Source organism: Mesobacillus selenatarsenatis SF-1, from assembly GCF_000813125.1.
Lineage (GTDB): Bacteria > Bacillota > Bacilli > Bacillales > Cytobacillaceae > Mesobacillus > Mesobacillus selenatarsenatis.
The window spans coordinates 1-101,915 of record NZ_BASE01000035.1 but is presented as its reverse complement, the minus strand read 5'-3'; the positions used below and the strand labels follow the sequence as shown (position 1 = coordinate 101,915).

Sequence of the window (101,915 nt, the reverse complement as noted above, 5' to 3'; positions counted from 1 at the left end):
CTGTCTTGCTTTGCCCCAAATGCAGTTGATGGATCATTTTGGGTAAAAGCAGATACCCTGCTCTTCCCGAGATTCAGTTGCCAAACCATTCTAGGTAAAAGCAACAGGCCTGCTTTGCCGCAAAAAAAAGATTCATATGTATTAAGGATATTTTCAAATAGTATGTACTAGTAAAAAAGAGGTGTTCCAAGGTGAACACCTCTTTCTTGAAATTTTACTTCTTATCTGCCCACTTTAATTCAAGGTATCCTACCGGATGGCGTACAACATCAGTTACAGCTTCATTTTGAAGATAAACTTGGTTGTAGAAGTGAACAGTGAAGATTGGTGCTTCTTCAAACAAAATCTTCTCTGCCTCATACATTAATTCAAAACGTTTTGCTTCGTCAGATTCATTTTTTGCTTGTTGAATAAGCTCATCATACTTCGGATTGCCCCATCCAGTACGGTTCATGGAGTGGCCAGTCTGGAAGTTTTCCAGGAAGTTGATTGGATCTGCATAGTCAGCAAGGAATGAACTGCGGGAAACCTGGTGCTTTAGTGCTTTCTGTTCCTCCGCGAATACGTTCCATTCCATGTTCGCAAGCTTGACTTCAACACCTAAGTTTTCTTTGAACATTTGCTGTAAAGCTTCAGCGATCTTTTTGTGTACATCACTTGTACTATATGTCAGAGTAACTTCAGGAAGTTCAGTGTAACCTTCTTCTTCCATTCCCTTTTCCAACAGTGCTTTCGCTTCTTCTACATCAGTTTTATTGAAATCTCCATTTACTTCACGGAAATCCTTGCCTGAAGGATCCTGGAATCCTGGAGAAACAAATCCATATGCAGCTTTTTCTTTGTTCTTTGTAACAAAGTCAACGATTTTTTGCTGGTCAACAGCAAGTGCAAAGGCTTTACGGATATTTACATTCTGGAACGGTTCTTTAGTAACATTGAAGCGGTAGAAATAATCTCCTGCCTGATCTTCAACCTGTACCTTACCTTCTTCAAACAACTTATCACTTAATTCAGCAGGTACATCGGAAACATCCAGATCCCCAGCTTGATACATTTGATATTCAGTGTTTGTGTCGTCTACGATCGCCCATTCAACTCGGTCAAGGTTTACGTTTTCAGCGTCCCAATACTGGTCATTCTTTTCCATGACGAATTTTGTGTCATGCTCCCAGCTTCCAAGGTTAAATGGTCCGTTACCTACGAATGAGTCAGCTTCAGAGAACCATTCTGGATTTTCTTTCGCTACCTTTTCGTTGATCGGGAAGAATGCCGGATTGGCAATGACACTTAAGAAATATGCCTGTGGACTTGTTAAAGTAACTTCAAACGTCTTGTCATCTACTGCTTTTACTTTTACATTGTCAGCAGAACCCTCTCCGCTGTTGAATTCCTCTCCGCCTTCAATGAAATAACCGAGGAAAGCAGCAGCTGATCCAGTTGTTGGATCCAAAAGACGCTTCCAGGCGAATTCGAAATCTTTTGCTGTTACAGCGTCACCGTTGGACCATTTAGCATCTTCACGAATGTGGAATGTGTATGTCTTTCCATCTTCAGATACATCCCACTTTTCTGCAGTTGCAGCTTCTGGCTGATGATCTTTACCTAGTCGCGTAAGACCTTCCATCAGATTGTTCAAAGCGTTCCAAGATGCAGAATCGAAACCTATTGGCGGGTCAAATGATGTTGGTTCCTGACCATTGTTTAGATAAAGGACCTTTTCCTCTCCTTTTTCCCCACTGTCGTTTCCATCTTTTTCTTTCCCTGCATTATCGTTGGCGGTACATGCAGCCATCGTGAACACAAGCATTGCTGCCATGAGCATGGTTAATAACTTTTTCACTCTGTTCCCCCCTTATGTTGACTTAAAATTATATCAAAAAGGCATTAGCCTGTTTGAACACTATCTGTTTGCAAGCAATTTTTGCGCTCGCTCATCCTGTAGCCAGCAGTCCACACCGTGGCTGTCGGAAAGCTTTGTTGCTGAAGGGTAGACTTTGTCACAGACCTCCATTGCATATGGGCACCGGGCTGTAAACGGACATCCAACTGGCGGAGAGAATAAATCAGGCGGAGTCCCGGCGATAGGTATCAGCTCAGCACCATCCACATCCAAACGCGGAACAGAGTTCAATAACCCTTTCGTATATGGATGCTGTGGATTGTAAAAAACCTCTCTCCTTGTACCTGTTTCGACGATTTTACCAGCATACATGACCGCGATCCGATCTGCGACTTGTGCAACAACCCCTAAATCATGGGTTATCAGGATAATCGAGACACCTGTTTTTTTCTGGATATCACGGAACAATTCTAAAATCTGTGCCTGGATTGTCACGTCAAGCGCTGTTGTCGGCTCATCCGCAATTAAAACTTCAGGCTGGCAGACTAGCGCCATGGCAATAACAATCCTTTGCCTCATACCGCCGCTGAATTGATGAGGGTATTGTTTCAGGCGGACTTGTGGACTCGGTATTCCTACCAGATCAAGCATCTGTACTGCTACTTTCTTGGCCTGCTCCTTTGACAGGTTCATGTGCTGGAGAATTCCTTCGGTCAGCTGATCCCCGATTGTCAAAGTCGGATTCAATGCTGTCATCGGATCCTGGAAAATCATTGATATATCAGAACCGCGAATTTTTCGCATCTCAGAATCCTTCAGTTTCGTCAGATCCTTCTCTTTAAAAACGATGGAGCCACCATCAAACCTACCGGGTGGTTCCGGAATCAATCTCATGATACTTTGTGAAGTCACGCTCTTCCCGCAACCAGACTCCCCAACAATCGCTAAAGTTTCCCCTTTATGTAAATCAAAAGTGACTCCACGGACAGCCTTAACCTCACCCCCGTACGTCTTGAATGAAACATGAAGGTCCTTTACTTCAAGTACTTTTTCCATGTTGCCTACCTCCTTAGCTTCGGGTCAAGTGCATCCTGAAGCCCATCACCTAAAACGTTAAACGAAAACATTGTCATTGAAATGAAGAATGCCGGGAAAAACAGCCTCCACCAGTCACCTGATAAAATAACCGGCAAAGCATCACTTGCCATTGATCCCCAGCTCGCAAGCGGTGCCTGGATTCCCAAACCAAGGAAGCTAAGGAATGCCTCAGCAAAGATAGCAGATGGGACGGAAAGTGTTATTTGCACAATGATCGGTCCCATCGTATTTGGCAGCAGATTTTTGCGGATGATCCTTGCTGTTTTCGTTCCAAATGTTTTAGATGCCAAAACGTATTCGTAGTTCTTGATCTGCAGGACTTGACCGCGGACTATCCGCGCCATCCCTATCCATCCGGTAATCGTCAGTGCGAAAATGATTGTTGCAAGGCTAGGCCCCATCACTACACTGATTAAAATAACTACAAGCAAATATGGAAGCCCATAAAGAACCTCTATGATTCTCATCATGAAATGGTCTGTCCTGCCGCCTTTATAACCTGCAATCCCGCCATAAATGACTCCAATTAGAAAATCGATCAACGCTGCAGCAATGCCAACGAATAAAGATATACGTGCGCCATACCAAGTCCGGGTAAATACGTCGCGCCCGAGTTCATCGGTTCCAAACCAATGCTCGCTTGACGGCGGAAGATTTTGATTGACCAAATCCTGATGGTCAACAGTGTGTGGCGAAATGATAGGCCCGAAAATCGCCATGAATGTCAAAACAGATAAGAAGAATAACCCCATCATGGCCAGCTTGTTTTTCAGGAGGCGTCTCCATGCATCCTGCCAATACGACAGGCTAGGCCTGACAACAGCTTCTGCTTCCGAGTCACTTTTTTCTATAGGAACGAACCAGTCGTCAGGAATTGACGGTACTTCTGGTGGTTCCTGATGTTTGCGCAGAGCCATCATTTTCCCTCCTTTTTATGAAGCTTGATCCTTGGATCAAGAATGCCATAAGCGAGGTCTACAAGGAAAAGCATCATAATCAATACTGTACTGTAAAAAATCGTTGTTCCCATTATGACAGGATAGTCACGCTGGTTGATGCTTTCGACAAAGTACTTGCCCATGCCTGGAATCGCAAAGATCTTTTCAATTACGAAAGTTCCTGTGAGTATACTAGCTGCCAATGAGCCAAGAATCGTGACAACTGGCAGTAATGCATTCTTTAAAGCATGTTTGAAGACGATTTTCACAGGTGACAGCCCTTTTGCCTTTGCTGTCCGTATGTAGTCTTGTGTCATGACTTCGAGCATGCTCGATCTCGTCAAACGTGCGATGATTGCCATAGGCCCGGTAGCAAGTGCCAGAGTCGGCAGAATCATATGCTTCGGACTCGTCCAGGTAGCAACCGGAAGAATCCCCCAGGTTACAGCTAACTGCTGGATCAATAGGGTTGCCATTACAAAGTTCGGAACCGAAATACCGACTACCGCAACTGTCATCGCAAGATAATCAATCAAGCCATTATGGCGAAGTGCCGCAATGATTCCCAGAAGAATGCCAGAAAAAATCGCGACGATCAGCGTGATCATCCCCAGTTCAAATGAAACAGGGAATCCTCTTCCAAGCATTTCGTTTACAGTCTGTGAGGACTTTTTGATAGAGGGTCCAAAATCGAATGTCGCGACAGATTTTAAGTATATAAAGTATTGAACGTATAAAGGCTCATCCAAATGATAGAAACTTTCAAGGTTCTTTTGGACTGCTTCACTCGTCGCCCGCTCTTCGTTAAAAGGAGAACCAGGAATTGAGTGCATCAAGAAGAAGGTCAGTGTGATGATCACCAGCAGGGTAACCGCCATCGAGCCCAGTCGTTTAAGTATGTAATGGAGCATTAACTCACATCCTTATCATGTCTTTATGTCAGTTCTTAAGGTGAATGAAAAATATTCTATGAGAAAGTCGTCCTCATTGCGAGTTCTGTCATCACAAGCATAGCTTGATAGGCTTCTAGAATGTTCTTAGCCTGGTAGCGGACAATAGTGGTCCCTTCTTCAATTTCTGTTCCAGGCATCAAGTTTGCCCACTCTGCCTGTCCATAGTTGGCAAATTCAATTCTTAACACAGGGTTCTCAGGGGGAGTAAGCGGTTTCACTTTATCCAGATTCTTAATAGCCCATTCTGTCTTTTCAGAAAGCAATTCACCGGCTTTTACTGGTGTTAGAGATTTTGCCGCAGACCTTGAAATGGACTGTTTAACGACGGCGCTTGTAATGCCAGGAATTAGTGCCTCTGCTTCGCGGGCTGCTCCATCATCCCCCGCGACCATGATGACAGGTACTCCATAATGACCTGCTACATAAGCGTTGAAACCGAGCTCTCCTATTTGAACGTCATTAATCCACATATGACGTACACCGAAAATCATCGAATGTGACATCACACCGCTCATAGAAGCTCTTGAATGGTAGCCGACGAAAATTGCTCCACCAAAGCTTTCATCCAATCCCTGAACCATGGAAAATGGTTTCACATCTCCTGTAATCAACTGTGTTTCCGGATGAAGATCCTCTATTAAAAGGTTGTTCATCTTGGAGTGACTATCATTGACGATGACTTCCTGACAGCCAGTCTCAAATGCTTTCGCAATCACAAAGTTTGCTTCCTGAGTCATGATTTTCCGGCCTCGTTCGTAATTGTGCTTTGAAGTGTCAACATGGGTATGGTCAACCAGACCAGTAATCCCTTCCATGTCCACTGATATGTATAATTTCATTTTTCACCCAACTTTCTATGAATAATTATCTTAAAATTATAAATAATAAAACTACCAACCGCAACCTTTTTTCCTATTAATTTCTGTTATTTCAAGGAAATAGGAGATTTGTCACTAGTTTATTAACGCCAATAATACTATTAAGTGAATAATATTTTTAGCCTGATTATTTATTAAGTGTGGAGGAAATGAATTTCCAAATCCATTTCCGTACCCGGGGTCCTTTTAAAAACAGTTTTTTCAAGATAATGGTTTAGGGTAAAAAAAAGAGCGCAATGATATGCGCTCCTACCCTTTGAGATTATGCTGCTCCATTAATTCAATAAAATGGGTTAGAACCCTTGCTGTCAGGCCCCAAATCACCTTGCCATTCGTACTGTAGAAATATTCATCCATCGTTCTTGTCTGCCAATTATAGTTCTCGCCGCCAATGATTAAATCAAACGGAAATCCGTCTTCTGGTTCAACCTGAAAATTTATCTTATAACTATCGGGCTGGTTCTTTTTAAAAAAGGACAAAGGAACAGTGAATACCTCTCCTACTTCTGCTTCATTAGGAATGATGGTGTTTAAATTACTTATTCTACCGGCAAAAGGGTAAATAATTGTGCCGAATGCAGACACCATGTAATCCAAAGGAAAAACATCAATAATCTCGCTTTCCTTTATCCCGAGTTCTTCTGAAGTTTCCCTGACCGCTGCTTTTTGAGGATCCTCTCCCTCTTCTAATTTCCCGCCAGGAAAACAAACCTCGCCAGGCTGTCTCCTCATTTTAAGGGAACGAACCTCGAATAGAATATGGACTTCACCATTAACTTCTACTAACGGCAGCAATACTGCGAATTTGATGAATTTTTCATGACCCAAAATTGAGGGTGTCCGCCCCAATAAAGTATTTGAAATCTGGTTTATGTTCATTATCGGACATCCACTCTCCCTGTTTTAGTATGTATTTTATTTTATTATGAATAGCACGATAAAAGAAAGAAAACGGCTTTTTTATCGCAGCATATTTATTAACTTGCCGAAACAACAAGGTTACAATTTTCCGTTTCAGTTCGAAACCAAGGCTTTATAAAAATGAAAGAGCAGCGACCGAATGCCGCTGCTCTTTCAATCAGATTATGATCCTGTCGCCCGGCCTTTGATCGCTTTATACGCAATCAAGATAATACCGATGATGAGCAGAATGTGAATGATGCCGCCGGCGATTTCGAAAATCAGTCCTAATAACCAGAGCACCAGTAATATACTCGCTATTGTCCACAACATTAGGAACGTCTCCTTTCGCTGTATTCTTAATAAAAGTTTACCCCTTAGACATTTACATTAAACAAGCTAGTTGTGATAAGGGTTAATCAAATATTTGATTACTTTGCCATCGATATGTCACACTAAAAAAAACAACAATTTAAGGAGCACAGCTTATGCCAAACTACAAGATATTATTCTTAGATATAGATGGAACAATTTTAACTCCTGATGATAGTATTGAGGATTCCACCAAAGTGGCCATCAATGAAATGAAAAAACAAGATATTGAGGTTGTTTTAGCTACCGGACGTCCGATTCATGAGATTAAAGAGCTTGGTCAAGAACTTCAAATCTCCTCGTTTATCGGATACAACGGAGCCTTGGGAATATATGAAGGTGATACAATCTTTGCAGAACCAATGCATACTGAGGATGTAAAATACATCCTGGAGGTTGCAAAAGAAAATAATCATGAAGTTGTCTTGTATACCGATTCAAAAAATTATTTAACTGACCTGGACTCCGGTTTAGTTAAAACTTTCCTTCAGCAATTCCATTTGCGGCAGAATGATGTTTTTACAGAAGAAGTCATCGAAGATATTCTCGGCATGACGATTATCACTACAGGAGTTAACGGAGAGGGACTATACAACTTCAATGATGAAATTCATTTGTCACAGGTCAACGTTGAGGGGATGCAGCATTGCTTCGATGTCATCCGAGATCAGGTAAATAAAGGTGTAGGCATTCAATTCTTATTGAAAAAACTTGGAATAGAGCGCGAAAGCTCTATTGCCTTCGGGGACGGAATGAATGATAAAGAAATGCTTACTTTTGCAGGAGAAGGATTTGCCATGGGAAATGCCCATCCCGACTTGTACCAGCATGCAAAGCATAGGACGACAGATGTTACTGACTCAGGAATTTATAACGGTTTAAAGTCGCTTGGCTTATTGAAATAAAAATGGAACCTCTAACGTATTAGGTTCCATTATTTATTTTTTTTTGACATTTCTTCAAACAAAACGTATCATAAAGATATATCAAATTGATATATATATATATATTTATAAAGGAGTAATGACCATGTCAATTGAACATTCCATTCTTGCAGTGATTAGCTTCCGTCCTAGTACGGGTTATGATATAAAGGCTGAGTTTGAGCATAAAGCTGCGGGACTGTTCTGGGGTATCAGTTACGGAAGTCTATATCCTAAACTCAAGAAGCTTGTAGAACAGGGTTATATCAGTTTAATTGAAACTGATACAGAAGGCCGGAAGAAAAAACTTTATGAGCTGACAGGAAAAGGCTGGATCGAGCTGGAAAGCTGGCTTGCAAAAAGGCCAGAGCCTCTTTCAATCAAGGATGAGTTATTCATTAAAATCGCAGCCTGGCACGATGAAATGGATATTAGCTTACTTGCTGGCCATTTAAGAGCAAGAGCTGAGGAGTCACAGGAAATTTTAAATTTCGTCAAAGGATGGAAACAAAACAATACTTCTTATATAAGCAGCGTAGGAATGCTGGCCATGAGATACGCAGAGTTAAAGCTCGAGGCTGAGCTCCTATGGATTGAAGAGTCCCTTGCTTCCATAAAGAAAGAAAGTCTGCCTGCCGGGCAGGATCCTAAAAAACTTGGTGAGAAACAGCTTGCACGGAGGAAAACCGCATTGAAAGCAGATAAATAGGAGGCTGGGACATGGAAGCAGGAATGTTTAAACCGCTAAGAAACAAGGCTTATCGGTCACTTTTTGGCGCACAGGTATTTTCTGACTTGGGGAATTGGCTCGATTTTATCGCAATACAAGTGATTGTCGCATACCATTGGGGTCTGGGGGAAGCAGCAATCGCTTCCGTGATCATTGTCATGGGCATACCCTGGGTAATCATTGGACCGCTTGCCAGTGTGTTTGTCGACAAACTTCCGAAAAAAACATTTATGATCTCTTGCCTATCGTTAAGAATACTGTTTGTCGCCGGATTATTTTTCGCTCCTAACCTATATGTATTGCTTCTGTTTGTATTCCTTAAGGCTACTGTTTCCGCCTTGTATGATCCTGCCAGACAAAGTGCAATTAGACATACGGTTCCAGAGGAAGAGCTTCCTGAGGCAGTGACTTTAAGTCAGCTTTCTGTCAATACCATGAAAATCGTTGGTCCCGCTTTAGGTGGTGGAATGATTGCTCTATACGGTGTTAAAAGCCCCTTTGTCTTTGAAGCTGCTGGGTTTCTGATTGCAATATTGCTTTTATTGACATTGCCTAAAATTGAAACAGAAGATAACCTCCTTGAACCTCAAAAAACGTCTTATTTTAAAGAACTTTCCGAAGGAATAAATCATATCTTTTCATCGAGGATTTTAAAAGCAGCAATCATACTATCTTCCATTGCCTTTTTCATTATCTTTCTATACGACGGATTATTTATTTTCGTGGCACAAGACCTTGGTTTTGATCAGTCAGAATTCGGTTTACTTGTCAGTTCCGTTGGTTTTGGCAGTGTAGTAGGCGCACTTTTCCTGGGCAGGTGGACGGACTGGAAGCATAAGCCGATTCACCTAATGGCTTCCGCCTCAGTTATAAGCGGATTATTGATTCTTGGAATTGGAACAGGTGTCATGGGATTATTTGAATTACCTAAGATGCTTTGGATGGCAGGTGCGTTCCTGCTTGGAATTCTCGCATCAGCCGAAGGAGTCCCATATGGATATGTCCTTCAGTCTGAAACACCCAGGAAAATGATGGGAAGAGTTTCAGCGGCGGCAATGTCACTTCAAACATTCTCTATGCTTGTCGCTCCGGCAGCAGGTGCACTGCTCGCAAAATGGATTGGGGTTTCTGGCGTATTGATGGGTGCTGGAATCGCTACATTTTTCATGGGGACAATCACTTTGATTATACGGCTAAAGCAAACAAGCGGAAAAGCTGAACTTAATAATTTTGGGAGTTAAAAGGGAAAAGCCGCTGTCACGGGACAGTGGCTTTTTGCAATCAATCCTTATTCAGTAGTTCTTCCCCTGCTATACCAGGGTTTGTCATTTCATATGGATTCAGGATCAAATCAAGCTCTTCTTCTGTAAGCACATCATAAGCAAGGCAAAGTTCCCGTACAGATTTTCCTGTCAGTATTGCTTCCCTTGCAATTCTTGATACCGCTTCATAACCAAGGTGCGGATTGACAGCGGTGATAATGCCTACACTTCTTTCCACATCTTTTTCGAGCTTCTCTTTGTTCGCTTCAATCCCTACAAGACAATGGTCAGTAAACACCTTGAACCCATTGTTCATGATGCTGATTGATTGAATCAGGTTAAAAATAAGGACTGGTTCCATGACATTTAACTCGAGCTGGCCCGCTTCGGAAGCAAGACAGATGGTATGGTCGTTTCCAATAACCTGGAAAGCAACCTGGTTGATGACCTCAGGCATAACCGGGTTCACCTTGCCAGGCATGATGGATGAACCTGGCTGTCTTGAAGGAAGGAAAATCTCGTTGAAACCCACTCGTGGACCTGACGCCATCAGTCGTAAGTCGTTGGCTATTTTCGACATATTCATCATGCAAACCTTCAATGCAGCAGATACTGTTGTATAAGCATCGGTATTTTGTGTCGCATCCACTAAATGGTCAGCATTCCTTAAAGGATATCCGCTGATTTCAGAAAGGTGGCGGACTACATTTTTGATGTATTTTGGATTGGCATTAAGCCCGGTTCCCACGGCAGTTGCTCCCATATTCACTTCGAAGAGATGGCCGCGAGTATGCTTAATTCTGTCGATATCGCGTTCAATCACCCTTGTATATGCTTCAAATTCCTGGCCTAGACGGATTGGCACAGCGTCCTGTAAATGCGTCCTGCCCATTTTTATGACAGCATCAAATTCCCTTGCTTTCTGGGAAAAAACATCGCGCATGATCTGCATAGTATCCAATAGCTTGTCCAAAAGGGATAGCACAGAAATGTGCATCGCAGTAGGAAATGCATCATTTGTCGATTGAGCCATGTTCACATGAGAGTTGGGGCTTAATGTGAAATAATCCCCTTTCTTCTCACCAAGCAATTCCAGCGCGCGATTCGCAATTACTTCATTCGTGTTCATGTTTATGGAGGTCCCAGCCCCTCCCTGAATTGGATCTACAATAAACTGTTCATGCCACTGCCCCTGGATAATTTCATCAGCAGCTTTTACAATGACCTCTCCAAGGCCGCCGTAAAGCCTTCCTGTTTCCATATTCGCAAGTGCCGCAGCTTTTTTCACCATGGCCATTGCCTTTATAAGTTCACTATGTATTCTATACCCAGTTATCGGGAAGTTTTCAACAGCCCTTAAAGTTTGAATGCCATAATACGCATCAGCTAAAACTTCCTTAGTACCCAGAAAATCCTTTTCAATACGGACTTTAACCTCAGACATTTGTTCTACCCCTCCAAAAACGTGAAAATTCGTAATTAATCTAAATTTTGTATTGATGGCAATTATTTTCCGACAATCTTCTCAGTAACTTCTTAGTCCCCCTTAGCCAAAATAATGGCCTACATGACTATTGTAAATCAAAAAGAAGAATTCATCACGACAAATCATCATTTTCCTAAACCTAGATAGCGAAAACTGTATGATTTCTGATTGTTATGCTGAAACTCCACTACTTTTGAGAGCTTTTGTCACCATGCAGGAAAACAGGAATGTTCTTGCTGAATTGTAATAGGACATAGAATTTATCATAAACCAAAACAGAAAGGAATGTGCATGATGACTGACACTCAATTCATGAAGGCATACACAATCAAAGAGGTGTCCAAGAAAATAAATGTTCCGTCTGGCACCATTAGACAATGGGAAAAAGATCTTGCGGGACTACTGATCGTCCCAAGAACAAAACAAGGAGCAAGATTTTACACGGATATAGAAATAGACCAACTGATGAAGATAAAACAAATGCGTGATAAAAATCTAAGCAAAGAAATGATTCGGGAACTTCTACAGAGACATATGAGCTCTGATACAATTTCCAATCAAGCTCCAAATGAAAACAGCCTTACTGAAAAGTCGGATTTGCCAGCCGCTTCACCGGCGGGCAGCCCAAATGAATATGGTGCTTTTATGGTGGCATTGGAACAATATAAGGAAACCCTGCTTGAGGAAGTCAAAGCAGAAATCAGGAACGGCATACGGAAGGAGGTTCTGGATGAAGTAAAAAAAGAAATCTCCAAAGGGACTTTTACAACAGTTAGAACCCTTTCCGATTCTATCTATAAAACAGGAGAAAAAACCAATGAACAAATTTTGGTGCTATCTGAAACAGTTGCCAGAAGCTCGGAAGAAAGTTCCGAACGTCTCGGAACCATATCTTCAGAGCTTACGAATGTTTCGAAAGGCACTTCCGAAATCAGTACGAACCTTGCAAAAGTTTCTAAAGGTACTACGGAAATGTTCAGCAAGCTTTCAGATTCTGTAACTAAAGCTTCACAGGGTACGACTGATAAAATCACGAAGCTGACCGAGAGTGTTGCGAAGGTTTCAAAAGGTACTTCTGAAAAAATAAATGCACTTTCCGGCAGTCTTTCGAATGTCTCGAAGGGCACTTCCGAACGATTTGCATCTTTGACATCTAGTTTGACTAAAAACTCAAAAGGCACGAATGAAAAAATTGTAAAATTAGAAAGTACGGTCAATAAGCTGTCTACCGGTACAAATAAGGAATTATCACTTTTGGCAAAGCGCCTGAATGAGACAACCGAGACAGTTTCCGAAGAATTTAAAATTCTTGCGGACTATGTTTCAAATAGTCGCGAGACAACAAATCAGGAGCTCTCTAATTTAAACCAGGTCATCAATCAGGAACGAGATTATTTTGTCCGCACCCTTCAAAGTGAACGTGAAGAATTACGCCGGGAGATCAGACAGCGGGACGAAATGTTTAAAAATATGGTCGATAGCTTCAGGGAGACGGCAGCTTCGAAACAATCAAAACGCAATTGGTGGAAGGTTTGGAAGTAGTTTTCTTTTTTGCTGACATATAACTTGTAAAGATGTAAATAATATTGACACTTATGCACCAGATCTCCATTATGCAATGCAAGAAATACTCTTGGGAGGGAAATTGGAGATGTTGAGATATTTTCGCTGGATGGCAATAACATCATTGGTCATTTACTTATCAGGAGCATCATCAGATTTTGCTTTAGCGGAGATCTCCTCAGATTACGGGCAAATAAATGCAATTAATATCTCTCATCGCGGTGCTTCAGGCCATGCCCCCGAACATACATTGCAGGCTTATGAACTAGGGAATGCCATGAATGGAGATTACATTGAAATCGACCTTCAAATGACGAAGGATGGAGAATTAATTGCGCTGCATGACGAAACAATTGACCGGACTACGGAGAGAAAGGGTCTGGTCAAAAACCTTACTCTAAAGGAAATAAAGAAACTTGATGCAGGATCATGGTTTAATGATGCTTTCCCTGAAAAAATGAGTACCGAGTATTTGGGCCTTCAAATCCCTACCCTGCGAGAGGTGCTTGATAGGTTCGGTCCAGACTCGAAGTTTTTCATAGAAACCAAATCGCCTGAAGTCTATCCTGGAATGGAAGAAAAACTAATAAATATACTGAATGAATACAATCTCATTGGTGCCCATCATACATTCGGAAATGTTGTTGTTCAATCATTCAGTGTAGAGAGTTTAAGGAAAGTCCACGAAATAGATAAGTCGATTCCATTGGTCCAGCTATTGTCCTACTACGCTCCAGCGGTCATCACCGATACTGAAGTAAGCAAGATCAAGGAGTATGCGGTTGGTGTTGGATTGCATTATACGGCAGTTAGTCCAGGGTATATTAAAAAGGTCACAGATTCTGGTTTAATGGTTTTCCCTTATACAGTCAATGAAAAGGAAGATATGAACATGCTTTTGGATTGGGGAGTCACAGGGATGTTTACCAATTACCCCGATCGGTTGAACGAAGTCATACAAAGCAGAATATCAAAAAAGCCGTAAATCTTATCAAGACAAAAGCTGCCTTTTGGCAGCTTTGTTAACTTAATAATGAGACTTGTTATACATGCACTCTTATAGGTAGTAAACCTCCCGCTTAAAGGCCTCTTTAATGACTAAATGCACCCTTTTAGGTAGTGAACTTCCCGCATAAGAGCTCAATTATTGGTATCTTCTCAATAGAGTCTATTTTTATATCCTTCTTCCAACCTCTTCTTTATATCAGCTTCTGAGGATCCAGGAAGCTTAGAGTGTGCTGCCAAAATTTCAGCACCCGATGGCAAATCAGATGTATCTGCCCAGCTTTCAGGATCCCATAAGCCGGACCGTTTCAACGCTTTTCCGCATTGTATATAGCATTCCTCTATTTCTACTACGATTCCAAGCAGAGGATTCTTTCCGCCGGCTTTCATCCTTTCTAGTAGCTCTGGTTCCCGTGTCAAACTGGCCTTCCCATTCACTCTCAATGTTTCTGGCATCCCAGGTATAAGAAATAACAGGCCTACCCTTGGATTGGATAAGATATTTTTCAATGAGTCCATTCTTTTGTTGCCGGGACGGTCTGGAATCACAACCCGGTTTTCGTCCAGAACAAGCACAAAACCAGGTGCATCTCCCCTCGGGGAGGCGTCTGTGTGGCCGTTTTCGTCAGAGGTAGATAAGACCAGAAACGGTGATTGGTCTATGTAGTTACGGCAATGTTCATCTACGAAAGGAATAACCTTCCGTTTGGCCAGCTCACTAGGCTCCCCGAACAATGTCCTTAATTCTGCAAAGCTATTAATTACATGATTCATTAAATCATCTCCCAGTGTAGAACAATTATTTTTCCTTGGTCCATGCTTAAAAAAATGAGCTAAACAGTGAAAGGCTTGTAATACTTCCAACTGGTAAAAATAATATGCTAGGATGGTATTGTCCTACTTGGATGGCAAAAAATATTATAGAAGGTGCAGCATTGAGATTAACCGTGAATACAAGTTCATTTATATTTGCATTTTTGATAGCCTTGTCTGGTGGTTTGGTGTTTTCACTCTTATCAATTCCGGTTCCATGGCTGCTCGGGCCGATGTCGGCAATTATGATTGCTGATCGATTCAAAGGTTTATCTCTAAGTTGGCTGAGATCCTTAAGAGATGTAGCGTTAATGCTCATCGGTTATTCAATTGGCCTTTCCTTTACAAGCTCCTCTGTTGAAAATATCATAGAAAACCTCCCGGCAATGCTGATCATGACGGTGATCCTTGTAGCGTCTGCTGCCTTGATATCTAAAGTTATTTCAAGGCTGTCCGGTGTTGATTATCCTACAGTATTAATTGGCAGCATCCCAGGCGGGTTGTCACAAATGATCATTTTTGCAGAAGAAATGAAAGGGATTGATGTCACAACGGTTACCTTCCTTCAGGTATCCAGGTTATTGATGATTGTTTTTGTCGTTCCTTTTATCATATTCGGGCCAGTTTTCGATATTAGTCATATGAAGAATGAATTGGCAGGCTCGGGTCCATTCATTTTTGACCCATTTATGTTCTTTATATTTTCTATAGTATGTATCCTCGGAGTGATTATTGGCAAGGAACTGAGATTGCCTACTCCATTTTTACTAGGTCCGCTATTAGGTACGGCCATAATGACTTATTCTGGCTATACAGGCCCAACTCTGCCAACATCAGTCATGGATGCTTCACAACTGATGATAGGCGGCTATATTGGTATTTTATTAAAACCTGAGAAATTAAAGAAGAAAGCATCCACCATCATTCTCGCTTTGTTAAGTGGTTTCTTGCTTGTAATCGGTTCTTTGGTGTTAAGTTTCTTTCTATCAGACGCTTTAAACATCGATATAGTTACAAGTTTTCTGAGTCTGGCACCAGGTGGAATGGATCAAATGGGTATAATCGCACATGAGGTAAGTGCTGATTTATCAATTGTTTCAGGCTTTCAAATATTTAGGTTATTTTTCATTTATTTTGTAGTTCCTCCGGTTTTAAGGTGGTATTTTATAAGAAGAAAAATAAACCGGAAAGAGGATTCTCATTAATATTCAGGGGTATATTAACTAACATCTAAAAAATACTTAGATGGAGGAATGAAATTGAACCTTTCGTTTAATAATCTGTTTAATAAAGCAAAAACAACTTTACATCATGCATATAGTCACGCTAAGGAGACCCTTTATTCCATCACAGGGACCTCTTCAGCCTCTGTTCAGCAAATAGCTGATTTCGTGAAGACTCATCCTGATGCAACAGTTGTAAAAAAAGAATACCTGGGTGTGAATTTATCGTTTTATGAACTCGTACAGGGTGAAATGAGCTACTATCTAGAGACAAAAAATGCAAAAGTTTTGCAGCTTGATGTCCATTCCCATAATCACACTGTTGTAGCTTACCGATCATACCGAGATCATTTATCAGTTAACACTCCCGTAAAATTTCCAAATGCACAGAATACCAAATAAGCTGGAAGAACTTCTCTTCCCTATTCATGATACATCAAACAATAATTAATGGTGTCCCAAAGGATATGGGACACCCTATTTTCAGTCCTTTATGTCAAACCGGACAACTGGTCGCGGTCGTCAGCCATTGGAGGTTCCTCCAACCATGAGTTTTTGATCATGATATTGGCACCATCTTCTGCATATAGCGCAATTTCAGGAATCAGTGAAGCATATTTCAGTCCAATATCCTTACGCGGACTTGCTGCCATAGCGGCACCATAATTCCCGATACCTGCGGCGATCATTGCTGAGACATGGAATAAGATAAGTTTATCTGAAAATACCTGTGTTGTACTGTCTGTTACAGCTGAATCCCAAAACATGGGGGCCGGGATGTCATTATTCTTGAGGATATCACTGAACAAATCAACATGTTTTTGAGCGATTTTCTTTCCTCGCTGCAGATAGCCTTTGACCTCTTTATCCTGGGCCACTTGCAAGAAGCCCATGATCAGAGCCTTTCCTATTTGGTTTGTTTGTATATTCAGGAATAGATGAGTAATTTCCACTGAGGTAAGCGCGCGTCTCCTGCTTTTGACCCCTGACAGGAATTTTTGTTTTTCAACAAAATCAACTTTATCTGGCACAGAAATAAATGGTGGTCTTATGTAAGTTCCTTGCTCCAGCATTGTTTCCCTAGTCAAATCTTGCAGTCCTATCGCAGATTTTAAGACGCTTTTATGAAAGTTAATTACATCAGGCCGCGTCCCAAGTCCGATTGCCACAGTATTTGCTGCCATACCAAGGATAGACATATGCCTTAAATACATCATGATGAATGTATCGGAAAAAAGCCGTGGAGCATGGACATTCACGTCTTTCTTTGTGAATCCAATTGGGTAGGGAAAATCTTCACGATTGAAAATCTCCTTTAAAAGAGAAATGTTTTTTTGTGATGCGCCGAGAGCAAACTCCACGATTTCTTTTACCTTTTTGTCGTCTATGTTGTTCATAAAATAACTCAAAACACAAATAGAGACTGTATCATTTATGTATTGCGTCCATAAACTGGACATTTCTGCCGCAGTAAGCCGGATTTTTGTCTTGTCCTCCATTTTTACACCCCAATGCACTGATAATATCTATATCTTTCCTTAACTTTCCGATATTTATTTAATAATCTACCTGTGTTAAAGATAAATGGTGAATGTTAAGCATTGTAGATTTAAGCGGAATGGAGCGATAAAAACATCCTATCAATTTTACAAAAAGATAGTAAAATAGAAGTATGATATAAATTTAGGAGTGAGCAAGCTGAGCGCAATTTTTTTATTGATTATTATAGCTGTTGTACTATCACTAACAGCAAATGTATTAAGATTTCATGTAAGCGCTTTTTTGAACCAACTGATTTTCTCTGCTGCATCATTGATCCTGGTTGAGACTGCAGTATATTTTTATGGAAGTAATCAATTAAGCTGGACTATTCTTTTATTTATTGCGACTGCGGGTTATGCTTTTAAATTAATTGGTGGTATTGTGGCAGCCTTTATTAGTATTCTTATCGTTTATTTACATACAGAAGGATTCCCATTGGCAGTTCTCCCCGTTTATTTGGTAATCGGGGCGAGTGCCGGCTACATTTCGCTATATTTACTCAATAAAAAGAGAGACCACCATGACTGGATGTATATGCTCATGGAGCAATCTAAGCATTTACAGGTCTTTCGTGAAGTGAGCACAACGATGCAGGGCACTCTTCAGCAGGATCTGCTTTTGAAAGTGATCTTGACATCGGTTACAGCGGGCCATGGCCTTGGATTTAACAGAGCGATGATTTTTCTTGCCTCCAATGAAACTAAGTCCCTTAAAGGGATTGTTGGTGTTGGCCCTATGGATGTTAAGAAAGGCTATGAAGTTTGGGAAAAGATTTCTGAAAACAGACTAAAACTCAGTGATTTAATTGAACATAACTTTGACAGCAATTTTACCGACCCGGAGTTGAATGCTATTTTACGTTCGCTGGATATACCAATTGATGAACATAACATCTTTGGGTTAGCCTTATCAACTCAAAAACCAGTTATTGTTAATAGCATTTCAAAAGAGGATCCGTCACAGGTTTTAATTAAAGATTTGTTCCAAACTGAGGAGTTTGCAGTGATCCCGCTAATTAACCAGGGTAAGAATATCGGAATCCTGCTGATTGATAATATTGTTAATAAGAGACCGATTACCTTGATGGATACTGAAAATATCCTTCCTCTGGCGAACCAGGCTGCGATTGCTCTTGACCATGCTAATCTTTATGAACAAATTGAGGAAATGGCTTTACGCGATGGTTTGACAGGTCTTCTCAACCAACGGGCATTCCAGACTATTCTTAATGAATACTTCCCGGTTGAAGGAAAACGGAATAGTCCCCTTTCGTTAATCATCTTTGATATCGATTTCTTTAAGGTTTTCAATGACAAAAACGGCCACCTGCTTGGGAATGAAGTGTTGATGAAGCTGGCAAGAGTCATTGTTAATTCATTAAGGTCTGATGATTTTTCCTTTCGATTTGGCGGAGAAGAATTTGTAGTCCTATTGCCTGGCACCCTTCTTGACCAAGCTGAAATAATAGCGGAAACAATTCGATCGAACGTTGAGAAAGCAAGCTTTCCTGGTGAAAAGACACAGCCCAGCGGCACATTAACCGTGAGTATCGGAATAGCCTGTACGGACCATTCGGAAATAACCACTAAAAATGAATTGATAGAAGCTGCTGACCAGGCCCTATACAAAGCTAAAAGCGCAGGTAAAAATACGGTAGTTTCTTTTAAGGAGTTTGTGAACATTGATTGAACTGGCATTTATTCTTGCTACCCTTTTCTTTTTCATGGCTTCCGCTTTGACAAGCAGGCCCTTATATAATCTTTCACAAAAGCATTATTCCAACCGGGTTACTGCACATTATGGGTTCAAGGTATCAGAATTGCATTATTCCTATGACCAAATGATCTACTTTATCTCAATGCCGACTACTTTGCCATATATTAAGAATGCGTTAAAGGAGGACTTGGTTATTGAGCAAGATTATTCATCTTATTTTTTTCCCGTTCTTAAGGGTATCAAAATATCTTTAAAACAGAATGGAGAAAATATGTACCTTGCCTATTTGCCTATTGGGAACTTCCGTCTGCCACATCTCGATAAGCTGCAGCAGGAAGGCACTATTGATGAGCAGACATATTTAAGGATAAGCACCAGTAAGCTGCTTGATCCCGGCACATTGCAGGAAGTGCGCGAAGAGGTATATAAACAGCTTCAGGTGGGTCGCTATTAATTATGTAAGAGCCAGCATTGGGTGCCGGCTCTTTTACTTTTCAACTTCAGCAGTTGTTCCCTTTCGCTTTCTCAGGTCTTTATATATCCACTTTTTTAATAAAGTAGCCCAAAAAATCATGAATAAATGAATTGAATTATTAATAATAAAATGGCGGAAATTTCTTTTGGCGATTCCAGCTTTCATGATCAGAACATCCATTATCTTTGCGAAACTAAAAGCCTGTAATATTCCTTTCCATCCACTGTCGTTTTTAATCAACAATGCTGTTGCCATTGATAGAATAAACGAATAGGTTGGTGCAATTTTGAAGTGTTCTTTCCAGCTATGCCATCTTTCGAAACCAAATCTGAACTTTCTAAGTATTGATAAGGAGTACATTAGGTTCAGCCCATTTACCAGAATGCCAAGGAATAATGAGCTAAAATGGAAAACAGATGTTCCAATTCGAAGTTGTTGATACCAAAAATCATTTATGTAAAAAAAGAGTGGAATGAGGGTAACCGTATATCTCGTCTTCCACCAATTGTTTCTATGGATACCCATAAACAAGAAAAGCTTCTCGATTAGTCCGAAAAAAATAGCGAATAAGACTTTTCCTTTCAAACCAATTTTGAAAGATGTTATAAAAATGGCGGTGAATGGAATAAAAACTGCCTGGGACATAATTGCACCAAAAAAATTGTCCAAATCCTTATTTTTGAACAATTTAGGCTTGTAGCGATAAGCTTTCAAAAGACTCAAAATGAAGTATTCAAAAATAAAACAAAGACCCATTCCCGATAAAAGAGTGATGAGCATCTTCTTTCGGTCTTTATTCTTGTAGAATGCATAGATCATTAAAGAAGTGTGGATGACAAGGAGGATGAAAAACGGCATATAATGTTTTTTGTTCCTGTTCACAGTGCTCCTTCCACCTTCCCTGATTAAATATCTCTATTAAGATGGACTGATTCAAATATTAATATTCCAAAAGGAATGGAACAGGAAAAGCCCAATCAAATGATTGGGCCTGCATCATCAATTTAAATTCCCAATAAAATTAAGCTCATTGGCTTCGGATATACTAGAAGGGTTTTCAAGGATTCTTTTCACATCGTTTAGCGTTTCCTCGAGTTTTACGTCCTCTCCCTTCTTGCCAGTGTATGTTTCCGCTACAAAGAAAGGCTGCGTCAAATATGCCTCCAATTTCTCGCCTTGCTGATAAATTTGCGACTCGGCAGCTGGAAGGCGTTCGATGCCATGCACATTGACGATCGCCCGCAATTCTCTGTACCTGCGTAAAAGCTTTTGCGCTCTTTGTTGAATGCTATGGTGTACAGGGTCTAAATATGACCCTTCTAGGATGGAGGATGTTGAGTAGATTGGGTTGATTGCAGGGTATTTATGACGTGCTGCAAGGTCGGCATCGAATTGCCATAAAGTATCAAGAGGGCCATACGGAAGGTCTTCATCGACTGCCTCTCCTTTCAAATCCATCAGGAATGTCGTTACCTGGCTGATTCCTTTGTCATCGAAAGTTTCCTGTAATGTGAACATTTCACCTGATATTACACAGGATCTGTCGGCTGTAAGTACGTAATCTTTCTCTGTACCTTCTTTTAACATTACCTTATATGTCTCTTCGATATTGTTTGTAACGTAATCAACGTCATTCAGAATATCGTCAAGCTCTGGGTGATTCCCCTTCGGTTTAATAAGAATTGTGACATACCCTTCACTTTTCAGTCGGTAGAGCATCTCGGCAAGTACAACTAATTGACCCATTCCCGGCCGCGCAACCAGCCCAACAGTTCCGCCCTTGGCAATTGGCGCAAATAAGTCCAAAGTTTTAATGCCAGTTTTAATCATTTCTACACTCTCCCCTCTTAAAATTAGTTCATCCAAACTGCAACCAGCCAGCTCTGCCAAAGCGACTATCGTCCGTACCTCTGCCCTGCCGACCGGTATTTTTCCGGTAGACAAATTTGAAACGGTGGCAGGTCTCAGTCCTACAGATTTAGCTGCAGATGTAAGATTTGGCACCTTTTTTCTTAACAACGCAACATTAAGTCTAAGATTTTCCATTAATAGCACCTCCTTACTTTAGATAGTAAACTAAATTACTCTATAAAGCAATAAAATTAACTATCGAAAGTAATTATGGGTATTTTTTTAGGTGTTTAATAATTCAGGCAGGGTAAAATAAATGAATCAAAGAACTTGAAAGGAGTTCTCAAATGATTCCTATTGGTGTATCAAATCGTCATATTCATTTAAAAAGAGAAGATCTAGATCAGCTATTCGGTGAAGGATATCAGCTCACTACTGCTAAAGAGCTTTCACAGCCAGGGGAATTTGCCGCGAACGAAACAGTAAGAGTCATTGGTCCAAAAGGGGAATTTCCCGCAGTCAGGATTCTTGGTCCTTTAAGGAAGTTTACTCAGCTTGAAATTTCCAAGACTGACTCCTTTTCCCTCGGAGTAAAAGCACCATTAAGAGCTTCAGGGAAGATTGCAGGCACTCCAGGCATTAAGCTTGTCGGCCAAAAAGGTGAACTGGAAATTCAGGAAGGCGTCATTGTGGCAGAACGCCATATTCATATGACCCAAGCTGACGCTGCAAAGTATAATGTCAAGGATGGAGACTATGTAAGTGTTAAATCTGCCGGTGAAAGAAGCTTAGTATTCAATAAAGTACTCATAAGGGTGAAAGACTCCTACGCTCTTGATATGCACATTGATACTGATGAAGCTAACGCGGCTGGCCTGCGAACTGGCGACCAGGTTGAAATAATGAAATAAACATGGCCGGAACTGCTTTAAGAGCAGTCCGGCCAAATTCATTTGAACTACAGAGAACACTTACAGTCAAAAATCGGATTACTCCCACACTTCCTTGAGTGTAAGTCGAAACAATTCGTTAAGTTCTTTTGTAGGATCGTCAGATTTTCCACTGGAATTTTTTGCATAACTGGCAAGCAGTTCAATTTCTTGTTCTATGAACTCATTAAGAATCATGTTTTTCTCAGTTAAATAATGTTCCCCGCTTTGTTTCTTCCAAAGTAAGTCCTTCACTTCCCTTTTTACTAGTGAGTTTTCTAAAATACTTAAAAGTTCTATGAATTCGACTGGTGGTATTTGCTTATGTATTTGCAACCATTTTGCCGACAGGATTGACCTGAGAATATATAGATATACCTTCCCCCTCCACTCCTTGTTCTTTTGCATATCGTTGACATTTTTTGTTACAAGATTGAGGTGGTGGTTTATGTATGCTTTATGTGAAATGACAGTATCTTGCATTAACTTCAATTTTTCGGCCAGATAAGCATGATTACAATAAACATATTTTGAATTAAGCCATTCGAGCAAGGAAGGATTAGACTTCCGGAAAAGCCTTAGTGTTTTGATAAGTTCCCAGCCGACGACATCTAATTTGGGATCGACAATAATGGAAAGCGGATCTTCTTTTGGTATTTCGATAAAATTCTTCTGCTGATCAATCGATAAATACCAATCTTTTTTATGAATATAAATGAAACGGATATCATAATCACTTTCTTGTGAAGCAAATCCCAGCGCTCTGCTCCCGGCGTCACATGCATAAAGTATTTTTACCTCATATTCTTTTTCAATTTGATTTAATACAGTTATGATCTGATCCTTCATATTCAGATTTGCCCCTTTCATCACTTACACTTAATAGTTTGCCATCAATCGTAAAGGGTATAAAAGAATATACTCAAAAAAAGGAGGCCAAAATAATGAATGACAAGCAATCAAAAGGCGCATTTGACCAGGTTAAAGGTGAAGCTAAAAAGCAATTCGGGAAACTGACCGACAATGAATCTATGGAAGCTGAAGGCCGCCTAGATAAGGGTAAGGGAAAACTGAAAGAAACAGCTGGTGATATGAAAGAAGATGTATCACGTGCATTTAACGACTCGTCCAGAAATTAATAAACGTTAATGTGAAAAGCCTTTGCTGAAATAGCAAAGGCTTTTTAACTTTGTAATAAATTATACAATTTTCTCACTCAGATTAGTGTCTTGCTCCAGCGTCTAGCCAGTTTCACCCCTGAAATTAGCTTCCCAGAGCATCTGGCGAGAAGCGTTAGCTTTAACTGCTCGAGGCGTTTCGGGACTGACCAAGACGCTTACGCTTTTTTTAATCTAATCAATATTATTCTTGTTTTTCCCTTTGACGAATCGATAGGCCAAATACGCTACATAGAGCGGAGTTGCGATATAAATCAAGTAAGGAAATTGGCTGTAGGTCCCTTTCCAAATGACGAACAGTAAAGAACCAAGGAATATTGTCACGATTGTTCCATACTTAGGGAGCGGTACTTCCTTGAAGCTTGGAATCCTGATTCTGCTTACCATAAGGAAACTCAGTGCCGTAAAGACAAATGTAGTAACGATATTCGGAATCAAGTCACCAAATAAAGTGAGGATGGCCATAATTCCGCCAGCTGCAGTAATAGGCACCCCAATAAAATAATTAAGCGAAGATTTATCAGTACTTATATTGAACCTCGCCAGGCGATAAGCTCCGAATAACGGGAATAGTCCCGCTACCATCAAGCCCCATAGTCCAAATTGGTAAAAGTATGTATAATAAACCAGGAATGATGGTGCTACACCAAATGTGACGATATCCGCCAGTGAATCAAGTTCCTTTCCCAGCTGGGTGTCCGCTTTCAGCATCCTCGCCAGCCTTCCGTCCATGCTGTCCAACATCATGCCGATTAAAATTAAAATGGCTGCATTGTTAAATTGGCCATTAGCCGCAAATCCAATTGATAGAAAACCGCAATACAGATTCCCAAGTGTGAACATATTGGGAATCATTTTTGTAAACCGCATCAGTTGTCATCACTCTCCGAACTTTTTCTAATTCTGCTTATGCCTATTTTTACCCCAGTCAACTAATAATCATGTTTATTTTATTATAGAATCGACGAAAATATAGTTTAACTATATCATTTTTTCTCATTCTGAATAGAGGTTAACAAGAAAATTCTTAACTGAAATTCAAAGATTGTATCTGCATGGAAGTAATTTGTCAAAAAGGCTATTAAAATGATTCATCAAATTGTATACTAATTTGGGGCTGGTGAATTATGATCAATAAGAACTTGCGTAAACTAAAATTTCTTCTTATAAAGTTATTTAGAATAAAAGAGAACGCACATAATGTATCTCTAGGGTTTACCCTTGGTTTTTTAATCCACTTCATCCCATCATTCGGCATGGGGCCTATACTTTCGACAGTGGGTGCCAAGCTCTTCAAAGGGAATCCGATAGCCGGTTTCATTAGCGGTGTAGCACTCATTTGGCTTTTCCCGTTCTTATTTTATTTGAATGTCGTAGTCGGTGAAACCCTTTTCCCTTATGGTATCTTTCCTTCGGCAGCGGGTATGCCCTCTCATGGTTTAGATGCCGGGATCCATTTAGGTGCAGTTTTTTTTATAGGCATGATCATTAATATCATACTTTTCGGGATGGTTGTATACTATCTCATTTATACAATTTTGAGAAAATACCGGTTAAGTTTTCTTACTATAGTAAAAAATTGGGAAATAAAGAAATAAGGAATGGAAAAAGCAATGCGCTTCCCCGTTCCTTATTTTATATCCTAGATGACTTCGAGGAATTCTATTACCTCTTTATCCGGACCCAAATAAAAGATCGTCTTCCAGCCGTTGTCTAAGGTATATGGGCCCTCAAAAGAATGATATTCTCTATCCAGCATTTCCTGCATTTTTTCATCAAGGTTATCCACCTCGAAGCAAAAATGAGTCTTTTCACCAATCTCTCCATCTGACTTTTTCTGGGACAATTCAAGCCTAAAGCCATTCTGTTCCAAAAAGATCATTTCTTCCTTCTCAAAAAGTATTCTGCGGCTTTCATTAAAACCAAGAAACTCTTCATAAAATTTTTTTGAAAGTGTCAAATCGTTTACTTCAAGTGCAAAATGATGGAATCTCATTCTATTCTTCCCTCTTTCATTTAGATAATCAGATTTATATCACCAAATTCATGCCAAAGATATTTTTGTTCAATCGCGAGATTATAAGCTTCTAAGAGCTTAATCTCATCAACGAAGGCAGCAAGCATATCCAAATGACTTGCCTTTGGTTCATGAAACCCTGTTATGATTCCATCAACAAGCTGCAGCTCATAATCCGAAGTGATATACAGATTAGTCCATCCTTGAATAGTTGAATTACTGGCTGCTGTTTCAAGTGCGCGAACAACAGTAGTCCCAGCTGCGATTACCTTTGCTCCAGAATCTTTTGCTTTCAGTATTGCCTCCATATCTTCCTGTCGAATAGAATATTCTTCGAAGTGTTCTTCTGGTGAATGGACAAATTCATCATCGAGAAAATAACTAAGGCCGGTATGAAGCTGCAAAAACGCCAATTTAACTCCTTTTAGCTGCAGCTTTAACAGGAGTTCCCAGCTGAAAGCCCGACCTGCTGATGGCATCTCGACTGACCCTGGCTGACTTGCAAACACAGTCTGGTAATAATCCAGGTTCCACGCGTGATGAATATATTCATATCTTATCGGTTCACCCGTTGAGTAGATTTCATTGTATAGATCTTTACCTTGTAGGTTGAACTGGATCATCTTTAGCGGGGACTTAAATACTTTTCCAATTACATTCGCCTCTAAAATTTCCGAGAACTTAAAACAATCTCCTGATTTTACATTTGTTGCTACGATCAAGACTTCCCATTCGGAGTCATTCTTTTTCCTGGCAAGCCGCATTTCTACGTTCGTGCCAATCACCTTTCCGTTTCGGTGCAATGTTCCTTTCAGAATTGCAGGAATCGTTCTGCTATTATTCAGCACAAGTATATCCCCTGAATTTAGATATTTTTCTATTTGATTAAATTGTTCGTGCACTACATTACCCGTTACTCTGTCCAACACCATCATCTTCACCTGATCCCTGCGCAGTCCTCTCCTTTCTGGTGGATGAGAGGCGTTAAGAGAAGGTGGCAGAGAAAAACCATGAGGATGTATCTTTGTTTCCAACTGCATCATCTCACCTCCCGACTAAACTCTTGTGCCTTGAATCGTTGTCCATTGACTTCTTTTGATTCTTCTGAAGCAAGGAAAAGAAAAACATCGACAACATCGTCTGGTTGAGCTAACTCATAATCACAATCTGGTACTGCAAGAGAATGCATTTTCGTATCCATCTCTCCAGGATCGACCATATTCATTCTTATTCTTGTTCCATTTAGTTCATCTGCCCATGTTTCAGTCATTCCTTCGACAGCAAATTTTGAAATTCCATAAGCTCCCCAGCCCGCATATCCAACATGGCCAGCTTCTGAAGTTACATTTATAACTGATCCTTCACCCTGAATAAGCATGACAGGAAGTACCCTTCTTGTTATCAGGAAAGGGCTGATGCTGTTCACCTTGATGACTTCAGCAAAATCCTCCTCCGGATAATCCATCAGTAGTGGCATTGGACTTGGCCCCAGTATCGAGGCGTTATTGATCAGAACATCAATTCGTCCGAAAGTTTCAAGTGTCAGGGCAACAAATTTTTCGGCTTCGCGCGGTACCGATACATCAGCTGTTATTGCCAGCACCTCTGCCCCATATGATTCCGCTTCTTTTTTTACTACTTCCAGTTCTTTTTCCCTTCGAGCGCAAACAGCCAACTTCGTGCCTTGCTTGGCGAACCTTAGCGTCAGTGCTTTTCCTAACCCCTGTGTTACGCCTGTAATCATTACTACTTTATTTTTTATCATCTTCAACTTCCTCCTTAGTTTTCTTCTTGTATTTATCTTAAGATATTGAAGAAAACCATACCTCATCGAGAAGCTTGATATTTTCTACGACTTTAGTCTGAAGGAAATAAACTGACCTTTACTTAATTGTTTAAAAATATGAAAAAGGCTGCAAAATAGCAGCCTTTTTCAACGATCAATCCTGTATCAGGTATACAATTGCTTCATACGGCTTCAATGAAATGGCAGATCCGTATTCTGTGTTTGCTTCATAATTTGAAATTAATATTTCATTTTTCTTGCCTTGCAGGTCAGCCGGAATATCAAAGCTCTGATCTTCATTTGTGAAATTCAATAAGACAAGTAGTTTTTGCGATTCCAGTGTTCTTGTATAAACATAAATACTCTCATCCTCGGGAACCAAGATGTCATAGCTGCCATGAACAATGACCGGGTGTTCTTTACGAAGCTGGATTAGCTTTCGGTAATAGTGGAAAATAGAACTTTCATCTTCCACAGCCTGCTCTGCATTAATGGCTGTATAGTTTGGATTTACCTGAAGCCATGGAGTACCAGTCGTAAACCCTCCATGCTCGCTGTCATCCCATTGGAAAGGCGTACGGGCATTGTCACGTCCTTTTACATAGATTGACTCCATCACCTTCGCAGGATTTTCTCCATTTTGATTCACTTTTTCATTGTACATATTGAGAGTTTCAATATCCTTGTAATCTTCGATGGAATCAAATCGTACATTTGTCATCCCGATTTCTTCACCTTGATAAATATAAGGGGTTCCTTTTAACATATGAAGAAAAGTTCCAAGCATTTTCGCTGACTCCACACGATATTCCTTGTCATCACCGAATCGAGAAACCATCCTTGGCTGGTCATGATTATTGAGGTAAAGGCTGTTCCAGCCAATATCTTCGAGTCCCTTTTGCCATTTTGTGAAGTTGTTTTTTAAATCGGTTAGCTTAAGGGGTTTAAGATCCCATTTCCCGCCTGGGCCTGAATCCAGGTCCACGTGCTCGAATTGGAAAACCATATTCAATTCATTTCTAGAATCATCGGTGTAAAGCTTAGCTTCTTCTACATTGGCACCAGGCATTTCACCTACTGTCATTACATCATATTGAGCAAGTGCTTCCCTATGCATTTCCTGCAGGTAATCATGAATTTTAGGACCATTCATGAAGTATCTGCTTCCAGAAACATATTTTTTCCCTTCAGGATTTGGCGCATCAGGAAGGCCATCTACTTTCGAAATGAAATTGATAACATCCATCCTGAACCCATCTATGCCCTTGTCCAGCCAGAATTTCATCATCTCATGCACTTCCTGGCGAAGTTTAGGGTTTTCCCAATTTAAATCCGGTTGTTTTTTACTGAAAATATGCAGATAGTACTCTCCGGTATTTTCATCAAACTGCCAGGCGGAACCGCTGAATGTTGACTGCCAGTTATTCGGTTCTTTCCCATCCTTGCCTGGTCTCCAAATGTAATAGTCACGATATGGATTATCTTTGGATTTTCTAGACTCTACAAACCACTCGTGTTCATCAGAACTGTGGTTCACGACAAGGTCCATGATCAGCTTCAATCCTCTGTCATGCATTTCTTTTAGCAGAAGCTCCCAGTCTGCCATCGTTCCGAAATCATCCATGATATCACGATAATCGCTGATATCATAACCATTATCATCATTTGGTGACTTGTATACAGGTGAAAGCCAAATAACATCAATTCCAAGATCTTTTAAATAGTCAAGCTTAGAGATAATTCCAGGAATATCGCCGATTCCATCGCCATTGGAATCCATGAAGCTTCGCGGGTATATTTGATAAATGACTGATTCTTTCCACCAATGTTTTTTCAAAAAAACCACTCCAAACTAATTTCTTTAGTAAAGGCTCTCTTCTTTAAATTTTGATTGTTAATTCATATCCCATTCGTAAATCTCCCCAAAAGGCCCCCTATTTCAGGATGAATAAGGATATTAGAATGAGTCCTAAAACAACATTATGTGACGACATTCTTAGTAAACGTTTACGTATCATATAAGATTAACTTTTTCACACTTTCCCGTTCAATAACAGAGTGAGCTATAATCCTGCTTTCAACTCTTCTACCCTGGTTCATCATCGTAAATAGCATTTCTGCTGCAACAATACCCATTTCTTCCAAGGGCTGAGCTACTGTTGTAAGTGGCGGAATCGACATCTCTGCAATCGGCAAATTATCATAGCCGATTATGGAAAGGTTGTCGGGTATTTTAATGCCAAGCTTATAAGCGGCTGATATCGCTCCAAGGGCCAATGCATCGCTGGCGGCAAATACAGCTGTCAAATCCGGTGATTGTTCAAGGAGTTTCGGTAAACCGGTTAAACCATCATGAAATGAAAATCCATTTGAATGGATTATATTTTCATCTTTAATGGCTAGTCCCCTTTGAGCTAACGCTTGCTTATAGCCGTCTATTCGCGGCTGGCCAGCTATTATGTCATCTTTATTCCCACTGATCATTCCGATTTTACTATGCCCCATTTTTATCAAATAATCAGTCGCGGTGAAAGCGGCATGCTTATCATCAACTTTCACGTAAGGCAAAGGATATTGATAGGATTCAGTCGAGATAAGGACAACCGGTATCTGCATTGACTCAAGCTTTTTATAATACTCTTCAGTTATCATTTCACTAACAAACAGGATACCGTCCACCCTTTTTTCGGTTAAAAGCTGTAAGTACTTCATCGTTCTCTGTCCATGTGACGCCGTATTGCAGACAATCACGCTGGAATTGAGACAATGGGCTGCTTCTTCAACACCTCGAAGGATCTTGGAAGAAAATTGGCTCGAAACTTCTGGGAAAAGGATTCCTAATGTATTGGATTTATTACTGATTAAACCGCGGGCGAATGCGTTTGGCTGGTAGCCTAGCTCTTCTATCGCAAGATGAACTTTTTCTTCTGTTGCTTTTGAATACCCGCCCTGACCATTGAGGACCCTTGATACAGTAGCAATCGAGACATTTGCAAGTTTTGCTACGTCTTTTATTGTATAACTCATTAACTACCAAACCCTTTACGTAAACGTTTACGTTTCCAACTTAATAATATTATGATTTTAGTCTAATATCAACCTTGTTTCGAATAAAAGTTGATTGAAGGGTTCTATTTAAAGAAAAACTTGAAGGCCGAAACCTTCAAGTTTACTTTAGTTACTACTCTGATTTTCTTTCACTTTTGCTGGCATTGGTCTTTCATCTGTGAAGATCCCGGATAATACATCACGGTCAAATTTACTGCGATCTTCCCCCATACCGGCCAAAGTATTAGCCATTGGCAGCTGTTCAAGTTCTTTTCCTCTTGGCAATGTAGACACCTCCTGTATATAAAGTTCCTCTTTTCGCTTTCACTAACACAGATAATTCATGAAGGTATTCGGGAGACATCTGGTGAATTAATAACAATACTACATTTATTAGGGTGATTAAAATGAAAATTGGATTGTTACGCCATTTTAAAGTAACATTGGGCTATCCAAGTAAGCTTGTTACCTCCCAGGAGCTTCTTATTTGGCAACAGGAGTATAATGAATCCAAAATCGAGGAAGTTGATATTGATCATCAGGGACAAAAGTGGAGCAAATGCTACTCAAGTGATTTAGAGAGAGCGAAAATTACTGCATCAAGGGCTTTTGAAGGAAATATTATTTTTTTGGAGGACCTGCGGGAGATGTCGCTTTACCCAGTCATCCATACTGAAATGCGCCTTCCTCTCTGGCTTCATGTCACTTTAATAAGGCTTGCCTGGTTTTTGGGACATAAATCACAAAAGGAAAGTAAAAAAGAAGTAGTCTCGCGTATTAACAGAGTTTTGGATGAAGCAATAAATCATGGTGAAGATTTATTGATTGTTGGGCACGGAGGAATCATGATGTTCATGAGGAAGGAGTTACTGAAAAGAGGATTTTCAGGCCCGAAATTTAACAGACCTGAAAATGCAAAAGTATATATTTTTGAAAAAACATAACTAAAGGCGCTAAAATTGAAGCGTCTTATTTTATAATTGAATACATTTTTACGTCATAATGGGCACCTTTGATGAAGATGAATTTTCTTAAGATGCTCTCAAATTTCATTCCAGCTTTTTCCATAACACGCTCTGAACTTTTGTTTGAAACAAGGGCTTTTGCCTGAATCCTTACTAAATCCATTTCATTCATTCCGAATCTTATCAGCTCTTTGGCTGCTTCGGTAGCAATTCCTCTTCCCCAATAGTCCATTGAGAGCGCGTAACCGATTTCTGCAGTTTTATGCTGTGGCTGCCAGGAAACAAAGTCAACGGTGCCAATAAGTTTGTTGTCCTTCTTATATTGGATGCCCCACGGAGCAATTTTCCCTTCTTCATACAGAGCAAGAATCATTTTCACATATTCCACAGTCGCCGCTCTTGTTTCATGAGCTTCCCAGAAGACATATTTTGATACCTCAGGATTGGATGCATAAGTATGTATATCATCAATATCCTCTAGACTGATTTTCCTTAAAATCAGTCGCTCCGTCTCAAGCTTCGGCAGATTCCTATAAATATCTTCAATTTGCAATTAAGTCACTCCAGACATTTTTGAATATAATCATTATTTTACTCTAACGGTGTATAAATTACATGAATGATTTGAATAGGTAATGGAAAAAGTAACGACGAGTCATCTATAACAGGAGGTTCTATAATGGAGAATACCCACGAATTTGTTCAGAAGCTTCATGATAAACAGAGGAAAGACGAACAAAATAGAAAGCGGCAGGGAAAAGAAAATCCAAGCGACAAGCTCCCAAATAAACAACATTAAATTAAAAGCGCAAGCGCCTTGGTCAGCCCCCACGAGCGCAGCTTGGACACTAAAATAGACCGCAGATATGCGGTCTATTTTAGTGTCTACTACCTGCTCCTGCGGTTTCTTGGACCGCTACTTTTTGTTGTTCGACCTCCAGGTGAACTGGAGTTGCGTCTCTCTCTTCCAGCTCTTTCCTGATTAGGTTTTTCTGTAGTAATTCTTCTTGATCTTTCGTCACGTGCACCGGTTGAAGGCTTTTCCATTCTTCCTCCACCTGAACGAGGGGAAGTTGATAGCTGTCCTTCTGGAGAGCTTCTTCGTCCACGTTTTGATGATGGCAGTTCTCTATCTCTGCGGCCCGGGCCATCGTAACGTACTTCACGTCTATCTTCTGTCCGTCTCCGGGAAACCGGTTCTTTTCCTATCTTTTCGCCCCTGTGGTCTCTTTCGGGCTTCCTATCGTCTCGTCTTCTGGATCTGGTATTCTTTCCTTTGTAATCACCTGATCTCTGCTTGCTTTTATTATCGGCATTATATTCATCTGTTTGGGATTCACCTTTTTTGGCATTCCCCATGTTTTTCTTTTCGATTCTTATATTGAGCTCTGTTTCAATCTGATCCAACAAAGGTCTATCTTTTGGCGAATAAAACGTTACCGCGAGCCCCTCACTTCCTGCCCTGCCCGTACGGCCGATTCGATGGATGTAGCTTTCTGTATCCAGAGGGATGTCATAATTAAAAACATGTGTGACACCTTCAACATCAAGCCCCCTGGCCGCCACATCCGTAGCAATCAGATATTGAATTTTTGCTTCTCGGAACTTTTTCATGACCTGTTCCCTTTTTGCCTGGGAGAGGTCTCCATGCAGCTCATCACAATTAATTTGATTCGCTTTCAAAGCGTCATTCAGCTTGCTAACCCTTCTTTTCGTCCTGCAAAAAATCACACCTAAAAACGGCTGATACAGTCTAAGTGATTCAATTAAATCATTTTGTTTTGCCCTGTCGGTTGTGCTAATAGCAATTTGTTTGATGTTTTCTAGCGGTGCCTGGGTTTTCTCAACCTGGATGTATTCAGGCTTGTACATATGTTGTTTAGCCAACCTTTTGATTTCGTCCGGCATTGTCGCAGAAAAGAGTAAGGTTTGCCTTGTTTTTGGTGTCTGCTTGACTATTTCTTCAACCTCGTTCAAGAAACCGATATGAAGCATTTGATCTGCTTCATCAAGTACAAGAAAAGCTGCTTTGGAAAAATCGACTGTTTCCCTGCGGATATGGTCAAGCAATCTTCCGGGAGTTCCGATGACAATATGGATGTTTTTCTTAAGCTTTTTAAGCTGTGATTCGACATCTTGACCTCCATAAACAGCAAGAACATTTATTCCATCTTTTCCGTCAATTAGTTTTTTAACTTCATGGGTAATCTGCAACGCAAGCTCTCTTGTAGGTGTAACGATCAATGCCTGTATATGTGATTTCTCGATATCGATTCGCTCCAGGATCGGCAGCACGAAAGCAAAGGTTTTTCCTGTACCCGTCTGTGACTGCGCAATAACATCCTTCCCATTGAGCAATAACGGTATTGCTTTCGTCTGAATTGGTGTAGGCTCGGTAATTCCCTGTTGGTTTAGTGTTTCTGCAAGCTGTTCTGAAATACCTAAAGTTCTAAAGTGATTCAAATTCAATCCCTGCTTTCTTTAATAGGCTGGATTATACCAACCATCCTTCTAATTATTGCTTTTTAAGCAAGAAAATATCAAGTTTTGCTTTTCATATTTTCAGGATTGCTTGTTATTCCTTGGCCAGGAATTTGCACAATATAAAACATTTGTAACAAACCGCCATAATTAGCGGCGTGTTCCAATATTAGGCAGGAAGAACTGTAATTTTTTTTGGAAAATACGTCTTTCGTCACACGAAACATCTAAACCAAACACTCCTTTGTGTTCAATTTTCAGAATCCTTTAACTTTTCTATTAACTTTTATTGTTTTCTCTTTTACACTATCTCTTACCCTCCCACATACATAAAAATGCTAATAGTACTAGTTTAGTCATGGCAGGGAATATCAGTGAAACAGGAGTGTGTAAGATGGAAAAGAAAAAATTAGTAATCCCTATGTTATTATCAACAGCGTTAATGGTAAGTCCATTGGTCGGTTCACCGGTTAAGGCAGTCCAAACACATCATGTTTCAAACACCATTTTACAGAAAGGTCTATCTGTAAAACAGCCAAATCCATCCATTTACATGAAAGCAGACAAAGGTGCAAAATTAGAGCCTATAGAGTTTGTGGAAGAAAATAAAGCTCAGCTTAAACTGATAAATCCAGGTCAAAGCCTCAAGGTTAAAAGTGAAGAAAAGGACAAACTGGGTATGAAACACATGAGGCTGCAGCAAACAATCAACGGGGTGCCTGTTGAAGGTGCAGAGATGGTTGTACACTATAATCAGGATGGTTCTGTTAAATCGGTTAATGGTCAATATAACAATGCTGTTGCAGGTAAAAACATCAACATTCAGCCTGATATTTCGGCTGAGAATGCTCTTGATCTGGCTAAAGATTCAGTGTCGGCACCTGGCCAACTCGAAACTGAACCTGAAACCGAATTAGTCGTTTACCCTTTTAATAATGAAGATTACTTAGCTTATAAAGTGAATGTGAATTTCTTAGGTGAGCAACCAGGAAACTGGTATGTTTATATAGATGCTAAAACCGGCAACATTGTGGATAAGTATAACGCTTTGATGCATACAGGAGAATACTCAGCTTCGAAAGGTTCTGGTCTGGGAGTGAAAGGTGACCATCGCGTTCTGAATATTTCACATCAAAACGAAGCAGGTTCAAAACAAGGTTCCACCTTCTACCTTTATGACAGTTCACTTGAGAATGCGGAAGGTATTTTCACCTATGATTTCAAAAACCAATGGCGTTCAAGCTCTACAAGGCTTCCGGGTGACCTTTTCGCTTCTAAGGATGCTGCCTGGACAAGTGACTACGAACGTGCTGGTGTAGATGCACATTATAATTCAGAAAAGGTATACAACTACTTCCTGAATGAGCATGGACGTAATTCAATCGATGGGAAAGGAATGGCTATCGTTTCGACAGTCCACTACGGGGACAAGTACAATAACGCATTCTGGAACGGCTCTCAAATGACGTATGGTGACGGGGATGGCGAGTTCATGATTTCCCTTTCCGCTGGCCTGGATGTCGCTGCCCACGAAATGACACACGGGGTGACGAATACTTCTTCCAACCTCAAATACCGTTTCCAGTCTGGCGCACTGAATGAAGCATTTTCGGATATTTTTGGTGCCCTGATTGATGCGGATGATTGGGAGCTTGGTGAAGATATCATGGGAGAAACAGCTGTTGAAAGCGGCCGTGATGCTTTAAGAAGCTTAAGTGACCCTAGCCGGTTCCCTGTGGGAAGTGCTTATGTAGCCTATGGGAATGGCGAAGGAATGTATCCAAAGCATATGGATGAGTATTATGACCTTCCAATGAATCTCGACAATGGCGGAGTTCACATTAACTCTTCAATCATTAATCACGCAGCCTATTTGACAGGCGAGCAAATTGGCAAGCACAAACTTGGACAAATTTATTACCGGGCTCTTACTGTGTATTTGACTCCGGATTCTAACTTCAGCGATGCTCGGAATGCCCTTCTCCAGTCAGCTGATGACCTGTATGGAGCTGACAGCTCCGAATATATTGCAACTCAGGCTGGACTTGATGGTGTAGGAATAACTGAATAAACAATAGGAAATTAATTGAGTCTGGCCCTCTGCGGTATTTCATGCCGCTTTATGGGTCAGGCTCTTTCTGTTTGGGTAAAATAATATATGTGGATTTTCATATTTGGCTGTGGTACGATTTACTAATTGAAGAATAGGAAGTGATTATTAGTGATTAAGATTGAGCTACCAGCACCAGATGTAGTCGTTACACGAAGCAAACAATTAGGTGAAAAGGTTGAAGCGGTCATCAGCAGTGAATATGGTTTTACGGATTACCACCGGATCCCAAGGGATAAAGGCGGAATCATCTTGTTTTTCAACGCCGATGATGAATTGATGTTTGTTGGGAAAGCGCGTAAACTCAGACCTCGCGTTAAAAAACATTTCGAGGATAATGTATCCCCCATTAAAAACCATCGACATGAAGTCAACAAGATTGCTGTGATTACCGTGGTAGATCCGATAGACAGAGAAATCTATGAAACCTATGCAATCAACGTACTTAAAGCTAAATATAATATCGATAAGGTATTTTATAAATAAGAAGAGCCTGATTTCAGGCTCTTTTATTTACTTGGCTATCTTCGTAAAGATTGTTGTTAAAATCCTAAAGCCGATTTTAACGTAATAAAAAGCCATTTTGCAGGTCGGTATTAAGTTTGCATGCTCTTTTCTCTTAAAAAGAGTCAACTTTGCTAAGAAAAATGGGTTTTAATCCTAATTTGTGTTCAATAGCAACAAAGTTTGAGAAAAGAGGATTATTACTTAAACCATCCTTTTTCCTTTGACTGAGTGATTGCTTCAATCCTGTTGGTGACTTGAAGCTTATCGAGGATCGTAGAAATATAATTTCGGACTGTGCCTGTCGTAATACTGAGTTGACCCGCGATTTCCTTCGTATTTTTCCCATCGGCGACAAGCTCAAGTACTTCCATTTCTCGATCAGTCAGCGGATTTTCTTCACTATATACATCGTCCATAAGTTCGGGTGCGTAAACGCGCCTTCCCCCCATCACGCTGCGAATCGAACTTGCAAGCTCCTCAGATGGACTATCCTTTAGCAAATATCCGCTCACACCAGCTTTCAGTGCTCGCTGAAAATATCCAGAACGTGCAAACGTCGTTAATATAATTACCTTGCATCCTTGCCCTTTCAATTCTTCCGCCGCTTCTAGTCCAGTTTTACCCGGCATTTCGATGTCCATAACGCAGATATCCGGCTTTAGCTCTTTTGCAAGCGCGACAGCTTCCTCGCCATTGCTCGCCTTGCCCACGACTTCCATATCATCCTCAAGACTCAACAGGGAGCCTAATGCCCCCAACAGCATGCGCTGATCCTCCGCAATGACAATCCGAATCATATAAGGTCCTCCCTGCCAAATTGTTTTAATACCTTTGGTATCTTGATTAATAGTATCGTGCCGTCTTCTGAAAATATATCAAGGGTGCCATTCACGAACTCGAGACGTTCTCTCATGCCATGAAGTCCACTGCCTTTATATAGGTCCTCATCTGTTATATTCCCTACCCCATTATCACTTACTACTGCAACCAGCTCCTTCTCTGTTTGCTTTATGGAGATGCTGCAGGTTGATGCTTTACTATGCTTTACTACATTCGTGACTGCTTCCTTTAAACACATGCTTAGGATATTCTCTGACAGCAAGGACACATTGTTGAGATTGAATTCCTCTTCATCCCCGATAAACTTGATCTCAGCAGCCTTTAACATTTGGCTGACATGTACCAATTCGTCGCGGAGCCGGATCCCCCTCATTTCGGCAACCATTTTTCTCACTTCATTAAGTGCGGTCCTCGCCGTTTGCTGGACATCCTTCAATTCTTCTTTTGCAAGTTCTGGATCTTTATTGATTAATTTCCGTGCTAAGTCACTTTTGAGTCCTATCAGGGAAAGTTTTTGACCGAGAGTATCATGTAAATCACGGGCAATCCTCTGTCGCTCCTCTATTTTAACCAGATCTGAAATCCGTTTGTTCGCATCCTCAAGTTTCTCTTCCAGTTCTCCTCTTTCATTTCTGTTATGGATACTAAACGGAAGTAGTATGACACCGATCCAAACAATCACAATGATTGGCAGCTGTCTGATGAAAAAGTCTTCCTTAAGGACAATTTCAAAGTTAATGACGATCGATGTCCCTATAAGATGGATGAAATATAGTACAAGGAATGGGAGCCGGTCTTTGATATTTCCAATAAAATATGCGATAAAAAACGCGAAATATATGTAACTGAAAAGACTTGCCGATGCTATTGAAATTCCGATTAATATACAAGTCCATAGATATACTGTCCACCCTTTTGAGACAAAGGCCACCCAGTATACGAGAAAGAACAATAGGGTCAGGATGATGCCGACCACTTTGCCGATTGTTGTTGGCAACTGCCATATGAAGTAAAAAGGCAATATACCAAGGATCGTCCATATGTATGGTGAAATGCCGGTACTTCTAAGCGAATTAAAAAACTTTTTAATCATATCAGAACCTCTGCTTTTATACATTTATACGTTTATTTTAACACAAGAAAAATTTGTCAGCTTACAAAAAATTACTCCCCTTATATCAGGATGGATAGGATCCTGATGCAAGGGGAGTTGGGTTTATAGTTCGGGCTTCGTCTGAGTCGTCAATTTACTGTTTCGCTCATATGCTTTCATTTCCTTGAAGCTGATAAACTGCTTATTCCGTTCATCCCATAAACGGAATTTCAGGGATGTCAAGCTTGTAGAAAGTGTTATTGTCGGTACATTCTGCAACGGCTTCGTATTCTTGTGTACCTCTTCAAGCTTATAGTTTGGAACCCTAGGGCTTAAATGGTGTACATGGTGGTAGCCTATGTTGCCAGTAATCCATTGGAGCACTTTAGGCAGCTGATAATAAGAGCTTCCTTCTACCGCAGCTCTCACGTATTCCCAATCCTTATCAGCTTCGAAATATGAATCTTCAAATGTATGCTGTACATAGAATAGCCAGATGCCCAACATCCCAGCAATGAAAAAGATTGGTCCCTCTACCATCACGAAAGCTTTCCAGCCAATTGCCCATATAAGCAGGGCAGAAATCCCTAAAATCAATACATTAGTAAGATAGGTATTCATTCGTTCATTAAGTCTTGCACCTTTTCGATTGAAACGGTTGGTAATCAATACGAGATAAATAGGTCCCAATACAAACATGACAAAAGGATTGCGGTACATCCTGTAAGCAAGCTTCTGCAAAAATGGTGCAGCCATATATTCATCAACTGTCATAACCCAAATGTCTCCCGTGCCACGTTTGTCCAAATTACTGCTCGTTGCATGGTGTACGGAATGTTCATGCCCCCACTGGCTATATGGGAATAGCGTCAATACTCCAGTCAATGTGCCAACTATTTTGTTGGCTTTACGATTTTTAAAAAAGGAATGGTGTGTGCAGTCATGAAAAATAATGAAAATCCTAATCATAAATCCAGCAGCAAGAACAGCAAATGCCAGTGTCAGCAAGTAGGAAATTGCAAGGCTCTGGTAAGCCAAGAACCAAAATGCCAAAAATGGCACAATCGTATTCAGCATTTGAATGATACTATCTTTAATGTTAGAACTTTCATAAGGGGCGACCTGTTTTCTAAGTTCTTTTGCGTTGTGAGTTGTCATCTTGATATAAATTCCCCTTTCGGATATGTTAGTTAACCAAATTATAAATAAGGGAAATGATTCTGTGCAGTAGCAGGTGTCATGCATGACATATGACAAATGTCATGTTTCGATCAAACCCTTCCTCAAAACCCTGATTTATCAATGTATTTTTCATTAAGACCAGGTGATAATATTTGTTGATATTTTTTATACAACGCTAAATAGTGAAAACTTTTCTAAATATCCATAACCTCCTTCAACTAATAAAGCTTATTTTTCATCTGAAAAATTACCCGACTTATCCAATATCAAACGCAAAAATTCGTTTTTCACTAAAAATTTTTGCTATTTGCCACAAAATCTTTTGTCTTTTTTATTCTTATTGAATATTCCTCCAACCACTCGAAATATTTGCCCTCATTACAAGATCTTTCTAAGATCTCCTGTACTGTGGGAGGATAGGGATTACTCCTTATATGAATAGCCAGTTTATTTAACACCTTGCTGTAATCCAGTGACTCACATTTGGCCATCCACATAAGAATCGTTTCACTCTTTAATGTTACAAGTGGATAACAATTTTCAATGAGGTTGAGGACCTTTAACGCTTCTATCTTCGTCATATGCATGCTCCTTTTCAGGGAAAATCCACAGTATTAGATTTTTTCCATGAATGCTAGAAAGATACATTGTTCATGTTCAAAATAATTTTTTAACTGTAATATAGTAAAAAAGACAGTTAAGAAGGTGAACTATTTGAAAACAGCCATTGTAACAGGCTCCTCTAGCGGATTTGGTGAACTAATCGCCATCGAATTGGCTAAATCAGGTTACCAGGTGATCGCAACAATGCGAGACCTCAATAAGAAAGAACACTTGCTAAAACTAGCATCCGCTGAAAATGTGTCAGATAAGATAACTGTTTTCCCACTGGATGTTACGATGCAAGAATCAATCGAGAAGTTCAAAGTGTTTGTGAAATCCCTTGTTTCTGTAAATGTGCTCGTCAACAATGCGGGATACGCTCAGGGTGGATTTTCTGAAGAACTTACAGTGGATGAATATCGAAGTCAATTTGAAACGAACTTCTTTGGGGTCATTGCCGTCACACAGGCTGTCCTTCCTGTCATGCGTAAGCAAGGAGAGGGTAAAATCATTAATATGAGCAGCATCAGCGGCAGATTTGGATTCCCTGGATTGTCAGCCTACGCTGCTTCGAAACATGCGCTTGAAGGATACAGTGAAAGCTTAAGGCTGGAGCTAAAACCCTTTGGAATTGATATAATTCTTATCGAACCGGGTTCTTACAAAACAAATATTTGGCAAAGTATTGAAAATATACCTTTGCTCAATGGCTCGCCATATGAGTTGCTGAAGGTTTCAATAATGAAAACATTAACAGCCGGGCAAGACTCCTATGGAGATCCAGTGGAGGTTGCCAGACTTGCAGCGACGATTGCTTCAAATGAAAACACACCAAACCTAAGATACCCTATTGGAAAAGGGGTCAAGACCATGATTCAGTTAAAGAACTATCTCCCTTGGAAAACAATCGAAAGAATCGTATTGAAAAAAATAAAGTTATAATGGGCCCAGCGGCTAAATTCATATTTTGAATGGATGAGCTCTGCATAAGGAGGTGCTTAGCAATTATAAGTACCCTTATGAGGATCCTACATACGAATTAATCTTAATTGTACCCTTATGGACCAAGAACGCTGCATAAGGGTACGATCCTCGAAGCCCCCACACAAATACAAATTTTTCTCTCCCCACTGCGCTCTTTTCTTTTGAAAAGAGTTTTTTATTTTGCTGTTTTCATTCCGATACTGGAGAGATTGTGTAACCTAATTATTTTGCTAAAATAACCTCTCTAAAAAAGGTTTTTTTCACCACAAGAGAGAAATTTAATAGGTCTGGAAGGAGAATAGTCATGATTAATGGATTATGGATACTTAAAAATGTATTTACGAAAGCACTTTACATCCTGGCCTTGATAGGAACTTTCTTGCTTGGAATAAGCTTTCTGCTTTCTTTCACTGCTATATTTAATTTTGATAGAAAGCCCGGTGAACATTTAGCGATATCTTTTGATGGAGTTCAGCTGCGATTGCAAACAATCTTCACTCAATTAATGGATTTCAGTTTTAAAGATGTCTTTGATTATGTCAAAAACCCAAATGTTTTGGATGGTTTTATGAATTCCTATAAGGTGCTTGGCATTTCACTAGTTGCGATCATTATGCTGGGATGCATGATCGGATTCCTCGTGATCTTATTACCTATTAAGTTAAGGAGAAGATTCCATCAATTTCTGGATTATTTTGAAGGGCTTCCTGATCTTTTGTTCATTTTCATCATTAATATGCTGAACATCTACCTGTTGAAGGAATTCAACTTTAAAGTTTTTTCGATGTATGGATTTGGATCTTCACAGCCTGTCGCTTTTCCTGTCATCGTTACTTCTTTTTTGCCTGCAGTCCTTTTTGGTTTATATCTAATCAAATGTATGGAGGAGGAAGAACAGGCCCATTACGTCCAGTTAGGATATTCTAAAGGCTTATCCAGACCTTATTTATATTCTGTTTACATGCTGCGGAATATCCTGCCTGTTTTATCTCTTAAATTCCGGGTCATCCTTTATATGATGCTCTCCAATTTAATCCTGATTGAACATATGTATCATTACAATATTACTCTTACAAACCAAATCATTGAACAGGTCTTTAGAGGACAACATGTATTGCCGCTAATCTATGGGATTGGAATTTTAATTTTCCCGGTAATCTTGCTAGAGTACCTTATCAAATTAATAGTGAAAGAGACTGTGATCAGGAAAAGAGGAGAATTCCAGTTATGAAATTACCAACATATCGTAAAACGAAAATCAGCCTGGCTGTCTTGCTGGCCTTATTGATTGCCAGTATTCTATATGATTATATCGGTCCTGGGGATTATCGTTCGATGCTTGACCAGCTATATGATGAAAACGGAGACGTCCTGGAAAATCCGCCTTACCCTCCCAGTAAAGACTATATTTTGGGTACTGACCGTGATGGCAGGGATAATTTGCTTCTAATTTTGGATGGACTTAAATATACCATTGCAGCCGTATTTATTGTTTCTCTAGCAAGAGTAGCCGTTGGCGCTATGTTGGGAATAATCACTGAAACCTGGGCACCTGCCATTAAAGCATTTGTTAAGGCATTTTTCCTACCTTTTCATTATGTCCCTTTACTACTGGTCGCTGTCATATTGATGGATGCTGTCATATTTCCTTTTAACGAGATACCCGTTATCGTCAAAATCGAATACCAGTTAATTGTTTTATTCCTTCTTGGGTTTCCAGCTGTATTTTTCTTCACAACAGATTTAGTTAAGGAGATCAGCACGAAACCGTATGTGACAAGTTCAGCTTTGTTAGGAGGAAGTAAATTTCATATTTTAAGAGTGCAGATCTTGCCACACCTTAAACCTCATTTGATCCTGCTGTTTGTCCAGCAGGTATTACAAACCCTGCAAATATTGATGGGATTGGCCATATTTAGGCTTTTTCTCGGTGGACGTCATGAAGAAAAGATTTATAATACGTCTTATCCAAAGTCCATCACCAATGAACTTGCAGGACTCACAGGACAAAACTTCTGGACACTTAAAAATGCTCCATGGGTCGCCTTCAGTTCGTTGGGACTGCTGCTAGTTATTTTCATCCTTGTTATTGTAATCAAGAATGAAATAATCGCTAATATGGACAGACAAACTGAACAATCAGGCCTGTCCTTCCCCAAAACAAAACAACAAGATATCAAAGAAGACGGTGATAATATTACTTCGGCAAAATTCATTCCAATCAAACAAAAGGTGCTCGATCAATAGATCGCGCACCTTTTTATCCTAGTTTGTCATCGCTTTATTATTGAAAATGTTACTAATAGGGTTAAGCAGCATTGCGCCAATTCCCTGGATGATGGTTTTAACGATAACCTGGCCTAAAATCGCTGCCGGAACAGCTTCCCACGGAAGGAAGTTTGCTCCAAGCGGACTCAATCCAATCACAACAAATATTACTGAATCAAGCAGGCCCCCGACCAAACCACTGTAGAATATTCTCCAGCTCATTGGAAGCTTAAGTCTTGTGTAAATTTCAGTATCTGTCGTTTCAGCAACAGCGAAGCTCATCGCCGAAGCAAAGACGATCCACATTGTATCTCCAAGAATAAAAGAAACGATTGCTGACAGAATGAGTGCCAAACCGATAAACATATAAGTCTTCACACGACCGTACTTATTCTGCACAAGGTCACGGAAAATGAATGTGGCCCCTATCAGCAATGTCCCCATCGGCACAATGAACATTCCAAATTGAAGCGGTGCAAGAGCCGCTGTAATCACATTGGCAGTAACAATTGAAATTAGGTATAAAAAGATTCTCATCATCTTACCTCCTGTTAGTCTAAACCCCTCTTTTATTTCCCCAAACATAGACATGAAGCTGCGGAAGAACTCTAACATTGTTCATTTCCACGTCACACATAACCTTATTAATCAGCCATTCATATTTATCTACCAACGATGACATGAGGTTCATCTGGTCTTCTGTTTCAATGTCGTCATTTCCAACCTGTAAAAAGAACGGTAATTCGGGATAGCGCTGATGAAACAATTTGGCATATTCATAATCAACCTCATCAAAAACGACTATTTTAAGGCTGGCGTTTTTTAAAGAAGCATTCTCTTTCAGACCATATACAATTTGGTCCAAAACTTCGAAATTTGTTTTCATTCCAGAACTAGGCGGTTTCGGGGACAGGGTCAGTGCATCAATTTTCAAGAACCAGTCCTGCCATTTGCTGCCCTGAGTCTCCAGGCATATGTTAATATGGTTTTCCTTTAGTAATTCAACCAGTCCAGATAGATTTTTCAGGAGAGCTGGGTTTCCACCGGATATGGTGACATATGAAAAACCATCCCCTCCTAATGCTCTCATTTCGCTCCAGATCTCCTCAGCATCCATTTGACGGATTAAGTCTTTTCCAGAACCATCCCAAGTATAGGATGAATCACACCAGTCACAGGAATAGTCACATCCTGCCGTTCGAACAAACATTGTCTTTTGTCCGATGACCATTCCTTCTCCCTGAATTGTCGGTCCGAAAATTTCCATCACGGGAATCTTACTCAATCTCCATCCACTCCCGTCTTACTTCAGCATAGCTTGTAGGAGTTTCGTAGAGTTTAACAAACTCGACCTTTGCACCGTCGTATAAATGCTGTCTATTGGCCAGGGCTTCAGCCATTTTTTCATAAATCCAGACAACCATATTTTCAGCAGTTGTATTCATGGGCGGCAATGTTTCATTCAAATATCTGTGATCAAGATATATTTCAATATCTGATTTCCAAATACTCTTTATGTCCCCAAAATCTATCACTAATCCTTGGGCATCGACAAAACCACTCAGACCAAAAATAACTTTATAGGTATGGCCGTGGAGGTTTTTGCATTTCCCCTCATATTCATGAAGGTGATGTGCGGCATCAAAGGTGAATTCCTTACTGACAAGCACACGATTGGAATGATATTTTAGTTGCTCTCTCTTAATATCTTTATCTATTTTCTGAAGCTGATCGACGATCCTGAAATCGTACATCAAGAAACATCTCCTTCCAGGAATTTGTCCAGTCCTTTTTTCCGTAACTTGCAGGCAGGGCAAACCCCACAGCCATCTGCTATGATTCCGTTATAGCAAGTCAATGTCCTTGACCGGACAAATTCAAAAGCGTCGAGGTCATCAGCCATCTTCCAGGTTTGTGCCTTATTCAGCCACATTAGGGGTGTATGGATGACAAAGTTCTGGTCCATTGACAGGTTAAGAGTTACATTCAATGATTTTATGAACACGTCCCGGCAATCTGGATATCCGCTGAAGTCGGTTTCGCATACACCTGTTACGATGTGCTTTGCTCTTACTTGACTAGCAAGCACTCCAGCAAAGGATAAAAACAATAGATTTCTTCCCGGCACAAAGGTTGAAGGCAGCTCTCCGCCTTCTCCATCCTCCACATCGATATCATTTCGTGTGAGTGCGTTAGGAGCGAGTTGGTTAAGCAGACTCATATCGAGAACATGGTGTTTGATTCCAAGCTCGCTGGCGATTTCTTCTGCGCAATGTATTTCCGTCCGATGCCGCTGGTTGTAATCGAAAGTGACTGCTTCAACTTCTCCAAATTCCTTTATGGCCCAAAACAAGCAAGTTGTACTATCCTGTCCGCCGCTGAACACGACAACAGCTTTTTCGTTTTTCATTTGTAATACTCCTTTACAACAGAAAAAACAGCACCACTAAGACAGCAGTACTGTTTTCCCTTAGTTTTTTTGAGAGGGTAGCTAGAACCTCTTCCGTCAGAACGGAATATGTAATTTTGACTTTTTTATTTTATCATACATTTTATAAAAGGAAAGCTTATTTTATGCCATCACTTTTAAGATTTTACTAGGTCCTGATGCCTGAACCTGAGAGCTGACCATTTTTCGTCCAAGGAGATTGCTGACGGCCCTATAGTCAGATAGTTCCTGAACCAGACTAAATAATGTGTCGCTTTTTCAGTATTTGGAAATAGCCAAACCAATATAATTACTCCTTATTATAGAATACTTGGCATGTTGAAGTTACCAACAGGGCATCTTGCTCTTTCGAAAATCTTTTCCGGGAATAAAATAAATACAGGCACCTATTTCACGAAACTAAAAAGGAGGATACAAATGGATATTGGGGCTTATTTTTCAAAAAGCCGAGATTATTTCGAACAGAAATCCCAAGAATTCCATGACTGCGACCATCCGCATTGCCAGGATGCTGAGTCAGCCTTTTCTTTTGGCTCACAAACAGATTGTCCAAACTTAGATGAGCTGGAATCAAGTACGCATCATGGATATTGCCATAGCTATAAAGATGATTGTGTCCCGGTTATTTTCGACCGTCGCTATAATTTCGCTGATCGAGAGTTATGCAGCAGGCATTTCAGCGTCCGCTTAGGTGGTTTGCGGCACAAAATGGCAGCAGTATTGCGAGGTTATATTGGATGTAAGGTTATTATTGGGTCAGAATGTGATGACAAGGTAAAAAAAGTCAATGGTCGTATTTCCTTTGTCGGAACAGATTTTGTCGAGCTTTTCATTCACGAAAACAACAAGGGCAACCAAAATCTCTCAAAAAAGAAATATAGAATGATTCCGTTTGATACAATCAATTGGTTTGAAATGGATGAAGGAAACAACGCCTGAGCAAATGCTCAGGCGCTTCTATTGTGAGTCAAGCTTTTTTCAGGTAGCAGAACGACGTAAAAGGTATTTCTTTAATTTGCCCATTCTCACTGACTAGATTAACGTTTCCGTTTTCCAGCCCTGCCAATAAACCTATTACCTTTTCAGAATTTGTATAAATTATTACTTTTTCATCTGTAAATGTTTTAAGGTACATTGATAACTTAATCCTGAAAAAGATCTGGATCAGCTCAGGGTCATGAGCTACTGTTTCTCCAAAATTAAAGGTCAGATCCCTCCGGAAACATGGATCGATATCTAGTAAAGGAGCATGGGATCTAGGTGGGTGATACGGCTTTTTAGATAAAACTAGACAGATCTTATTGAAAGGTATAATGAATGTCTTTCTATTTTTCTGGAGTTGGACAAAATCACTGCCCACTAATTGTACATATCCTTTCAGGAAATTTTTGCCCAACTTCTTCTTCTTATACCTATGCTTGCGCTTCTTCTTGGCAAGCCGTTTCTTTTTGTAACACTTTTTCCTCTCTGTCTTCTTGTTTATTACTTCCTCAATCGGATCTGCTGGACTCGCTTCTGTATTGCTCTCTTCATGATCTGAACAGTTTATTTTAATCTTCACCATTTGCCCTGCCAGGCCGTCAAATAAAATCCTCCGTCCAAGTTCAGACTGCTCATTTGATAGACCGAGATCCAAGAGCATGCGATTGGCCCCATCAATTTTCTCTTCAAGTTCGTACAACTGACCTTCAGGCATACAAGATGTCGGCGAAGGTATTTTTAGAGTTTCGATTCTTTCAGGACAATCATCAGGGAAACAGAAATCATCATCTGGGCTGTTTGCTGAGGAGGAACTGCTTTCCATCAACTCATGGCTTGAAGACTCCTCAACTGGGATTTCAATTTTATGCCTCTTTTTCATCGTCCCACTCCCCTTTAACTTCCTCAAGTCGTGGCAGATTTTGCTTCGTATCCTTATGAACACGGAAGATTCCCCACATACCCAACTCTATGTCCCAGCGGATATTGCCGGACCGGTACAAGTAATCACCAGGGAAATTAAAAACTCCTCCTGCGCCACCAATCAAGCGCAAGTCATCAGTATGGCCAGTAACCATATGACCTATAAATGACTGAATACGAGAATCAAGATCTTTACTGTCGAATTTCCAATAATGTCCGTGAAGGTGGAAAGTGTGAGATCTTCGCCTTTCTGCTGGAGTGGTAATCCGTATAACCACTGCCTCGCCCGGATACGCTTCGAATAAAGGTGTCGCAGGATCGCCGAAAATTTCTGATGAAAACAGCTCGTGTATTAACGGGTGTTCCTTGTAACGATTGATCAATCTCTCACTCCGGTAGTTAAACCCCCTTGAACCATAATCATACGTATCGACTTCTTCTAGCACCTCTGTATCTGGTATAACCCCATCCATCGGGTCAATGATTACCTTTCCAGCTTTGTCCTCCAGTCTTACACCATCGTGCATTATGAGGACGAATTCTCTTGTAGCAGGCAGCAAGGGGTGACGAAGGACCACATTTTCGCCTGTATTTACTTTTTCCAGGCTGTGAGGGTCCAGGTATGTTGTAAACCTGGATTCGGCAATAAAAGCACCAAATGTTCCGTACGAACGGTGATTTCGCAAATCGGCCATGTCCCACATCGAACACATTCCAAACTGGCCATCAACAAGCCATCTATAAGTGATTGTCTCACCGGGGCCGATAGTCTGATCCGGATTGAAACCAACTGTATCTCCACTGGATGTCTTTACATCATAATCCAGCAAGCTAGTATGGAGTGATATCCTTAGTGAAGGAGGATAAAAAGATTGTTCTTTTACCTGCGGATAGGGATGGATTCCATCTTGAAATGGAAAGAGCTCTTTCTTCAGCTCACTTGTCAGGGTTACCTCTACAAGGTCACCGACATTTGCCCTTAGGATTAGTGGCACCGGATTCTTTTGGCCTGAGAGAATGCCTTCTACATCCTCTTTTAGAGCGAAAATAATTCCATATGGGTCATGATCTCCATATGTGTTATATTGGATTGGTGTCTGGAAGGCGACTAACTCAAACTTCTTGACAGGTGAGCCATGGTAAGCTCCGGGCGGTAGACTGGCAAGAGGATTTGCTTTTTCAGGCGGTTTGCCTGTAGGCTTTGGAGTTTCAATGGATTCTTGCTGCAGAGCTTCTCGGTCAGCCAATACGATTAAATCATCCATTTTTGAGCTATACGCCCGGATTAACCCCCATGTCCCAAGCCAAACATCTTCCTCATCCTCAAAGGCCCACAGATAATCACCGGAGGCAGGTATCTCAGTCTCGAAAGTAAACGACTCAGAAATCCCGATATGCTGCTGCGCTTTCATGGATGAACCAAGATCTGGACGTTCTTCTTTCCACCTTAAACCATGGATATTGAAACTGTGGGATTCCTCATGTGCTCCCTGCAATAGCCTGATCCTGATCGGATCTCCTTCATAGGCTTTTAGTATTGGTGTAACCGGATCACCATGTACATAGGAACTGAAGGAATAGGCGGGGTCACAATCCTCATCAAGCCTGAACTTTAAAGGTTCACATTTATAATTGACACCAAACACGCCTGGGTCATCCTCCGAACCAGGATACCTTGGCGGCTGAATTGGCCGGCCATTTTTATCGAATAAAAGGGCAAAATCATGGACGAAAAGTGTCTGGTCACGATAATCCGGAATCAATGGGTGTTCGACAGAAATCTGGGTTCCGTGGTCCACCTCATCACCTGTTCTAGAATCGAGAAATCTAGAGAACCGCGGCTGAATGACGCCTGCTCCGAAAACGCCATGCTGCTGGTGCGAGTTAGCAAACAGATGATCATGGAAGAAAAACGCTTTTAATTCGGTTTCTGCATACCACTCATAGCGTATAGTCTGGCCAGGAAGAACAGCACTGTCATAATTCCATCCTACATTTCCTCCATCGCAGGCAAGGACATCAAATTTTACAAAGTGAATGTGAAAACCATTTTCATACGTCCTTGTCACCAGCTGGAATGCGTCACCATCAAGAATATGAGGCATACGATTTGTATAGTTCATCCTTATACACGTACCAGCAGGAACATGGAAGACTAGCGGCTCTGGCTCTTTTTTTCCCGAAAGGATATCATCCAGATCTTCGTCCATCACGTAAAATCTTCCCTTCGGATCATGCCAGCCCTGTTTGTTATAGACAACAGGCATCTCAATTGCAGATACATTGAATTCGACTACCACTGGGTCCTGGTCTAGACAAGGGTCAACAAAAACTGCTCCCGGACGGGGATTTGGAATCGCTGCATTCCTTTCCAATTCAGTCATTTCCCGGCCACCGACAATTCCTAGTGGCGGTCTTGGTGCTTTGTAGCCGACTTTTCCTGGTATGAAATTAGGGAATCCGGGCTTTTCAGGAGTTGGCTTTGGCGGTGCCGGACGGTCTGGCAGAGGTTTAAGAGCATCAATACGAACACCATTCGGATAACATTGGCTGCCATCCTGTAGTGTATCAAAAACCCTGTTTATACCCCACATGCCTATGCCGAAATGTGGATACAGGTGGCAATGGAGGATAGAGTCTCCAATGGCACCATGCAGGCTCCCTAGTCCATAGAGCGGCTGAATTGAATAATGAGTTTGCGGGCTAATGGATTGGGCATCTAGAATTTCTGCATTAATATTGCTGGAATCACCCAGCCATTGATGGACATGGTAGTGAAATACATGTGTTTCCTTTACGCCGCCATGGATTAGCCTGATGACTGCCGGATCCCCTACATACCCCCTTAATATCGGAGTGGCGGGATCACCAAAAACCCAGGAATCATGATGGACTTCTTCTGAATCACAATCCGGACATACAACTCCTGCCTCCATCAGTCTTTTACGGTTTGTCATAGGTTCATAGCGAAGATTCACTCCATGGAAGGATTCAGCTTCCTGGTTCGTCATTGGGTTGAAAGGTCGATTCCCCGTTAAATCCTTAATTTCCATTTCATCATTGAAGAACCAGGCATACTCCCTGAAAGATGGCAGAATGGGATGGTGTATGTCAGCATACACACCACTATTGATTGGACCCCCCGTTACAGGATCAGTCCAGCTAGAGCCCCTTTTTTGGACAAGCAGCGCCCCGAATAATCCCTGGACACTTGACCCTTGTTCGGTGCTTGAAACATTGCCCAGGTCGGTGAAGAAGTATATACCTTCCTGACTAGCATTAAGCCTGTAAACAATCTCCCCTCCTGGTTCTACCGTTGTGTCTGGGTTATAACCTGCATTAGCCCCGTCGGATGTCAGAACATTATAATCAGCCTCCTCGAAGTGCATTCCTGCTGAAAAAGGAAGCTGGTTTTCAAAAAGTATTTCAACTATATCCCCTTCGTTGGCACGAATAGCTAACGGTTGAACTAGATCAATTGGCTTGTAAGGGTTCTTACGCACGAGGTCTTTAAGCTTTGATTCATTTTCCTTCAAGACATATATTTTCCCATTAGGATTATGATCACCGAACGTATTAACTACTATTCTCGTTGAAATTCCGACAACATGATATTTTCGTAACATGTATTTCCCCCCTTCATAGGTATCTAATAGTCCTCGAGCTTTGGTATTTTAGGTGCACCCGGCCTTTCAATATAGAAAACTTCAATATTATGAATGTGAATGTACCATTCGCGGTTTTCTAATTGAGCAAAGTGAGTGGTCTCAACATCGATCATTACCGTATCGCCAATCAATTCCTTGATTATGCCAACGAACATATACGGATAGGATGGAGAAATAACAAGCGTTTTGTGGCCAATTCCATTTCTGAAGTGTTCCAAAATGGCTGAGTCATGGATTTCATTTACATCTGTCATTTTTGAGTAATCGACGGTCATAAGAAACAACGCCTCCCTTACTTGTATGTTTAAACTAACGGTATTCTCATAGAACAATCGATATCTGTTGTAAAATGGGCAATTTTTTCAAAAGGAATGGATATAGGAATTGGGAATTTATGAAACGGTGCATTCAAAATTTTAATAGTTACGGGGGTAAGTGTTAAATGGCCAGGTTCAACTTCAGCTATCTTTCCGCAAAAAATCGGCCTGAATGTTTGCCCCAATATATTTAGTTGTGATGATTCCGTAATAATCAGAATTTGCTTGCCCGTATGCTTGTAAAAAAAATCAAATAAAGGATCATTGACTTTAGCAGCATTTGAAACAGGCTGTAATGATTTTAATTGAAAGTCATGCATATTTTTCACCCTTTCTCGGAAATAAGGACCTTATCGGAATAAAGTCGTAAAAACATTCTTCCCCATTAAAAGTACCCGGTTAAAAAGGCGGGCAGAAGTGAGATGAGATAAATCATCGAAGGCAATTATTCTTTTTGAGCTAACAGAGTGTAATAAAACACTTTCTTCAGTCACCGAGACGATTTTGCCCCAGACTGTTTCTTCAGGAGTAACAGCTTTTACCCATACTCCTTTATATCTTTCAAGGTTGCCTCTAAGAGATTCTTCGAAAAATTGATGAATTAATACATCCCGTTTGGCAACTGTTTCACCAAAATTCGTAGTCAGTTTTCGTTTTAAGTCATTATCATAGATGAAATTTTGATGGGCATTTTCATAGGTCGGCATACCAGATGGAGAATTTGCTGATAATACCGTTTTGTATGGGATCCAGATCCGGTCTTTTAAATTGGTCAGTATGACAAAATCTCTTCCAATCGCATTGACCTTGCCTGAGGTTTCCTTAGTAGTACCTTGATGGTCAAAATAGACTATTACTTCTTGATTCCGTTTCATCTTAAAGAACTTCTTTAAAATCAAAGTCTTTTTAAATTCAGGAACAGCATTCGCCAGTGTGTGAAGGTTTTTTTGTTCCAGGTATTCGGCAATGATTTTATTCTCTTCTAGTGGTGTTGCACTTGGTGGAGAAGTAATTTGATTACCGACTTCATGAATAGGATCAACATGCCTGACTTCATTCCTTCTGTCCTCTAACAGAGTTTTCAAATAATCCGAATGACGCATACCTGTTCTCAACGAATTGACCCCTTTCTAAGAAAAGCGCAAGTGCCTTGGTCAGCCCCCGACAAGCGCTGGAGGGCCGACCGGTGAAGTCGTTTTTTGACTTCATTGGGCGGACCGAAAACGAAAAGCAGAGGCGACTGTCCAACTCCGACAAGCGCTGGAGAGCCTGACAGTGAAGTCGTTCTTTGACTTCATTGGCAGGACCGAAGCGACTCGAGGAGTTAGGAGCCGCAGCTGGACAAGCGTCTCGAGCTGCTCAAAGCTAACGCTTATCGCAAGATACTCGAAGCAGCAAAATCAGGGAAGAAAACTGGCTAGGCGCTGGAGCTAGACACTAATCTAAATGTAAAAAGTTAATACTTGCTTATAAATGAACGAATTTTCCCATTATCATATGAGGCAAATATCATAATCGTCAAAGTAATTGGCAATAAATTCAAACACCTCATCTTCAGTTATGAATACATTGAACAGGAGAGGTGATGTGTCATGCCGGAATGGATTGTGATTTTTTATCCAATTAATTTCTTGTCCGCATACGTCCTATATATCTTTCTATACAATCGAAGAAAACAAATCGGTTTTCATTTAGGAATGAACATAACCATGGTGGCTGCTGGAGGTTTGGCTCTAGGGACCGGGATTATTTTTATCAACTTGTATCCTTTTTACTTTTTGGAAGCGACGTTGTTTTCGGTGATCATAGGTGGCATTTCAGGAATCTTGTTTGGCAACCTCTTTGACTATCAAACTTTATTGTCTGGTTATATAACTGGGCTAATGATGGGAATCATGGCGCCTATGGTTGGGGCTGCAGCATATGAAGGGGTAATGTTCTTAATCATGATCGAGATTTTCATCCTCAGTTCTTTTTGCATAGCGGCTTCCTCGGCCTACAAAACCTGATTCAGTAATCTGGAGGGGATGTCTTATGCAGATAATATTAATCTCTATAACTTTCATCAATTTTTTAATTGGAGCCTGGCTATATTATGTACTTCGTAAATCGAGATTGCTGTTTAGTGACAGGTTTGGATATACAGCTTCCTATTTTGCCAGCAGCACACTGGGACTAGTTGCTTCACTGAATCTCATACTGCTCTTCCCTAACAGTTTCGAAATTGTTGGTGTGCTTAACATTCTACTTGGTATCACAATCGGTTTTTTATATGGCTCAATGTTGAATGCGCAATCATTGATTGCAGGGATTTATAACGGGGGCATAAGCGCGATTATGGGAACGATGGTGGGATTGGTGGTAAAAAATCCAGCTATTTGTGGTCTTCCTGGTACCATTGCTTCAGAACAGGAAATGACGATCTTCTTTGCCCTTTTCAGTCTATTTATCCAGGGAATATCTACTATATTGCTCCTATTTTCTTTCAAGGCATGAATGATTATGGGCACATTAATGATCTTAAAGTTGCCTCTATTGGAAGTGAAAATCAGTTGTAAAAGACAAAAGCAGCATCAATTCACGCTGCTTTTTTCTACTTTATAGAAAAGCCGTCAAATAATCTTCCCCCATAGGGTTCTAAGACCAGTTCGGCCATATCTACGACCATCTTTTTGTTACCTGTTTTGTAATACTGTGAAAATGCTTCTACAAATTTCCCAGTGAAAACGGGGTCATAATGATTTAACTCCCTCACTACCCATTTGGATTTGCCGACCCAACGCTTGTTTGTCCTTAACACAAATTCTTGCAGCTGTTCAGCAAGCGCCCCTGCAATGAAGAGTTCTTCCGCCTTGTTGTTCGTTCCAATGAAATCATCAAGCGTATCAGTAATGAAATATCGTTTTGATTCGATCTCTTTCTTGGTCCACTCCTCTGGTCCTAGTTTGATTATCCTTTTAGCTTCATCATTTATTTCCGGAAGAAAATCGCTTTTTTTTATAACAATTCCTTCTGCAACCATTCTCGGCAAGCTTGGTCTCGCCCTTTTTACATCACTTTCAAAGAAAAGCTTATACGAGTGTAAATTATGGACGAAAACCTCGATCGGCCAGCCATAAGCAACTAATGACTCTCTGTAAGCTGAGGGGATATCCTTGTCGAATATTACGATATCCAAATCAGATGTAACAGTTGCTTCTCCCCTGGTTACACTCCCGGCCAGCAATGCTGCATCACAGTCCGGGAAGCGCTCCTTCACAAACTTTTGCGCTGTTTCTAAAGCTGATAATCTAGTATTCATGGGCAAAGTCCTCCATTGAATTATTCATAAGGTTATTATTGGTTATAAAACAAAATTTGTCGACAATATTGCGAATGTTTTATAAGACAACTTAAGTGGTATCCTACAAAATAAAAGTAGTTGAATCAGGAGGATATACTTATGTCATTTTCATTAAATAAATTGTTTATAACTGCAGGATTGGCAGTTTTGCTCATCACTGGCTGCAACAGCGATGAGGCAGAGCAAGGTGCAAAAGAGTTAGAAGAGGAAACAAAAAATGCTGCTCAAGCGACAGAAGAAAAATCAAAAGAAGTAGTGGATAAAGTGAAAGAAGAGGCTCCGGGAATCATCCAGAACATGAAAGTTACGTATAAAGAAAGTGAACAAGAAGTTAAAGACAACACTCTCCAGGCCGGCGATCAGGCTACTGTACAAAAAGATGCCTACCTCGCACTTACACCAGAAGCATATGATGAGCTCTATCAATTAATTGAAATTAACGATGTAGAAGGTGTAGACAAGATCGTACAGGATAATAAAGTTAAAGAAATCAAGCAAGGCAGTGAAGCAGAAATTTTAGAAAGAGAGATTAGACGAACCAAGGTAAAGATGAAAGATTCCGGTGAGGAAGGATACCTGCCTACCACAATGCTTGAACCTGTTAAGTAGCAAGATCAAGACCCTGACTGATATCAGGGTCTTATTTTTTATGACTATTAATTTGCAGTAAATGTATCTGGCATTACAACAGCGATAACTTCTCCTTTAGCACACAGTGTTTCCCCGGCATAGACTTCTGTTTCAACTCGATATTTTTTTGGATGGATTTCATGTACAGTCCCTATTGCTTTTAATGCTGTTCCCTGAGGAGTCGGCTTCATAAAATCGACATGCAAGGATGCTGTTACAAATCTTGGCGGTTCTGCCCCGTCTCCTGGTTCATATCCATTTTTTCGATGAAGGTAGAGTGCAGCCGAACCGGTGCCATGGCAATCAACAAAAGAGCCAATGACGCCGCCATAGACGAAACCAGGCAGAGCCATATGTTCTTTTTTGGGATTGTAAATTGATATTGTCTTGTCCCCATCCCAGCCTGTCCGGAAATGATGTCCGTGCTCATTCATCCTCCCGCATCCATAGCACCACGAGAAATCCTCCGGGTATTCATCCTGGATGGCTTTCAACACTTTTTCTTCCATTATATTTCCCCCTTGTCAATCCGTATCTATAATACTTTCTTCGATTATTGTTTGAATTCCTTTAAAATATTTCAAATTCCTTTCTTGGTGTATACAATTGATGTATTTGTGCAACATAGTTTTGTTTAAAACGTCCAAATGATAAGATTGACGTAAATTATCTTAGGGGTGAAGGAATGAAGTACAGACGCTTAGGCAAAACAAACCTTGATATATCAGTAATTGGAATCGGAACCTGGCAGTATGGCGGTGAATGGGGAAAGGATTTCGGACAGTATGAGGTCGATGCGATCCTGAATAAAGCAAATGAAAAAGGAATCAACTTCCTCGATACAGCAGAATGTTATGGAGATCACTTATCTGAAAGTCTTATTGGAGATTACTTGAGCCGAAACAATCGCGAGGACTGGATCGTGGCAACTAAATTCGGTCATCATTTTCATGGTAATTTTGAAAGGACACGTCACTGGAGTGCAAATGATGTACTAAAGCAGCTGGATGCTTCTTTGAAAGCACTAAGCACTGATTACATAGATTTATATCAGGCTCATTCATGCACAGATGAGGAATTCAACAACGACGAACTATGGACAATGCTCGATAAACAAGTGGAAAAAGGAAAAATCCGCAACCTGGGAATCTCACTGCGTTCGAATGGAGAAAGTTACCAGACTGACCATGCTTCAGACGTGAACGCAGGTGCCATTCAGGTCGTCTACAACCGACTGGACCGTAAGCCTGAGGAGAACATCTTCCCTTCTAGCCAAAATCAAAACCTTGGGGTACTAGCACGGGTTCCGCTGGCAAGTGGATATTTAAGCGGTAAATATAAACCAGGTGCGACCTTCAGCGCTGACGATGTCCGCTCCAAACATGACAGCGAAGAAACAGCGATTCTACTCAAACAGGTGGAGGAGATCCATAAAAACGAAGTTCCCGAAGGTGTTCCAATGGCAACGTGGGCATTAGCATGGGTATTAAAACATCCGGCAGTCACTGCAGTAATTCCTGGCTGCAAGACACCAGAACAGGTGGAACTCAATGCAAAAGCAGCACAACTGGCCGAGGATAACCATCCTCAAAGTCTAAAATAATTATTTTATGCCCCGGCATGTTGCTGGGGCATTTCTGTTATACAGACTTTATAAGAAGCAGGAAGGCACCAGATGAATCTCTGCCTCACCCTTCTTCTATTTTTTCAGATCTACTTATACAAATTCAATCTATATACTAAAAACCTCTCATTTGGATTATTTTCAGGCAGGTTCATTTCATATACCAGCTCAAATGGTGTTTGCTTTTCCAAATAAAATATATAGTCTTCAGATGGATAATATAGAATCAGATCGATTTCCCTTTGATATTTTTCAAAAGAGATCATGATGTTTTTTACGACATTGGTCAGGATTTGAACTGTAAAAGGATTAAAGAAATAAAATTTGTTTTCATCAGGTGAAATTTCATATTCTTCTGCCAGAACGCGATAAAAATTAATTCTATCTGCTCGGTTTCGATAGTTCTTTAAGTAACTTTGTTTATTTTCGAGAGCTTCCATGTAGAATGTTTCATTCATTTCAACTCCGACGACATTTGTGTTGAAATGGTGGTTAAGATAAAAATTCAATCGCCCTTTTCCACACCCAAAATCGACTATATGATCATGACTCCTCAAATTGTATTCATTGAAAAATAACTCAAGAGCACTATATGGAGTGGGTTCATAGCGATGATAATGCAATGAAGTCATGAACCCTCTTTGTTCACCAGTTGTTTTGATATTCAGCAATTTATCCATTTGTTGCTCATTCATAAAATTGAACTCCATTCATTAAGGGTCCCATGAAAAATCCTAGCTAGTCTGATGTCTCATCGCTTAATATAAAACCTATTTAGAAGGGAAATCACGAGTAAAGCCTTGACTAAAGATCTTTGTTTTTCCGAACCCTTACTTCTAACATTTTTTCATAAAAGCTTTCTTCCAAATCTATATCAAAATAATTATAAAACTTCAAGAGATATGCAAGGCAATCAGCCAGTTCTTTGCCTATATCCTGTTTGATGCTTTCTTTGGCGATTAGGAACGCCTCATTTTCGTCCATCCCCTCTTGTACCTTACTTTGCGTAAAGTTAAAGGCCTTCCTCAATTCTTCCGCCACTTCTGCTACCTCCGTAGTCAGCAGTAAATAATTGTTCAAGAGTGACTCCCTGCTCTTGGCATAGTTATCAGAATTGATTTCCCAGCCCATTTCTTTTTGATAATCTTTCGTATATGCTTGTAACTCTTTCATTTCCGCACCTCTTTATGTAAAATTACACTGTTATGCTTTTGTCATACATAGGTTTATTGTAACTTAAAGGCAGATAATTCAACATATCTATTAATATGAGGAGAATAGGGGCTAAGGATGTTTTCGAAAAATATGAACAGAACTAGAGCTGTGGTAGTTGGTGGCGGTATCGCGGGCAAGCTGGCTGCACGTGTACTGTCTGAGTTTTTCAAAGAAATAATCTTAATAGAAAAAGATAAAAAAGATGATCATATCACTAATAGAAAAGGTGTTCCTCAAGGTAATCAGGGGCATGTATTGCTGAAAAGCGGAGAAGAGATTATAGAGGAGCTTTTCCCAGGGATTTTTCAGGAATTATCTCGAAATGGGGCCAAGAAAACGAACTTCGCGCGAGATCTCTTATGGTCACACCACGGTACACAAAAGATCCGATTCGATTCAAATGTGTTCATTAGCCAGCAAAGCCGACCTCTACTTGAATGGCAAATCCAGCAAAGACTGGAAAAAATACCGAATATCAATTTTCGATTCGAGTGCAAGGTGCAGAATCTTAAATTCAATAACGATGAAATGAACACCATTGTCATCGAGGATAAAAACGGAGCCGTAACGGAGCTTTTAGCGGATATAGTAATTGATGCATCGGGTGCTGCCGCGCTTCATAACCAATGGCTAAAGGACTCAGGATACAAGATTCCGACCAAAACAGAAATCAAGGTGGATGTATTTTATGCTAGCATGGTCTTTAAGAAACTTTCTCATGAATCTATTAATTGGCACAGTCTTCTCGCCTATCCCAATCCACCAGATGTCGAACGTGGCGGCATGATTTCTCCTATCGAAGGGAATCGTATGCTGGTTACCCTGATTGGCTACGGTACGAAAGAATTGCCTAAAGATATAGATAGTTTCCTGGAATATGCAGCGTCAGTTGAGCAATCTGAATTTTATGATGTAATTAAAAATGAATCACCACTCTCTGAGGATGTACAAATATACAGGTTCCCTTCCCTCCGGCGTTATCACTTTGAAAAACTAAGAAATTTCCCATCCGGTTTGTTGATAATTGGCGATGCTTTCTGCCGGGTTGACCCTGTTTTTGCACAGGGAATGAGCCTCGCTGCTATGGAAGCCAAGGCTTTAAGAGAACTATTAATGCAGGGGTTAAACAAGAAACAACTAACAAAAAACTATCATAAAAAAGTTAGCAGGATTCTCGATATTCCCTGGTTGATCGCTTTAACAGAAGACTTTCGATTCCGAACAACGAGCGGAAGAAAACCAATAGGTCTTCCAATTTTGCAATGGTATGTAAAAAGTGTCGTAACGGCTTGTTCTCATAACGAACATGTTTACAGCCGTTTCATTCAGGTGCTACATCTAAAATCGCATCCAATCAGTCTTGCCCATCCCGGTATTCTTGCTAAGGTATTTAAAACCACTAAATAACCCCAAAAGAACCCTCGATTTTCCGAATCGGGGGTTTTTCATTTCTCCTATATTTGAAGTCAGTCATAACCATTTACATTCCAACATTATGAATACGTTCTCAAATATTTATTGATGTACTTGATTACGCTTTTTAAAGGCTTCGTGGGCACTGTACAGCGTAATGTCTCTAATAGGCTGAAGATAGCAATAAATTTTCTAGTACTCTATAGAAGAATTTCCCAACTGATATTTGGCCCTTTATGCCAAAAAGTGTGTTAGGCTTGAGAGAATGATAAATATCTAGGGTTATTCGACTTTTCTTAGTCACCCCCCCTTTGGGAAGGAGAGCTAGAAATGAATGAAATCAGTGTTTTCCTAGATGACTACCGCCAAGCGCCAGAAGGTTATGTATTGGCAGAAACTATAGATGAATGTCTCATTCTCTTGAAAAACTATGAAATTGACCACCTTTCGTTAGACCATGACCTTGCAAGCTATACCAGGAATGGGTTGATGCTTGTACAAATAATGGTCGAGAAACAGCTATTCGCCAATCGAATCACGATACACTCTGCGAATTCAACAGGCGGTAAAGCTATGTATAATTGCTTTAAGCAAGCTCAGAATGATTATCTTATGCCTCGATCCATAAATATTTATTTACGTCCCATGCCCCTAAATCCCTTTATTTCTCCAATGCTGTCTATTTATAAAAGATAGTCAGATGACACCCTTCTTTTCTTTTAAGCAGCTTTCAATTCTATTAGAGCAACGAAAAAATGGGCAGAAACTCTGACCCATTTTTCTCTATTTATCGAGCGCCTTTTGTACTGCTCCATGAGCATGTATTTCCGTGGTGTCAAACAGGGGAACCGGTGCATCTGCCTGCTTTATTAACAGACCGATTTCTGTACAGCCCAAAATGATGCCTTCTGCACCTTCCGCAGCGAGATCTACAATAATCCTCTTAAAATATTCCCTTGAGGACTGCCGGATATTTCCGAGACATAATTCATTAAAGATTGTTTTATTAATCAAGTCTCTATCATTTTCGTTTGGTATTAACACATCAATATTTTGTAATTGTATTCTTAATTTATAAAAATCCTGCTCCATTGTATACTTGGTGCCAAGCAAACCGATTTTTTTGATTCCTAGCCTCTTGATTTGCGCTGCTGTCTCTTCTGCTATATGAAGAATTTGCAGGCTTGTCTTCTGAGATATTTGGTCAATTACTTTATGCATCGTATTAGTGCAAATCACAATAAAGTCAGCCCCTGCCTTTTCCAGTGAATAAGCCGCTTCACCTAATATCTGCCCCGCTTCGTCCCATCTTCCCTCTGATTGGCATTTTTCGATTTCATCAAAATCAACACTGAATAAAATCACTTTTGCAGAATGCAGACCTCCAAGCTGCCGTTTTACTTCCTCATTGATCAACCTGTAATATTCAGCCGAGGATTCCCAGCTCATACCGCCGATCATTCCAATCGTTTTCAATTTAACCTCTCCTTTGATTATATTTTTTCCTATTGCTAAAAATCCCATGAACATATCGATAAGCCTTTTTAAATGATAAAAACCTCTATACAAGTAGATTGTATTAATAAAAAAACTGTAAACAAGCTCGATTTTCAAGAGGTTGTTTACAGTCTGGAAGCAATATTACCATAATATATTTTTCCTACTGATGATTAAAATTAAAATCTGTTTGTATACCAATCTCGGGCGGCCTCAACCTCACTTAGTGTCAATTGATGTCCGCTGTTCTCCCAATGCATTTCTACACTGGCATTAGCGCTAGACAACAGTGATTTCAATTCCTCTGACTCTTGTGCGGGACAGATTGGATCATTTTTGCCAGCAGCTAAAAAAACCTCTGTATCTGACAATTCCGGAAGCTCAATCCCTCTTCTAGGCACCATTGGGTGGTGGAGGATTGCTCCTTTAAGGGCATTTTTATAATGGAAAAGCAGACTAGCAGCAATATTGGCACCATTTGAGTAACCAATCGCTACTATGTTATCGCGACTAAAACTATATTTATTCGATGCTTCATCCAAAAAATTATGCAATTCCTGTGTGCGGAAGATCAAATCTTCTTCATCAAAGACCCCCTCAGCAAGCCTCCTGAAAAAACGAGGCATCCCATTTTCCAGGATATTCCCGCGAACACTCAACACAGATGCTTCCGGGTCAATCATATTCGCCAAAGGGAGCAGATCATTTTCATTACCACCTGTCCCATGCAGCAATAATAAAATTGGTTTCGATGTATTACTTCCTTTTTTATAAATATGTTTCATATCAACTCTCCTAACATTTTTAAAAAGCTATATATCTAACTCTTTTACTTCAATTGGATCTAATGATTCTTCCAGCTCAGCACGATGTTTCTCATACTGTTGCGGAAGCATGAGCCTTTCACCCATCCTATCATGAGGTTCATCAATGGCAAAGCCTGGAGGGTCAGTGGCTATTTCGAATAGGATTTCGCCGTCCTCCCTGAAATAAATCGCATTGAAATAATTTCTGTCCTGGACCGGGGTTGCTCTAAAACCATTTGCATCTAGATGTCTTTTCCAATCAAGCTGATCACGATCGTCCACTGCTCTCCAGGCAATATGGTGGACTGTACCTATTCCCATCAAACCACGGATACCCCGAGTTGATTTCAAGTCAATGGTATTTCCAATTTCTCCTGGAGATTTAAACCTGATGAGGTCACCGTCTTCATCAATACGCTCAAAGCCCATGATATTTTCCAACAATGCAGCTGTTTGCTGTGGATTTGAAGAAAAAAGTACAGCGCCTCCAAATCCCTTGATCGCTTCCGTTTTTGAAACTCCGCCAAACTCCCAGGTATTCATTTTTCCTTCTTCTCGTTCTACAAACTCAAGTTTAAGGCCGTGTGGGTCCTCGAAGCGCAAATACTGTTCACCAAAACGGTCCGTTCTTACCCAATCAATACCCAAGGCTGAAAACCTGTTCTCCCAGAAGCGAAAAGCTCCTTCTGGTACTACATAGGTCGTGACCCCAACCTGGCCATCACCAATTCTCCCTTTATATGAACCTGACCATGGGAAAAACGTAATGATAGTGCCTGGTGTTCCGTCCTCATTTCCAAAATATAAATGATAGGTCTCAGGGTCATCAAAATTCACTGTTTTTTTCACTAAACGCAGGCCCAGTACACCTGCATAAAAATCAACATTTTCTTGTGGATTCCCTACGATTGCCGAAATATGATGGATACCAGTTGTTTGTTCTTCATCCTGTTGTGCACCTGCCTTCTGTATAATCCACTAACCCTTGTTTGAATATATCTCGAATTCAAGATAATTGTATAAATTAAAGCTGTTGATGTCAAGAATCGGATATTAAGTGGGCTTGGCAAACGATACAGATTTTACTGTTTTATCTATACTATTGAAGCAGAATAAATTTAGATACCCGTATTTCTCGTATAAAAGGGTGATTTCTATCTGCTTCAAATAGTATCAAAAGATAAAATATAGGCGCTTACCGTAACAGCAATAACAATCAGGATAGCAGCAAGCCAAAAATTGATTGCAAAAAATAATATCGTTCCCAATATCGAAATCCACATCAAGCTAAGACTTAACACCTTATTTTTTAAGGTAATTCCGTTTTTCTCTCGAAAATCCTTTATATAACCGCCTAACCATTTATTTTTGATTAGCTTTTGGTAAAGCTCGTCTGACGCCTTTACATAACAGGCTGCACCAAGCAGAATCAGCGGTGTGGTCGGCAAGAGTGGAACCACGACTCCGATCACTCCCAGGGTTATTGAAAGTGTCCCTATGGTGATTAATAAAAACTTTACAGCGATGTTCACCGTGTATCCCCCTAGAAGTTTTATATTAAGCATTTTACAAGATGCTGTCTACTCAAACTGGTTGACAGGAATTCCAGCCTCTATATAACTTCTGATAAGCTTCCAGCCAAAGTCATACGCAAATGTCTGAAATAAGAGATTACTAGTCTCCATGCTTTTCCCGTCGAGGACCAGCCTGGCAAGAATGATTGCCATTACCTCATGATCCCTTATCTTTATCCTGTCTATAACCGTTAATTCCCAACTTGCTTTATTTCCTTTGACAAAATTAAAACCTTGCTCCCACCCTCTGATTGATTCATCATACCCAAAATCAGATATTTTACCATCTGTAATTTCCCTTGCCTGGTATTCACCTGAGATCATCATCTTTAATTCTGGCAAGGAAGAATTTCTCCAAACATCTAGATATTCATCAAGAAAACGATTAAATGACTCTTCCATTTCCACACCCCTTTAACAACAATGACAAAATTATCCTATAATATCATGCAGAATTCAATAACTCCGAACAAAAAAGCTGCTCCCATAGGAACAGCTTAATTATTTTAGAATTATGGAATGTCTAGTATAGTAATGGCTATACCTGTAGAAAAATTCCACAACTGTCTCCCTTCCTTCGACGGTAAGGGTGTAAATAGTTTTAGTAGACTCCGACTTTTTATCGAAATAAATTCCATGTTTTACGGCATATTCTTCTATATACGACTCGATTTCTTTCTTCTTAATAGTATTAGGAGTTTCGGAGAGTGATAGTTGCTTTTCTTGCACAAAAGTATCAAGGTATGAAACTATATCATGTTTGCTTATACTCATATTAATGAATGATCATTCCTTCGCATCAAATTATCCAATAATTGGCAATAAAAAAAAGTCAGAAAAGGATCGATACGCGTTAATCCTTTTCTGACTTATGATCTGGTTCTATGCCCATTCATTGCTATCAGATTAGTATATTTAGTTATTCACTACAAATAACTTTAAGGTAAGTTCTTTTTCGAATAAGCAAGGTTAAGAATTTTAACCTTTACCCTATTGAGTATAGTAACATTGTGTCATAAATAAATCAATAGGAACTTCAGTCAGGCTTAAGAATAAACAAAGTATAACTTTTGTCCTTATCAAAATTCCAGTCAACGAAGTAATCAGTTACTTTTGCGTTTAGATACCTCTCATACGAACTTTGATGCTGAGTAATTACTTTCTTTTCCAGCTTTCTTTTTGCTATCATCAGCGTTTCTTGAAACCCTAATTGAATAAATTCTTTTTCCAGGCTTATTAATATGCCGTGGCGAACGATGATCAGTGTCCGTTCATTAAGCAACTTAGAGTGGGTTTCTTCAGGAGCCTTCTGAATTTCCATGCTTAATTCTATCGTTTCCTGCTCAACAAGGTTTTTATTGTCATATGAATCGAAATTATATGGCTGGTCTTTTTCAAAAATGAAAAGTAACATTCCTGATTTTTCATCGAGGTTCCAGTCATAATAGAATTCTTTAATTTTATCTTTTGTATTCAATTCTATATAGGATTTTATTTCTTCTTCGAGCGTATCCATCATTAAATCTCTAGTCTTTTGGACATAGACGCTTTGTTGATTAGTTAGGAGAGTATTCTCCATCGGGGATAAAAAATTGGTAATATAAATGGAAACGAATGGCTTCGAGATGGTACAAAACACATTACCTGGTCCACGGCCAAAATTCTCTCTTAACAACTTCCCAATATATCCACTGATTTCTTTTTCAAGCATTGCTACTTCCATAATATACCTCACTATGTAATTTACTCCTCTTTATCTCTTCCCTAATTCAGCACATGCAAAACCAGAATACCTCGTACTTAATCTTGAACTAAACTGCAGATTTATGTATAAATCAATAAAGGTTTATCGTTATATTTAATACTTGCTTCGGGCATATTATCCATAAGTAAAGGGGGACATATCTTGGAAAGCACTCATAATTCCATTAAGATGACAGCTGCAGAGATTTCATACCTTTGGACAACCTATCTATCAGATACAATGTCTATTTGTGTTTTACAATATTTCCTTCAGCAAATCGACGATTCTGACATAAAAGTACTGGTGCAGCAGGCGCTTGATTTGTCGTTTCAGCATGTGGAGGGTATTAAAGAAATATATGCTCAAGAGGGAATAGCGGTTCCTCAGGGATTTACTGATCAGGATGTAAATCTTAAAGCTGAGAGATTGTTTTCTGATATATTTTATTTAAAATACATAAAGAACATGGCTGGGGGCGGTTTATCCGGTTACAGCAGGATGCTGCCAAATATATATCGTAAAGACATCAAGAGATTTTATTCAAAGGCATTGACCTCCTCAATGGAACTGGAACAAGAAGCGACCTTACTTCTACTGGAAAAAGGGCTTGCTACCCGTCCCCCCTTCATTCCTTATCCCGATAAGGTGGAATTCATCAAAAAACAATCATTTTTCCTTGAGGGTCTGGGCCGCAGAGGAGCCTTATCTGGCAAAGAAGTAACTCACCTCCACTTTAATATTGAAACGAATCAGTTAGGAGCCGCGATTTCGACAGGTTTCAGTCAGACAGCCCAAAACAAGCAAGCACGGAATTATTTTATTAGAGGAAAGGAAATCGCGCTAAAACATATTAAGGTTTTTAGAGATTACTTAGAAAAACATTCCCTTCCTGCGCACGCAGGAATTGAACAAGAAGTCTCTGAATCGACACAATCAGTCTTCTCTGATAAATTAATGATGTTTCATTTCAGCGTAATGATTTATGCTGGTATTGGCAATTATGGGGTTGCGATTTCCGAGAGTCAAAGAAGTGACCTTGTAATCGATTATTCGCGATTGAACGCAGAGATCCTCAAGTATTCCGAAGACGGGATCAATATTATGGTTGCAAATGAATGGCTTGAACAGCCACCATTATCAGTTGACAGACAAAATCTTTCAAAAAAATAGATGGATAAAAAAAGCACCCAGTGGGTGTTTTTTCTACATATGTATTTAATGACTTATCCGATACTATCCATTAATAAATTTCAGAATCAATATGCCATAAATAACTTTTAAGTGGCAGTGATTTTTCTGTATTAAATTGAATTCCTTCAGATTCCAGCAACAGTTTCTGTGTCATGAACATTTCTTCATCCCGGAAGCCAATTTCTCCTTTAGAATTAATCACCCTATGCCATGGAAGACCATGTTTTTCTGACATCGAATGGAGTATTCGGACAACTTGTCTTGCTGATCTTGGGCTTCCAGCCGCTTTTGCTATTTGTCCATATGTCATCACTTTCCCATATGGAATTGTCTGAATGATTCTTATAACATTATTAGTAAAACTGGTCATTATTCCACTTCCTTTACTACAAAGGCTGTTTTTGTAAAGATGGTTGTTAGAATCCTAAAGACGATTTTAACGTAATATCTACAAAACAATATATCATAAAAATCCCTGGCCTAAGGCCAGGGATTTTTATCACTTAAAAGAATAAGATTTAAATTTTTTAATGATTGCCCAGCACATTAGTCCTATCAACCAGTAAATCGGAAATGAATAAATATGTTTCCAGGTAATTTCTTTATAAATCTCCAGGTAGACCATGAACGGTTCTGCAACAAAAGCCAAGAAAAGGGATAACACACCTGTAGCGATTAAAAACTTTTTAAATGACATACTGAATTTTTGATACACCAACATAAAAGGGATTATCACGACTCCCACATCATATGGATATAGCTGCGGATTTAAATATGGTGTGAGTCTGACTGGATATGTCCATACCATAGCGTTGCTGCCGATTGAATCCAGGAAGATGGCTGTTACACCATAGAATAAACCAAATGCTGTATTTTCGATTAGCTTTGTTTTATCAACCCGTACCCACCAGACAATGGCTGGGACGATGGAAAGAACCAAGAGAAACCACCATTTATAGGTAAGAAAGTTATTTTCATACCAATATGTCCTTAATACCTTATGATATTTCGCCTCAGCATCTAATAGTTCCTGTAGTGAGATGGAGGTTAAAATCATCATATAATCATTCAATTGGGATCCAATTGCACCAACCGTTGAAAAAAGCATAAAATCACACCCTTTGTATATAGAGTGTGATTTTTGCTGCTAAATATGTAAATTCAGCTAATTTTGATGTTTGATTTCTTTATATATCTCGATAAGCCGATCCGGCTTTGCATCCGTACAGAAGGAATACACTCCTCTTGTTGTATGCAGATAAAGAAAGCCTGTTCTTCCTGACATTTCCTTAAATGTAATATCTAATATGTCACGCAATTGAAAAATGTCAGAAGCTGTGGTAATCCTGTCATGATACATTCTGATGAATTGCTCGTTTTCTTCATAAACTTGTTCATTATCTTCTATCCTGCGATCAACTTTCCAGTAACTATGCGAACAAAGCATTCACAGCTCCCTCCCTTCTGATCAATTTCGCACCTTTTTTATTTTACTCATGTTGTTTAACAATAACTAATATATTTAACAATAATAACAGGACTTCATAAAGAGGAGGAATTTTTTGAAATGCATCGGTGAACTTTTGGATCAGGAGAAGTACCGGGTCAATGGAAAAATTGCCATCATCGAAAATAAGGAGGCCGTATTAAAGGTTTTTGGGCTTAGGAATGGAAAATGGCTTGATTTATGGGATATCGATTCCCGGATTCTGACCCTGTTTTATAAATCTTATGAAGCTGAATTCGATTGGTTCATCGTTGTATATGACTACCCATCTTTCTGCGCCGACAAAGATATAAAAGAAGCGATTATATGGCATGAACTTGGTCATATTGAATACCCGGTGGTAGAACAACAATTGAGTATTGAAAGTGAAATTCAATGTGACGGGCTTGCTATCAAAAACGGGCACCAGGAAGGCATTCGGAAAATACTGAATCTTACTATGAAAATGGCTAAAACACTTAACCATGAAATTTTAACTCATGTTACTTTCGAAAGGCAAATGAAACTGCCTGTCTAAAAATGACCTTCCGATTCCTGTTAAGCATATCGTCAAAAAAACTTTTGCTACGGCTTTAATCAAAGAGACCCGCCAAACGGCGGGTCTTTTTGATCAACCAGTATTCCTTAATCCTGCAGCAACGCCGCTGATAGTTAATAAGACTTGAGTCAATAATTCATCATCTGGATCTTCATCCTTGCGAAGCTCCTTAATCAATTCCACTTGAATAAAATTAAGTGGATCAACATATGGATTTCGTCTATGGACAGAATCTTTGATATTTGGTGTATGGTCAAGAAGTTCTTCATCCTCTGTAATTTGCAGAAGGATCTTTTTGGTTCGATCATACTCCTCTAAAATGTTGCCAAAGATACGGTCAGCAATTGCTTTATCTTCCACCAGTGAAGTGTATTCCTGCGCTGTGGTGATATCCGCTTTCATCAGCGCCATTTGCAGATTATCAACAGTACTACGGAAGAATGGCCATTCTTCATACATTTCCTGTAAGACCTTTAAATTATCGGGACTTGCCTGTGCAAAGCTCTGCAAGCCAGTTCCAGCCGCATACCATGCAGGGAAGAGCTGCCTGCTTTGTGTCCAGGCGAACACCCATGGTATTGCACGAAGATTTTCGAATTCGGCACTGTTCTTACGGCTCATCGGACGTGAACCGATATTCAGTTCAGCTAGTTCTTTCAACGGTGTAGCTTGGTTGAAATATGTGATAAAATCTGGATCTTCAAACACAAGCGACTGATATTTCCTTAAGGAAACAGCAGAAATTTGCTCGATGGCATCAACCCATCTTTGGTCACGCAAATGACCCTGCTCAGATTCCTTCAATACATTCGCTGCCGCCTTCATCATCGTAGATGTTGCCTGTTCAAGGCTTCTATAAGCAATATCTTTCAACAGGTAACGAGATGACAAAACTTCACCTTGCTCAGTAATTTTGACTCCTTGACCAAGGGTCTCGACAGGCTGGGAAAGCAGGCTCTTGTTCAATGGACCGCCTCCACGGCCTAGTGAACCTCCTCTGCCATGGAAAAACTTCAAACCGATTTGATATTTCTTCGCCATTTCATTGATCTCAAGCTGGGCTTTGTAAAGCTTCCAGTTGGCTGTCAATGTTCCGCCATCCTTGCTTCCATCTGAGTACCCAAGCATGATTTCCTGCTGGTCCCCCATTTCATTCAAATGATTGCGGTAAATTGGCAACTTGAACAATGTTTCCATAATTTTTGGACCTGCTGTTAAATCGTCGATTGTTTCTAGCAACGGAGCGACGTTTAGATCGGTCTCAAAAGTACCGTCCGCATGGAGTCTATATATGCCAGCCTCCTTAGCAAGGACAAGCACTTCAAGCAAATCGCTCGCGGATTGAGTCATACTAACTAAATAAACAGAAATTGAACGCTTCCCGAATTCATTGTGCGCTCGTTTGATCATCTCAAAAACTTGAAGCATTTCCTGCGTCTCTTTTGAATAATCCTCATGAAGAAGCAGCAATGGACGTGGGTCTTCAAGGATTTTAACAAGTAATTCCTGCTTTTCATCTTCTGATAGTGATGGATAATCCTGATTGATTCCAACCTTCTTCAGTATTTCAGCAATTGCCGCTTCATGTTCCCCGCTATGGTTACGGATATCCAGAGTGGCAAGATGGAATCCGAACAACTGGACTTGCCTGATCAACTTTTGCAATGTTTTGAGTTCATGATGAACAGGGTGGTGCTGATAGATGCTACGCTTTATGACCAAAAGGTCTTCAAGCATTTCCTCTGATGATTTATAGCCAATATCCGATTTTCCAGCTTCCTTAAGTCTTTGAATGATAATAGCGAATTTGCGGCGATAAACCTCGCCTTCAATATTCCATTTTTGATCAGCCGTTAAATATCTTTCTTCATCTTTAATGACTGATGCGACTAGTTCTTCACTAACAGCTGCTCTTGTTGTTGAATGACTGAAACGCTTCATCAAATCAACTAATACAGCTTTATACTTTTTAAGTACCAAACGTCTTTGTCTTTGTAATGTTTCCCATGAAATATCCGGAGTAACATTTGGATTCCCATCCCTGTCACCACCGATCCATGAACCGAATCGCAGGAAGTGAGGTACTTTCCATTCATGTTCAGGATAATGGCCTTTCAGGCTAGTTTCTACTTCCTGATGGATTTCAGGAAGGACATCGAATAGTGTCTGGTCAAAATAATAAAGTCCGTTCCTGACTTCATCAATGACAGTAGGTTTACGGTCCCTCAATTCATCAGTCTGCCAAAGGACTGAAACCTCATTGAATAGGCTTTCCTCGATCCTGTCACGCTCTTTCTTGGATAAGAGTGGATTGTCCAGACTTTTAAGAATACCTGCTATCCTTTTCTGGATTTCCAGGATTGAACGTTTGGTGGCTTCCGTAGGATGGGCTGTTATAATCAATTCCAATGAAATGGTATTCAGTACATTTTGGATGATATCTGAGGATATATAATTGTCTTTCAACGAAAGGATGGCTGCTTCAATAGAGCCTGGCTGTGAGCTGGTTTCAGATTTGAGCAGATAGTCGCGGCGCCTGCGGATCCGGTGATTTTGTTCTGCTGCGTTGATTAAATGAAAATATACCGAAAATGCCCGGATGATATTTTTTCTCATAGGGACAGACAAGCCTGCGATTTCCTCTTTTAAAGCAGGGTATGTATCGCGGTCATGTTCATTCCTTAGCGTTTTGCACATCGCTCGAATCTTTTCTACTTTTTCAAACAGTTCCACTCCGCCATGGTAGACTAGAATATCTCCGAGGATGTTCCCTAGCATTTTTACATCCCGGCGCAATGGCAAACTGCTGTCGTTCACTTCAATTCCTGATGTCATTTTGTCACCTTCCTAAAACTTGTAAGAATATTTTAAATATTAATATATCATAAAAGTACCGAGATTGTGAAGTGATAAGCATATTGAATAAGTATTTCCACAATAACTTCCCTGTTTTATAAGTGTAAGTATTCCTTAATTATTTTTCCACTCAAAGGCCCTTGAAACTAACCCTACTAAAGAAAAGGCTTCCCTAAACGGGAAGCCAATATCAACAAGTATTCGTGTTCGTTAGCTTGCTTTATTCTTTTTCTCAGGTTTCCCTGTTACAATTACTTTCATTGTGTTTACTGCCTTTGTTTTACCCGCAAAGTTCTCTGCTTCTGCCTGCAAAGTATGCGTTCCATTATCAAGATCTAACTCTACTGAGTACTTGCCATCCTGTCCTGCTTTAACTGAATCGATCAGGAATACTTCATTGCCATGCTTTTCATAAATATTCACGGTCGTTCCCTGTGGTGCTGTGCCTTCTACTATTGCCGGCTCACCCTTCACCATCAATTCTTCCACTTCCCAAGTTGGTGCTTCAGGGATTTCCTGTACTGTATCCTTTGACCAGCCAAGGGCATTTACGAATAACTGTCGCCCATCTTGAGTCCAGCCATAGTCAGGGCCGATGATATTTGTAACAGCAAAAGAAGACATCAGCAAATGCATGTGCTCCTTGCTTCTGAATTCAAATCCAATTGAATCCCCTTTACTCTCTCCGTCAACAGAAAGGCTCGAAATTGCTATACCTGTATAATTCTTGAACGTCGCATATGGACTTTTCGCCGTGTGGATTTTAACCCGGTCATTTTCATCCAAATCGATTCCGTTGAACATTGGATGTCCATCTGCTGCTTCAACATATATCGCTCCTTCATTATATCCCTGCTGGTCCATTTCCAGACCTCCCGTGACCTCCTTTAGTCTTTGGATTGAGCCTTCAGCAACGCCCCATGTGCCTGTGAAAATAAGGCTTGTCTTTAGTTCGTCACTTTCTTTGATCAGCTGTTCAAATTGCTCTTTTGTTCCTTTATTTGTATTGACTAGGATGACATCATATTTTCCAACATTCCCGAGGATGTCCCAGCCTTTCTCTTCCGCATACAGTTCCTGTTCATTTAATAAACCTGTCAGGGCACCATTAACATCTCCCAATACTGCCGCCTCAAATGAGTTGAGTTCAAGGTTGAATTCCTTATCTTCAGATACAATTTCAACCTCAAAAGCTTCCTGCAGATACCCTTCAGCTATTACAAACAAAGTGTACTCGCCAGGCAGCAAATTCTTGAATTCATATGAACCATCTTCTATGCTGGAGCCTTCCATCTTAAAATCTGGCTCATCTTTTGGAACTAGTGTCAACTTAGCACCAGCCACAGGTTCTTTGTCTTTCTTGCCTGTAATTACACCATTTAAATCAGATCCATCAATAGCTTCCAGTGTGAAGTTCAAATCGACACTGCTTCCAAGGTCTGCAACTTTAGCTGGCTTGGTTTGTTCAGCAAAGCCTCTTGCCTGGACCTTCACTTCGTAATCACCAGTACCAATTCCAAACTTATACTGGCCAGCTGAGTTGGTGGTTGTTTTGTGGTATGTTCCCTCAATGGTGACAAAGGCATTTGCAATTGGATTTCCCTGGCTGTCCTTTACTTCTCCTTTGATTTCACCCTGGCTAGCAGTCAAAGCGTAATTGATCGCATTCACATATATCTTTTTCGCATTTTCAGTCCATTTTTCGTTCGGATGGCCATACCCGCTGATTTGCAGTGCGGAAAGAAGAATATGAACACTATTGGATGAACTGAACTTATAGGCAATTGAGCTGCCAAGTTCTCCTTTAACCGGGTTAGTCAAGCTGGCAAGAGTCGTTCCGCTATAGTTTTCAAACACCGAATACTGTACTGCTCCTTTAGGATTGAGAAGCAATGGAATTTCATCTCCCATATTGAATCCCTTCAGGATTGGATGGTTCTCATCAACTCGAAGATTGAGTTCCTTATCTACGAAAGTAAAATCAAAATATTCAGGGTCACCATATGCATCACTTAAATCTCTAATCGGACCTCCGAACAAGGATGTGAAAATAATGCTGACTTCATTTTCATTTGCTTTCTCCACCATCGCCTTAAATCTATCTTCCTTCATTGAATAGGATGTATCATTGACGATGATTAATTTATAGTTTGGTATATTCTCGATCAACGTTTCAAATTCTGCATAAGGATGCAAGTCAACATCGTATCCATTGCTTTCTAGGAACGGCATAATTCTGTCCTGCTGATACGGGTTTGCTAGAAGTGCAATCTTTTCAGAAACAACAAGTGAGACATTTAGGTCTGTCTGTTGGTCTGTTGTAAGTTCTACAGACTGGTAGATCGGCTTATAGCCGGCCGCGATTACCCTGACTTCATATTGGCCTTCTGGAAGTGTCGCTTGATACCTTCCGTCCTCACTTGTCTTGACTGTCACTGGTGTTCCGATGACTTCTACTCTTGCACCTTCGATTGGATCTTTCGTAGAGGCATCGACAATTTTACCAGCCAGGATGCCAGAATCAACAGCTTCAATTACGAAATCTTCATTTGTCGCTTCGCCATTTTTAAACGAGACCGTGAATTCTTTTGGATTGTGGCCAAAAGCTTCAATAGTCAAGGTGTAGTTTCCTTCCTCAAATGCAGCAAAGAACTTGCCTTTCTCATCTGTTTGATAGGTTTTGCCGGTTTCTTTTACAGAAATTGTCCCTTTTACTGGTCCATTGACGTTCTGCACTGTACCATTAAGTTCACCGACAAGTGCCTCTTTCTCTTCGAGTGCCCAGTCTAGCGCGTTATTCAATAGCCGTTCTCTTGCTGGGTCAAACGATTCATTTGGCTTGAACACATGGCTGACTGTCATATTAGCCAAGAGAATTTCAACGGTATCGGTCGTCCTGCCTTTGTAGGCGACCATGCTTCCCTTTTCCCCGGTTCCTGTATGTGAGAAATCAATGACCGTTGTACCCGAATAGCCGTCAAAACCATAATAATAACCCGACTTTCCAGGTATTTCAATTATATCTCCTCCTTCAAAACCCGCAGCAAGAGGATGGTCTCCCACTACAGTTCCCTGTGCTCCTGGTTTGTTGTTATGTTCGAAGATCGTTTTTGGATCTTCATTGAATTCCTGCAAATATCGTATCGAACCTCGTCCTCCCGCCTGGCCTGTCCAGATAACTGATTTTCTACTTTCATCCAGTGCTTTCTGGAATGCTAAAAATTCTTCTTTCGAAGGTTCTAAATTCCTTGCATAATCGGAATTCGCGAATACAACATCGACCTCACCCAATTTATCTGTATCCTGATAATCCAGGTAAACGACCTTGTATCCTCTTTCTTCTAAATACTGCTTATACGTGGTTCCTGAAGCAGTCAAGTCCACGATGATCCCAACAGTTGGTGAAGGTTTTAATTTTGCGTTCACTGCAACTTTTTGACCGTCCGTAATTTTCACCTCAAGATCCTTGCGTACATAGCCTTCCTTTTCAATTCTTGCTGTATAGTTCCCTGGTTCTACTTTAGAAATGTTATATTGACCCTTGACGTTTGTAATCGCTTCTTTTGGTGCTCCTAAGAGTGTGATTTTTGCGCCTTCAATCGCATTCCCATCTTTTGAATCTTCAACGGTACCTGAAATGGAGCCAACATTCTCTGCTACTGCCATTCCAATCTCCATCGGCTCACTGTCCATTTCTGCCGTCACTTTCATCGTTTTAGCGGCATAACCATAGGCATTGATTTCAATCTCGTATTCACCTGATAACAGCGCGATTGTAAAACTGCCATCCTCACTGCTTGACTGAGTTTGGAACGGCTGTCCCTTCACCTTGATCTCTGCCTTTAATGGATTACCTTCTTCATTGACGATCTTCCCGCTGATAACTGGATATTTGACATTTGCTGCCCATAACACCGAATTAATGAGAAGCTGCTTACCCTCCTCAGTATAATCCTTGGCACCATGGTAATAAGCAAAACCATGGCCGCTCAACAGCAATTCAGCACTTCCGGCAGACCTTGGTTTATAAGCAATTCCAAGGCCATGCGTGGCATCTGAGCCTTCATGCTTGATCACTGCAAGAGGATAGCCACTGTAATCCTTGAAGTAACCAACATAGCTGGCTGCTGGAGTGAGGATTTCAATGATTTCCCCAGTCTTTGCTCCATTAAATATTGGATGCTCCTCGATTACCTTGTACTGGGCAGCTTCGGTTGTCTTCCTCATCGTTTTAAGCTCTTTCGGATCCTTTCTGTAATTAACCAGCTGCTTAATGCCTCCACCCCAGACAGCATCTCCATAAATCAGGCTGGTTTGCGCATGGTCTGCCGCTTCCATCATTTCATTGGTTATGGCTGATGAGCTTGGATCATTGAAGAAAATGACATCAAACTCAGCCATTCTCTGAACTAATTCTGCGGGCTGTACATCTAAAACATTCACTCCGTACTCATTCATAAGAGCTTTGAAGTTTTTCTCGGAAGAAAAGTAATCACCTACTACACCTACTGATGGCATAGTATGCATCTGAATGTCCAAATCACCCGAATGGCGTGCGATATCTACATTTTTTGTTTGTTCGATGTATCCATCCTTACTTGATTTTAGTGCATACACCTCTTCCTCTAAGCCATGAACTTCATATCGTCCGTTAGCAGCAGTCTGAACTTCTGTTATCGTTTCGCCAGCTGAGTTTTCTACTGTTATATTGACACCTTGAAGCTCCATACCTGAAATGGCATCTGTTACTGTACCTGTTAATAGCCCTTTCTCCGACTCACCTAAAGCGATTTGGACTGTGGCAGCCGATTCCTTAGCTACAGTAACGGTTTCTTCTTTAGAACCTAAGCCTTTTGCCCTGACTTCAATTTTAAATGTACCTTCATCATGAAAAAGTGTGAAGTTCCCATCGCTGTCAGTCTTAGCTTTAACTCCTGTTCCAAGCACTTCGATGTTTGCCTCGACAGGTTCTCCAGCTGCATTGGTCACAGAACCTGTTATTTTTCCGTATTCAGCTTTGTACAGGTATTCAATACTGTTAAACAGGATTTGCTGCTGTCCTCGCAGCCAGGCCTTGGAACTCTCCCAAGGTACAGTCGCATGGCTAGACAATAACAAATGGGCACTGTCCTCGGATACAGCTTTATAAGCAATTCCCGAACCGACAAAACCAAGGTCAGTGTTACCGATCTTACCGATTGTCCTGCCGGAATATTGATTGAACCAGGCAAAATCTGCGTCATTCTCTAAAACATTGATTCTGTCTCCAGGTTTGTATCCCTTGAAAATAGGATGTTCTGCTTCAACCTGGATTCTTACTTCCCCGCCATCATAATCATGATTCAGCTCTTTAGGATCCTGATAGTAGTCTTTCAAGTGGTGGATGGATCCATAATTCGAGCCCCACTGGTCTGTGAAGATAATGCTGACATTATGGGCCTTTGCTCTTTCTGCCAATTCTTTGAACTGGTCCTCAGTAGGTTTGATTCCATCCGAACCGTATCCGCCATTCAGGTAAAGTACTTTATAGCGGCCTATGTCCTCGACAACATCCCAGCCACGTTCTTCTGCGATAAAACCATTAACATTCAACAAAGTCGTGATTTCACTCTTATAATCATTAAGGACCGCAATGTCAATTGGCTTTAATTCGAAGGTTAAGTCAGTACCTTCGCCGGATTTGACAACGATTTTCAAGCTGCCGGTCTTATAACCCTTTAATGTGATATCTGCCATGTAGGTTCCTTCATATATTTCTTCCTTTGCAAATATCCCATTACTGTCTGTCTTTCCCTCAACTGGTGACTGATTTAGGAGGACAGTAGCTCCGTCTACTGGATTTCCGGTACGTTGGTCTTTTACAAGTATAGATAAAGAGCCCTTAGCTGCTTCCTCAAGTTGATATTCTTTCATAAATTGATATCCTGAAGAAAGCTTTACATTTTCAGTGATTTGCTTTTTACCATATGAAGAAATTCTTACTGTATAGTCACCGGGTGCATGCTTAAGCAAGAAGCCTCCATCATCATTTGTGTCTATAGTTACGCCTGTTTCTTCCACAGTGACAGAACCTTGAACAACATTCCCATCGCTATCCTTTAATATGCCTTTGACAATGCCAGGTGAACTGTAGCTTTTTACGCCTGTTTGGTAAGGTACTAGAACCTGACCAGACAGAATAGGAATGCCCGATGTACTATAAACCGGGAGGCTGAAATCTTTCATTCTCTCTCCAGTGTAAACATCAATGACAGAAAGATTTCCGCTTGTACCTGCAAAAAATAGTAGTCCATTTGAAGAAACAGAACCACTGTTCAAAGTCGTGCCCACAGAGCGGTTGTTCCAAAGCTCCTGGCCAGTCTTGGCGTCGAACGCGCGCAATACCGGCTGAACAGCTGAACCAATGACGACAATATTTTCATAGACAATTGGAGAACCAGCCTGTGTATCACCGATCCCTTCTGCCTTCCATTTCTCTTCACCTGTCTTGCTATCAAGAGCATAAAGCGTGCCGCCTTCGGTGCTAAAGTTGGTACCTGCCAAATATAATGTGCCGGCTTCAAATACCGGCTTTGAGGCAACTCCTTCATTTACGAGTGTTTTGCTCCACACTTCTGTTCCATCTTCAATCCTGAGGGCCCTGAGCTTTTGATTATCATAGCTTCCGATAAATAACATCCCATCTCCAGCACTAGGACCGAAATAGGTAGGCGCACCAAGATTGACACTCCATTTCTTTTCTCCAGTCTCTGCATTTAACGCGGTTAGCTTTGCATCTTCTGAAAGGTCCGATGAAACGAATAAAGTTCCATCAACAAGTAATGGAGATTCATAGACTGCCATTGACCCAACCGCAGTCGTCCATATAATGCTACCGGATTTGAGATCCAAAGCATAAATCTTTCCATCTTCTCCTCCTGAAAGATAGACAGTATCAGAATTTATTGTTGGCGATGATCTGTTCGTGCTTCCGATTCTTACAGACCATTGCTCCTTGCCTGTAAACGAATCTAGTGCTACAACATATCCGTTGTCCGTAACAAGGACCACTTTGTTATTAGCTGCTGCTGGGGTGGAAAAAAGAATCTTGCCTTTACCTGTAGTATTGAACTCCCAGCTTTCATCTAGTGCATCCAGGTCAATTGCATTTGCAGAAACAGCATTGCGTTGATTGTTGCCGTTCGCCATGGACCATTCCTTATTTAAATTGTCAGGGTTACTATTTACCTTCAAATCAATGGAAGTTTCCGCGCTCACATCCAATTCTTTTGCCAATCCATTTATCCCTTCACCCGAAACCTGAAGTACATACTGACCGGCAGGCAGATTTACAATTTCAAAAGTACCGTTAGCATTAGTCCGATAAGTTGGCAGCGGTGTGTTTTTGACTCTAATAAATGCATAAGGCACAGCCGTCCCAGAGCTGTCAGTTACTTTTCCAGTTATCTTATATGCCTGTGCGTTCTCCAATACCCAATTCACTGATAATGTTTGACCTTTTTTTAGCTCAATTATTGTTTCGAAATCCTGATAGCCAAAAGATGTAACCTTGATTTTATGGCTGCCTTCCCTGATTTTGAATTTTATATCCCCGCCTTTTCCAATATTATAGGAAAGGCCTTCTTCCTTTATTTCAAGTTTTCCAGCGAGCGGCTTGCCATCCTTGTCTGTCAGCTTGCCGGTAAGCTCACCAGCGAAAGCAATTTCGGTGACAGCCTGGTAAATATTCATGATACCCGTGCCATAGGAATCATTTGGCAATGTTCCCATGTGAGGCTCTACTCTCGAAGTCTGCTTAAGAGTTTCTTTTACCTGGTCAATTGTCAGGTTTGGATTAGCCTGCAATAATAGCGCTACTGCACCCGTGACATGCGGAGTCGCCATTGATGTACCACTGATAGTGTTGTATTTCCCTTCATTCCGTTTAGCTGGCCATGCTGAATAAATCCTGTGGCCAGGTGCAGATATATCAGGTTTAATGATGCGTTGCTCATCGCCGTTTTCATCCTTCCAAAAAACAGGGCCACGGCTGGAGAAAGAGGCAGTTTGGTCATACGCATCAGTTGCGCCGACAGCAAATGTTTCAGGGAAGCTTCCCGGAGAACCGATTGTTTGTGATCCAGGTCCATCATTCCCTGCCGCAAAAGATGGGAAAATTCCTGCTGACACCCATGCTTTTACATCTTCATAGAATTCAAGGTTATAAGTATTTGAATTCCCCCATGAGTTGTTGACTACATGAGGAGCCTTCGATGGGTCACCGCCTGGAGCCATGAACCATTGGAAAGCCTGATGGATAGCGGATAGAGTTGTGGAGCCCCCATCATTGAAAATTTTTGCTGCAATCCATTCTGCTTCAGGAGCTACCCCGATTGGTTCGCCAGTGCCGCCGCCAACTGCTGTTCCGGCTACGTGGGTTCCATGACCATTTCCATCATTCGGTTTGTCATACCCCTGGCCTGATAAATCAATCCACGAATATTGATGATTGCCATCTCGGCCGCGGTAGTTATGTTTAAGTGCTTCATGATTTCCGTCTACCCCGGAATCCATGATTCCTACAACCATACCCTCTCCTTTTAATCCGTATTGGCCCCATACCTTAGGTGCATCTATTTTTTCAAGTCCCCATTGAGGCAGTCGCGGTGGATTTTCTTCCACTGTCAGCTCAGGAAGACTAAGTGTTTCATCGAGCGAGATTTCCGCTATATCGTCATGTTTCTTAAGTTCTTCAAAAGCATCTTTTGTGATTGAAGCAGTAATCCCATTGATGATCCAAAGAGAATCCTTCTTTTTTGCTTTTCCTTTAGTTTCCAAAGCAGAGAGTGCCTGCTGGATTCCTTTTTGAGAATTGTTCGCTTTTTCTTTGAGGTGATCCTGGATGGCTTTGATTTTTTCTGCGCGGTTTTTCTTTGCTTTCACCTGGGGATAAATCTTGCTGAGGTCTGGTTGATCTTTCATCCTGATGATGACATTAAGTTCTTGTTCCTTTTCAAAGGCTTTAAGCAGAGCTGCCTCTTTCTTGAATTCAGTAGCTGTTGCTTCATCCCCTTTCAAAGGTGGAGGGTCGATTCCCAATCCATCTAAAAGCTTTGTCAGTTCACCACTTTCTTCTGATGGACTTTCTTGTTCTGCTGCTTTTTCAGAAGCAGCGGCCTGTTCACGCTGTTTTTCCAGTACGAGTTCTTCTTCGGTAAAACTCTTGGGTTTCTGTTCAGCTGCGAAAGACAGCTGGCTAGTAAACGATGAAATAATCATCAGTATCACTAACATGACTGCCGAGAACTTCCTTACGGTAACCTTCTTTTTTCTAAGCATTTTCTTGCACCTCCTGATAATTTGATTACCGAAGAAATACTGCATAATTTTGTAAAAACCTTTTAATTTATTGAATATTAATACTATTCAGAAAAAAATGAATACAAAGTATTACTACATTTGTAATTTATAGGGAATTTGTAGCAGTTTATAGATATGAAAAAAAGACCATAAAATGGTCCCTGATTCTGGTTTTATTTAATTACCGGAATGACTTTAGCGTTACAAGTCTTTTCATAAAATTCTATTGGTCCGGCATCATCAATGATAATATCCTTATAACCTTTTCTTTGCATGTCTTCCAGAGTTACATGCAGTAATGATTCTCCAATACCTTCAGCTCTTTTGTTTTTTTGCGACACCCATCGGCCCAAAACAGCCGGGTTGATGAATATCAAATGCAGCAAAGCCAACGATCTCCCCTGATTGGTCTTCAGCGATATAAATAGACGGATGGTTGTGCCTCAACGCGTGTTTGATAGACTGAGTCCAACGGGTACCAAACTCATTGTTTATGAAATGTATTAGCCTTTCGGCGTCGTCATCACTAAGCATCTTAATATCCCTGTAAAGTTTTTTCGGTGGACTGTAACCTGCTAAATCTAAATGCATATCCCTAGAAACTGTAGCTTCACTTAGAAGGATGTTTTTCTGTTCCTGAGTCAAAAGCTTTTCAGTTTGTCCACTCTTGATTAATGCTTTCAGGACATGCCCTTCGTTTAGATAAATTTGATTGTAGTTCCTCATATAGCTGATTGCTTGTTCAATCACTAGATTTGTAGATGCACTAATTGGAATTTTAAAAGGTTCGCAGATTTCAAAAGAAAAGTTCTCATGACTCGGGTTATATGGTTTCTTCATAACATCAATGTCGATACCGCTTTTTTGTTTTGCCTCTTTTATTGGGGAGGAGCCATCATCCAAGCAGCCAAGCAAAAGATGCTCAGGCATCAGGCATGGGCTACCCGACTGTTTGCACTCCTGTTCTGCTATAGCTAAAGCTTTTGCCATTTGTTTCGTAAGTTTTATATCCTTTAACTCCATACTATCCCCCCTTAATAGTTCTATAGAGTTTATATTAATATCTGAACTTGATGGCGCAAACCAATTCTACGCGCTGATTTTCATTTGCCCTTCTTTTCTCCTTATTGTTGAATAGCTGTGGAGTGCCATTCCGAGCATGACGAGGCTGATTCCGATCCAGGATATTGGAGTTGGCAGAGGCAGTGATAAGATAAAAAACTCCCCTGCCAAGGCAAAAAGCACTTCCGCTGCCTGGGTTGCTTCAACGGCAGCAAGCTTCTGCATATTGCCCCTCACTAAATCTGTAGCCTTAAAGAATAAAACCGTCGCTATCACGCCAGAGGTGATGGCTACCAAAAAGGACTGGAAGCTTTGGTTCATTGTAGGAACACCCTCCGTGAAAAGACCAAATAAAGCTAAAAGCAGCCAGAATGGCAGACTGGCCAGCGTCATTCCAAGGACACGTTGATATGCATCAAGATTGCCGTTGGTTACTTCCATCATTTTTCTATTTCCCAATGGATAGGCGAAAGATGCGATAAATACTGGGATGACCCCGAGAAAAACCATTTCGATTGGTATATGCCTTGCATGTTCAAGTTGCATGAGCAGAATCCCTGCTAAAATGATCACAGACATCCCAAGTCCTCTAAAAGGTATTTTTGCCCTGACAGTTACTAAACCTTCATTAGACATTTTGGTTTCATAAAATAAGGGACTGAGCAAAGCACCTGATATAATCGTGATCTGCCATGTACCTGCAATCAACCAGCCTGGTGAAAAGGCGGCGGCATACGTTAGGGGTGCATAGAACAAGACAAAGCCAACGAAGCTCCAAAGGAACCATGGATATGGATTCTGTTTAATATTCTGGATTACTGGCTTTAAATTCCTCCTTGCTGCCACGATCGCCAAAAGGAATGGAACCATGAATATGTATCTAAGTGAGGCACTCCATATCCAACTGCCCCCCGATAATTCCATAGATTGATTCAGAACAAAGGTGAAGGCAAAAAAGAATGCCGCTAAAATGCCTAATAAAATTGGTCCCACTAACTCAATCCTCCTTTATGATTAAGCTATATTTTTAATCTATATAGCTAGTAATTTTAAAAAACAGCACCATGTTATTCAGACATTTTCATGTTCAATTGGTTGAACGAAACTTCATTCTTTTTTTAAAGGACTTAATCTCTTCCTCGATTCTTTTTAACAATATAACATATAATCAGAAGAGCTATCACCAATTTTTTCCACAAAAAGACACCTGGCATGCCAGGTGTCCAAAAATGTTATTTCTTATTGTTCATACTGTATTTCATTTGGTTTTTCATAAGTTACATACGTTCCAGCTATGAAATCATGGATCGCTCTTTTATCCTCACGGATGCCTACCATGAATGCGCTGACGATAAAACCGATCCCTAACGTAAGTACGTAAACGAGTCCGGCAACGATTGTACGCATTAGCATCGTACCGAAGCCAAGCTTTTCTCCATTCACTTTCGCGATTCTCACACCCACAATTTTCTTTCCTACTGTATATCCTGACCATAAAACAGGAACAAGCAGAGTGTATAGCAGGTTCAGTGAGGAGGTAAAAGCATTATCTTCCGCACTACCCGTTACTAAGTAGCTAATAATTAAAAGTGGCACTCCGATAATTAATCCGTCTAAGATTCCTGCACCCAGTCTTACCCAAAAGCCAGCTGGTCTGTTCATTTAATTTTCCTCCTAGTTGTTCATTTATTTATTTTAATAAATCTGCGATTTCTTGCTCACCTGATTGCAAAGCGTGCATCCTCGCAGTCATACCCGAATAATCTTTCAACTGAATGTCTGCTCCCAGCTCTATCAATAGTTTTACTGTTTCAATTTCTCCACTGAATACAGCGTAGGTCAATGCTGTATAGCCAGAACTCATTTCTTGATAGTTAGGGTCACCGCCAGCATCATGCAGCATTTTGATCATTGACGCAGTCCCTTTTTCAGAAGCAGTCATGAATGGTGTCATGCCATAATCAGATTCGAAATTCGGGTCGGCTTTTAGATCCAAAAGCAATTGAACCATCTGGATATTGTCATCCATAACAGCCCAGTCCAGTGCTGTGTATCCATTATAGTCTATTTGGTGGATATCTTCCCCATTTTCTATTAAGCTATCAACCTTCTTCGTATTTCCACTGATAACTGCATCAATTAACGTAGATATTTCTGTGTCTTCTTCATAATATTCCTCTTCTACAAAGAATGCTGTACTTACATCTTTAAAGACCATAACTCCGCCAACCACGCCGAAACCAGTAAGCAAAACTGACGCAGCCAAAAAAGCAAACAGTCCTTTTGATTTTTTGGAATGAATTATGACTGAATCAGTTTCACCAAAAAAGGCACTTATTTCATTTATTCTTTTTGGAAGCGGTGGATGCGTAGATAAAATTTCTGCCAGCCAGACCACAAATCCTTTTTCCTGATTGATTTGTTCTAGGTATTCTGCTTTATTCACACTTCTAAATAAGACTTTCCCAATTGCCAGCATAGTAAGTCCGTTTTTCGCGGCTGCAGGATTACCTGTATAGAAGGCCGCATAGCGATCACAAGTATATTCACAAGCGCGCAGGTACATTTCTGCTATACCCGGAATCCACATGGAAGGAAGGATGAACATCATTTTGCTAAGGTGATTTCGTTTTATATGAGCCAATTCGTGGGCCAGAACAAATTGAAGCTCATCTTCGGCATTTTGTTCAATAAGGTCGAAAATTTCGGAGTAAACAACAATCATATTCCTCCCAAAAAAGCGTGTCGCAAAAGCGTTCATTATGCCGCCAGATTGCATCACGTAAATATCAGGGGTGCGCTTTATTCCCATTTTGACACATAGATCTTCAACCGTAGAGTGGATAAGCGGAAATTGATTTCCGCTTATTTTCACCGCATTAAGTCGTATTTGACCAATCATCAATGCATGAAGCAACAACGAAATAAAGAGGAATCCTGCAATAATAAAAATACCTACAATGGATAAAGCAAAAAGAATGTAAGAAGCAATACTAATACTTAATACAATCCAGAAATATTTATTCTCATTTTTATGTATCAGATTTTTCTCGTTAAAGGTTTCTCCTGTCATTTCCCACTGTCTCCTTAATCGCAATTATATAGATTATAGGAGATTTTTATTATTTGGCATAGATGTTTTTTATAGGAATTAAGACCTTATTTTACCTCTTTAGATATCTGATATTTTCATCAACTGATATGCTTAGTTTCGATTTCTCTTAAAAAGATTTATTCCTTTAAAAAGTCCTCTATTGCTGTTGTTTTCAGTATCAACTTTTCGGTTCTGATACTGATCGATCAACTCATTCAGACGGTCAAGCTGAAAAGCGTAGTCATAAATCGCAGAACCAATGATTGTTAACCGCAATCTATCATTCCTTTCTATTGACCTATCCTCCATGATCGATTCAAGGAATAATCCGCTTTGTCTAAGAGTACTTTCCATGTCTAGCTCTCTGATTTTTCCCGAATATTTAAGGAGGATCATCTCATGGTATTGAATCAATTCTTCGAATTGTTCATCAAATTCATTTGTATCCTTTCGTTCTGGCCGGCTTTGAAAAAAATGGTCCTCAACGATATCCAGGAGTCTCAAGCCTTGCTGAAGGCAGGCAAGCATTTGCTTGAACACCACCAATTCCCTTACGTCGAGAGGTTTTACCTTTGAAATTTTCTTTCTTTCCTCATCAAGTATTTTATAAAGGTCCTCAAGCTTGGCCACGTCCTTTCTCAATTGACTCCATTGATCCTGAAATGTTTTTTCTGTCAGTTCATTGGATATAGCTGTCCTGATTAGCAAGGACATGGTTCTAAAGCTATTGTTCATTGTTTCGGTAAAATTCTTGTTGAAATTTGGTGGTGAGACAATTAAATTAACAAGGAAAGCAGACCCCATCCCAACAAGGACAATGATAAATTTGTTTGCTGCTGTTAAAATTCCGTTGAAATCATGTGAACTCATCATGATTAAAACTGTGATTAGCGTTAATGATATTGAACTTTCCATTTTAAGCTTCAAGCTAATGATAATTACTACAACAGTAACAAACCCAATGACAAATGGATTGTTTCCGAATAAATAAATGGATGCAATCGCGATGATCGCACCGAGTGTATTCGCCTGAAATTGCTCTAATACTTGTTTCCATGATCGATAAATCGATGGCTGGATTGTAAAGGTTGCTGCGATTGCAGCAAAGACTGGGGGCTCCAATCCAATCCATTCTGTTATGTATAAAGCAAGTGCAACGGCCACTCCTGTTTTTAAAACTCTTGGACCTAAAGTAATCATCTAAACCCCTCACTCTCTAATGAGAACGCTTATATTTTAACATAACCTCCTTTAATGTAATAAAACATATATCAATAATACTGAACGATTAAAGATTAGTATTTTAAGCTGCGAAAAGATTATCCTCCCCCTCTGGCGGGAAATAATATTCAAGCAGCTTTTTAAAAAAGGTGGGAACAAGATGGTAATGATAGATAGGAATCATGATCCTAAGAAAAATGCTGAGCTGATTTCACAGCTATCAGGAAAAAATTTAAATATAAATGAACTGGTTAAAGAGACGAACGAATTATTCAAAGAAGCAAGTGAGGATTACAGACCTTTAAACAGGAAAAACAATAAAGGTATATCTTCTTTTTTCAGTAATTTTGGTGCAAGTCTAAGGGGAATAATTCGGACTAAATCCGCATTCGATAATGTTAGGAACTTTGAGACCGTTGTTGATCATAACGGCAATGTCTATCCCGAGTGGATGGAAAGATTGAATGAGGAATATAAACAATTACTAAAGGAAATCAATCGTGAAGTCTATATTGAAGACTTTGGAGCAATCGGTGATGGTAAAACTGATTGCACAGAGGCTTTTAGAATGGCTCTAGGCAAAGGCCGTGTGAAAGTATATATTCCTGAAGGTGTTTATGTTGTAAAAGAGATAAAGCTGCCTTCCTTTACCTATTTGGTTGGTGCAGGAAAAAGGAAAACGGTCATCAAACTTCACGACTCAGCCCCCAAAGGCAGGAGACTTATAACGAATAAAAACCATCGTTCCGGAAATCGGAATGTAAAAGTGACAGGAATGACGCTGGATTGGAATGTTGAACGTTTGGGAAATGTTGATAAGACCAGTACTTGGGGAAATCATTCCAGCTGCCTGCTATATGCCAATGTAAAATATGGCTGGGTGAAGGATGTCGAAGGTGTTAATCCTGGGCTTCACTGCTTTGATATTTCATCTCCTCTTTATAATTATTATGGCGATGGCTATCGGGCCCGTGGCGGAAGTGAGTTTATTTGGATCGATAACGTTAATGGCTATGGTTTCGGAGACGATGGCATTACAACCCACCATAGCGATAATATATTTATATCAAATTGCCATATGAGCGACCCAAGCGGGAAAACCCATAAAAAAGGTTTTTCAAATTCAAATGGAATCGAAATCGATGATGGATCGCGAAATGTATGGCTATTAAACAATTCTACTGCAAGATGCTTTGGCGGAGTAGAAATCAAAGCTCATCATACTTCTTCAGCAGCAAATAATGTTGTCATCATAGGCCATCTATCTGTAAATGACAATCGTTCTTATAATTTCAGGCATATCGGCCATCACAAGGAAAATGATCCTGAGTCTAAAACAGCCATCAACATTCGAGCTGCAAATATTATTTCGTACAAGCCGGTTCATACCGAGTTATATGCAAATTCCTCGCCAAGGGCAATGGTAGTATCAGCATATAAAAATGTTGCTGTGAACCATTTTACTGCGATTGGGGATCCTTCCTATGACTATGGTGGCGAAACAGCGATCGCCATACAGTATCGTTCCAGGAATATAATTTTGAAGAATCTGGAATTGAGCGGGTTTACAAATGCTGGATCCGATATAAAGGTTTTTGGCGGCAGCAATCGTGCTGATAATGTTAAAATCCAGAATGTGCTTGCAAAACATTCAGCTCCTAAAGCAATTCAAATAGGTAAAGGAGTCGCTATAGCATCAGTTGAAAAGGTATATGCAGAAGCTGTTAATGGACAGTCTGTGATCGAACTGGCAGACGATAAAGCCGTGGTGAAGGAAGTTAACTCAAAGGGATTCAAGCAGGTGGTTCTGGGACAACAGCAAATATAACAAGGCTCTTTTCTCAAACTTTTTTGCTATTTACCGACCTGCAAAATGGCTGTATATGACGTTAAAATCGGCTTTAGGATTTTAACAACAATCTTTACGAAAACAGCCTATAACAAAAAGGAAGCAGTTCAAGCTGCTTCCTTCGTTACGAGAGGACCCATTTTTGGATTGCCTGAGCAACTCCACTCTCTTTATTAGTACCTGTAATATCGTCAGCAGCTTCCTTTACAGTTTCCTGGGCATTGCCCATCGCCACTCCAAGACCTGCTTCAGTAATCATGGCAATGTCGTTAAGGCTGTCTCCCACTGCCATGACATTTTCCATAGAAATCTCCAGTAAATCACAAACCTTTTGCAATCCCCTCGCCTTATTGATGCCCAGTGCATTGACTTCAATATTTTTTAGGCTTGAGTTGCTAATTTCGAATAATCCCTTTTCTTTTAACTCTTTAAGAACACGTTCTCTTATTTCGTCTGCTTCAATGTGGAAGCCAAATTTAATCCATTCTTGGGAAAATAGGTCCTCTGGCATATCATTGCGCCAGACATTTTCACTGCTTGTTGCCCAAAAACCTGTCTGGTGCTTTTGTGATAGTTCATACATCCATAAGATGTGTTCTGTATCTACCATGCTTCTTTGCACCAATTCCCCATTTGGTCCCCAGATCTCTCCACCGTTGACCGTTACAAGATAAGACGACAGTTCCAGCGAGATTACATAATCCCTTGCTGTTTTGAGACTGCGTCCCGTACTTAAAACAACACGTACCCCTCTTTTTTCGGCTTCTTTGATTGCTAGTCTATTTTCCTCTGATACCTCGTGCAGCTCATCCAGAAGCGTTCCATCCATATCCAATGCAATTAGTTTGATATCCGGCTTTTTATTAATCAACTTTATCCTCCTAATAGTTGCTTTACATTTCTTAATTGATACTATCAATGGCCTGTTTTACGTTAGCGAAGGTTTTGATATTTGAAAAGTCTACTCCACCCTCAACTGCAGCCTGTGCGAGCTCTGGCCTCATTCCAGTGGCAATTGAATCCACCCCTAACAGCCGCAAAACATTGTGAATATCAAAAATGTGTTTGGCAATCGTTGCATCTATTGTGACGATTCCAGAAAAATCAATGATTAAATACTGTACTTTCTGCTTTGCTACCAACGGAATTGCCCTTTCCATTATCAACCTTGCCCGGTCATGATCCATTTTCCCTACTAAAGGCAACACTGACACATTTTCCTGTACCGGGACGACTGGAGTCGATAATAAATCCACTTCATCCTGGACTTCCTTCATAAGTTTCGAGGTTTGCCGCTCAAAAGCAAATACGGTTTCATTAATACTAATATCAAGCATATTGTTCACTCTTTTATTGATCCAAATTAAATCTTCCGTGTTAACGTCATGTTTTAAACTAATTTCTGCCATTTTATCAATGAAAACAATTCTTGTAGGAGGATACCTGAGTAGGATGTCAGAAATCCTGCCGCCTTTAGCTGCTTCGCGTTCTCCGTTTTGCTGGCTCCATTCAAGAAGGCCCTGAGAAGTTGTTACATCTTTATTCATAATAGAGTCACCGAGGAATTTAAGGTACTCAGTATAAACAACAATTGCCTGGTCAATTTCCTGCTTTGGTATCTCCATACCAATTAAATCCAGTATGGAATTTACCATTTCCTTTGCGATTGTTTCGGAATTATGTTGTAGTTCATTTGCTACTGCTGAAGTTGGATTCACAAAGGTCACATCCCTTTTTCTTTTTACTTATGTTCTTTTCGAATATTTTTGAAATCATACCCAAAATACTTGAGTATTGTTTCAGTGTCTGTTCTAAAAAAACTTAAATTATTTATTAATAGGATACACCTTTAACAATAATTAATCTTCTTTAAACCTAGAATTACATGCAAATAATCAAGTTGTCCTAGGTAAATATTACTCCTGTGCTGTTTAATAATCCAAGCCAGGAAGAAAGACTATCCATAAAATCAATATTCCTTGGATATTCTCGTCAACTCGAAAAATTCTCTTTCTGGTTTCATCCATTTTGCCCCTTTATCAGAAACGAAATAAATTCCTTTTTCCAAGTCGTAGTATACATCAATTGTTATGCTTCCAAAATCAATAACACTTTTCCCATTATAATAAGCTTGTTCCGGATCCACTTCTATAGCTCCATTAATCAAACTCACAATCTGTTCAATTGCTTGACTGTCTGTCATTCTGAAGCAATGATCGCTTCGATCCGTCTGTTCGTTGATACATATTTCCGAAACTTCCGTATCGATCCAAGGGTCAGCATTCAATCTCTCGCTTTTATCAAAAACAACTTCTGTTTGATTCGAATTCTTGAAATATGACGCGCTTATTGATAATGCCCAGGGTGTGTTATCTTTTTCCCAATAAGAAATAAAACCAGCACCATCCTCATTAATATCAGAAGAAGCTTGCGACACCCTCAAGTTCCATCCATTTTTTGGAAGCTCTTTTTCGTAAAAATGAAAGACTTCTTCCCAATGATCACCCTCTGTAATATAAACCGGACTGGCAGGTTTCAAACCACTATAAAGAGGAATATCGGCAGTTCGTTCTGGTATAATGGGAAGTCCTTGATATTTTTCTTCCTGTTTCTTCTGAAAATAAAAAAATCCGCCAACTAAAAGCACAATGATAATAATGAGTAGAGCCAATTTCCAAAACTTCAAGTGTATCCCTCGCCTTTAAGCTTTTTTCGGTGTATTGTTGCTGGTGTACCACCAGATCCGCATACAAAATAAAATTTTAATTAATGAATATTACTATTGAGGATAGCAGGGCAACTTGTTCATGAAAGAAGCCCTACTTTATAATAATGTAAAAAATGGTAGAATTGAATACTCATCGATCGCTTTATATTATTATAAAGAAAAGTAAATTAGTGGAGGGTTATTTATGACCAATAGAAAAGATGGAAGAAACCGGAATGACATCAAACCAGGCTTGAAGGTAAATATTGTTCTTAAAGCTGACCAGAAAACAGGAAAGCTTACTCAAGGCATCGTTAAAGATCTCCTTACTAATTCCAGCACGCATCCTCATGGCATTAAAGTAAGGCTTGAGGACGGACAGGTTGGCCGTGTAAAGGAGATTATTTTGGAATAGATAAAGATTTATCAATTTGATATTTCTATTTGCTGTATGAATGCCAGGTATAGTATACGGAAAGTTAGTTTAGAATTAAAAAAAAGCATTAAAGGGCAGCCCTTTAATGCTTAACTTGTTTTCTCTTGCACTTTTTCAACAATCAGCTTATTCAACCTCGGTGCCAGCTGGAACATGATCGTCCCTATGATGGCAATTACCAAAATATAAATGCTGGCAAAAATCTTTAACTCTCCGGTTGCCAGCGCAGCTATAATTACGGAGAATTCCCCTCTTTGTGTGAGCGATAGGCCTGCCTTCAAGGAATCACTTCTTGAAAGACCGTACCATTGTCCTCCAATATATCCTACAATCAATTTATGAATCAATGACCACAGCACTAGAACAATCAATAGCCCTAAATAAGGAATGTCGCTGGTCATTTCAATATGAAGACCAAAGTTCAAGAAGAAAAATGGAAGGAAGATATTTCTTACTGGCAATGCCGCCTTTTCAACCTTGTCCTTAATTGAAAGCTCTGAAAGCATCATTCCTGCAAGAAATGCCCCGATTACCTCTGACAAACCGAGCAGCATTGCGATGCCCCCATAAGTTAGCGCAATCCCCGTAATCAACACGATAAAGATATCATCTTGGTCAATCTCTTTTAAAATTGATTCGGCTTTTTTAAAGACCACTCTTGCGAAGAACACGGCAATTCCTGCGAGAAGAACAATTTTCAAGATGATCATCACAAAATCGGTTACCGTAAATCCTTCTCCAGAAAGGCCAATCAGAACGGTTACAAGAATTGGCGCAATTAGATCCTCGAAAACCAGGATAAGGAGCATGAATTCTGACTCTTTGTTTTCATCCCTGTTTTTATCTACAAGTAGTTTTGCTGTGATAGAGGAGCTAGTAGCGTAGACAATACCACAGACAATCAAAGAAGATACCCAATCCAGTCCGAACAGCAGGCTAATCCCTGCAGTCACAACAATCCCGAGAAAAGCATCCAGCAAACCGCCTTTCCAGACCTTGGCACTGTTAGTAATAAGCCTGTTGACTGGAAATTTCATACCCAATATGAAAAATAACAGGACTAAACCAATCTCTCCAGCCACTTCAATTACCTTAGATTCCTTAATAACCATGGATAATATGAGACCAAGCAAAATATATAATAATATATCAGGAATTTTTATTAATTTGATTCCGACCATACCAATAAAAAAAAGCACCAATAGAAAAACTCCAATGACTAAAGTCAAATTCAATCTGCAACAACACCTTTTCAATTTTTAAAAGCAATAACCTTCCTTTTTACTACCCAATTACCTTAAAATCAACACTGGAAAATTAAATAATCAAAGGTCTTTAATTTAGTTTGGTTTAACAATTATGATAAAATTAGTTAAATAAAATTATTGGAAGATTCTTATAAGGGGGAAGAAATGAACAGCATTCCAGAACAGGCCCTTGTCCAGCAGCATAAGGGCATTACAAAAACCAAACTCGCAAAAAGAATCTTTTTCATCATATTAGGTGGTATCCTGATGGGCGTGGGAATTGAGGAATTCCTGGTGCCGAACAAAATTCTTGATGGCGGTATTGTTGGTATCTCAATCATCCTCTCACATTTAACAGGCTGGCGCCTCGGCCTCTTTATCTTTGTTCTGAACATTCCATTCTTTTTCATTGGCTATAAACAAATTGGAAAAACCTTTGCACTATCTACCCTATTGGGAATAACTGTCTTATCTTTAACGACTAGCTTCCTGCATGATTGGCCTGTATTTACAGAAGATTTACTTCTTGCAACCGTATTCGGTGGAATAGTTTTAGGAGCTGGGGTCGGAATAGTGATAAGGTATGGAGGTTCACTAGACGGAACGGAAATCCTTGCAATCCTGGCAAATAGGAGACTGCCCTTCTCTGTTGGGGAAGTCATTATGTTTTTCAATATTTTCATTTTTGGCACGGCAGGATTTATCTTCGGATGGGACCGTGCGATGTATTCACTCCTTGCCTACTTCATCGCATTCAAAACTATTGATATAGTCATTGCCGGTCTTGATGAATCGAAAGCTGCGTGGATTATAAGTGATCAGCACAAGCAAATAGGCGAAGCCATCCTAGCTCGTCTTGGCCGTGGCGTCACATATTTAACCGGCGAGGGTGCATATACTGGCGATGACAAAAAGGTCATTTTTTGCGTCATCACCCGTCTTGAGGAAGCCAAATTGAAATCCATAGTCGAGGAATTGGATGAGTCAGCATTCCTTGCTGTCGGAAATATTGCTGAAGTGCGTGGTGGAAGATTCAAAAAGCGAAATATCCACTAGTTTACAGCGAACACAAAAAAGCTCAGATATCTGAGCTTTTTGTCTTGATTCAGAAGAATTACTTTCTGCAGCTGTATAAAAAGATTTATAAATGCTCATTTGTTCATTTCAGTTATGCGCTAGTAGAGAGTATACATTGGTATCAAAGGATACCCCAGCTTGTACCATATAATTCCTCAGTATTCCCTCTTTTTTAAATCCCAGTTTGAGGAGCAGTTCATTTGAAGTTGTATTTTCAAGAAAAACAATTGCACCAATCCGTTCTAAATTCATCTCATTCAAACCATATTCAACAGCTTTGCCGATTGCTTCTTTTGCTAAGCCTTTCCCCCAATAGTTTGGGTTCAGCTCATAGCCTATTTCTGCTCTCCTATGTTTTATTGACACTGCATGAAAGCCAACAGTACCAAGGAGACTTTTGTTGTTTTTTAATTGAATGCCCCATCTCATCCCTTTACTTTCATTAAAACTATTGTGAAAAGAATGAACGAGTCCTCGTGCTTCTTCAATGTTTTCTAGTGGTTCTGAACCATAATGCTTCATAACTTCAGCATTAGAAAAATTGATAAATAAATCTTCGGCATCCTCCTCAGTAATTTCCCTGAGAATGAGCCTGTCTGTTTCTAAAATAGGAAATTTCATATGTCCCCCAAATTAAATAAAGTGATCTTTATCATTTCTATATTAAACAGGAAATCTCCTTTAAAGAAAGCCACCCAGTTTGGGCGGCTTTCTTCAGTCTTCCGCAGGTGCGGCATCAACAGCAATTTGATAAGCATCAAGCAAATCTGACTTTTCCAGGTCACTCTCGATGCCTACGAGGAATTGATCTCCGCCTTCCTCTTCTACCCTCATTAACACTGTTCCATCTTCATCCCTAAGCATCGCAAAAGATTCACCATTCATTTCGAATAATGCTTCTACCTCGAATTGCCTCTCCTTGCCCCTATCGTCTGTAACAGTTACCAGATCTCTGATTGAATCGGTTTTCAAAGCTGCTCACCTCCAACAAATGGTCACTTTATCTTTCCCTTCCTCAAACTTAATATGAACTCACAGTTAAATGGCGATATCAAATCAAAATTCTTAATGAATTTTAAATAAACTTTTAAATTCATTTATTTATTTTCATCTATATAATATTTTTTACACACTGTTATTTTTGGAGGCGGCGTTTTTGAAGTCAGCAGGAATCATCATTGGCTCAATCATTGTTTCATTTGCATTTAATCTTTTCCTAATCCCCCACGGAATCATGAGCAGCGGGATCAGCGGTCTTTCCATCATATTGTCAATGCTAACATCCATTAATACTGGTATTTACAATTTCCTTTTGAACTTCCCCCTATTAGTCTTAGGCTATTTGAAACTGGGACGTAAATTTATTTTTTATACAATACTTTCCGTCATTACAATTTCTATCACTCTTTATGCTATTCCAGTGCTTAAACTTGCTGAAGATCCGATACTATCCTCTATATTTGGCGGGGCGATTGTTGGATTAGGTATAGGGATTATATTCCGTTCCTCTGGTTCATCAGGGGGCTTTGATATAATTGGGATGCTTTTGGCAAGACGCAAAGACTTTCCTATGGGAACACTGTTATTTGCAATGAATTCAGTCGTTATTTTGTTATCAGGCTTTTTGTTTAGCTGGGACGCTGCATTGAATACACTTGTTTCTATCTTTGTACTGGGGAAAGTGATCGATAAAGTTCATACACATCATGTAAAGCTAACGTTGATGATCATTACCAGAAAAGGTGAAGAAGTAAAGCAGCATTTGCTCCAAAATGTCTATCGTGGGGTAACGGTGATAGACTCGGTTGGCGGTTTCTCGAATGAGAGGAGCAACGTCATCATTACAGTCATTTCACGTTACGAGCTGACAGAGGTCAAAACACTTATAGAGGAAATTGATCCTGAAGCATTTGTGAATATAACCGAAACCCTGGAGGTAATGGGCCTTTTTCATCGAAAACAGCATTAAGAAGCTGAGTACTCAGCTTCTTGGATGCTTTCTAAAATTAGAGGAAAATTTATCTTGAAATTTTTAGAGTTTCATCTTATAATAATTGAGTCGCTGCATTACAATATATTTCTTATCATGTCCCAGTAGCTCAGCACGGACGTATGATATTCACTGAAATTTCTTCAGAGTACTCATCGAGCCGCTTCTTCATTTACTTTCTGAGATGTGGACGGGATATTACACTAATCTATTTACCTTCTCAAACTTCAACTTTAATATTAAACATGTCCCAGTAGCTCAGTAGGATAGAGCAACAGTTTCCTAAACTGTAGGTCGGGAGTTCGAATCTCTTCTGGGACGCTTAAAAACCTTGATTTTAAATCAAGGTTTTTTTATTTATTGTTAAGATTTTTTCTTATATCTTCCTGCCTCCGCTAATGACTGCTGATAGAATGTTTGCAACCCCCTTAGAAGATTTCCATGCCAGGACATAACCCTTATCCCCGCTTTTGGTTTTAACATCACCAGACTCACAACAGTTCTCGGACACAATTACAATTATTTTTAGAACAAAACTTCAAGAAACTGTTAGTAAAATGGAACTAAACTATTTTTAGATACGTCTATTATTAGAGTAGAAAGATTTTATTCTATTAATATACCAATTATTTGTTTTTGGATTAAATAAGCTTATTTGTGGTATTTATACACCACAAGCAATTTAGCAAAAGGGGCATTAACATGAAAACCAAAATAAAAGATTTACCCTATTTATTATTTTTGCTGGTTATGCCAGTACTAGGTTTAATTTATAAAATCCTGAATAACAACCCACGAGAGGCTGTCATCCTTTCTACCAATGTTGACGATAAAATCCCTTTCCTTCCAGTCTTCATTTTACCGTATATCATTTGGTACGCGTTCATATTAGGTTATCTAGTTTATTTTTGGTATAAGGATACTCGAGTTTATTTTAAAACATTAACAATGATTGTCATTGGCGAGTTAGTATGTTTCGTTATTTACTTCTTCTTCCAAACAACCGTTCCTCGCCCAAACCTTGTTGGTGATGGAATGCTTATAGACCTTGTCGGCATGATTTACAGCCACGATCAACCATATAACGCTTTCCCCAGCATTCATGTATTAACTACGTTTGCCATCATTCTTGGCAATATCAACATACGCAATAAGCATATCATCCATTCGGTCTTCGTACCGGTGATGGGCTCATTGATTATTATCTCTACGCTGTTTGTTAAACAGCATTATATACTTGATATGTTCGCATCAATGTTTTTAACTTCGTTTATATATGGAATTGTCTTCGAACTATTTGAAATTAATGTTACCGAGAAGTCCAAAACAGCATATGTAAAAGATTGAAAAATCCGATTCACAGAAAAGAGCTGCGACTGCAGCTCTTTTTTATTAACCTTTAGTTATGAAATTGTTATTTTTCAGATTCATCTTCACTTCTCACATCAGGTTTGACCGGATAAAATTCTTCAGACGCTTCTGTTTGGTACTGGTAATTCGTATTTCGATATTGTTTCTCACCACCTTCAAGAATATTTCCTGCCACATATTTATGAAAAAAGTATTCAAACAAAGCGACACCGGCGGCCGATATCAAAGATGCAAGCAGTAAACTCTCTCCATAAGTTAAACTTTCTCCCAAAATCCAAATGATCATAAAGGCTAGTCCAAAGTCAGCTAATGTTGCGATTGTATTATTCGTTTTTGGCAGTAAGAACAGGTCCCCAATTACATAAGAAGCTAGCCCAAGAAACAGGGAAATCAAGAAGACATTTGTAAAAGACATATCGTACATCAGGCCAAGAATGACATAAAGTAGTACCAGGCTGGCAAGAAACTTTACAGCTAATGCTCTAAGATGTTTCATGTCGATCTCCTCCATATACTTTTAGTGTTTTGCGTTATTTTGCTCCACTAGCTTTATCCCATACCTTTTTTTGTAAAACTAACGATATCATCCCAATAAGCAAGACAACGATTATGCTAATAAAGAAACCCATACGTATCGTCTTTTCCATTATCGTCCCGCTAACAGCAGCAAGGATAAGGACTAAACCGATAAATGAAAGGGTCTTACCCCATGCCCTTAATTCCAGTATTTTCAAAGCTGAGAGGATGATAAATGCCCAATTGAATAAAATCAGGATTCCTGCGGCTGTTGTGATATACTCGTAAATTTTGCCGGGAAGCAGCAAAGCTGTAATAATTGAAGCAATTAAGCCAACTACTGCCAGTCCCAGCGATGGAAGGGGCAATTCTTTCAACTTTTTGATTTTCTTGGCGAAGACCTTCGGAGCATCCCCATCATCAGCTAGCGTAACAAGCAAAGTAGTCACCCCAAACAACGAAGCAGTCATGGTAGAAAAGCCAGCGACGATGATAGCTGCGTTAAAAACATGAGGAAAAAAAGCCAGGTTATATGGGTTCAGGGCTGTTACAAATGGGCTTTCTTTATGGTGAAAGGCACCATGAGCCGCCATGATGACCGCAAGTCCCAAAGCTAGTACGTAAATGATCACTAGTAAAATAAGCATGATGACTCCCGCTTTTGGAGCGTCTTCTTTATTTTTCAACCTTGTTGCCATTAGGCCAATTACTTCTATGCCTCCATATGCATAAAATGCGTAAATCAATGATGACCAGAATCCTTTAAAGCCTTCAGGAAATAGTTTTTGTGCAGAATTTGGCACAATCACTTCCTTCGTATCAAAATTAAACCAGCCAAAAATGGCTGCAACAGCAATTAAAATGAACATAATAATAGCTGCCGTTTTTATGATAGCCAATAAATCCTCTACCTTGTCAAACCCCTTATTCCCCGTGAGGACAACAGCGATTGAAAGAATGGCATAACCAGTTGCGAAAAGCCATAAAGGTATTTTAGGAAACCAGAATTGTGACAAAATTGAAAGAGCTGTAAGCTGGCTCCCCATAATCAAGATATTGGAACTCCAATAATTCCAGCCACAGCTAAACCCGGCCCACTGGCCATAAGCTTTCTTGGCGTAATAGCAAAAAGATCCATCCTGGGGATCTTCTGCTGTCATTTTTGCAAGTAAATTATAAACAACGTATGTGCCGATTGCGGCAAGAATGAAAGAAAATACGATAGATGGACCTGTAATTTTAATCCCAATGGCGGAACCCAGGAAAAAACCAGTTCCAATCGTACAACCAACCCCAATAAGTGATAGTTGCCACCACTTTAAATCTCCCTCATTGGAGCTATTTCCACTTCCCGACTTTGATGTCGGCAGAAAATAATCCATTGCTGTACCCCCTTCCTCAACAAGTATTATCATTCGAGAATCCATAGAATTTTATGTATTGACCATTAAGGGCAAGAAAAAAGTCGAATCCCGAGGAATCGACTTTTCACAATTTATTTCTTGCTCTTTTCTGATTCAGAGTCATTACTTAGTCCGGTCATCGTCCGATACATATGGGTGTACATACTTCCTTGCACGATGTTTTCCAGGAAAAATTCACCTATGAGCTTTTTATATTCCTCGTCCTCAAACATCTTTTTATTTTGAAGCTCCATTTCTGCCAGTCCTTCATATGTGGAAATGAGTGCATAAGTATGGTCTTCACCAGAAATCGGCGATAAGAGCTCCACCTTGTGGTCATATTGTTCGTTACGGAAATTTTGGATTAAGCGTAAGTTTTTGATGCCATCCGGAAATTTATCCTGTTTCATTTCAAAAGTTTGAATAACAATAACTGACATATCTTATCCCCCTGTGATGTAATCGATAGGATTAGATTTTTCCTAAGTTAGACAATCTATACATTTACATTCCTGGCTATCAATTATCAAATTCCCTCTTAAATTCACTGGCCACCTTTGCTCAATTGGGATGATGCTGTAGTAATTTATGTTATATTTGCTTTTCAAATAAAGTATTACGATCATTATATTTTGTCATCATTTTTAACAAAATAAAATTTAACATTAAAATGATGACACCTATTAAAGCAAGGAAAATGGGCTTGATGACAAGAAAGCCCGTTGCCTGGCCTATGAAGAGACCCATGATAGGAAGGATCAAAATACCGCCAAGCTGCTGTGCCTCTTGAAAACCTTTTGCCCTGGCGGAAACGAACACATTTACCAGGATTGTGAGGATTGTAATCATTGGGACAACCCATAGCATCAGGATTAGCCAGTTTGCATTTGGAAAAATGAAATAACCAAACATATTATAAGTCAAGCTTACAGTGATAATCCCAAATAGGAAAAAGCTCACCCATGTAATAATAATAGAGGGAATGAATGCTGAAAGTACTTTGCCAATAAATAATTCCTTCACCGTAATAGGGGAAAACAAAAGTGTTTCCATGGTCCTTTTTTCTTTTTCACCAACAAAGCTATGAAGAGCAATCATCATTGCATTAATGGTCGGTATAAGTAAGAAGATCGAACCAAGCAGGTAATTCACTACAACGAAAATTATTTGGTGTTTCATGCTTGGTAGGCTGCCTATCATTTCCCCGCTCTCAGTATCTTTAAGCCCATATACAACTTTATTCACTAAATCAATCAATTCCGGAGACGTAATGGGTACATTCTTTACCAAAAGAATAAATGCCAGCGGAAAAATCACCGAAAAAATCAGCGGCAATAAAATTAACCCCAACCATACCTGAGCCGAGCTGGTTATACCTCTTATATCTTTTGCAGCTACTAGCCATATTAATTTTTTATTCATTGACCCCACTCCTGATCTTAAAGTATAAGGATTCCAAATCGTTATTTTCAATCTCCACATGGTGTACCCAAAAATCACTTATGATTTTTTGAAGCAGTGGGGTTATCTGGTCACTTGAAGTCAATAAAAATTGCAATGTATTTTTATCTTTAACTAAAACAGGATAACCACCCCAATGGGCTTCAACAGGCAATAAATTTGTAATAACCTTCAATTTGATTTGTGTGACATATCTTTTTTGCAGTTCATTTAGAGTGCCAAAATCTGTTATTTTTCCGTCATTTAGAAAAAAGTACTCTTTACATACATGCTCTAGTTGGTGCAAAATATGCGAACAAAGAAATATGGTCGTTCCTTCCTGCTCGTTTAAATCCTTGAGGAATTTAAGCACCAATTTTATTCCTTCTGGATCAAGCCCATTCGTAGGTTCATCAAGAAAAAGGAGTCGTGGTTTATGGAGGATTGCCTTGATGATTCCCAGCCTACGTTTCATCCCTGTACTATATGCCCCTACTTTTTTATCCATATGCTCAGCAAGTTCAAATTCCTCTAAGTAAAGGTTGATTTGTTTTAAATCAAAGTTTCCATATAGCTTGGAAAAAAAGATTAGATTATCTAACCCAGACATTTCATGATACAAACCGGCATTTTCAGTTAGAATTCCAGTTGATTTCCTGACTTTATCTCCTTCGATTCCCGGGTTCATGCCGAGAATTGACAACTTTCCGTCTGTTTGGTTGATGACACCGTTCATAAGGCGGATCATAGTTGTTTTTCCGGAACCATTTGGGCCAAGAAGCCCTACAATATCCCCTTCTTTTACACTCATAGATACGTTGCTAAGTACCACCTGTTCACCGAAATGCTTTGAAACTCCATCCAGTTCTATTACATTTTGCGACATTCTGCTACCCCCAGCTTGCTTACCGTTTTATCATAAGACGGACAATATTTAAAAAACGTTCAATAAAGTTTTGGATTGTTTTTAGGGTAAAAAGTCATATGGTGTTGTTCGTTGATCATAGCCTAATCTGCCAACGCTTGCTCCATTGAAGTTTCTAGGAGGCGACACTAGACAATTCGAAATGCGGAGCCGCAGCTAGACAAGCGACTCGAGGGGCTAGGCGCTCGAGCTAGATTAAGAAGACTACATGTAGTTATCCACAACTAAATAAATTTTATAATTTCCTAAAAGATAAAAAAGGACCAGTATTCGCGACTGGTCCTTCATCTTATTTTATACAATTAGCTCTATTGATGACTCAGTTTTGCAGAATCTTAATTTTTCAGGCTTGGCTGTATTGGTGACCTATTTTTACAGAATCTTGATTTTTAGGTCACCAATAGG

Annotated in this window: 100 protein-coding genes, 1 tRNA gene and 1 riboswitch; of the genes, 35 read left to right on the top strand and 66 right to left on the bottom strand. The window is 40.0% G+C overall.

Annotated elements, in window-relative coordinates:
* Positions 1-214 precede the first annotated feature (214 nt).
* The 7 genes from TY49_RS08090 to TY49_RS24585 form a co-directional block, all read right to left on the bottom strand.
* Complete coding sequence (locus TY49_RS08090) at positions 215-1,840, bottom strand: peptide ABC transporter substrate-binding protein (protein ID WP_269745724.1); 1,626 nt, start codon at positions 1,838-1,840, stop codon at positions 215-217.
* Between the two features lie 60 nt (positions 1,841-1,900).
* Complete coding sequence (locus TY49_RS08085; protein ID WP_041965395.1) at positions 1,901-2,896, bottom strand: ABC transporter ATP-binding protein; 996 nt, start codon at positions 2,894-2,896, stop codon at positions 1,901-1,903.
* Between the two features lie 5 nt (positions 2,897-2,901).
* Positions 2,902-3,855 (bottom strand): ABC transporter permease, encoded by a 954-nt coding sequence (locus TY49_RS08080; protein WP_041965394.1) that lies wholly within the window; start codon positions 3,853-3,855, stop codon positions 2,902-2,904.
* Complete coding sequence (locus TY49_RS08075; RefSeq protein ID WP_041965393.1) at positions 3,855-4,787, bottom strand: ABC transporter permease; 933 nt, start codon at positions 4,785-4,787, stop codon at positions 3,855-3,857. Before TY49_RS08075 ends, TY49_RS08080 begins: the two co-directional genes overlap by 1 nt.
* A 56-nt stretch (positions 4,788-4,843) precedes the next feature.
* A complete protein-coding gene (dppA, locus tag TY49_RS08070; RefSeq protein ID WP_041965392.1) occupies positions 4,844-5,668 on the bottom strand; it encodes a D-aminopeptidase DppA in 825 nt (274 codons plus the stop codon).
* Positions 5,669-5,956: 288 nt separating this feature from the next.
* Positions 5,957-6,586, bottom strand: coding sequence for an NUDIX hydrolase (locus tag TY49_RS08065; protein WP_041965391.1), 630 nt, complete (start codon positions 6,584-6,586; stop codon positions 5,957-5,959).
* Between the two features lie 204 nt (positions 6,587-6,790).
* Entirely contained in the window at positions 6,791-6,940 is a 150-nt protein-coding gene (locus TY49_RS24585) for a lmo0937 family membrane protein (protein ID WP_156972634.1), read from the bottom strand.
* Between the two features lie 155 nt (positions 6,941-7,095).
* Between TY49_RS24585 and TY49_RS08060 the strand changes: the two genes are divergently transcribed.
* The 3 genes from TY49_RS08060 to TY49_RS08050 all read left to right on the top strand — a co-directional run bounded on the left by TY49_RS08060 (position 7,096) and on the right by TY49_RS08050 (position 9,873).
* The gene (locus TY49_RS08060; RefSeq protein WP_041965390.1) at positions 7,096-7,884 is read left to right on the top strand and encodes a Cof-type HAD-IIB family hydrolase; all 789 of its coding nucleotides are present in this window, start codon (positions 7,096-7,098) and stop codon (positions 7,882-7,884) included.
* Between the two features lie 124 nt (positions 7,885-8,008).
* Positions 8,009-8,611 carry a PadR family transcriptional regulator gene (locus TY49_RS08055; protein WP_041965389.1) on the top strand — a complete coding sequence of 201 codons (603 nt, stop codon included), beginning with the start codon at positions 8,009-8,011 and terminating at the stop codon, positions 8,609-8,611.
* An 11-nt stretch (positions 8,612-8,622) separates the two neighbouring features.
* The gene (locus TY49_RS08050; RefSeq protein WP_041965388.1) at positions 8,623-9,873 is read left to right on the top strand and encodes an MFS transporter; all 1,251 of its coding nucleotides are present in this window, start codon (positions 8,623-8,625) and stop codon (positions 9,871-9,873) included.
* A gap of 40 nt (positions 9,874-9,913) precedes the next feature.
* Here TY49_RS08050 and aspA read toward each other — a convergent pair whose 3' ends face one another.
* The gene (gene aspA / locus TY49_RS08045; protein ID WP_041965387.1) at positions 9,914-11,338 is read right to left on the bottom strand and encodes an aspartate ammonia-lyase; all 1,425 of its coding nucleotides are present in this window, start codon (positions 11,336-11,338) and stop codon (positions 9,914-9,916) included.
* A gap of 333 nt (positions 11,339-11,671) precedes the next feature.
* On the opposite strand from aspA, the gene TY49_RS08040 reads away from it, so the two are divergent.
* Together TY49_RS08040 and TY49_RS08035 are read left to right on the top strand one after the other, a co-directional pair.
* On the top strand, positions 11,672-12,922 hold the full coding sequence (locus TY49_RS08040; protein ID WP_198135600.1) for a MerR family transcriptional regulator: 1,251 nt from the start codon (positions 11,672-11,674) through the stop codon (positions 12,920-12,922).
* 109 nt (positions 12,923-13,031) lie between these two features.
* Positions 13,032-13,928, top strand: coding sequence for a glycerophosphodiester phosphodiesterase (locus TY49_RS08035; RefSeq protein WP_041965386.1), 897 nt, complete (start codon positions 13,032-13,034; stop codon positions 13,926-13,928).
* 173 nt (positions 13,929-14,101) lie between these two features.
* On the opposite strand, the gene TY49_RS08030 is transcribed toward TY49_RS08035, so the two are convergent.
* The gene (locus TY49_RS08030) at positions 14,102-14,722 is read right to left on the bottom strand and encodes a pyridoxamine 5'-phosphate oxidase family protein (RefSeq protein WP_041965385.1); all 621 of its coding nucleotides are present in this window, start codon (positions 14,720-14,722) and stop codon (positions 14,102-14,104) included.
* A 161-nt stretch (positions 14,723-14,883) separates the two neighbouring features.
* Here TY49_RS08030 and TY49_RS08025 point away from each other — a divergent pair, with 161 nt between their 5' ends.
* On the top strand, positions 14,884-15,966 hold the full coding sequence (locus TY49_RS08025; RefSeq protein WP_232310414.1) for an AbrB family transcriptional regulator: 1,083 nt from the start codon (positions 14,884-14,886) through the stop codon (positions 15,964-15,966).
* Between the two features lie 54 nt (positions 15,967-16,020).
* Positions 16,021-16,386: a hypothetical protein gene (locus TY49_RS08020; RefSeq protein WP_052442129.1), complete on the top strand. Its 366-nt coding sequence runs from the start codon at positions 16,021-16,023 to the stop codon at positions 16,384-16,386.
* 89 nt (positions 16,387-16,475) lie between these two features.
* Here the strand turns inward: TY49_RS08020 and TY49_RS08015 are convergent, their stop codons facing one another.
* A complete protein-coding gene (locus TY49_RS08015) occupies positions 16,476-17,483 on the bottom strand; it encodes a DUF3231 family protein (RefSeq protein WP_041965383.1) in 1,008 nt (335 codons plus the stop codon).
* A 283-nt stretch (positions 17,484-17,766) separates the two neighbouring features.
* Here TY49_RS08015 and TY49_RS08010 point away from each other — a divergent pair, with 283 nt between their 5' ends.
* Both TY49_RS08010 and TY49_RS08005 read left to right on the top strand, forming a co-directional pair.
* Positions 17,767-19,215 (top strand): GGDEF domain-containing protein, encoded by a 1,449-nt coding sequence (locus TY49_RS08010; RefSeq protein WP_156972633.1) that lies wholly within the window; start codon positions 17,767-17,769, stop codon positions 19,213-19,215.
* Positions 19,208-19,696 (top strand): hypothetical protein, encoded by a 489-nt coding sequence (locus TY49_RS08005; protein WP_041965381.1) that lies wholly within the window; start codon positions 19,208-19,210, stop codon positions 19,694-19,696. The genes TY49_RS08010 and TY49_RS08005 overlap by 8 nt, the downstream gene beginning before the upstream one ends.
* A 33-nt stretch (positions 19,697-19,729) precedes the next feature.
* On the opposite strand, the gene TY49_RS08000 is transcribed toward TY49_RS08005, so the two are convergent.
* Together TY49_RS08000 and TY49_RS07995 are read right to left on the bottom strand one after the other, a co-directional pair.
* Positions 19,730-20,599, bottom strand: coding sequence for a hypothetical protein (locus TY49_RS08000; protein WP_041965380.1), 870 nt, complete (start codon positions 20,597-20,599; stop codon positions 19,730-19,732).
* Positions 20,600-20,716: 117 nt separating this feature from the next.
* Positions 20,717-21,763 (bottom strand): ATP synthase beta subunit C-terminal domain-containing protein, encoded by a 1,047-nt coding sequence (locus TY49_RS07995; RefSeq protein ID WP_041965379.1) that lies wholly within the window; start codon positions 21,761-21,763, stop codon positions 20,717-20,719.
* A gap of 152 nt (positions 21,764-21,915) precedes the next feature.
* On the opposite strand from TY49_RS07995, the gene pduL reads away from it, so the two are divergent.
* A complete protein-coding gene (gene pduL, locus TY49_RS07990; protein ID WP_041965378.1) occupies positions 21,916-22,479 on the top strand; it encodes a phosphate propanoyltransferase in 564 nt (187 codons plus the stop codon).
* Between the two features lie 78 nt (positions 22,480-22,557).
* On the opposite strand, the gene TY49_RS07985 is transcribed toward pduL, so the two are convergent.
* Positions 22,558-23,346: a nucleotidyltransferase domain-containing protein gene (locus tag TY49_RS07985; protein WP_041965377.1), complete on the bottom strand. Its 789-nt coding sequence runs from the start codon at positions 23,344-23,346 to the stop codon at positions 22,558-22,560.
* Between the two features lie 95 nt (positions 23,347-23,441).
* Here TY49_RS07985 and TY49_RS07980 point away from each other — a divergent pair, with 95 nt between their 5' ends.
* Positions 23,442-23,636, top strand: coding sequence for a CsbD family protein (locus TY49_RS07980; protein WP_041965376.1), 195 nt, complete (start codon positions 23,442-23,444; stop codon positions 23,634-23,636).
* A gap of 213 nt (positions 23,637-23,849) precedes the next feature.
* On the opposite strand, the gene pssA is transcribed toward TY49_RS07980, so the two are convergent.
* Positions 23,850-24,545, bottom strand: coding sequence for a CDP-diacylglycerol--serine O-phosphatidyltransferase (gene pssA, locus TY49_RS07975; RefSeq protein WP_041965375.1), 696 nt, complete (start codon positions 24,543-24,545; stop codon positions 23,850-23,852).
* A 257-nt stretch (positions 24,546-24,802) separates the two neighbouring features.
* On the opposite strand from pssA, the gene TY49_RS23890 reads away from it, so the two are divergent.
* Positions 24,803-25,273 carry a DUF2062 domain-containing protein gene (locus TY49_RS23890; protein WP_084135424.1) on the top strand — a complete coding sequence of 157 codons (471 nt, stop codon included), beginning with the start codon at positions 24,803-24,805 and terminating at the stop codon, positions 25,271-25,273.
* A 44-nt stretch (positions 25,274-25,317) separates the two neighbouring features.
* Here the strand turns inward: TY49_RS23890 and TY49_RS07965 are convergent, their stop codons facing one another.
* The 6 genes from TY49_RS07965 to TY49_RS24945 form a co-directional block, all read right to left on the bottom strand.
* Positions 25,318-25,671, bottom strand: coding sequence for a VOC family protein (locus TY49_RS07965; protein WP_041965374.1), 354 nt, complete (start codon positions 25,669-25,671; stop codon positions 25,318-25,320).
* A gap of 20 nt (positions 25,672-25,691) precedes the next feature.
* Positions 25,692-26,735, bottom strand: a complete 1,044-nt coding sequence (locus TY49_RS07960) for an S-adenosylmethionine:tRNA ribosyltransferase-isomerase (protein WP_232310413.1) — start codon at positions 26,733-26,735, stop codon at positions 25,692-25,694.
* Complete coding sequence (locus TY49_RS07955) at positions 26,732-27,457, bottom strand: SDR family NAD(P)-dependent oxidoreductase (RefSeq protein ID WP_041965372.1); 726 nt, start codon at positions 27,455-27,457, stop codon at positions 26,732-26,734. Before TY49_RS07955 ends, TY49_RS07960 begins: the two co-directional genes overlap by 4 nt.
* 175 nt (positions 27,458-27,632) lie before the next feature.
* On the bottom strand, positions 27,633-29,315 hold the full coding sequence (locus tag TY49_RS07950) for a glycoside hydrolase family 13 protein (protein ID WP_041965371.1): 1,683 nt from the start codon (positions 29,313-29,315) through the stop codon (positions 27,633-27,635).
* A 170-nt stretch (positions 29,316-29,485) separates the two neighbouring features.
* Complete coding sequence (locus tag TY49_RS07945; protein ID WP_041965370.1) at positions 29,486-30,505, bottom strand: LacI family DNA-binding transcriptional regulator; 1,020 nt, start codon at positions 30,503-30,505, stop codon at positions 29,486-29,488.
* 147 nt (positions 30,506-30,652) lie between these two features.
* Complete coding sequence (locus TY49_RS24945; protein WP_041965369.1) at positions 30,653-30,811, bottom strand: hypothetical protein; 159 nt, start codon at positions 30,809-30,811, stop codon at positions 30,653-30,655.
* Positions 30,812-30,933: 122 nt separating this feature from the next.
* Here TY49_RS24945 and TY49_RS07935 point away from each other — a divergent pair, with 122 nt between their 5' ends.
* Positions 30,934-31,470 (top strand): histidine phosphatase family protein, encoded by a 537-nt coding sequence (locus tag TY49_RS07935; RefSeq protein ID WP_041965368.1) that lies wholly within the window; start codon positions 30,934-30,936, stop codon positions 31,468-31,470.
* A gap of 25 nt (positions 31,471-31,495) precedes the next feature.
* Here the strand turns inward: TY49_RS07935 and TY49_RS07930 are convergent, their stop codons facing one another.
* Positions 31,496-32,044 carry a GNAT family N-acetyltransferase gene (locus TY49_RS07930; RefSeq protein WP_041965367.1) on the bottom strand — a complete coding sequence of 183 codons (549 nt, stop codon included), beginning with the start codon at positions 32,042-32,044 and terminating at the stop codon, positions 31,496-31,498.
* Positions 32,045-32,170: 126 nt separating this feature from the next.
* On the opposite strand from TY49_RS07930, the gene TY49_RS07925 reads away from it, so the two are divergent.
* On the top strand, positions 32,171-32,290 hold the full coding sequence (locus TY49_RS07925) for a DUF4023 domain-containing protein (protein WP_041965366.1): 120 nt from the start codon (positions 32,171-32,173) through the stop codon (positions 32,288-32,290).
* An 89-nt stretch (positions 32,291-32,379) separates the two neighbouring features.
* Here the strand turns inward: TY49_RS07925 and TY49_RS07920 are convergent, their stop codons facing one another.
* Complete coding sequence (locus TY49_RS07920; protein ID WP_041965365.1) at positions 32,380-33,954, bottom strand: DEAD/DEAH box helicase; 1,575 nt, start codon at positions 33,952-33,954, stop codon at positions 32,380-32,382.
* 412 nt (positions 33,955-34,366) lie between these two features.
* On the opposite strand from TY49_RS07920, the gene TY49_RS07915 reads away from it, so the two are divergent.
* Positions 34,367-36,043, top strand: a complete 1,677-nt coding sequence (locus TY49_RS07915) for a M4 family metallopeptidase (RefSeq protein ID WP_041965364.1) — start codon at positions 34,367-34,369, stop codon at positions 36,041-36,043.
* 150 nt (positions 36,044-36,193) lie between these two features.
* Positions 36,194-36,568 carry a nucleotide excision repair endonuclease gene (locus TY49_RS07910; RefSeq protein WP_041965363.1) on the top strand — a complete coding sequence of 125 codons (375 nt, stop codon included), beginning with the start codon at positions 36,194-36,196 and terminating at the stop codon, positions 36,566-36,568.
* Between the two features lie 218 nt (positions 36,569-36,786).
* On the opposite strand, the gene TY49_RS07905 is transcribed toward TY49_RS07910, so the two are convergent.
* The 4 genes from TY49_RS07905 to TY49_RS07890 form a co-directional block, all read right to left on the bottom strand.
* Positions 36,787-37,386 (bottom strand): response regulator transcription factor, encoded by a 600-nt coding sequence (locus TY49_RS07905; protein ID WP_041965362.1) that lies wholly within the window; start codon positions 37,384-37,386, stop codon positions 36,787-36,789.
* Positions 37,383-38,522, bottom strand: coding sequence for a sensor histidine kinase (locus tag TY49_RS07900; protein WP_041965361.1), 1,140 nt, complete (start codon positions 38,520-38,522; stop codon positions 37,383-37,385). Before TY49_RS07900 ends, TY49_RS07905 begins: the two co-directional genes overlap by 4 nt.
* A gap of 123 nt (positions 38,523-38,645) precedes the next feature.
* Positions 38,646-39,680 (bottom strand): Delta(5) desaturase DesA, encoded by a 1,035-nt coding sequence (desA, locus tag TY49_RS07895; RefSeq protein ID WP_041965360.1) that lies wholly within the window; start codon positions 39,678-39,680, stop codon positions 38,646-38,648.
* Positions 39,681-39,994: 314 nt separating this feature from the next.
* Positions 39,995-40,285: a replicative helicase loader/inhibitor gene (locus tag TY49_RS07890; protein ID WP_041965359.1), complete on the bottom strand. Its 291-nt coding sequence runs from the start codon at positions 40,283-40,285 to the stop codon at positions 39,995-39,997.
* Between the two features lie 133 nt (positions 40,286-40,418).
* Between TY49_RS07890 and TY49_RS07885 the strand changes: the two genes are divergently transcribed.
* The 3 genes from TY49_RS07885 to TY49_RS07875 all read left to right on the top strand — a co-directional run bounded on the left by TY49_RS07885 (position 40,419) and on the right by TY49_RS07875 (position 43,538).
* Positions 40,419-41,249: an SDR family oxidoreductase gene (locus TY49_RS07885; protein WP_232310412.1), complete on the top strand. Its 831-nt coding sequence runs from the start codon at positions 40,419-40,421 to the stop codon at positions 41,247-41,249.
* Positions 41,250-41,595: 346 nt separating this feature from the next.
* Positions 41,596-42,522 carry a hypothetical protein gene (locus TY49_RS07880; protein ID WP_041965357.1) on the top strand — a complete coding sequence of 309 codons (927 nt, stop codon included), beginning with the start codon at positions 41,596-41,598 and terminating at the stop codon, positions 42,520-42,522.
* The gene (locus TY49_RS07875; RefSeq protein WP_041965356.1) at positions 42,519-43,538 is read left to right on the top strand and encodes a hypothetical protein; all 1,020 of its coding nucleotides are present in this window, start codon (positions 42,519-42,521) and stop codon (positions 43,536-43,538) included. Before TY49_RS07880 ends, TY49_RS07875 begins: the two co-directional genes overlap by 4 nt.
* 18 nt (positions 43,539-43,556) lie before the next feature.
* On the opposite strand, the gene TY49_RS07870 is transcribed toward TY49_RS07875, so the two are convergent.
* From TY49_RS07870 to queC, 4 genes are read right to left on the bottom strand one after another with little or no spacing between them, the layout of a single operon-like run.
* Complete coding sequence (locus TY49_RS07870; RefSeq protein ID WP_041965355.1) at positions 43,557-44,096, bottom strand: VUT family protein; 540 nt, start codon at positions 44,094-44,096, stop codon at positions 43,557-43,559.
* Positions 44,097-44,115: 19 nt separating this feature from the next.
* Positions 44,116-44,844: a 7-carboxy-7-deazaguanine synthase QueE gene (gene queE / locus TY49_RS07865; RefSeq protein ID WP_041965354.1), complete on the bottom strand. Its 729-nt coding sequence runs from the start codon at positions 44,842-44,844 to the stop codon at positions 44,116-44,118.
* Positions 44,837-45,313, bottom strand: coding sequence for a 6-carboxytetrahydropterin synthase QueD (gene queD, locus TY49_RS07860; RefSeq protein ID WP_041965353.1), 477 nt, complete (start codon positions 45,311-45,313; stop codon positions 44,837-44,839). Before queD ends, queE begins: the two co-directional genes overlap by 8 nt.
* Positions 45,313-45,969, bottom strand: coding sequence for a 7-cyano-7-deazaguanine synthase QueC (queC, locus tag TY49_RS07855; RefSeq protein WP_041965352.1), 657 nt, complete (start codon positions 45,967-45,969; stop codon positions 45,313-45,315). Before queC ends, queD begins: the two co-directional genes overlap by 1 nt.
* 54 nt (positions 45,970-46,023) lie before the next feature.
* Positions 46,024-46,066: riboswitch (PreQ1 riboswitch) on the bottom strand.
* A gap of 359 nt (positions 46,067-46,425) precedes the next feature.
* On the opposite strand from queC, the gene TY49_RS07850 reads away from it, so the two are divergent.
* Positions 46,426-46,947, top strand: a complete 522-nt coding sequence (locus TY49_RS07850; protein ID WP_041965351.1) for a hypothetical protein — start codon at positions 46,426-46,428, stop codon at positions 46,945-46,947.
* Between the two features lie 28 nt (positions 46,948-46,975).
* Here the strand turns inward: TY49_RS07850 and TY49_RS07845 are convergent, their stop codons facing one another.
* From TY49_RS07845 to TY49_RS07825, 5 genes are read right to left on the bottom strand one after another with little or no spacing between them, the layout of a single operon-like run.
* Positions 46,976-47,869, bottom strand: a complete 894-nt coding sequence (locus TY49_RS07845; protein WP_041965350.1) for a hypothetical protein — start codon at positions 47,867-47,869, stop codon at positions 46,976-46,978.
* Positions 47,853-51,536, bottom strand: a complete 3,684-nt coding sequence (locus TY49_RS07840; RefSeq protein ID WP_041965349.1) for a multicopper oxidase domain-containing protein — start codon at positions 51,534-51,536, stop codon at positions 47,853-47,855. Before TY49_RS07840 ends, TY49_RS07845 begins: the two co-directional genes overlap by 17 nt.
* A gap of 23 nt (positions 51,537-51,559) precedes the next feature.
* Positions 51,560-51,853, bottom strand: coding sequence for a hypothetical protein (locus TY49_RS07835; RefSeq protein WP_041965348.1), 294 nt, complete (start codon positions 51,851-51,853; stop codon positions 51,560-51,562).
* Positions 51,854-51,882: 29 nt separating this feature from the next.
* A complete protein-coding gene (locus TY49_RS07830) occupies positions 51,883-52,215 on the bottom strand; it encodes a hypothetical protein (RefSeq protein WP_232310411.1) in 333 nt (110 codons plus the stop codon).
* Positions 52,216-52,245: 30 nt separating this feature from the next.
* Positions 52,246-53,010 carry a hypothetical protein gene (locus TY49_RS07825; RefSeq protein ID WP_052442128.1) on the bottom strand — a complete coding sequence of 255 codons (765 nt, stop codon included), beginning with the start codon at positions 53,008-53,010 and terminating at the stop codon, positions 52,246-52,248.
* A 160-nt stretch (positions 53,011-53,170) separates the two neighbouring features.
* On the opposite strand from TY49_RS07825, the gene TY49_RS24580 reads away from it, so the two are divergent.
* The 3 genes from TY49_RS24580 (at position 53,171) to TY49_RS07815 (ending at position 54,391) form a co-directional block, all read left to right on the top strand.
* On the top strand, positions 53,171-53,329 hold the full coding sequence (locus TY49_RS24580) for a hypothetical protein (RefSeq protein WP_156972632.1): 159 nt from the start codon (positions 53,171-53,173) through the stop codon (positions 53,327-53,329).
* A 158-nt stretch (positions 53,330-53,487) separates the two neighbouring features.
* A complete protein-coding gene (locus TY49_RS07820; protein ID WP_041965347.1) occupies positions 53,488-53,904 on the top strand; it encodes a hypothetical protein in 417 nt (138 codons plus the stop codon).
* 25 nt (positions 53,905-53,929) lie between these two features.
* On the top strand, positions 53,930-54,391 hold the full coding sequence (locus TY49_RS07815; RefSeq protein ID WP_041965346.1) for a hypothetical protein: 462 nt from the start codon (positions 53,930-53,932) through the stop codon (positions 54,389-54,391).
* 97 nt (positions 54,392-54,488) lie between these two features.
* Here TY49_RS07815 and TY49_RS07810 read toward each other — a convergent pair whose 3' ends face one another.
* Positions 54,489-55,196: a nucleotidyltransferase domain-containing protein gene (locus tag TY49_RS07810; RefSeq protein WP_041965345.1), complete on the bottom strand. Its 708-nt coding sequence runs from the start codon at positions 55,194-55,196 to the stop codon at positions 54,489-54,491.
* Positions 55,197-55,337: 141 nt separating this feature from the next.
* Between TY49_RS07810 and TY49_RS07805 the strand changes: the two genes are divergently transcribed.
* The gene (locus TY49_RS07805) at positions 55,338-55,847 is read left to right on the top strand and encodes a hypothetical protein (protein WP_041965344.1); all 510 of its coding nucleotides are present in this window, start codon (positions 55,338-55,340) and stop codon (positions 55,845-55,847) included.
* 47 nt (positions 55,848-55,894) lie between these two features.
* Here TY49_RS07805 and TY49_RS07800 read toward each other — a convergent pair whose 3' ends face one another.
* Complete coding sequence (locus tag TY49_RS07800; RefSeq protein WP_041965343.1) at positions 55,895-56,377, bottom strand: PaaI family thioesterase; 483 nt, start codon at positions 56,375-56,377, stop codon at positions 55,895-55,897.
* Positions 56,378-56,553: 176 nt separating this feature from the next.
* Between TY49_RS07800 and TY49_RS07795 the strand changes: the two genes are divergently transcribed.
* Complete coding sequence (locus TY49_RS07795) at positions 56,554-57,471, top strand: aldo/keto reductase (RefSeq protein WP_041965342.1); 918 nt, start codon at positions 56,554-56,556, stop codon at positions 57,469-57,471.
* A gap of 110 nt (positions 57,472-57,581) precedes the next feature.
* Here the strand turns inward: TY49_RS07795 and TY49_RS07790 are convergent, their stop codons facing one another.
* Entirely contained in the window at positions 57,582-58,187 is a 606-nt protein-coding gene (locus TY49_RS07790; protein ID WP_041965341.1) for a methyltransferase, read from the bottom strand.
* 109 nt (positions 58,188-58,296) lie between these two features.
* A complete protein-coding gene (locus tag TY49_RS07785) occupies positions 58,297-58,665 on the bottom strand; it encodes a MazG nucleotide pyrophosphohydrolase domain-containing protein (protein ID WP_041965340.1) in 369 nt (122 codons plus the stop codon).
* 117 nt (positions 58,666-58,782) lie between these two features.
* Between TY49_RS07785 and TY49_RS07780 the strand changes: the two genes are divergently transcribed.
* Complete coding sequence (locus TY49_RS07780; RefSeq protein ID WP_052442127.1) at positions 58,783-60,114, top strand: FAD-dependent oxidoreductase; 1,332 nt, start codon at positions 58,783-58,785, stop codon at positions 60,112-60,114.
* 336 nt (positions 60,115-60,450) lie between these two features.
* The gene (locus TY49_RS07775) at positions 60,451-60,816 is read left to right on the top strand and encodes a cyclic-phosphate processing receiver domain-containing protein (protein ID WP_041965339.1); all 366 of its coding nucleotides are present in this window, start codon (positions 60,451-60,453) and stop codon (positions 60,814-60,816) included.
* An 87-nt stretch (positions 60,817-60,903) separates the two neighbouring features.
* Here TY49_RS07775 and TY49_RS07770 read toward each other — a convergent pair whose 3' ends face one another.
* The 6 genes from TY49_RS07770 to TY49_RS07740 form a co-directional block, all read right to left on the bottom strand.
* Positions 60,904-61,596 (bottom strand): aspartate/glutamate racemase family protein, encoded by a 693-nt coding sequence (locus TY49_RS07770; RefSeq protein WP_041965400.1) that lies wholly within the window; start codon positions 61,594-61,596, stop codon positions 60,904-60,906.
* 200 nt (positions 61,597-61,796) lie between these two features.
* Positions 61,797-62,402: an alpha/beta hydrolase gene (locus TY49_RS07765; RefSeq protein ID WP_041965338.1), complete on the bottom strand. Its 606-nt coding sequence runs from the start codon at positions 62,400-62,402 to the stop codon at positions 61,797-61,799.
* Positions 62,403-62,429: 27 nt separating this feature from the next.
* Positions 62,430-63,395 carry a ring-cleaving dioxygenase gene (locus TY49_RS07760; RefSeq protein WP_041965337.1) on the bottom strand — a complete coding sequence of 322 codons (966 nt, stop codon included), beginning with the start codon at positions 63,393-63,395 and terminating at the stop codon, positions 62,430-62,432.
* A gap of 191 nt (positions 63,396-63,586) precedes the next feature.
* The gene (locus TY49_RS07755) at positions 63,587-63,955 is read right to left on the bottom strand and encodes a YbaN family protein (protein WP_232310410.1); all 369 of its coding nucleotides are present in this window, start codon (positions 63,953-63,955) and stop codon (positions 63,587-63,589) included.
* A gap of 48 nt (positions 63,956-64,003) precedes the next feature.
* The gene (locus TY49_RS07750; RefSeq protein WP_041965335.1) at positions 64,004-64,399 is read right to left on the bottom strand and encodes a hypothetical protein; all 396 of its coding nucleotides are present in this window, start codon (positions 64,397-64,399) and stop codon (positions 64,004-64,006) included.
* Between the two features lie 634 nt (positions 64,400-65,033).
* Entirely contained in the window at positions 65,034-65,720 is a 687-nt protein-coding gene (locus TY49_RS07740; RefSeq protein WP_041965399.1) for a Na-translocating system protein MpsC family protein, read from the bottom strand.
* A 183-nt stretch (positions 65,721-65,903) separates the two neighbouring features.
* Between TY49_RS07740 and TY49_RS07735 the strand changes: the two genes are divergently transcribed.
* Positions 65,904-66,911 (top strand): DUF3231 family protein, encoded by a 1,008-nt coding sequence (locus tag TY49_RS07735; RefSeq protein ID WP_041965333.1) that lies wholly within the window; start codon positions 65,904-65,906, stop codon positions 66,909-66,911.
* A 70-nt stretch (positions 66,912-66,981) separates the two neighbouring features.
* Here TY49_RS07735 and TY49_RS07730 read toward each other — a convergent pair whose 3' ends face one another.
* From TY49_RS07730 to TY49_RS07720, 3 genes are all read right to left on the bottom strand, one after another.
* Complete coding sequence (locus TY49_RS07730; RefSeq protein WP_041965332.1) at positions 66,982-67,302, bottom strand: MGMT family protein; 321 nt, start codon at positions 67,300-67,302, stop codon at positions 66,982-66,984.
* 129 nt (positions 67,303-67,431) lie between these two features.
* A complete protein-coding gene (locus TY49_RS07725) occupies positions 67,432-68,040 on the bottom strand; it encodes a CBO0543 family protein (RefSeq protein WP_052442126.1) in 609 nt (202 codons plus the stop codon).
* 57 nt (positions 68,041-68,097) lie between these two features.
* Positions 68,098-68,379 (bottom strand): hypothetical protein, encoded by a 282-nt coding sequence (locus TY49_RS07720; RefSeq protein WP_041965331.1) that lies wholly within the window; start codon positions 68,377-68,379, stop codon positions 68,098-68,100.
* A 115-nt stretch (positions 68,380-68,494) separates the two neighbouring features.
* On the opposite strand from TY49_RS07720, the gene TY49_RS07715 reads away from it, so the two are divergent.
* Positions 68,495-68,956 (top strand): hypothetical protein, encoded by a 462-nt coding sequence (locus TY49_RS07715; protein WP_041965330.1) that lies wholly within the window; start codon positions 68,495-68,497, stop codon positions 68,954-68,956.
* Between the two features lie 93 nt (positions 68,957-69,049).
* On the opposite strand, the gene ppc is transcribed toward TY49_RS07715, so the two are convergent.
* The 7 genes from ppc to TY49_RS07680 form a co-directional block, all read right to left on the bottom strand.
* On the bottom strand, positions 69,050-71,812 hold the full coding sequence (gene ppc / locus TY49_RS07710; protein WP_041965329.1) for a phosphoenolpyruvate carboxylase: 2,763 nt from the start codon (positions 71,810-71,812) through the stop codon (positions 69,050-69,052).
* Positions 71,813-72,043: 231 nt separating this feature from the next.
* Positions 72,044-81,151, bottom strand: a complete 9,108-nt coding sequence (locus TY49_RS07705) for a carboxypeptidase regulatory-like domain-containing protein (RefSeq protein WP_041965328.1) — start codon at positions 81,149-81,151, stop codon at positions 72,044-72,046.
* 336 nt (positions 81,152-81,487) lie between these two features.
* Positions 81,488-82,195: a Clp protease N-terminal domain-containing protein gene (locus TY49_RS23885; RefSeq protein ID WP_052442125.1), complete on the bottom strand. Its 708-nt coding sequence runs from the start codon at positions 82,193-82,195 to the stop codon at positions 81,488-81,490.
* A 66-nt stretch (positions 82,196-82,261) separates the two neighbouring features.
* Entirely contained in the window at positions 82,262-83,227 is a 966-nt protein-coding gene (locus TY49_RS07695; RefSeq protein WP_041965327.1) for a DMT family transporter, read from the bottom strand.
* A gap of 246 nt (positions 83,228-83,473) precedes the next feature.
* Entirely contained in the window at positions 83,474-83,896 is a 423-nt protein-coding gene (locus TY49_RS07690) for an RDD family protein (protein WP_041965326.1), read from the bottom strand.
* A 28-nt stretch (positions 83,897-83,924) separates the two neighbouring features.
* On the bottom strand, positions 83,925-85,307 hold the full coding sequence (locus TY49_RS07685; protein ID WP_041965325.1) for a M48 family metallopeptidase: 1,383 nt from the start codon (positions 85,305-85,307) through the stop codon (positions 83,925-83,927).
* 132 nt (positions 85,308-85,439) lie between these two features.
* On the bottom strand, positions 85,440-86,528 hold the full coding sequence (locus TY49_RS07680) for an FUSC family protein (RefSeq protein WP_232310409.1): 1,089 nt from the start codon (positions 86,526-86,528) through the stop codon (positions 85,440-85,442).
* A 181-nt stretch (positions 86,529-86,709) separates the two neighbouring features.
* Here TY49_RS07680 and TY49_RS07675 point away from each other — a divergent pair, with 181 nt between their 5' ends.
* Complete coding sequence (locus TY49_RS07675) at positions 86,710-88,377, top strand: glycosyl hydrolase family 28-related protein (protein WP_041965324.1); 1,668 nt, start codon at positions 86,710-86,712, stop codon at positions 88,375-88,377.
* Positions 88,378-88,522: 145 nt separating this feature from the next.
* Here TY49_RS07675 and TY49_RS07670 read toward each other — a convergent pair whose 3' ends face one another.
* From TY49_RS07670 to TY49_RS07660, 3 genes are all read right to left on the bottom strand, one after another.
* Positions 88,523-89,269 (bottom strand): Cof-type HAD-IIB family hydrolase, encoded by a 747-nt coding sequence (locus tag TY49_RS07670; protein WP_439646156.1) that lies wholly within the window; start codon positions 89,267-89,269, stop codon positions 88,523-88,525.
* Positions 89,270-89,300: 31 nt separating this feature from the next.
* Positions 89,301-90,116 (bottom strand): STAS domain-containing protein, encoded by an 816-nt coding sequence (locus tag TY49_RS07665; RefSeq protein ID WP_041965323.1) that lies wholly within the window; start codon positions 90,114-90,116, stop codon positions 89,301-89,303.
* A 251-nt stretch (positions 90,117-90,367) separates the two neighbouring features.
* Positions 90,368-91,084, bottom strand: a complete 717-nt coding sequence (locus tag TY49_RS07660; protein ID WP_041965322.1) for a hypothetical protein — start codon at positions 91,082-91,084, stop codon at positions 90,368-90,370.
* A 226-nt stretch (positions 91,085-91,310) separates the two neighbouring features.
* On the opposite strand from TY49_RS07660, the gene TY49_RS07655 reads away from it, so the two are divergent.
* Positions 91,311-91,520, top strand: a complete 210-nt coding sequence (locus TY49_RS07655) for a YwbE family protein (protein WP_041965321.1) — start codon at positions 91,311-91,313, stop codon at positions 91,518-91,520.
* A gap of 110 nt (positions 91,521-91,630) precedes the next feature.
* Here the strand turns inward: TY49_RS07655 and TY49_RS07650 are convergent, their stop codons facing one another.
* Positions 91,631-92,776 carry a cation:proton antiporter gene (locus TY49_RS07650; protein WP_041965320.1) on the bottom strand — a complete coding sequence of 382 codons (1,146 nt, stop codon included), beginning with the start codon at positions 92,774-92,776 and terminating at the stop codon, positions 91,631-91,633.
* 177 nt (positions 92,777-92,953) lie between these two features.
* Here TY49_RS07650 and TY49_RS07645 point away from each other — a divergent pair, with 177 nt between their 5' ends.
* Positions 92,954-93,844, top strand: a complete 891-nt coding sequence (locus TY49_RS07645) for a YitT family protein (RefSeq protein WP_041965319.1) — start codon at positions 92,954-92,956, stop codon at positions 93,842-93,844.
* Positions 93,845-93,952: 108 nt separating this feature from the next.
* Here TY49_RS07645 and TY49_RS07640 read toward each other — a convergent pair whose 3' ends face one another.
* A complete protein-coding gene (locus TY49_RS07640) occupies positions 93,953-94,486 on the bottom strand; it encodes a GNAT family N-acetyltransferase (protein WP_041965318.1) in 534 nt (177 codons plus the stop codon).
* A gap of 93 nt (positions 94,487-94,579) precedes the next feature.
* Positions 94,580-94,837, bottom strand: a complete 258-nt coding sequence (locus tag TY49_RS07635) for a DUF1292 domain-containing protein (protein ID WP_041965317.1) — start codon at positions 94,835-94,837, stop codon at positions 94,580-94,582.
* A 184-nt stretch (positions 94,838-95,021) separates the two neighbouring features.
* Between TY49_RS07635 and TY49_RS07630 the strand changes: the two genes are divergently transcribed.
* The 3 genes from TY49_RS07630 to TY49_RS07620 all read left to right on the top strand — a co-directional run bounded on the left by TY49_RS07630 (position 95,022) and on the right by TY49_RS07620 (position 97,202).
* Positions 95,022-95,834: a YitT family protein gene (locus TY49_RS07630; protein ID WP_041965316.1), complete on the top strand. Its 813-nt coding sequence runs from the start codon at positions 95,022-95,024 to the stop codon at positions 95,832-95,834.
* 268 nt (positions 95,835-96,102) lie between these two features.
* A tRNA-Arg gene (locus tag TY49_RS07625) sits at positions 96,103-96,176 on the top strand.
* A 381-nt stretch (positions 96,177-96,557) separates the two neighbouring features.
* The gene (locus TY49_RS07620) at positions 96,558-97,202 is read left to right on the top strand and encodes a phosphatase PAP2 family protein (RefSeq protein ID WP_041965315.1); all 645 of its coding nucleotides are present in this window, start codon (positions 96,558-96,560) and stop codon (positions 97,200-97,202) included.
* A gap of 67 nt (positions 97,203-97,269) precedes the next feature.
* On the opposite strand, the gene TY49_RS07615 is transcribed toward TY49_RS07620, so the two are convergent.
* The 5 genes from TY49_RS07615 to TY49_RS07595 form a co-directional block, all read right to left on the bottom strand.
* The gene (locus TY49_RS07615; RefSeq protein ID WP_041965314.1) at positions 97,270-97,722 is read right to left on the bottom strand and encodes a YndM family protein; all 453 of its coding nucleotides are present in this window, start codon (positions 97,720-97,722) and stop codon (positions 97,270-97,272) included.
* Between the two features lie 34 nt (positions 97,723-97,756).
* Positions 97,757-99,124 (bottom strand): amino acid permease, encoded by a 1,368-nt coding sequence (locus TY49_RS07610; protein ID WP_041965313.1) that lies wholly within the window; start codon positions 99,122-99,124, stop codon positions 97,757-97,759.
* Between the two features lie 113 nt (positions 99,125-99,237).
* Positions 99,238-99,585 (bottom strand): hypothetical protein, encoded by a 348-nt coding sequence (locus tag TY49_RS07605; protein WP_041965312.1) that lies wholly within the window; start codon positions 99,583-99,585, stop codon positions 99,238-99,240.
* A 151-nt stretch (positions 99,586-99,736) separates the two neighbouring features.
* Positions 99,737-100,567, bottom strand: coding sequence for an ABC transporter permease subunit (locus TY49_RS07600; RefSeq protein ID WP_041965311.1), 831 nt, complete (start codon positions 100,565-100,567; stop codon positions 99,737-99,739).
* Positions 100,560-101,471 (bottom strand): ABC transporter ATP-binding protein, encoded by a 912-nt coding sequence (locus TY49_RS07595; RefSeq protein WP_041965310.1) that lies wholly within the window; start codon positions 101,469-101,471, stop codon positions 100,560-100,562. The genes TY49_RS07600 and TY49_RS07595 overlap by 8 nt, the downstream gene beginning before the upstream one ends.
* Positions 101,472-101,915 lie beyond the last annotated feature (444 nt).

Coding starts and splice junctions, on each gene's coding strand:
- TY49_RS08055 (WP_041965389.1), top strand. CDS start 8,009: ATGTCAATTGAACATTCCATTCTTGCAGTGATTAGCTTCCGTCCTAGT.
- TY49_RS07705 (WP_041965328.1), bottom strand. CDS start 81,151: ATGCTTAGAAAAAAGAAGGTTACCGTAAGGAAGTTCTCGGCAGTCATG.
- TY49_RS07805 (WP_041965344.1), top strand. CDS start 55,338: ATGTCATTTTCATTAAATAAATTGTTTATAACTGCAGGATTGGCAGTT.
- TY49_RS07925 (WP_041965366.1), top strand. CDS start 32,171: ATGGAGAATACCCACGAATTTGTTCAGAAGCTTCATGATAAACAGAGG.
- TY49_RS07680 (WP_232310409.1), bottom strand. CDS start 86,528: ATGATTACTTTAGGTCCAAGAGTTTTAAAAACAGGAGTGGCCGTTGCA.
- TY49_RS08075 (WP_041965393.1), bottom strand. CDS start 4,787: ATGCTCCATTACATACTTAAACGACTGGGCTCGATGGCGGTTACCCTG.
- TY49_RS07850 (WP_041965351.1), top strand. CDS start 46,426: ATGGATATTGGGGCTTATTTTTCAAAAAGCCGAGATTATTTCGAACAG.
- TY49_RS23885 (WP_052442125.1), bottom strand. CDS start 82,195: ATGGAGTTAAAGGATATAAAACTTACGAAACAAATGGCAAAAGCTTTA.
- TY49_RS07840 (WP_041965349.1), bottom strand. CDS start 51,536: ATGTTACGAAAATATCATGTTGTCGGAATTTCAACGAGAATAGTAGTT.
- TY49_RS07725 (WP_052442126.1), bottom strand. CDS start 68,040: ATGCTTTTTTCAACGGTTGGTGCAATTGGATCCCAATTGAATGATTAT.
- TY49_RS07875 (WP_041965356.1), top strand. CDS start 42,519: ATGAAATTACCAACATATCGTAAAACGAAAATCAGCCTGGCTGTCTTG.
- TY49_RS07675 (WP_041965324.1), top strand. CDS start 86,710: ATGGTAATGATAGATAGGAATCATGATCCTAAGAAAAATGCTGAGCTG.
- TY49_RS07985 (WP_041965377.1), bottom strand. CDS start 23,346: ATGAAGGATCAGATCATAACTGTATTAAATCAAATTGAAAAAGAATAT.
- TY49_RS08040 (WP_198135600.1), top strand. CDS start 11,672: ATGATGACTGACACTCAATTCATGAAGGCATACACAATCAAAGAGGTG.
- TY49_RS07645 (WP_041965319.1), top strand. CDS start 92,954: ATGAACAGCATTCCAGAACAGGCCCTTGTCCAGCAGCATAAGGGCATT.
- TY49_RS07845 (WP_041965350.1), bottom strand. CDS start 47,869: ATGAAAAAGAGGCATAAAATTGAAATCCCAGTTGAGGAGTCTTCAAGC.
- TY49_RS07880 (WP_041965357.1), top strand. CDS start 41,596: ATGATTAATGGATTATGGATACTTAAAAATGTATTTACGAAAGCACTT.
- TY49_RS07980 (WP_041965376.1), top strand. CDS start 23,442: ATGAATGACAAGCAATCAAAAGGCGCATTTGACCAGGTTAAAGGTGAA.
- TY49_RS07915 (WP_041965364.1), top strand. CDS start 34,367: ATGGAAAAGAAAAAATTAGTAATCCCTATGTTATTATCAACAGCGTTA.
- TY49_RS07780 (WP_052442127.1), top strand. CDS start 58,783: ATGTTTTCGAAAAATATGAACAGAACTAGAGCTGTGGTAGTTGGTGGC.
- TY49_RS07810 (WP_041965345.1), bottom strand. CDS start 55,196: ATGAATACTAGATTATCAGCTTTAGAAACAGCGCAAAAGTTTGTGAAG.
- TY49_RS07995 (WP_041965379.1), bottom strand. CDS start 21,763: ATGGAAAATCTTAGACTTAATGTTGCGTTGTTAAGAAAAAAGGTGCCA.
- TY49_RS07955 (WP_041965372.1), bottom strand. CDS start 27,457: ATGATAAAAAATAAAGTAGTAATGATTACAGGCGTAACACAGGGGTTA.
- TY49_RS07740 (WP_041965399.1), bottom strand. CDS start 65,720: ATGGAAGTAGCAATGCTTGAAAAAGAAATCAGTGGATATATTGGGAAG.
- TY49_RS07960 (WP_232310413.1), bottom strand. CDS start 26,735: ATGATGCAGTTGGAAACAAAGATACATCCTCATGGTTTTTCTCTGCCA.
- TY49_RS07815 (WP_041965346.1), top strand. CDS start 53,930: ATGCAGATAATATTAATCTCTATAACTTTCATCAATTTTTTAATTGGA.
- TY49_RS07905 (WP_041965362.1), bottom strand. CDS start 37,386: ATGATTCGGATTGTCATTGCGGAGGATCAGCGCATGCTGTTGGGGGCA.
- ppc (WP_041965329.1), bottom strand. CDS start 71,812: ATGACATCAGGAATTGAAGTGAACGACAGCAGTTTGCCATTGCGCCGG.
- TY49_RS07605 (WP_041965312.1), bottom strand. CDS start 99,585: ATGTCAGTTATTGTTATTCAAACTTTTGAAATGAAACAGGATAAATTT.
- TY49_RS07890 (WP_041965359.1), bottom strand. CDS start 40,285: ATGACGAAGATAGAAGCGTTAAAGGTCCTCAACCTCATTGAAAATTGT.
- TY49_RS23890 (WP_084135424.1), top strand. CDS start 24,803: ATGATCAATAAGAACTTGCGTAAACTAAAATTTCTTCTTATAAAGTTA.
- TY49_RS07835 (WP_041965348.1), bottom strand. CDS start 51,853: ATGACCGTCGATTACTCAAAAATGACAGATGTAAATGAAATCCATGAC.
- TY49_RS07830 (WP_232310411.1), bottom strand. CDS start 52,215: ATGCATGACTTTCAATTAAAATCATTACAGCCTGTTTCAAATGCTGCT.
- TY49_RS07640 (WP_041965318.1), bottom strand. CDS start 94,486: ATGAAATTTCCTATTTTAGAAACAGACAGGCTCATTCTCAGGGAAATT.
- TY49_RS07620 (WP_041965315.1), top strand. CDS start 96,558: ATGAAAACCAAAATAAAAGATTTACCCTATTTATTATTTTTGCTGGTT.
- queC (WP_041965352.1), bottom strand. CDS start 45,969: ATGAAAAACGAAAAAGCTGTTGTCGTGTTCAGCGGCGGACAGGATAGT.
- TY49_RS07965 (WP_041965374.1), bottom strand. CDS start 25,671: ATGAGATTCCATCATTTTGCACTTGAAGTAAACGATTTGACACTTTCA.
- TY49_RS07870 (WP_041965355.1), bottom strand. CDS start 44,096: ATGAGAATCTTTTTATACCTAATTTCAATTGTTACTGCCAATGTGATT.
- TY49_RS08050 (WP_041965388.1), top strand. CDS start 8,623: ATGGAAGCAGGAATGTTTAAACCGCTAAGAAACAAGGCTTATCGGTCA.
- queD (WP_041965353.1), bottom strand. CDS start 45,313: ATGTACGATTTCAGGATCGTCGATCAGCTTCAGAAAATAGATAAAGAT.
- TY49_RS08085 (WP_041965395.1), bottom strand. CDS start 2,896: ATGGAAAAAGTACTTGAAGTAAAGGACCTTCATGTTTCATTCAAGACG.
- dppA (WP_041965392.1), bottom strand. CDS start 5,668: ATGAAATTATACATATCAGTGGACATGGAAGGGATTACTGGTCTGGTT.
- TY49_RS07730 (WP_041965332.1), bottom strand. CDS start 67,302: ATGACCAGTTTTACTAATAATGTTATAAGAATCATTCAGACAATTCCA.
- TY49_RS07685 (WP_041965325.1), bottom strand. CDS start 85,307: ATGACAGGAGAAACCTTTAACGAGAAAAATCTGATACATAAAAATGAG.
- pduL (WP_041965378.1), top strand. CDS start 21,916: ATGATTCCTATTGGTGTATCAAATCGTCATATTCATTTAAAAAGAGAA.
- TY49_RS07615 (WP_041965314.1), bottom strand. CDS start 97,722: ATGAAACATCTTAGAGCATTAGCTGTAAAGTTTCTTGCCAGCCTGGTA.
- TY49_RS07900 (WP_041965361.1), bottom strand. CDS start 38,522: ATGATTAAAAAGTTTTTTAATTCGCTTAGAAGTACCGGCATTTCACCA.
- desA (WP_041965360.1), bottom strand. CDS start 39,680: ATGACAACTCACAACGCAAAAGAACTTAGAAAACAGGTCGCCCCTTAT.
- TY49_RS08030 (WP_041965385.1), bottom strand. CDS start 14,722: ATGAATCATGTAATTAATAGCTTTGCAGAATTAAGGACATTGTTCGGG.
- TY49_RS07785 (WP_041965340.1), bottom strand. CDS start 58,665: ATGAAAGAGTTACAAGCATATACGAAAGATTATCAAAAAGAAATGGGC.
- TY49_RS07690 (WP_041965326.1), bottom strand. CDS start 83,896: ATGAACAGACCAGCTGGCTTTTGGGTAAGACTGGGTGCAGGAATCTTA.
- TY49_RS07790 (WP_041965341.1), bottom strand. CDS start 58,187: ATGAATGAGCAACAAATGGATAAATTGCTGAATATCAAAACAACTGGT.
- TY49_RS08060 (WP_041965390.1), top strand. CDS start 7,096: ATGCCAAACTACAAGATATTATTCTTAGATATAGATGGAACAATTTTA.
- TY49_RS07945 (WP_041965370.1), bottom strand. CDS start 30,505: ATGAGTTATACAATAAAAGACGTAGCAAAACTTGCAAATGTCTCGATT.
- TY49_RS08035 (WP_041965386.1), top strand. CDS start 13,032: ATGTTGAGATATTTTCGCTGGATGGCAATAACATCATTGGTCATTTAC.
- TY49_RS07720 (WP_041965331.1), bottom strand. CDS start 68,379: ATGCTTTGTTCGCATAGTTACTGGAAAGTTGATCGCAGGATAGAAGAT.
- TY49_RS08080 (WP_041965394.1), bottom strand. CDS start 3,855: ATGGCTCTGCGCAAACATCAGGAACCACCAGAAGTACCGTCAATTCCT.
- TY49_RS07935 (WP_041965368.1), top strand. CDS start 30,934: ATGAAAATTGGATTGTTACGCCATTTTAAAGTAACATTGGGCTATCCA.
- TY49_RS07600 (WP_041965311.1), bottom strand. CDS start 100,567: ATGAATAAAAAATTAATATGGCTAGTAGCTGCAAAAGATATAAGAGGT.
- TY49_RS07800 (WP_041965343.1), bottom strand. CDS start 56,377: ATGGAAGAAAAAGTGTTGAAAGCCATCCAGGATGAATACCCGGAGGAT.
- TY49_RS07820 (WP_041965347.1), top strand. CDS start 53,488: ATGCCGGAATGGATTGTGATTTTTTATCCAATTAATTTCTTGTCCGCA.
- TY49_RS07610 (WP_041965313.1), bottom strand. CDS start 99,124: ATGGATTATTTTCTGCCGACATCAAAGTCGGGAAGTGGAAATAGCTCC.
- TY49_RS07795 (WP_041965342.1), top strand. CDS start 56,554: ATGAAGTACAGACGCTTAGGCAAAACAAACCTTGATATATCAGTAATT.
- aspA (WP_041965387.1), bottom strand. CDS start 11,338: ATGTCTGAGGTTAAAGTCCGTATTGAAAAGGATTTTCTGGGTACTAAG.
- TY49_RS07595 (WP_041965310.1), bottom strand. CDS start 101,471: ATGTCGCAAAATGTAATAGAACTGGATGGAGTTTCAAAGCATTTCGGT.
- TY49_RS07655 (WP_041965321.1), top strand. CDS start 91,311: ATGACCAATAGAAAAGATGGAAGAAACCGGAATGACATCAAACCAGGC.
- TY49_RS07775 (WP_041965339.1), top strand. CDS start 60,451: ATGAATGAAATCAGTGTTTTCCTAGATGACTACCGCCAAGCGCCAGAA.
- TY49_RS07765 (WP_041965338.1), bottom strand. CDS start 62,402: ATGAAACATATTTATAAAAAAGGAAGTAATACATCGAAACCAATTTTA.
- TY49_RS24585 (WP_156972634.1), bottom strand. CDS start 6,940: ATGTTGTGGACAATAGCGAGTATATTACTGGTGCTCTGGTTATTAGGA.
- TY49_RS08065 (WP_041965391.1), bottom strand. CDS start 6,586: ATGAACATAAACCAGATTTCAAATACTTTATTGGGGCGGACACCCTCA.
- pssA (WP_041965375.1), bottom strand. CDS start 24,545: ATGCGGTTTACAAAAATGATTCCCAATATGTTCACACTTGGGAATCTG.
- TY49_RS08015 (WP_041965383.1), bottom strand. CDS start 17,483: ATGGAGGACAAGACAAAAATCCGGCTTACTGCGGCAGAAATGTCCAGT.
- TY49_RS07750 (WP_041965335.1), bottom strand. CDS start 64,399: ATGGAAGAGTCATTTAATCGTTTTCTTGATGAATATCTAGATGTTTGG.